Consider the following 115,343-nt stretch of genomic DNA (forward strand, 5'->3'; position numbering starts at 1 on the left):
TCGAACGCGAAAAAATGTTTAATCGTTATGGATTTACCGACCAGCAAAAATCCATCGCTAGAAACTATGTTCGTTGGTTAACTGAATATGACGATAAAGATGACGATTGTGACGAAGATGATGATTATGATCGCAATGACAAGAGCTGGGGAAAATGTTCTAAAATGCCGTTCCGAATAGGCAACAATACTCACATTGATTACAACACCATCTACAATCATATTGACGTAGCCCGAACTGCTCGCGAGATCAGTATAGAAAAAGAACCGATGTTCTATGCTCCTATGCCATATGATAAAAAACGGAATAACTTTGATTTATACGATGATGATGACGATGATGAGATTGCCTTTGAACGCTATTGTGGCGACGACGACTTAGAGTTTTACAATATCGAAAGACGTGGATTCGAAAACAAAAATGAATTAAATGACCACTTCCTTGCGCCCATTAGAAACATGGATGATGAAGATGGCGGCACAGACATGTACCAAGGCTTGCTAGCAGCACCTCATCAGTTTTACGGCAGTACTGCGAAAAATCGTTACATTATCGTACTGAGTGATGGCGGTGAAAATAACACTATGTTCAGCGAGCTAGTGAATCATGGCATGTGCGACAACATTCGAAAAGCATTACAACGTAAATCGAACCAAACTCATCATGACGCCAAACTGATATACGTTAAGTTTCCAGCAAGTTCTCATGATTATGGGACAAATGGTAAAACAGAAGCGGCTTACCAGCAGTGTTTTGATCATACCATTGAGTTTACATACGAGCGTAAAAGCCACTTACTTAAAGGTGACGAGATTGATAGCAAAGCAGTGGATGAGGTAGTGAAAAAGCTTCTTGACCTTATTGCTAGATCTTCGACCCACGACAATAACTACAACTTCAATCGCAATAAAGGCTAACTGATCGGGATTGTGGATGAAAAGGGGTAGTCATAACTGCCCCATTTTTACGAAGCAGAAGCAGACTCAACGCGATTACGCCCATTTCGCTTAGCATGATACAAAGCGTCATCGGCTCGGCGAAATGCATCATCTGTCGCATCTTGTTTTAGTACTTCCGTTACACCGAAACTGGCTGTACAGCCGGTGTTTCCAATACCAAAATCATATTCCTCTATGGTTTTTCGTACGCTTTCCGCTCTAAGTAGCGCAGACTCTAAGGTGCAATCCGAGCAGACAAATAAAAACTCTTCTCCTCCCCAGCGGCCAATACGATCGTTCGTAGCCAAATCGTTTTTAAATACATCGGCGAGCAGTTTGAGTACCTTATCCCCCATGAGGTGCCCTAAATTGTCATTAACCTGTTTAAAATGGTCAATATCAACCAAAATAATAGAAAATGGCAAGCCTGAGTTAAGCAGTTTCTGGCGCGAAAACTCAACCTCATCTTCAATTTTTTACGATTGAACAGCCCGGTTAAGCTGTCTGTAATTGAAATAAGCTCTAACGCTTCGGTGCGAAGCTTAACCTGTCTTTTTAAAACCACGATGTACACTAATGATGATATTAAAATAAATGCCGTCATACCGAAGATTAAAGACGGCATGAGCCAGGTAGGGATCCGAGACTCTGGTAGCATCCACTTGTTAACGATACGGTTAAAGTCTCCGGTGGGCATCGAGTCTAAACCTTGATTAACCAACGCCAGTGTCGTTTTATTTCCAACAGGAACGGCGGCCTTTAAATTTTCGCGGTAGAGGGTTTCTACGACATAGAAATCTTCAGGTGTACTCCACTGATGCAAATAGTACATGGCTGCGGGGTAATCACTAATAAAGGCAAGTACCTCACCATCAACGGCCGCTTGAATCGCATTAACGCTGTTTGCATAAGGCAGCAGCTCAATATCTGGATAATGCTCTGCCATATGATTTTGCTCAAACCCTCCTTCCGTTATCGCAACCGGAACACCAGCAAGCTCTGCAATGCTACTCACTTTCAGCTTATGAGACACAAATAAGCGGGTTGCTAACGGCACATTAATTGTAGAAGAGAAATCCATATACTCCCGCCTTTGCTCAGACTCAAACAGCCCTGCATGCACATCGACTTTCCCTGCTTTAATTAAATCTAGGCTGGTTTGCCATTTGGTCAGTTTAAACTCAATGACAACCTCATTCTGCACTCCAAATTCACGCCAAAGATCAATCAAAATGCCGTCCGGTTCGCCCTGTTCATTGATAAAAGAGAACGGCGGCCATGTGGCTGAGTTAGTAACAACAAGCGTTTTTTCGGTGGCAGGAATGTAGGCAGAATAAAGAACTGAACAGAAGACAAAAATAATGAAGGTACTGCAATTTTTCATCTACTCATTTACCTCGCCATCATTCATCATTGACTAGTAACGAGCGTTATCGCAACCATCTCGTTTAAGACTAGTTCACTATTGATAATATCACTTATTAATTATCGAATAGCGTGCACAAAATATGACGTGAAGAAATTGCTAAGTGCGTCGAAACTATTTGAGAGCAGTTTTGATGTATCGCAATACTGAGAAAGGATTGAGAAAAGATTGAGAAAGGGCTGAAAAATAAAGGGCACGACGATTCATGCCCTAGGCGTTACTATTTTTTCATCATGGCTTTTAAATTTGCAAACGGGTTATTTGTTGCTTGAACATGATCGTCTTGGCCCGGTTGAATATCGGTACCATAACGGTCATGATCAGTATATTTTGAATGCTCATGATCGTGACAATACAAACAAAGTAATTCCCAATTACTGCCATCTGGTGGGTTGTTGGTATGATCATGATCTTTATGATGCACCGTTAACTCTCTTAGATTAGAGAACACAAATTCACGAGCACAGTTACCACAAACCCAAGGGTATAACTTTAGTGCTTTATCACGGTAGCCGCTTTCATTACGAGCATAATTTGCGCTAGTACCATTGCGATCTGACGACATTACTTCAACCTTCTCTGTGTTTATCGTTTCCTACCTCGATATTAACATAGAAAAATACTCAATAAAGGGACTCTACTCCCTTCAATAGAGGAATATGACCAAGCTCAAACCTCTTCAACTTTGATCTAGATCTTAATGGTTCGATATTGCACTTGAATGGGCGTAATCCGTTTAATACACTCACATTTTCGTTGTTCATTGAAAAATCAATTATTTATCATGTCAAAGATACTATCGACTCTCAATTCCCTTAACATCCAAGCTCGTTTAATCGCCTGTATTGTATTGCTCACAACGCCCTTGATGTCATCTTTGTCAGTTGCTCATCCCATCGTGGTGCCACCAGAACGGGTTGTTGCTATCCACCAAAGCGCAATCGAAAACATGCTTCGCTTAGACCTTCAAGAACACCTTGTCGGGGTAGCGTACATTGATGATGAGCTACCACCTTTATTGGCAAAAAAATTACACGGCGTGCCTCATGTAGCGAAAGCGCTCCCAAGCAGAGAGCAATTACTGTCCCTTAAGGCAGATCTCATCTACGCTGGCTTTCCTAGTGCGTTTACCCCTAGTACATTGGGCAATATTGCCTGGTGGCAAAGCAAAGGCAGCCAAGTTGTTATCAACCCATACAGTAAGCGTTCGAGCAACAACCCAATAAAATGGTCAGACGCGTGGCAAGACTTACATGAACTTGCTCAAATCTTCCATGTTACTGAACGTGCAAAGCGGTTAGAGAACGCTGCAAAGCAACGACTGCCACTACCGACGGCGTTAACCAAGCCAAAACCTAAAGTGCTGCTGATTGATGCGTATAGCTTGCAAGCTAATATTGGCGCATGCTGTGGTGGCGCAGATCTTATGATTCGCCTTGCTGGTGGGCACAACGTCGGTATGCATTGAAAGGACGTTGGAGCAAGGTATCATGGGAAAAAATCGCTCAAATGAATCCAGACATCATCATTATTGCCACTTACCAACATGGCCCAACTGATGTCATTATCAACAAACTCAATCAACACCCGCTTTTATCGCGTATTAATGCCGTTCAAAACCAAGGTATTTTACTGTTACCCTTTACTGAAACCATTGCCTCACCTCGGCTTATTGAAGGAATCATCAAGCTTCACTCACTCATCGACAAAGCCTAATGAATTCTTTACGAATGCCTCCTCGCTTCGTCATCGTGACCTTAGTGCTGCTGAGTCTGGTTTCGGGCTACTTTTCTCTCGCTTATGGTTCCATTGATATCTCGAGTAACCAGACATTATCTTCCCTACTTAGCTTTGTACATGGCAACGAACCTAAAGGGTTTGAGCAGACCGTTGTGTTAGAAATGCGTTTGCCACGAGTACTCTTAGCGGCTTTGATCGGCGGATTACTAGCGCTAGCGGGTGTGATCATTCAAGCAATAGTCCGAAACCCAATGGCCGACCCGTATTTACTCGGGGTGTCTAACGGGGCGTCAATGGTCATGGTATTGCTATTTGCCTATGGTGGAGAATGGCTGTCCCACTCGTTTTTGCCTCAATTGCTTTCAGGCTTAGGCGGGCTCTCCGCTTTCTTATTGGTGATGTTACTTGCCAGACAAAACCAGCATTCAATGAATACCAACAAACTCATTTTGGCCGGTATAGCGGTCAGTTTTATGCTCTCAGCCATCACGTCAATGATCATGCTCAGCGCTCAAAGTCAAAAACTGCCCGGTATTATGCAATGGATGATGGGCTCGCTCGTCAATGCCCAGTGGTCTCAACTTCCCATGCTCACTACCGCTCTGATATTAGGACTGGTTGTTGCAGTTAAATACTCGCGAGTTTTGGATGCATTGAGTTTAGGGGATGAAAAAGCCGCGACACTTGGCGTCAATTTGCGCTTTCATCGTTTTATGTGGTCGGTTCTTACCGCCTTATTAACCGGAATCGCGGTTTCTCAAGTTGGCGTAGTTGGCTTTATCGGTTTAATGGTTCCACATTTTGCTCGATTTTTAGTTGGTGGCAGCCATCACTGTCTATTGCCGATCTCAGTGTTATTAGGCGCATTACTGTGCATTTTGGTCGACCTTCTCTGTAGAATTTTGATTCGTCCAGAAGAACTCCCCATCGGCATACCCATGGCGATTATCGCCATGCCTTTCTTCTTATGGCTGTTGAGGTCAAATCATGCACGTTGATGTTCGCAACCTAGGCTATCAGGTAGGAAAACACGCCCTTTTATCGGGCATTTCGCTTTCAATTGAGAGCGGAAAAAAGATTGGTCTTCTCGGCCCAAATGGCTCTGGTAAAACCACACTATTAAAATTGATTGCGGGTCTGATTCAACCAAGCCAAGGTCAGATTGCTTTCAACACGACGCCATCAGTCGATATTAAACGCAAAGAAATGGCACAAATCATTGGTCTAATGGCGCAGCACTCTTTGGCTGAGTGCCCATTACTGGTTAAAGACATCGTCTTACTTGGTCAGCTGTTTGGGCGTGACCATAAATTATTCAAACAGGTGGTTTCGAGCACTCAGATAGACACACTACTTGAGCAGACCTTTTATCAATTATCAGGCGGTGAACAACAGAGGGTGATGTTGGCTCAACTGCTCTACCAAAACCCAAATATATTACTACTCGATGAGCCAGCAAATCATTTAGACATGCATAATATCTGGCAATTGATGTCGCAAGTCTCTGATTGCTGCAAAACGGTCATTACCAGTTTTCATTGTTTTAATTCAGCCGCACAATTTTGTGACGAGTTAGTGCTGCTCAAAAATGGCAACATTCATACCCATGGAAGTGTCGAGCAAGTACTCACACCCAAAAACCTCCACGCTGTATTCGGAATAGAAACCGAAATAGTCACAAAAAAAAATGGCCGAATCGCCGTGCTGGTTAATGGTTTTTCATCACGTTCAACATAAGGCCGTGAATAGCGCTTTATAGAACGGGGGCTGAAACCTTCTTTAACAATCCTTTTTTGTCCAATACTTGAAATATCAATTCACTTACCGCTATACTCCCCATCCCTTTGGGGAGTAGCCTCTTCTATCACATAAAAATACGATGAAGATGGTCGTCAACATAATTGAAGCAAAATCTTCGTGGCGATCATGACTTACATACACTGGTGTAAGTTTGGCGAGACCATTGGCAAACCAGCATGAACCGGGGTGGGACATGTAGGCTTGTCTATGGTTCTAATAATAACTCTCGCCCCAAAGAGCAAAACTGTGAGCGTATTATTCATCTCCATTATTTCGGTGGCTTTAGCTGAAATTGGAGACAAAACCCAACTGTTGTCCTTTCTATTGGCAAGCCGGTATCGCAAGCCGATTCCCATTATTGCCGCTATATTTTTTGCAACCATTCTCAATCATGCACTCGCGGCTTGGTTTGGTGTCATGGTGGCCGACTACCTATCTCCTGAAGTATTAAAGTGGATATTAGTGGTGAGCTTTATCGCCATGGCCGGATGGATACTGATCCCCGATAAATTAGACGAGAATGAAAAAGTGTCCAACAGAGGCCCCTTCGTGGCGAGCTTCATCGCCTTTTTCATTGCAGAAATTGGAGACAAAACTCAAGTTGCTACCACCGTCCTTGGCGCTCAATATCATGATGCTCTTCTTTGGGTAATTCTTGGTACAACCATCGGCATGTTGCTGGCTAACGTTCCTGTTGTTTTGGCAGGCCAGTTCTCTGCAGACAAGCTACCGCTTAATTTAATTCGTAAGGTAACGGCAACCTTGTTTGTGTTGCTAGCGATGGCGGCCGCAATAGGCTTGTAACTGCCCGAAGATTCTCGCTCTATAGATATGGAGCGAGAGTGTTAACACAATGATTTTCACTGTTCCTGCACGAATGAAATACGGTGAGATAAGATTCAGATCAAGCCTTTTGGTTCCTAGCCGCATTTTTCTCACTGTCCAAACAAAATAAAACTCAGAATTTCTACATTTTGTGACACAAGTCTGTATAATTCGCCGCCTATTTACCTTTACTTGCTTCCCATTTTGGCTAACTGGCCGATCTTTGGCCGAACAGTACACAGCTAGGACTACTTCTTTGATATCTACAGCAAACATTACAATGCAATTTGGCGCTGAGCCGTTGTTTGAAAACATCTCTGCAAAATTTGGCAACGGTAACCGTTATGGTTTAATCGGGGCGAATGGTTGTGGCAAATCAACATTCATGAAGATCCTAAGCGGTGCGCTAACACCAAGCTCTGGCAACATCTCTATTACCCCGGGCCAAAAGCTGGGCGTACTGAGCCAAGACCAATTCGCCTTCGAACAATACAGCGTTATTGACGTTGTTATCATGGGTGACACTAAGCTTTGGGAAATCAAGCAAGAGCGTGAACGCATCTACTCACTGCCAGAAATGAGTGAAGAAGACGGCATGAAAGTCGCTGAACTTGAAAGTGAGTTTGCTGAAATGGATGGCTACAGCGCAGAAAGCCGCGCTGGCGACATCTTATTGCAAGCCGGTATTGAAGAAGAATTTCACTTTGGCCTAATGCAGCAAGTTGCTCCTGGTTGGAAACTTCGTGTTCTACTGGCGCAAGCTCTATTCGCTAACCCAGATATCCTGCTACTTGATGAACCAACGAACAACTTGGACATCCACACCATTAACTGGTTAGCAGAAGAGTTGAACCAACGTAAATGTACGATGATCATCATTTCGCACGACCGTCACTTCTTAAACTCAGTTTGTACTCACATGGCAGACATCGATTACGGTGAACTGCGCATTTACCCAGGTAACTACGAGTACTTCCTTGAAGCTTCTGGTCTTATCCGCGAGCAGTTGCTATCAAGCAATGCGAAGAAAAGTGCAGAGATTTCTGAACTTCAAGACTTTGTGAACCGTTTTGGTGCCAACGCATCGAAAGCGAAGCAAGCCGCATCTCGTGCTAAGAAAATGGATAAAATCACTCTGGACGAAGTGAAATCTTCAAGCCGAATGAGCCCTTCTATTAACTTCGGTGAAGGTAAAAAACTTCATCGTCTTGCACTTGAAATTAAAGATCTTGGTCACTCGTTTGATGACGAGTTACTTTTTGAAGGCGGTGAAATGCTGCTTGAAGCAGGCACAAGACTGGCGGTTATCGGTGAAAATGGTGTTGGTAAAACCACCTTCCTTCGCTGCCTAGTGAAAGATCTAGAGCAAAAAGAAGGCATGATTAAGTGGTCTGAAAATGCTTCTGTAGGCTACTGCCCACAAGACAGCACAGAAGATTTCGACAACGATTTAAGCATCTTCGATTGGATCTCTCAATGGCGTACCGCGAAACACGACGACCTTATGGTACGTGGTATTTTGGGCCGCCTATTGTTTACCGCTGATGATTCAAACAAAAAAGCGCGTAACTGTTCTGGTGGTGAGAAAAACCGTCTATTGTTTGGCAAGCTAATGATGCAAGACATCAACGTATTGATCATGGACGAGCCGACTAACCACATGGATATGGAAGCGATTGAAGCACTAAACGAAGCGCTTAAAGTTTATGAAGGCACACTGATTTTTGTCAGCCATGACCGTGAATTTGTGTCATCATTGGCAACACGCATTATCGATATTAAAGATAAGAAATTAGTGAACTTCCAAGGTACGTACAACGAGTATCTTGATCACCAAAAACGTTTACTGCAAGTAGAAATCGCTTAGTCTCATAGAGGAATCGCTTAATGGATAAAAGAATTCAAGAGCAACAAAACAACCCACTTCATGGTTTAAAAGCAGAAACTATGCTGACAGAGCTGGTTGATTTCTACGACTGGGATATTTTATACGCCGCACTAGGCTTAAAGTGTTTCCACCTAAACCCAACTATCGCGAGCAGCGTTAAGTTTTTGAAGAAAACGGAATGGGCAAAAGACAAGGTAGAAAACTTTTACCTATATCGTTTTAAACGCATGCCCCGTGCAAGCGCTGAACAGTTTGAAATGAAGCCTCGTGAACGTGGATTCGCTGATGGCGTTGAGCCTAAAGAGCCAATGGAACTGACGCACGAGATCATTGTAGAAATGCAAGAGCAGGCAGAAGCGAATTACCGCGCTAAAAAAGCCGGTCGTCGACCACGCTACTAAAAATGCATAAATGAAGGGAGAAAGCAGCGTGCTTTCTCCCTTTTTTAAATCTAGATCACCCACACGAAAAACCACTACCGTGAGTGCTGTTTAAGAAAGTCCCAGATAGTTGCCGCTCCATCAATATCATTATTTTTTGTACCCAAAAGACGAGGCATATCTGGTACGTTACTGCCAGGAAGAGTATGCCCACCCCCTTCCACTGTGTACAACATCACACCGCAGTATCGCAAATTACCGCTGTAATCTGTCACAAAGATTCGAGAATCATCAGATGAATCAAGATCGGATAAATAATACCGTTTTGGCTCATCCAAACAGCCGTTATGTTTAGCCCAAAGTAATATTGACTGAGATGTTGAAACCACCTCTCCTCTTTTCTGACGCTTGAAGCCGACAAAACCACCGCCGTAAGGCACCATAGGGTCATCCCGCCCATTCATCAGCAAGATAGGAACAGGGAGTGTAGGCCGGCAAGTCGGGTAAATATTCTTCGCTATGTTCGCCGTAATCGGAGCAATCGCCGCCAATACGCATTGTCATTATTCCACCATTAGAGATCCCTGTAACGTACACTCGATGAGGATCTACGTGCTCATGGTTAATGAAATGAGCAATGAGTACAGAGATAAATTCAATATCGTCTATATTGGGCTCGAGATCAGCGATATCCCGAAACGAATGATCGCGCCCATCGCGCCAAAAATCATTGACACCATTCGGGTATGCCACGATAAAGCCTTCACTTTCTGCAAGCTGGGTAAAGCCTAAATACTTAGCAGGGCTTAGCCCATCACCTTTCCCCCACCGTGAAGTACAATCACCAATGGTGGCTTCGTGTCTTCAACAACAAGCGACGGAATACGGACATAATAGCTCCGCAAAACACGACCTACACGGATGTCCTCTTGCTGTAAACCAAGAGCAGTATGTGCCGGGGCGGCAACCCCATATTGAGTATGCAGAGTCAGCCACATCAGTAAACACGAAAACACGGGAAAAAATCGACTTCCTTTTATCATCACCCCAATCCTCTGGTGCCTTTGTAATTTCTCTCACCCTATTTAGCATAGAAACAAAAAAGCACTAGAGCGACTGTCTAGCGAGCGAATCAGTGATGCGTTTTTCAACCTTAAAGGGAAATAAGCTCGTCGACAGGCATTTAACTCTTGGTCTTACGAGCGTTACTTGAGACAATCAGCCCCACAACTTCAAACCCTACGGTTTATTATGAAACTTTTAGTACGCAACCTTTCACGCTCAACGACAGAGCAAGAACTCCGAGTGCTTTTTTCTGAATTCGGTTCTGTAGCCGACTGCAACTTGGTATTAGATCAAGTCACAGGCAAGTCAAAAGGCTTCGCATTTGTTGAAATGCCGCAAGAAGACCAAGCAGCAGCTGCGATCAAGAATTTGAACGAAGCAAGCGTTGCGAAAAGCAAAATTCGAGTAAAAGAAGCAGAATAACGGCACTTTTTATCGAATAGCTTACAAAGCCAACGAGTTAATTCGTTGGCTTTGTTGATTCACAATCCAAATTATTGCGAAATTCTCTTGGCGTTTGCCCCGTATGTTGCTTAAACACTTTAGAGAAATAGCTACCACTTTGATAACCCAGTGCCAGACCGATTTGGGTGATAGATTCACTCGGATCAGACAACTGCTCTTTCGCAAGGCCAATTCGAAACGATTGAATCCAACTTGCTACCCCCATATCAAACTGCTGCCTAAATGCCTGTTTCAAATAGCACTCATTGGTTGCCAATTCTTTTGCCAAACAAGGTATATTCCAATTTAGATATGGCTGTTGAGCAATTCTTTCACAAGCACGCTCTGCCAATGTTCTTGGCTCTCGATGAACCATCAGCAAAGCAAGTAGCTCAAAGAGCTTTCCTTTTAACCATAACGCTCGTGACGCCCCCTGATAATCACTGCTCCAGATAGACATCGCAATTTTTCGAATATCCCCTGTTAACGCCATTTGCCAGCCCGTTTCATATAACTCGAATGGCCGAAATGATGACCCATTGCCCTCCGGAAGTAGACTCTTAGTCAAGCTATGGTGCAATGGAAAATAAATACGGATATTTTCTATTTTCCCATTCCTAGGTAGCGCAATAGAATTGTGTAGATCGGGCTCAGGGATAAGTGAGGCAATACAACGAAACGCGAAAGATGATGCTGGGTAATCTGGGTATTCGGGGCTTTCCGCATGATTCGTTCCAGTAAAGCTAACGTAAAACCCGGCGTCTGCGGGATCATTAAAACGTACAGAGTCTAACGCCTTACAGTTAACCACATAAGCACTGACACCTTCGCCCATCGCAACAACATCATACTTTCCTTCCAGCCCTCTTACTTGGCTCAAGCTCTTCACGATATTCCCCACTTCGCTCTCCCAAATCAGTTAAACGGGTACTCTGCACCACACCATAGTAAATGATAATAGTTATCATTGATATTGATAGATGTGTGAGTATCATTATTTCACTGAATCGAGAGCCGACGTTTATCCGATAATCCTATTGAGCTTCCACAGTATCTTGAGTTGAGCCGATTAACTTGTTAATGCAAGCCATCGCAATACAAGTAAATGTGACCAAGAAACCGTAATGGTACAGATAGCCAAACCGCTCAATGATCACGCCACAAATCATGGCCGTCGCGATGGCCACCAGCATATCCATTGATTGGAACATTGAGAAATCCACACCGGATTGCGTTCCGTAGGCATAGTCCATCATCAAGGTATACAAAGCGACGAATTTGGCCGCAGAAACCACACTATTGAGAATAAACAGCGCCTCCAATCCCCAATCAAGAGTGAATACTTGCGCGCTATACAAAGCCAATAATGAAAACGTAATGGCCTCAACAACTAACAGTAAATAGATGGCCTTAATCGCAGACACTTGCTTAACCAGCCAGCCACCAAACGCAACACCAACAAGCCCTGTCAGAACACCGCCTCCGGCTACCAACAAACCTAAGTTGGCAAGACCGATCCCCTGATCGTATAAAAATGGCATCATCATAGACAGTGCCCCGCGAGTCCCTAATTGGCTGACGATCACCAATACAAGCCCTGTCCGCACCAAAGGGTTTTGTAACGACTTGCTTAATGATGGCTTCGCGTCTTCAACATTCGCCGACAAGCTCACTTCTTTCATTCGAAACAGGCTCCACGTCGGTAAGCTCATTATTAGGACTAAAGCAGCCAAAATAAGAAGAGCGTACTGCCACGAGACAAAACCCATGACATAAATAAACAAGCCTCCACCAAACACAGCGCCACAATACGCACCGCCAACCTGCATAATGTTACCAAGGTATCTCTTTTTCACTGGCAATTGATCAACGGCCAATCCATCTGCGGTGATATCTGCAAACGTAGACGCCAAAGTAAGCACAAGCACGCAAGCAAAAACCGCATTCAGGTGGCTAACCGCAGAGGTCAACGATAGCAGCACTAACATGGCAACCATACAAAACTGAGCAAGGATGATGATTACTGCATGCCGGAAAAACACACTTCCTTGTTTCCGCTGGCGTTCAATGTAAGGCGACCATAAAAACTTCAAGCCCCAAGGCAACATTGCCAAATAGAACAGGCCGATCTGAGAGGTAGAGATCCCTTCACTTCTCATTACCGCAGGCAACCCTTGTAAGGTAAACATACCAATCAAACTTTGAATGGTATAAACGCTCGCCAAAATGGCGAGCAAGGGTTTTATTTTATTGGAAAATGAACTAGCCATTAATGTCATCTACCAGTCGTAGCGAGCTTTAACGCCCACCTCTCTGCCTGTTCCATAGTTGCTGTATGTTCCACCGTATGAGAAGGCATAGGTGACGTAGCTTTTATCCGTTAGGTTGTTGGCAAACAAAGAAACAGAAAAATCCTTGTTGTAGTCATAATTAAGCGATAGGTCGACAAGGGTATATCCACCTTGTGAGAGCGTATTCTTCTCATCGAAATAGATAGTCGAGGTATAGCGAGCCTGTGACGCAACAAAGATATCTCCTTCAACCCACGATTGTGGTAAATAGTAGTCCCCCCCCAAAGTCACGGTTGTATCAGGGGCGTAAGGAAGTTTATTGCCAGATAATCCCGCGTTATTTGAACGGAATGTCGAGCTGCCATGTGTACCACCCAACGCAATGGTCAGGTCATCGGTCGCATAAAAAGCCAGTTCAGCTTCAAGACCCTGACTTAATGCAACCCCCATGTTTTCTAGCGATTGACTACCAACGACACCAGTATAAATTTGTACGTCGTTTGTTTTTATCCAGTAAAGCGCGCCGCTGAAATCCAACATTTCATCCAACAGACTCGTGCGCCAGCCCAACTCGGCATTTAATGAGGTTTCTGCTTTATAACCCTTTGAGTCTTTATTGCTTAAAGGAATCACATTGTAGCCACCAGGTCGATAACCACTGGTCAATGATAGGTAAACCCGGGTGTCGTCCAGTGCTTGCCAGCCCAATGCCGCTTTAGGCGAAATCATATTTTCCGTCAGTTCACCCTCGCTTGGGTTAATATACCACGCAGTATTACCACCAAACTCCGACTTAACTTTTGAATGCGATGCTCTTGCTCCCAAGGTGAGGTCAACGGTGTCGGTTAATTGATAGTTACCTTGACCAAACAGCGCATAAGTATGGTAATCCAATTTATTGATACCCGTTCCCGTGTCTACCTTCAGATCACGAGCCTCAAAGTAACCGCCTATTAACGCTGAAAGAGATTCATTAAAGCGAGTATTCAGGCGCAATTCCTGAGTAAATTTGTTTTGGTCTTCTTCCCAACGCCCAAACGCGTACTCTCGGTCAATCTTTCTATCTTGAAACGCCGTAATGCTGTTCAATTTAGCGTGACCAAAGTCGTACCCAACGTTAAGAGAATAGGTATACACATCACGGGTAAGATTCGGAACATCGGTATTAGTCGCACCAGCTTTATGTTCCTTTTCACTCAAATACCACTCTTCGTGGCTGTCGAGCTTGTCGGCCATGACAGACAGCGTAGCCGACAACGCCGAGTCTTCTGGCATGTAATGCAAACGGGTTTTAAGCGATTTCTCATTGGCATTATTGGCGTTTTTCTTGCCACTCGGTGTATGGTCGATGTTGCCTTCGTCATAGACATATCGAGCTGATACATCCGCGTACAACGCATCAGAAACAGGAACTGAACCAACAGCATCAATTTGTTTACTCAGGTTGGAATAAAGAGCAGAAGTTCTTAATTGACGATCAGGTGACGCTTTTTGGGTAATGATGTTTATTACCCCACCTTGTGCATTTCCGCCATACAAAGTGCCTTGCGGGCCACGAAGCAATTCCACTCGCTTAACATTAATAAGCTGTTGGGATATAAATGAATTATCTTGAAGGATCCCATCGACATACACGCTAACCGTCGGTGAATAATAGTCAGGGGAGCTGATTCCACGAATGGTGGTGTTGCTGTAAGTTTGATTTCCACGCGCTTGAATTAATAAGCCCGGAAAAACCTTTTCTAAATCTTTTACGGCATAAATACCGGCCTTTTCCAGCTCATCGCCCGTTTTGATTAACACCGAATTGTTCACTTGAGACAAAGGAGTCTCAAACTTCGTTGATTCTATTACCATCACATCCAATGCTTCGGCTGCAAATACCTGAAAGCTACTCATCGCGAGAAAGATCGCGCTGGCTAACACTGTTTTCTCAACGCATGACTTATTCATATCTAAATTCCTTTATCCCTATATCAACTAGCAAACATTCCGTTTTCCAGTCACTAATCAACCGAACCACTGCGACAGTCGCTTAATTCGCAATCGACTTATATGCAGCAACGGCTGCGTTCAAAGCAAAATGGGGCGACCGCACTTATTAGGAATGATTCTCATCTAGCTTGAGTTTAAGGGATATCAATATCGGGAATTTGAAGAACAAAATTGGGAAGCATAGGCGTAACTCAAGATATATCTTATCTCTCGAACACTACAAATGATAATAGTATTAATTATCATTTGCATCTATACCCAGAGTAAATGTACTATTCGCACTTCTATAAAATGACACAAAAACACTACGAAACTTACAATTAGAAACGTAATTTTATTTGCCTTCCCCTTGGTAATTGCTTCTTTCGCAATCGCTTCTCCATCATCTTCTAACGACACGGCTGAAGTTATGGACGTTTATGGTAATCGCTACAGCCAGCCCATTACCATTGATAAACCTGGGGAAACACTCATTTCAAGACAACAAATTGAAACTGAACAACCAACCAATATAGCGGAATTGTTTGAAGATATTCCTGGCGTATCCATTGATGGTGGAGCACGTTCAGGCGGCGAAAAAATCAGTATTTGGGGGTTCTCAGATCCAAGTGATATTGGCCTTTATGTTGATGGGGCTCCTATTGGTTTCGAACAATATCGTTATGGCACCTTTTTCTTTGACCCTTACCTTATCAGTGAGGCAGAAGTCATTAAGGGCTCACACGATTATAAATCTAACGGTAAATTTGGCGGCACCATCCGAATCCGAACAAAAACCGTCGACGAACTACTAAAGCCTGGCCGCAGTTTTGGCGCACGAGTGCACCTCGGTTATAACGACAACGATGCCCAAAAGCACACAGGTGTATCCGTATTTGGTCAAACTGATGCGGGTCTATACTTCCTTGCGTCTGGCACGTGGAAAGACTCAAACGACATTAAAATTGGTGGGGGAGACGCGCTTGAATATTCCGCTTATACGCAAAATAATGGCCTAGTTAAAGTCGGCTATCAAAATGCAGATCATTTGTTTGAAATCAGCCATTCAATGTATAAAGATGAAGGCCGACAGCCTTGGGCTGCAAGGCGCGGGGCATTTGCAAACATCAGTAAATATAACATCAAAAAATATGGTTCATTAGAGGCCGCGAAATACGCCTATACCGTTCAAAACGAATATAAAGACAGTACCACCTCCCTGCAATATGCCTATGACCCCGTTTCACCGTTAGTGAATCTTAAAGTTGTTGCGGCCCATACAAACAACGAACGTCATTGGCGCCGACCAGACATAGCATGGCAAAAAATGTTTGTATCAATAGGTTCGTATGGTCATGAATCTTGGACATCCTACAAAAGAGACTACCTTGACATCAATAATGAAATGGAAATAGGTCGCCATAGAATTACAACCGGTGTGCAATACGAGAAAAACACGCGAGATACACTGGCTCATAACGTATCTAAACTGTACGTAAATAAACCAGCCAAGAATTTTGGTGTTTTCATTCCATATTTTGACCCGTCAGGCGTTCAAACTTCTTATTCAGCATATCTTGCGGATGAGATAGATATAACAGATCGCTTTAGAATAACCCCGTCGATTCGTTATGACTACGTTCAATCGAAAGGCAAGGAGAACCCTGCCCCAGATTACAACGACCCTGCAGCTGGACACGACTATAGCAGCGTATCCCATTCAGGACTCAGCCCTAGAATTCAACTTGATTATGATCTTACCGACAATACCTTGCTGAATTTTTCTTATGCTTACCAGATGAAAGCGCCGTCGGTAGATGACATCTATGCAGTGCAATACGCACGAGCTAAAGCATCGGCTACAGCAAGACAACTAGAAGCTCAGCGTATTCATGCGTATCGCGCCTCTGTCATTAATCATCTATCTGGGCTTGCGACGAATGAGGACACTTTAACGACCGAAATCACCACCTTCTACAATGGCGTAACCAATAATGTCATGAACCGTACTGGCGTTAATCTTGACAGAGACTCTGGTGAGATCCAGAGCTGGAAGGTCAATTTAGATGGCTATAAAAACTATGGTGTCGACTTCCAAGCACAATATCGTATCGAACGCCTATATGTGGACGCTTATGCCAGCTACATTGAAGGAAAACATAACGGATCCCTGACCGACGCAAGTGGGCAAGACACCTATATGTATGGCATCCCGCCAGTAAGCATGAAGCTTGGCGTTGGCTATGAATGGATTGATTGATCACCGGCTATAAAGCACGTTGGTATCACTCTCAGGAAAAAGTTGAGGATTCTATTTACTTCCCTGCGGCAAGTGAGGAATACATACTGCAAGATATTTACCTGAGCTGGCAGCCTCAAGCGGTGAAAGATTTGATGTTAAGAGCCACAATCAAAAACCTCAAAGATGTAGATTACAAGCCTTACCTATCCAACGGGGTCTCTGGGCCGGGCCGTGAAATACGAGTTAGCCTAACCTACGATTTATAACAAAACGCTCTACAACAACACGACGAGCAAATCACTTTAACCTGTGATTCTGTGCAGCCAAGGTGGGCGGCACAGAATCTCTATTTTCTTGTCATTTCCCTTTCGATACCAGATCCGCTCTACACCATTCGCTTTTCAACACCGCTAGCACGATCGTATTCCACCAGCGATCTTTGAAATAACGGTGCTCAACAAATTCGGCTTCTTGCCGCATACCTAGGCTTTTACACAGCCGAATAGCGGCTCGGTTTTCCTTAATGGTCTCTGCGTAAATTCGGTGTACGTTCAGTTCATTAAAACCAAACTCGGCCAGTGCGCGTGCTGCTTCTGGCATGAGATTATTCCCTTGCACGTGGCGCGCTAACCCTGCCCCCATAGAGGCTTGCCTGTCTCCATCTAAGCCGTCTCCCTCTAAACGAAGACACACAGTGCCAATAAACTCGCCGCTTTCTTTTAACTCAACCGCAAGCTGATAGGATTCCCGTGGCACCTGAGCCGCTTGCTCAATAAACAATTGGGTTAAATCGCGATACTTCTGAGGCTCGCAATCTGCCTCATCGTAAAAGCGTTGATATTTTGCATCTTGAGATATCGCCACAAAGCCGGCTTCGTCTTCTGCTTTCATATCACGAATGATAAGACGCTGCGTTTCTAACTTAAACAAACACTGTCCTTAATGTCATTTTGAACTCGAATAGCCTACATATAAATCGAAAACTCGATTCCATAACTATGCCATATCCTATAAAAACGAAACAATCTACTGACAAAAAAACAGCCTCATATTGCTACAAGGCTGTATTAGATGGTGCACGACTTCCCTTAGCGAGCCATCAAGTTACGACAACACACCCAAGAAATACGGGATGATCAACGCATTTGCCAAGTCGATAAAGAAGGCACACACCAGAAGCACAATGATAAAGGCTTGTGCGGAATGACCATAACGCTGGGACACTGCAGACATATTCGCCATTGCCGTTGGCGTGGAACCTAAAGAAATCCCTCCGAACCCCGAACAAATAACCGCAGCGTCATAGTTTTTGCCCATGGCAGGAAACACCACAAACAAATTCACCAAAATCGCAATGACAAACTGCATCCCTAAAATGGCGAATATCGGCCCAGCTAAATCAACTAAGGTCCAAAGCTGCATGCTCATTAAAGACATCGCTAAGAAGGTGCCAAGAGAGATTTCCGCGATTAAGTCGATGGCCGCCGTTCGTGTTGGCCACGCGGTGCCAGTAATTCGCTTATAATTTCTCGGGTTCAAATTGGTCAGGACAATACCAGCAAAGAGACATGTCACAAACAAAGGTAAATCTAACCCCAATTCGCTGACACCTTTATTGAGAAAGAAACCGACAATCACACAAATATGAATCGCGAGAAGGGCTTCTAGAAAATCAAACGACGTCATTTTGACAGGGATAACGCTTTCTTTACCCTGAGTTTTCTCTTTTGGGCTGTTAGCTGCAGGTTTAAGTTGATGTTTGTTAATCAAATATTTGGCAATCGGCCCACCCATCAAACTGGCAAGAATCAACCCAAATGTCGCACTGGCGATACCAATTTCCATGGCATTACTGAGCCCAAATTGCTCTTGAATCTTAGGAGCCCAAGCAATCGCCGTTCCGTGCCCTCCAATGAGTGACACACTACCACCAAGCATACCAACCACTTGCTCTTGACCAAACAAACTTGCCACGCCAATGCCGGTCAAATTCTGCAAAATCATATAGGAAATGGTCACCGCAAGCAGGACAATAAGAGGCCGACCGCCTTTAAACAAATCGGATAAACTCGCGTTGATCCCTATGGTCGTAAAGAAATAGACCAATAAGACATCTCGCGCCGTAAGATCAAAGTTCACTTCCACCGACGTCACGACATAAATCAGCGTGAAAAGCAGAGAAAACACGATGCCACCGGAAACTGGCTCCGGAATACTGAATTCCTTCAGAAAGCCAACCACCTGATTTAAGCGTCGGCCGATGAACAAAACAATAATGCCTATGGTAACCGTAAAGAATGAATTGAGCTGAAGCGCTCCATCCGAGAATTCCATTTTCTATCCTTAAGTAATCGACATTTAAATAAGAGACTAATTTAATATCTTGATTCTGTACACCTAATCCGCGCTCAAGTACGAACCCAATCTATCTTGTTTAAGTAGGAAGCCATGCCAAGTGTTAAGAGCGGCTTACTATATAGCCTGTTTGGCTGTATTAATGATCTGCGCAACGATGGCGGATAACCCCTGACTTCGTGTTGGCGTAATGTGCTGATGCAACTCCAGCTCTTCAAACCAGCCTTTTATATCGAATTCGACAATCTGTACTGGCGTTCTGCCATCGTATGCAATAATCGTTAGCGCAATGAGCCCTTTAACAATGGCCGCATCACTGTGAGCAAATAATCGAAAAACACCACCGTCATGAACCAAGACTTGTTGCAACCAAACTTGGCTCTGGCAACCCTGTAACTCGTACTCCTTAGTTCGCTTTGCAACATCAAGGCTAGGTAAGTTTTCGCCTAATTCAATCAAATACAGATAACGCTGTTCCCAATCCACACAACGGGCAAAGTTTCGAACAAGTTTTTCTGGCGTCATTATTTATCCTAGTAAAGTGGTGATGCGTTTCAACCCGGTAACCAAGCTATCTACGTCGGCCTTACTGGAGTAACAGCCCAAAGAAGCACGACAAACCGCCGTTTGATCTAACCGTTGTAGCAAGGGCATCGCGCAGTGGTGCCCCGTTCTAATCGCGATGCCGTATTTATCCAGAAAGAGCCCAACATCGTAAGCGTGGTGTGGCGTGAGATTAAAAGCGATAACCCCAGTACGGAATTTAGATTTCCCATAAATGACAACACCTTCAACACGCGCCAGTTGCGCCAACGCGTAATCCATAAGCTCAGTTTCGTGTTCTTGAATGGCATCCAGAGTGATGGATTCCATAAAATCAATCGCCGCTCCTAACCCCAAAATTGCGGCAATGTTGGGCGTCCCCGCTTCAAAACACCAAGGCGCACTGTTATAGCGAGTTCCACGAGGTAAAGAGACTTGGCTTATCATGGCGCCGCCCCCTTCCCATGGTGACATGTTCAAGAGATGTTCGTGCTTTGCAAACAAAGCTCCGATTCCCGTAGGCCCGTAGAGTTTGTGTGCTGAAAACACGTAAAAATCGCAACCCAATGCCGAGACATCCACCTTTTGGTGCATCACCGCTTGCGCCCCGTCGACCAGCACAGGCACACCATAACGATGCGCAGTTTGAGTAATGGAGGCAATATCGTTCACACACCCCAAGACATTGGATACGTGAGTACAGGCTAACAAAATCGTGCTTTCACAGAGCAAAGGCAGTAGGTCATCGATATTCAATTCGCCAGTCTCTGTCATTGGCCAGACTTTGATCTCAACATCAAACTCTTCAGCCAACATTTGCCAAGGAACCAAATTGGCGTGATGTTCCATTTCAGTCACAATGATCTGGTTCTGATGTGGAGTTAATGAGCGCTTCAAACGCGGTTTAACGAACGAGTTGGCGATTAAGTTAATCGCTTCGGTTGTGCCTTTGGTAAACACAATTTCTTCGCGTCTTTCAGCCCCCAAAAACTGTTGAACTTGGTCGCGCACGTTTTCCATGTTTTCGGTCGCAACGGCACTCAGTTGGTGAACCCCACGATGCACGGTCGCATATTCATGCTGATAAAAATGCGTCATTCTGTCTATAACGCTTTGTGGCGTTTGTGCACTTGCCGCGCTGTCTAAATACACCAGAGGTTTATCATTAACGCATTGCTTTAACGTGGGGAACTGCTCTCGACATTCGGATAACATCGCAGCTTTAAGCTCACTCATGCCATGTCCAACTTCTGCTCAATTCTACGAATGATATGCTGCCTGACGTCGTCATTCTCGATAGCATCGGTTAGCTCTCCGGCAAAGGCAAAGGTGATCATTTTCTCAGCTTGAGCCAAAGGTATTCCTCTTGCTCTTAAGTAGAACACTTGACTCGGATCGATTTGCCCCGTAGTTGCACCGTGGCTGCATTTCACGTCATCGGCATAGATTTCTAGTTGTGGCTTGCTGTTTACTTGAGCCAAATCGCTGAGCAACAAATTGTGATTGTCCATTTGACCATTGGTTTTAATCGCATGTTTATCAACCAATATCGAGCCATTGAACACACCAATACCGTTGTCTTTGCCTATGATTTTATGAGTTTGATCGCTGTCGCAATGTGGCGAGGCGTGCTGAATGTAAGTTCGAGTATCAAAGACTTGTTCTTGCTTTGGTAGCGCCAAGCTATTGAGCTGAGCATAACCCCCAGCGCCTTGCAACGTCGCACTGGTCGAGTGCCGAGTCAATTGTCCTTCAAGCATAAATACGTCACTACGCACTTGGCTGTCTCTTTGCGCCATCACATCATTGTGAGCAAAGTGGTGCTGCTGTTGGCTCTCTTCAACCAACTTAAAATGGCGATAATTGGCGCCATTACCGACCTCACACGATAACCTTGAACACGTGACGCCGCCACCTAGCGCAAGCGAAGTATGGTGCTCGTATACCTCACACTGAGCCCCTTGCCCAAGTTCAATGTGGTGACGATAGCTGCACAATTCCCCTAACCCACCAGAATTTAGATGGAACAAGTAAATCGGCTTTTTCACTTGAGTGTTATTTCGCACTCGTACATGCACGCCGGTGGTCGCACTTGCTTCCGCCAATCGCGATACCATGTCAGGCGCAATGGCCGTTCCGTAATCAAAAGTCTCCGCCGTCATTAACTCGTAATCTACGTTGGGGATTTCGTCTGAGAGATCATGTTGAAATTCACCATCAAAGAACACCAAACGATAACAGTCGAACACCATGCTTAAGCTTTCAAACGAAATACCGTGCACATTTCCATGAGAAGGTTTGCAATACGGCAACTGGACAAAATCAACAAGCGAGGTGTACTTCCAGTCTTCGTGGCGTTCGTCGGGCAGCCCGAATTTCAATAAAGATTGCCAATGACTCTGCTGCCATGAACTCTGCCCAACCAAGCCAGACAGTCGAGTTAAAGCGACGTCTCTATTCTTCTCCGATAATCCAACCATAGCCTTTATCCTCCAGTTCTTTTGCTAAAGTATGATCACCTGATTTGACGATTTTCCCTTGGTATAACACGTGCACGAAATCCGGTTTAATGTAGTCGAGAATTCTCTGATAGTGAGTCACGACTATAAACGAACGATTGCCATCCCTAAGCGCATTCACTCCATCAGACACCGCTTTTAACGCATCAATATCCAACCCGGAATCGGTTTCATCCAATATGCATAACTCGGGTTCTAAAACCGCCATTTGCAAAATATCATTACGTTTTTTCTCGCCCCCAGAAAAGCCCTCGTTGACCGAGCGATTCAACAGATCAAACGGCATTTTCAAGAGTTTGGCTTTTTCTTCTAACAAGTCTTCAAAGTCGAATTGGTCCAATTTGGGTTGTTGTTGATAAGCACGAATACCGTTCAGAGCGGTTTTTAAGAACAACCGATTACTCACTCCAGGAATTTCTACTGGGTACTGAAAAGCAAGAAAAATGCCCTCGCCAGCCCTTTCATCAGGGTCGAGATCCGCTAACTCTTTTTGCTTAAACAGCATCTCACCTGCGGTGACTTCGTAATCGGCCTTGCCCGCTAATGTTGCTGAAAGCGTGCTTTTTCCCGAACCGTTAGGGCCCATAATGGCGTGAACTTCGCCCGCTTTGACCGACAAGTTGATGCCATTAAGGATAGGAGTGCCATCGACACTGGCTTCTAGGTTTTTAATCTCTAACATAATCGTTAACCCACGCTGTGTTCTAAGCTAATAGACAGCAGTTTTTGCGCTTCTATAGCAAATTCGAGAGGAAGTTCGGAAAAAACATCTTTGCAGAAGCCATTCACAATCATAGAGATTGCATCGTCTTCGCTGATGCCTCGTTGCACACAATAGAAGAGTTGGTCTTCACCGATGCGAGAGGTGGTGGCTTCGTGTTCTATTTGAGCGGAACTGTTTTTTACTTCCACGTAAGGGAAGGTATGAGCACCACAATCGGCTCCAATGAGCATGGAATCACACTGAGTAAAATTACGCGCTCCCTCTGCGGTTGGCAGCACCTTCACTAAACCGCGATAGCTATTTTCGCTTTTACCCGCCGAGATACCTTTAGAAATGATGGTCGATTTTGTGTTCTTACCAATGTGGATCATCTTGGTGCCTGTGTCGGCCTGTTGGTTACCATTTGTTAAAGCAACAGAAAAGAATTCACCAACGGAATTGTCACCTTTTAAAATGACACTGGGGTATTTCCAAGTGATCGCCGATCCCGTTTCCGATTGTGTCCAAGACATCTTGCTATTCGTCCCTTCACACACCGCTCGCTTGGTGACGAAATTCAAAATACCGCCGTCGTTTTCTTCCGAACCTGAGAACCAATTTTGAACCGTGGAATATTTGACTTCGGCGTCTTTTAAAATCACCACCTCGACAACGGCCGCGTGTAATTGATAAGTGTCTCTGACCGGAGCTGAACAGCCTTCGATATAACTGACATAAGAACCTTCATCAGCTACCAAAATGGTGCGCTCAAATTGGCCGGTTTTAGCTTGATTGATCCTAAAGTAGGTAGAGAGTTCTCGCGGGCAATGCACCCCAGGAAGAATATAAATAAACGAACCATCAGAGGCGACCGCGGCATTTAACGCGGCAAAGAAGTTGTCTTTGGGCGGCACAACCGACCCCAAGTAACGCTGAACGAGTTTCGGGTATTCTTGAATGGCTTCACTAAATGAACAGAAGATAATACCAAGCTCACTTAACTCTTCACGATACGTTGTGGTAACGGATACGGAATCAAAAATGGCATCAACAGCCACCTCTTTGCCTTCTCTCACTGGCACGCCGAGCTGCTCAAATGCCGCTTCAACTTCTTTTGTCAGAAACGCATTGGAGCCATCCTGTGGGCTTTCACCCAGCGACGTCTCTGTATCATCGTCTGAGCAACCACCACATTTTGGCGCAGAATAATAACTGTAATTTTGGTAATCGAGCCCTTCGTACTGCGCTTTAAGCCAATGAGGCTCCTCCATTTCAAGCCACGTTTTGAAAGCGGCCAGTCGAAATTCGAGCATCCATTCAGGTTCATTGCGCTTTTGGGAAATAGCGCGCACGACGTTTTCATTAATCCCTTTCTCAAGGGTGTCGTTATTCAAATGAGTGAAAAAGCCTTCTTTGTAGCTTTCACTATTTAAGGCTTGTTTTACTTCCGGCTGAATATCTATTGCAGTCATGTTAAACACCAAAACTCTCGCCACAGCCACACTCGGCTGTCACGTTGGGGTTGTGATAAACAAAAGTCTGATTAAGCCCTTCACGTACGTAATCAATTTCAGTGCCATCCACAAATGGCATCGCCTCTAATGCGACATAAAAAGAACAGCCATGAGATTCGAATCGTAATTTATCTTTATCCGACGTGGCGGTCGTTTTCGATTCACAAACCGAAACTTGATCCAATACATAGGCATACCCAGTACAACCAGAAGGTTTAACCGAAAGCATGATGAAAATGTCGTCCATAGAAAGTTGAGAAATTCGTTTTGCGGCGGATGGGGTCAGTGAAATCCCCTGCCATTCTTCATCCTGAAGAGAAAAGCTGGCAATATCTGTCTTTGAAGAAGTCATAACAACTGCCTTAATCATAAATAACCAGACCGATATGATAATGATAATTATTATCATATCAACCACAAGTATTCAGAGGGTAATACAGAATTACGTGATCGATGTTTTAGGCATGCTTATCTTTGGGCTAATCATTGCGTCCCAATGAATAAACATGCCTTACTTTAGAAGGGCTAAAATTGCGCTTCACAAGCAAAAGAAAGCTGCTGCTTTAGGGCGTTAAGATCCCCGATCAGGCGGCCATCAAGGCGAAACTGCGGATAAGTTCTTGCGCTTGGAAATAACGACAACAAGGTTTCCCTATCAAAATCGACGTTAAGTTTTAAATGACGAATGTCGTAGCCCTGCTGCTGTAACCAGTTGGCGGCCATCGTACATTGCGAACAATCTTCCTTGCTAAACATATCAATGTTCATGGTGTATTCCCTTAAAAGTCCGCATCGAACGCCAGTTGGCGATCTTGTGGGCGTTTGTACTCCGTGACCCGTTTCTCGAAGAAATTAGTTTTTCCTTCCATATCGAGTAACCTCATATAATCAAACGGGTTTTCGGCTCCGTATATCTTCTCGAAACGGAATAGCCCTGCGATCACATCCGCCGTATATTCAATGTACTGACACATCAATTCGGCATTCATACCAATCAATCCGACGGGCAAGGCTTCGGTCACAAACTCTTTTTCAATCGAGACAGCTTCACGGCAAATTTCTTCAAATTCAGCTTGGCTAACTTGCCCTTGTCCGAGGGTTTTGAACAACAAAGCAGAAAAGCTAAAATGCAGGCCCTCGTCGCGAGCAATCAAGTCATTACTCGCCGCTAACCCTGCCAACAAACCCCGTTTCCTAAAGTAGTAAATGGCACAAAAACTGCCTGCGAAAAACAGCCCTTCAACCAAACCAAAAGCAATCAACCTCATCGCCAGCGGTTTATCGGATGATATCCACCGCATCACCCAATCGGCTTTACGCTTTACTGTTGGCACGTTGTCTATGGCGTTAAATAGCCTTTCTCGCTCTTCAATATCCGGGATGTAGGTTTCTAGCTGCAATGCATAAGTCTCGGCATGAATCACTTCGTTAAACGCTTGCAAAGCGAGAAAACACCGAGCTTCGGCTATCTCGATTTCGCCATAAAATCGGGTTAACAAGTTTTCGTTAATCATGCCCTCACTTTGAGCAAAGAAGGCCAGAACGTGACGGATAAAGTGCAGCTCGCCATCGGTCAGTTTGGCTAAGTCGGGAATGTCTTGGGCAAAATCGAGCTCTTCTGTGGTCCAAAATGCCGCTTCATGGGTTTTATACGCCTGCCAGATTTCTTCATATTGAATAGGAAAAAGGCTGAATTTATTCTTAACAATCATGGGGGTTCCTTTAAGGTAAGCCGGACACTATGCGCCGCAGTTTAGGCAGTCTTCATCTTCTACGTTCACCGTCATTTTGACCGCGTTAGTTGAAGGTTTAGTCCGTAGGTAATACATCCCTGTCTTCAAGCCCGATTTCCAAGCATAGAAATGCATGGCGTTAATTTGAGCGAAGGTCGGTGAGGCCAACCAGAGGTTCAAACTTTGGGACTGACAAACGTACGGCCCTCTGTCTGCCGACATTTCAATGATGTCTTTTTGCGAAATCTCCCACACGGAACGGTAGACCTCTTTCATCTCATCGGGGATGCTCGCAAGATCTTGAACTGAGCCATTATTGGCAATGATGCTGTCGCGGATCTCTGGCGTCCAAAGTCCTTTGGCCTCTAACGCCGACACCAGATGTTTGTTAATGAGAATGAACTCACCAGAGAGTGTTTGTCGCTTATAGATGTTGTTCGTTTGCGCCTCAAACGCTTCTGTATTACCCAATATCTGCGCAGTAGGCGCAGTTGGCATTTGCGCTATTAGCAATGAATTCCTTAAACCGTGAGTCACTACTTGCTGCTTGAGCGCTTTCCAATCCCAACGCTCCGACGGTGTGGTGTCCCACATATCAAACTGAAAAACACCTTGGCTTGCCGGGCTACCATCAAAACTGCTGTAAGCACCTAATTGCTCTGCCCTTTCACTCGATGCTTGTAAGGCGGCGTGATACATGGTTTCGGCAATATCGCGATTCAACGCTTTGGCACTGTCGCTGGTATAAGGCAAATTGAGCATGAAGAACACATCGGCTAAGCCTTGAATACCCAAACCCACTGGCCTATGAGCGTGATTTGCCGCTTCAATTTTATCGGTTGGATGATAGTTAACCTCAATCACCCGATCTAAGTTCTTAATGGCAATTTTGGTAACGCGATGCAGTTCTTCAAAATTAAACGCGCCGCGCCGAACAAATTTAGGCAACGCTATCGACGCCAGATTACAGGCCGCGGTCTCTTTGCCACTGGATACTTCCATGATCTCCGCGCACAAGTTACTGGACTTAATGGTGCCAATGTTCTGCTGGTTAGATTTGGTATTACATGCGTCTTTGTAGAGCATGTAAGGCGTGCCAGTTTCAGCCTGAGACTCAATGATTTGAGTCATCAACTGGCGCGCCTTAATCGTTTTAATGCCCAAGCCTTGTTGTTCGTATTGTTGGTAAAGTTCCACAAACTCTTCACCATAAACGTCCGACAAACCTTTGGCATTATGTTCGCTAAAGAGTGTCCATTCACCGTCTTGCTCAACCCTTTCCATAAACAAGTCAGGCACCCAAAGTGACAAGAACAGATCACGCGCTCGAAACTCTTCTTTACCGTGATTCTTTCTTAAGTCCAAAAACGATTCGATGTCGGCATGCCAAGGTTCAAGATAAATCGCAAAAGAGCCCTTTCGCTTGCCGCCACCTTGGTCGACATACCGTGCGGTCTTATTAAACACTTTTAGCATTGGAATGATGCCATTCGAGATACCATTGGTGCCCAAAATTGGCGCACCTGATGCGCGAATATTGTGAATGTGTAAGCCAATGCCACCCGCAGACTTGGAGATCAAAGCGCAGTCCTTGAGTGTATCGTAGATACCTGAAATGGAGTCTTCTTGCATACCCAGTAAGAAACAGGAAGAAAGCTGCTGCATTTTAAGGCCAGCATTAAAAAGAGTTGGGGTAGCATGAGTATAAAAACCAAGGCTTAACATATCGTATAGCTGCTTGATCTCACCAATATCATCGCCTGCGACCGCGATGGCAACTCTCAAATACATGTCTTGAGGCCGTTCGACAATCACGCCATCGATTTTCAGTAAGTAGGAACGCTCAAGAGTTTTGAATCCAAAGTAATCAAAATCATAATCTCTTTGATAGTCAATAAGGTCAGTTAGGATCTCACCATACTTACGCACTTGCGCCGTGTATTCAGCGGAAAGCAAGCCAATGGCTGAAAGCCGTTCCGTTGCATGCAAGAAACCTGACGTTTCTTTTTGCAACGAACTGACCAACACTCTTGCCGCCAACTTTGAGTAATCAGGATGCTCCGCTGCGAGGCTTGCAGCCGTCTCTGATAGGAACACATCAATTTGTGTCACCTTAATGCCATCATACAGACCCGATACCACCTTCTGAGCAACCGAAATCGGTTCTACCTTCAATCCATCGGCCATGGCTTCTGCGCGTCTTGTGACTTTATCAAGGCTTGCTTTCTCTACTCGACCATCTCTTTTTATAACGTCCATAATCTATATCTTGTGCCAGTTCTTGGTTAATACACCATATGTTGAGCCAATAGATCTAATTGATAATAGTTATCATTACAGGTTAATTTACATTCTAATCACGATAAAAATATATTGTTAGACGAGAAACCAGTCGCCGATACACTGGTCAATACAAACCTACAAGCGACCCAAAAAACAGGGTATAGGCCTTTTAATCGCCCACCTATTCAAGCTGTAAAAAACAGACTAAGGCTGAGTTAGAAATCGAATAACTGAGTGAATGCATTCTCTCTTTCAACCTCTAACCCTTTTAGGCTTTTCGAGCTTGGTTTTGGTGACTGATTTTGGTAACTGGGTTTGGTGAATGGTTACCTAGTGGCCTTGCACTTAAAAAACGATAGTTTTTGCCTATCGAATCTATTCAAAGAACCCATTATCTCTTATCAACCATGCGCATTATTCTAGGGTTAGTTGATTTAAGCCTAAAAACGCAAACGGACTCAGATTTATGAATGAAAAAGCCTTAATCGTAGAAGGGGGAGCAATGCGAGGCATATTTGCCAGCGGTGTTCTCGATGCCTTTATGGAAGAGAATTACCTCCCCTATGACTTTGCTATTGGTGTGTCTGCGGGAGCGTCCAATTTGGTTGGCTACTTATCTCAAGCGCCTAAGCGTAGCCACCAAGTCATCACTTCTATGGCAACGGATAAAACATTCTTTAATCCGACTCGGTTTGCGAAAGGTGGAAATTTAGTCGACGTGAAATGGTTATGGGAGGAGTCTAACCGACGCTATCCCATCGCTTGTGATGTGCTATTTAGCAGCATTCCGATGTACGCGGCTTTAACCAACATTGAAACAGGTCATGCCGACTACTATCAAATCAAACCCGGTAATCTATCGAATATTATCGAAGCGACCACAGCGCTTCCTATCGCGTATCGGGAACCCCCGTGTTTCTCTGGTGGGTGTTATACCGACGGTGGCGTGGCCGATTCGATCCCAGTCAGAGAAGCTTATCGTCGTGGGGCGCGAGACATTACCGTCATTCTCTCTCACCCTCTGAGCTATCAAATGAAACCGGCAAAGCACCCTTGGCTTCTAAAGCGTGTGTTATCAAAGTACCCGAATATCGCCGAATCGATGCTAGTAAGAGCCAGCAACTATAATCAATCATTAGACTTCATTCGTCATCCTCCTAAGGACGCGACGATACGAGTCATCGCTCCACCGGAGAATTTTGCCGTTAAGCGCTTAACGATGAGTCGTCCGATCTTAGATCAAGGCTATCAAATGGGCCTCACTGCAGGTCGTGAGCATTTAGACATCCAAAGCGGCAAGTACGGACTCCATGAAGAAAACTGCCACTTTTGTTTTTAAAGTAATAACTCGCTGTATAGAAAATAAAAAATTACATTCACTTACATATTTAGTGGTTATGTAAAGCTATGTAAATCACCTTGTTCCCTGTTGAACAAACCACGTAATAATAGAGCAATAATTAAACACTGGGTTTCGTGCCTGCAAGATGAAGTCTGACTAACTTGTCCAAAGGTACAACAATGCCCCCTACACTAAGGATTGAGTATGAGTAAGAAATTAACCACCGCAGCAGGCTGCCCTGTTGCCCATAACCAAAATGTACAAACGGCAGGAAAAAGAGGCCCCCAATTACTACAAGATGTTTGGTTTCTTGAAAAACTTGCCCATTTTGATAGAGAAGTGATCCCAGAGCGCCGTATGCACGCAAAAGGGTCTGGAGCGTATGGCACATTCACCGTCACTCATGACATAACCCAATACACCAAAGCAAAAATTTTCTCAGAAATTGGCAAGAAAACCGATCTATTTACTCGCTTTACCACCGTAGCGGGTGAACGAGGAGCGGCGGATGCTGAACGCGATATTCGCGGCTTTGCGATGAAATTTTATACCGAAGAAGGCAACTGGGACTTGGTCGGCAACAACACACCTGTGTTCTTTTTACGAGACCCACTAAAATTCCCTGACTTGAACCATGCGGTTAAGCGCGACCCTCGCACCAATATGCGAAGCGCCAAGAACAACTGGGATTTTTGGACCTCACTTCCAGAAGCTCTGCACCAAATCACCATCGTCATGAGTGATCGAGGCATCCCGGCGACTTACCGCCATATGCATGGGTTTGGTAGCCACACGTTTAGTTTAATCAACAACGATAACGAACGTTTTTGGGTCAAATTTCATTTCAAATCTCAGCAAGGCATTCAAAACCTTTCAGATGCAGAAGCCGAAACGTTAATAGGCAAAGATCGTGAAAGCCATCATCGTGATCTTCTAGAAAGCATTGATAACCAAGACTTCCCTAAGTGGACGATGCAAATTCAGGTAATGCCTGAAGATGACGCATCAAAAGTCTCTTACAATCCGTTTGATCTGACTAAAATCTGGCCTCACGAGGATTACCCATTAATTGAAGTGGGTGAGCTTGAGCTTAACCGCAACCCTGAGAATTTCTTTGCTGAGGTGGAGCAGTCGGCCTTTAACCCTGCGAGTGTGGTTCCGGGTATCAGCTTCTCGCCAGACAAGATGTTACAAGGTCGCTTATTCTCATATGGTGACGCGCAACGTTATCGCTTAGGTGTTAATCATCATAGTATTCCTGTGAATGCACCGCGATGCCCTGTTCACAGTTACCATCGTGACGGCGCAATGCGAGTAGACGGCAATCATGGTGGAACCTTAGGCTACGAGCCAAACGATCAAGGTGAATGGGCAGAGCAACCAGACTTCTCTGAGCCGCCTTTAAGTTTAGATGGCGCTGCCGCGCACTGGGATCACCGTGAAGACGACGATTACTTCACCCAACCGGGCAATTTGTTCCGCTTGATGACCGCAGAAAAGCAAGACATCTTGTTTGACAACACCGCCAGAAACCTAAATGGCGTGCCAAAAGAGATTCAGCTACGTCACCTAAGGCACTGCTACAAAGCAGACCCAGCCTACGGAGAGGGCATCGGTAAATTGCTCAGTATTGATGTGAGTGAGTACCGCTCTTAATCATTGGCTTTAAATAACAAATGGCGACCGACACGGCCGCCATTTTATTAAGCATGAATAGCGAAACCAAAATCACAAAGCAAACAACAATATTTCATTTAGCATACTCCTTATTTATAGGTTATACGTAGCTATAAACATTCAGAAATCGACAGATCCATCTAGCATATTCTTAGGATGTAAAATCTTATTCTTAAAATTGATTGTAACTAATAAACATATAAATAAACCTTTATTTTAAGCACGTCCCATTATTACCAAGTTTAGTAAAATCGCAACTTACATTGGTATAGAGTAAACCCAATACTTCCATAATTAGACAGCCTATGAATCCATTTATTAAAGCTCTCACCTTCCGTGCGAACAACGCGAATGACATTATTCTTATTGATGCTGCATCAGGTAATGAATTTAGCGCAAAGGATATATTAGAGTTAAGTTACGAATTTGCGGGAAAGTTATGGGCGTCCGGTATTCGCCAAGATGACCATATTATTATATCAATCTCTGCCTCACCTAATTATTATGCACTCCTCTATGGGAGTTTTTTAATTGGCGCTATTCCAAGCTTAGTCGATGTCAACCAAAATAAGGCCAAACTGATCGAATGTGTAGACGAACTTAAACCTTCACTGTGGATAAGCGACAACGAAATCTCAGACTTTGTTACTGTTACAGTAAATACTCTGCTAGGCCTTGAACCAGCCAAGTTTTCTAAAAGCTTAGTAACTGACTCAACTGTTTGCCTATTACTTTATACCAGCGGCACTACAGGCACACCAAAAGGTGTCCCATGGACAGTCGGTCAACTTATATCTCAAGCTCAGGAGCTTAACAACTTTCATCAAGTTATTGATACTGAGTTTGTCATTTTTCCGTATTTAGCACTCGCAAGCATTTATAATAAAAGAAAAGCCGTAATTCCAAATACAAGCTCTCTTCAGCCAAACCGGATGCCAATAGGAAATATTCTAAAGCAAATGGAAAAGTTTGGGTGTGATTATATATTTGCCTCCCCAGCTTTCTGGGTAAGAGTCATCGAACACCTCAACAGAACCTCCTCAAAGCTAGACTTTATCACGATCATTTCAACTGCGGGTTCTTCATTGAGCTTGAACATGTTAAGCGAATTAAATGCATTATTGCAAAACGGGGAAATTTATATTCCTTACGCCAGTACAGAAGCCCTTCTGCCAATTACACAAATTAATTTTACTCAGTTCCAGCGTCTATCTATGAGGCAAACTGCAAGAGCAATGGGCGTCCCCTTAGGTAAAGCATGCGATGGTATTGAACTGAGCATAATACCACCCACAAGTGAATCATCAAAAGTAATGCCACTTACCGCTAATCTCATTGGTGAAATAGTCGTCTCGGGAAAGAGAATTACAAGCGAGTATTTCCGCAGACCAGATTTAACAAAGGCATCAAAAGTAACGCTCCATGGAAGCCCAATTATTTGGCATAAAATGGGCGATCTTGGATATATTGATGATAATGGAATGGTTTGGTTTATGACAAGAAAGAAATACGCTGTTCCCATCGGCGACGAGTATTTTTTCCCGGACGCCATTGAGCACTACATTAATTTACATACAGGCATTCACTCCAGTGCCGTTATTTACCATCAAGGTGACCATCGTATAACTGTGGTTATCCCTGAATTTGAATGTAAAGACTTAGATTTTCAGTTAATCGAAAATAAAGTTCAAGAACTAGGATACAAATCGTCAACCACGATGCTTTACCCTACACTTCTTCCTACGGATAAACGTCATAATAGCAAGGTCGACAGGGATACTTTAAAGATTTGGGTTGAAAGCAATCACGAAGCGCTAGAATTGGAGGCAGAGCGATAAAGCATATCCTTCAGGGCATATTTCAAATTACTCTTTCAGGACAGGATTTGGGGTTATTGATTTAATAATGAATACGATATAGAAGATCACTCTTCAATGCTTAACCTATCTCGACTTCCCTATTTAGAAATAACTTCTTGACCTCAACTTATGTTGAGGTTTTATCCTAGGTTGTAACGCTCATTACAACCCATTGAAAGGAAGATATTTTGTCTAAGATCGCCATTATATACTTTACCCAAACAGACATCACAGGCCAGATCGCGAGCGCGATTGCGGCTGGCATTGAAAAACAAGGACAATTCGATATTTTGTCACATCGAATTCAAGGCCACGAAATTATTGAGGGTCGATTCATCAATTCAAACCTAATGAGCGAACTCACAAAGTGCGATGCCATCATTTTTGGTTCTCCGACTTATATGGGCAGTGTGGCGGCGCAATTCAAAGCGTTTGCTGACGCCAGTAGCGATTCATGGTGCGAACAAGCATGGGCTGATAAAGTAGCAGCAGGCTTTACCAGTGGCGGCGCACTCAACGGAGATCAGTCAAGCACACTTCAATACCTGCAAACATTAGCTAACCAACACGGTATGATTTGGTTAGGTTTGGATAAAATTACAGGCTCAGGCGAACAGGGGATCAATCGTCTCGGCACACAAGTTGGTGTGGTTTCACAAGGATTTGGCGGGAAAGTTCACGTTCAAGACTTAGCGACTGCCGAATATCTAGGCAAACGCGTGGCTAAACTTGTCGCCCAAATCCATCACAACACGGAACGTGAGCTATCCGAACAACAAGATTAGCTCCTTCCTCTATTTTCGCTAGACAAGAGACCTTCAATGAACATACCAACATTCAATAGTGAAGAGTATTTACGCCGCATCAATCTAAAAGGTGACGTCACTCCTAGCCTAAACTGGCTAAGAGTCATTCACCGAGCGCAACATAGAACCATTCCATTCGAGAATTTAGATATCGCGCTAGGGCGTGGAATCGACTTGTCTCTTGAAGCCATTTTCAACAAAACAGTGCGTTCGAAAAGAGGCGGCTATTGTTTTGAAGTCAACAAGCTACTGCTATCCGCGTTGACTTATTATGGGTTTGAATGCCGAGAACTGTTGGCTCGAGTTCACGTCACGGGAAAGGCCACCGGACGAAGCCACTTTATTAGCTTGGTGACGATAAATGACCAGCAATGGATAGTGGATGCGGGTTTTGGTTCAAACACCCCAAGTGAGCCGGTGCCGTTTATTTTGAATAACGAACTTACCACCAGCAGTAGCCAAACTTTAAGGTTAGTTGAAGACGAGACTTTCGGGTTCATGCTTCAAATGAAAACAGACGATGATTGGAGCAATCTATACAGCTTTGACCTAACCCATGTATGTGAAGGTGACATCACATACGGTAATTTTTTCACGTCATCGAGCCCCTCCTCTGTTTTCTTCTTCGCTCGTGTTGCAGTGATCCCCATCGAAAACGGTATGGTGACTCTCTTCAATCACACACTTAAACAAACAGTCAATGGAGAGGAAACCATCATTGAATTAGGTACTGGGCAGAATTACCTACATGCGTTAAAAACCTATTTTAATATTGAAATAGACGCATCGTACGATGATTTCAAACCGATTGAACATACCTGACGAAAGTACCCAAAGAGAACCGCTCATCATGGATGTTATAACGGTTCACCCTCTACAGAGACTTCTTCGTGCAACCATTGGCTAAAGGCCTGAATCCGGTTTCTTCTTGGAGAGCTCGGGTCTAGGCACAAGTTAACTTGCACTCCGGGTGTCATGCCGATATCAAATGGCTTAACTAAAAGGCCTCTGTCTATGAGGTCTCCAGCCAGACTATCGGTGGCCAGACACACTCCATGCCCTGCCATCACCGTATTCAGCCCCATATCAAATGTGCCCACTTCCATCCATTCAATTGAGTTCGCTTCCATGGAAACATTGGCTTGATGAAACCAAGATTCCCAAGGAAAACAGCCACTATCAAAATAAATGAGCCAGCATCGAAGTAGATCTTTCGGATGACTGAATTTCATGGACTCAGCAAGCTGTGGTGAACAATAAGGATAAACAGGCTCATTAATCAGCACTTCATGCGTCAACCCATCTTCTAAACACAGATCTTCACCTTGTACTATTGCGATATCTATTTCCCCACGCTTTAAATCGGGAACATCGCATCTCGTGAGTATTTTGATTGGGATCTCAGGATGCCTTACCGTGAATTTCCATAACCGAGGTAACAACCAACGTGAAGCAAATGAAGGCGGACTCCCGACAATCAATACCCCCTCTAGAGGCTCGGATTGGATCTGATTTAAGCCACTCAAAATAGTACTAAAACCCCGAGACACATGAACAAGTAACGTTTGCCCTTTATGGGTAAGCGCCATTTCACGCCCTTTACGAATAAACAACTTACATGCCAATTGTTCTTCGAGTTGTCTTATTTGTTGGCTCACCGCCGCTTGGCTTACAAACAGCTCTTCCGCTGCTTTGCTATAGCTACTGAGCCGCGCTGCCGCTTCGAAATAGCGCAAACTTGGTAGGTGTCGCAATCGATTATCCATAACCCCTGCTTATACTTGGTGTTAGTAATGGTTGTTGGCTTATTTACCTTCGTCTTTTCATAATAATGACAAATGAAAGAACAAAACGAAAGGTGAAGTGATGGAATTTGTATTAAAGCTAAGACAAAACCTAAAAACAACCCTACTTAATAGACTGTTTAATATAAATAAAAAAAGAAAAACCTCGCCTAACCCAAAGTATTTAGCCGAGCCACTAAGCCAACACATGCAAAAGGATATTGGTCTAGAAATGGAGCAGAACTCCGACAAGGACTATACCAAATTCTTATAACCTACAATTATGATTAACATCGAATAGAAAGAGAGCTGACTCAATACCACTTGTGTCAACAATCAATCGCTAACCACCAATGGTCGGATTCATTTTGATTCCGTGTTTGAAAAAATTGCCCACCTAAGTCGTCAAATTTAAGCGGCCACCGACATCATTCGATTGGCCGCTGGCAATGTAAAGTGCCGCTGAATCATCATGCCACGGAACACGCCCGAATAGTTTCTGCTACCCAAACCATGCCATTACCCTCTCCTTCAAGCTGGCATTTTTGCTCCAAATCCAAACTATCCCATCTTCAAGCTCATTCACCGTCATATTTTTGGGCTGATACACGGGATGGCTGCCATCGTATTTTGACCAGTCTGTGGTCAAAATACGTCCCTCTTGCTCTAGTTGATTAAACGTCTCTGAACCCGGAAAAGGGATCATATAATGCGGGATCACCTTATCGACCTTGATCTCTTTAACAAACTCTTGGGTTTGCTTGAATATTGATGCGTCGTGCTCATCAAAACCAAATAAAAAGTCTCCCCACACTTCTATGCCGTGGCGCTTTATTTCAGCAATGTGTTCCTTCATTTTAGATGGTTTTACAAACCCTTTTTTCTGCGCTTTCAGAGCTTCCTCTGATGGGGTCTCTATCCCTAAAAGTACTGCTTTAAACCCAGCTTTCGCTGCCGCACTGAGCAACGCTTTGTCACGAGCAATTAACACCGTCGTTTCACCATAGAAGCTCATGTTAAGCGGCTCGATCGCGTTAAACAGCGCCATCGCGTAATCTCGATCGTGAGTGAGATTGTCAGAGTGCAGTTCCACCCACTCTACGCCTAACGACTTTAAATGCTCTAACTCACGGACAATGTTCGCAATCGGGCGTTGCTGAAATTTATCAAAGAACCTTGGTACCAAACAAAAATTACATTTAAATGGGCAGCCTCTTGTTACCACCACCGACCAGACATAATCGTAACTTGAAGGTTTAATGATGTTCGTTGGGTATGGATTAAGTACGCTTAAGTCCACCGGTTCTGAACTTTCGTATCTTGGTTTTAACGAGCCTAACTCTGCGTCTCCAAGAAGTTGAACCCAGTAGTTCTCAACTTCACCAATAATAATGCTATCGGCGTGCAACGCAGCTTCTTGCGGATTGAAATGAGTATGCAAGCCTCCTAAAACCACGACTTTGCCTTTTTGCTTATACGCCGAAGCCAGCTCATAAGCTCGGTAAGCATCTGGGGTCGACATAAAAATCACGACGACATCGGCCTTGATATTGAGATCGGCTTGATCGCCAATGGTTTCATCCACCATATCAAGTTTGTACCATTTCGGAGTTGCCGCGGCGGCGGCAAATATATTTTGTGGTGGTCCACCAGTAGAGGCTTTGTATTTAGAGTAATCACTACCTGCGGATGCTTTAATTAAATAGATCTTCATTGCTTTCACCTAACTATAAAGAATAGAAAAAATCGTAGATTCTATGGTCCATGTAGAAATACAGAGCCCCCATCAAAAACCAGCTAATGATAATGACAGTGAACAAAATAGGATTTTTGCTTCGCTCTACTCGCTCCACAAAAAAGGCTTCTTTACTGCGTAAGTTCTCCCTGCCCCAGAACCAGCAGAAGACACCCCAAATAAAAAACCAATTGAATTTAAGAGCGACAAAGGCCAAAAATAAAGCAAGCAGCGTTTTCCACTTGATAGGGTTGTAGCGCTTGTCCATAGCCCTAACTTCTCCAGCTGTTGCCAAGTAGCAGAGAAATAGCGACAGAAGCGCCCAATGCGATCAAAATATTGGCGAGCGAAAATCCCCAGATTGCAATGCAGACAGCAACGGTGACAACACTCCAAAGTAAGGTTTCTAGAATCCAAGTGCCCATGTAATGACTCCTAATTTATTAGCTTGGAGTCATTGTAAATGGGCAATGGTTAACTTTTGGTTACCCTGTCTAGCAGGGATTCAAATGGAAGGTTTAGCGAGAAAATCCACCTTGGCAAAATACCGATTTCCCTCGGACTGCTTTTCCTCGGATAGATGTGTAAATTTCCAGTTCTGATGCTGGCACAAACGCTCAATAAGAATGACGCCAATACCAAATGACACCTCTGAAGCACCTTGTTCTATGGCATCTTGGCCTGACTCGCCTAGCGCATTAGATATACTTATCCCACTAGGCGAAACGCGTATTTCAACGTCACCTTTAGAAGCATGTTGAAACGTATTTCGAACCAAATTGGTAATGATAATTTCAACTAATACCGCAGGCATTGGGTGTGAAAGAGAGGAGTCATCAGCTATCAAGTTTACCTTGAGATCTTTTTCATCAGATAGATAACGGTGCTGCTCTAGCGCCTCTTCAACCACCGCCTTAATATCGACTTGGCTCATCTCTACGTTAAGCTGCTGGTTTCTGCTCATCCACAGTAATGATGTCACCAAATTTTGCATGGTCACAACGGAGCGTTCAATCCTCTTAACAGCCCGCTGCCCACTATTAGGGATAGAGCCTGCGAGCCTAGTCAGCATCTCACTACTTGCAGAAATAATCGAAACTGGCGTTCTTAATTCATGGCTAGCGGCGCGCAAGAAAAACTCTTCTCGCTCTATGGATTGCTGTTGAGACTGAACGCTCTTCACTAATTGATTCGCAAGTTGTTGCACTTCGACATAGCGAAAGCTCTGTAGCCCGTCGGCCTCATTGAGATCCAGAGTTTGAGACCACTTCGAAAGGTGCAGAATAGGCTTCGTCAACCGGTGGATCAGTAAACGAATGAGAGCAAAGATTAGTAGAAGTATGAACCCAACCATCAAGAAGGCTGAGTTTACTTGACTGATAGACTCTGGTGGGTTTTGTTCAAATAGATCGTAATACACGGCTTCATCGTATTGCGACACAACATACAAGTACGCTTGCTTACTCTCGACGTAGTGATAGGCCGCGTAATAATACTTACCGAACCTCCCATCTTTGCCCGCAACGTACTGATCGTAGATCACATCCGGCTCAAAGCTATTCCAATCAAACTGCGTAAGGTAAACCTGTGGCACTTTTTTAAGTCATCAAATACTTGGAAAGACTCACGATGAGAAGGTTTGAGTTCTCCATTGGCAAGGTAGTGCTTTTCGGCCAGCTTTATCTCATATAGAAAGCTATATTTGGCCGATTCATTAAGCCCTACTTCATAACTCTGATTAATCATTAAAGCATAAACAGCCGTCAGACCAAGCAATAAGCCAAATAGGTAAATATAAATATCTCGCTTAATGCTTACCCGCTTCATTACTGTTCTTCCCTGATCACAATACCGACTCCGTGCACAGTGTGAATAAGCTTGTTGTCAAAAGAGGCATCGACGGCTTGCCTCAGTTTGAACAGGTGAACCTTCAAGCTGTCAGCACTAGGAAGCGTCTCTCCCCACACTTCATCTTCTAATTTTGTTTTACTCACGACATTCGGGCTGTTTTGCATTAGGCATACCAGCATCTTCCAACATACCGGCGGCATTTTAAGTGGTTGCCCAGACCGGATGGCTTGGTGTTTATCCAAATCTACCGTTAAGTCGCCGATGCTCAAACGCGTCACGACACCTTTTGAACGACGTGCTAACGCTAATAGGCGAACTTTGAGTTCATCCATCGCAAACGGTTTGACCAAGTAATCGTCCGAACCCGCAGCAAAACCCGTTAACTTGTCATTTAAGGTATCTCTGGCAGTAAGCATGAGGATAGGCGTAGTGACCCCTTTATCTCGTAATGACTGACAAACATCAATGCCATCCATCTTCGGCATATTAAGATCGGTCAAGATGATGTCATAGTGATTGCTCAACGCTAGGTCACGACCAGCGAGCCCATTGTAAGCAAAGTCAAATTCGAAGCCATCCAACTCCATATAATCACTGATGGCCTCGGCAAGATCTTTGTCGTCTTCGATAAGTAGGACACTAATGCTCATTCGTTGCTATTCCCTTTTCTGTTTTTGTTGCCATGCCCAAATCGGTGGCTTAACGAGCAATCGCAGTCGATAAGCCCAGTTTGGTGCATGCCAAATTTGTTGCCCCAGTTTTACGTAGCCATCGAAATACACTTTAAATGGGTTAACCGAATTAATCCGTGGGTAAACACCATATTTTACCTTTTCCTCTTCACGTACAAAGGTGCCAAACATCCGATCCCAAATGATCAGTATGCCCGCATAGTTCTTATCCAAGTATCGCTTATTGGTGGCATGATGCACTCTGTGATGTGACGGTGTATTAAACACCGCCTCAATCGGCCGTGGAAGCTTCTTTACCATCTCTGTGTGCAGCAAGGTTTGGTATAGCTGAACCAGTGTCTCGCACATCAACACAACAAATGGATTAAAGCCCAATAAGATCAACGGTAAGTGGAAGAAGAACGGGAAAAACCAATCGAGTGGACCAAAACGATAAGCGACCGAGATATTAAAGTAAGGCGAACTGTGGTGAACGGAGTGCGTTCCCCAAGCTAAGCCGTTACTGTGAAGAAACCTGTGCTCCCAATAGTAAGCGAGGTCAGCCAAAATCAAACAGCCGAGCACCGTCCAGCCCGTTATTGGAAGTTGGGTCAGGCTAAAGTGTTCATAAGAGTAGGTAAACGCCCCCACATACACCAGTCCGACTAAAAAAAGCGTCACTAGCAAAAAGCTCAGCGTGACCAAATTAGTCGCACTGTCGCCAATAAGATTCCAATTTAGTTGTTTCTTAAAGCCATAACGTATTAGCTCAATGAGAAATATCACGGCGGCAATCAGCATAAAATGCTCATCTACCCAAGTTTCAGTCAGGATGATAGACATTTCAGATAGCGTTTGAGACATGAAGTCCATAATTTAGCTCCTGTGCAATCTTTAGTTGTAGTGAACAACTAGCTGGTTGGACTCTTCTTGCCCTAGTGCATTTAAGTAATGCGTTTCTATTACCGCTTTCACTGGCTTGCGAAAATTAATGTCTTCCCAGGCATTGGCTATTTCCGCCTTGCTGTGCTCACCGCGATTCAACAACGGCTGTCCGTGTGCATTGGAGATAAGTTCAATATAGCCATCTTTCTGACTGCTCGCCTCGACAGGAAATCCAATGGTGACAGTGGCATGGCTGAAGTCTTTATCCATGTCCTGATAGATCACGACAAGGCGATCCAGTGTTTCGGGTAAGTCTTCTTGCTTAATGATCTGATCTTCAAACTCGATCCAAAGTGCAGCAACAGCGTCCAATGAGATGGTTTTGGTGACGACACTGCGGATATAGGTTTTGTTTTTTTTCTGTGCCTGTTGCTTCAACTGCCGTTTAGTCGGCGTTTTCTCGGCCCCTTGTGACAGCGGTGTTTTTGATGAACTTTCGGCCATTACAGGTTGCATAAGTACCGCCCCCCAAATAGTCCCCGTGATGATCATAGTGGTTAGTAGCGATGCGAATAGTTTCATCTCTTCTCCTGATTTATCTTCATTATTGTCGTTATCAGGAGAAGTGTAAGAGTGGAAGGGTAACCAAAAGGTTATCAACATCGCTCAATAAAGAATTATGGCGTTAGGGCATTAAGGAATGGCAAATAGCCCCAAACAGACCGTTTAGGGCTTTTATATATCAGTCGAACTGGTAGCTTTCAGGGATCACCACAACCCCATTTTCAGAAATATGAAAACGCTGTGCATCTACTGTGGTGTTGAAGCCAATTTGAGTATTAGGTGGGATCACTACGTGCTTATCCACGATACAGTTTTGAAGTTGACTGTTTTCTCCTACCTGAACATCATCAAATAAAATGGAGTCTGCGATGGTTACCCCGTCATTGATTCTCACGTTTGCAGAGAGAATGGAGTGTTGAACCGAGCCTCCAGAATTTATTACCCCATTGGCAATAATAGAGTTAATAAAAATCCCCTCATTCCCTGTATCTGAAGAAACCGTTCGAGCGGGTGGATATTGGTGCTCATAGGTTCTCACTGGCCAATTAGGCTGATAAAGATCAATGGGCGGAACAGGTTCAAGCAGATCCATATTTGCTTGATAAAACGAATCGATAGTCCCTACATCTCGCCAATAGGTATCCCTGCTTACACGGCCTTTTGTGTCGCCAAATTGGTACGCATAGACAGATTGTTTATCAATGAGCCTCGGAATAATATCTTTGCCGAAATCGTGGCTAGACAAATCGTTGCTTGCATCAAGTTCTAAGCTTTCCACCAGCGTGTTCATAGAGAAAATATAGATCCCCATAGACGCTAAGCTTTGGGTTTCGTCGTTCGGTGTGGCCGGTGGGTTTTCTGGCTTTTCTTCGAACGCGACAATTTTTCGCTCGTTGTCGATGCCAACACAACCGAAGGCGCTCGCTTCTTGAATAGGCACTTCCATGCAAGCAATCGTGAGATCCGCCCCTGTCTTTTTATGCTGAGCCAGCATCGGCTCATAGTCCATCCGGTAAATATGGTCGCCTGATAACACGACGACATATTCGGCTTCACTGCGGTCTAGTAACCATAAGTTTTGGTAAATAGCATCTGCCGTGCCTTCATACCAGTTTTCACCTTTACGCATTTGTGGTGGCACGGCAGTAATATATTCGCCAAGCTCAGGGTTGAAGATAGACCAGCCATCCCTAAGATGTTTTTGTAGCGAATGGGATTTGTACTGAGTCAGCACCAATACACGCCGTAAACCCGAATGAAGGCAGTTAGACAGAGTAAAATCAAGGATTCGGTATTTCCCGCCAAATGGTACAGCGGGTTTAGCTCGATTATCAGTAAGCGGAGATAAGCGCGAGCCCATACCTCCGGCGAGTATTATCGTAAGTGCATCTTGCATGGTCGCCTTCCTTGATTCTGATTATATGTTTAAGGGGGTACTCAAACCTGTAGCTACTTATACCTGTATCAAGAATTAGACCGTTTTTTAATGCATTGATTTTTATAACTTTTAGTTAAGTTAAATGAATTCCTGCACTAAATTTGGGAGCATATGCCTACATCAGGGCACCAAAACAGTGCATTTTCGTGAGTTATACTGATGACTCATGGTCAAATATGAACCCGTCGCACAATTTATATCGGGTTAGATTGCTGTAAATGATGATATTCGTTAGTGTGCGGAAAAATCACCTGCCGTATAGGGTTGCTGAATTGTTTTCTATATTAAAGCGTTATGGCTACAAATTGAGTATCTGCTTCGCTAGCCTCTCACTGCTCATGGCATGTGGCGGAGGAGATAATAGTGGTTCAGGCCAGGGTGATATTCCTGAGCCCGTTTCCCTGACACAAGCTCAGCGTTATGACCTTCTCTATCGGTCAACATTTGGTCCGAAGCCGGACTCTTATCAAGAATTGGCACGCTTAGGCTACGTCACTTGGCTAGATAAACAGTTTTCTATCGCACCAAGTTTGCACTCGACACGCCTGAAAACGTACCCATTGGCAGAAGGCAGAGACAGCTACAACCAAGCGGATCGCGTGGCCGTTTGGTGGGATATCAGCCTAAATGCGCCGGATCAATTACGACAGCGTGTCGCGTTTGCATTGAGTGAAATTTTCGTGATTTCACGGTATGGCGCGAGCTTGGGAGGACGCCCACTAGAGATGACCGACTACTACGACATGCTCATCACCCATGCTTTTGGCAATTATCGTGATCTAATTGAATCAGTGACGCTTCATGCCGCGATGGGTGATTACTTGTCAATGATGGCCAATCAAAAGGCTGACCCAAAGAATAATCGCTACCCTGATGAAAACTATGCACGTGAAGTCATGCAGCTTTTTAGCATCGGGCTTTATGAATTAAACTCCGATGGTACGGCGAAACTCGATGCTCAAAATCAACGGATCCCAACTTACTCGCAAGATGACATAGAAAACCTTGCTCGTGTCTTTACCGGTTGGCATATCGCTGAGAAAACTAAACCATCGTGGGGTTCTAAAGATGGGAATTGGTTCTTGCCAATGGTCGCTTACCCTGAGCGTCATGATGATAAAGAAAAGGTGGTGATGGGAAAAGTATTTGCACAAGGGCAAACTGCCGAGCAAGATATGGCCCAGGCAATGGATATGTTGCTTAATCACCCGAATACCGCTCCGCTGATCAGTAAACACCTGATACAAAGATTGGTGACGTCGAACCCTTCTCCAGCTTATGTTGCTCGAACTAGTGCACTATTCGCCGATAATGGTGAAGGAGTAAGAGGGGATCTTAAAGCAGTAATCCGCGGAATTCTAACAGACAGCGAGGCACTTAGTGGCGGTGATCGTTCGCCTGTTAAGATGAAAGAACCTTTAATAGCGATGACCAATTTTTTCCGCGCATTTGAGGCTAAATCAGCCGATCCTTCGGGCCGCTTTCATAACTCCATCGACACGTTTCGATCCTATGGGCAATCTCCACTTGGTTCGCCAAGTGTGTTCAATTTCTTCTCTCCAGATTACGCCCCAAATGGAGAGATCGCTGCCGTAAATGATGTTGCGCCCGAGTTTGAGATACTGAGCTGGAATAATTTCATTCTCACCAACAATCAGCTTTGGGCTGCAACGGGTAGAACGAATTACGAGGGAGAAGATAACCCAAATCGCATTGTCATCAATACAGCGCCTTTAGAAGCGATAGCCAATGATCACGAGGCATTGATCATTGAAATTGAGAGACGCTTGCTTTCTCAAAGGATGAGTAATCCTCTGAGAGCTATCGTATTGGAGTCATTAGAAAGTCATCGAGATACTCAGCAAAGTTTAAAGGTCCGCAATGCCATTTATATTGTCGTAACAAGCCAAGAATTTCATATTGAGGAATTAACCCAATGATTTCACGTCGTCAACTATTAGCGGCTATGGCCTCAACACCGGTGGTATCAGTGATGGGCACCGGCTCTGCACATGCCCTGCCAAATAATGATTATAAAGCGCTGGTTTGTGTGTTTTTATTTGGCGGGAATGATGGCTTTAACATGTTGATACCCAACAATAATGCACGCTATGATGAATACGCTACGGCGCGTCCAGACATCGCTATCCCCCAAGCGTCATTACTGCCTTTGTCGTTGAATTCGGGGGCAGATCTGACATTGGGTTTACACCCATCAATGGTAGAAGCTCAAAGCCTTTTTAATAGCGGAAAAATGGTCGCTATTGCAAACAGCGGTGTATTAATTGAACCTTCAACGAAGGCGGGTTTGCGGGATGGAACGCACGCGATGCCACCATTCTTGTTCTCTCACAATTCACAACAAACAGAATGGCAGCGCGGTTGGTCTGGCAGTAGCACAACGCTAGGCTGGGCCGGGCGATTAATGGATGTACTGAGTAGCGATACTAACGCCATTAGCCCGACGTTTAGCCTCAATGGATATGCTCAGTTACTAAATGGGAGCGACCATACTGCCAATCTTATTAATGCATCATCACTCCCTAAAATGAATGCCATCAACAACACTCAGCGCCGAAAGAGCTTTGATCAGGTGATGAACTTATCCCCTTTGGCCGCGTTTGGGCGAGAGTTCGATCGTGTAAAGAGTGATTCAATTTCCATACGAGATACACTTGCAACGGCAATTGATTCTATCCCGGAAGAAGGTCATTTCCCTGATATATCTTTAAGTCATCAGCTACATACCGTCGCGCGATTGATTAAGTCGAGCGATCAGCTAGGCCACCAAAGGCAAGTTTATTTTGTCGGCTTAGGCGGTTTTGATACACACGCCAATCAATTGGATAAGCATGCGGAATTAATGAGCGCGTTGAGTCAGTCGCTTGCAGCGTTCAATCAGTCAATGGAAGCATCAGGCCTGGGTGATAAAGTGACCACCATGACCATGTCTGACTTTGGTAGACGCTTAGCGAGCAATGGCACCGGAACTGATCATGGCTGGGCAAGTAATCACCTAGTAGTGGCCAGTTATACGGACAGTGGCCATCGTTAATCCTTGATGGCGACAATGATTTTAATAAAGGGCGAATGATTCCGACGACTTCCGTAGAGCAAATAGGTGCGACAGTCGCAAAATGGATGGGAGTAAAGAGTGGAAGTGCAATGAATTATATCTTTCCAAACTTAGCTAATTTCTCGGTTCAAGATTTAGGGTTCTTAAAATAATTGAGATTAAATGTTCATCAGAACCGCGAACTTACTTACAAGACTTTTCTTTTAGCTTTAAACAGACACACACCAAATAGTATGGAGATCTGGCGCTATAAAATGCGTAAGGTTCATTCGCTTTTAAATCTCCCCCTCCTCCACTGTTTGTTGCATTGTAATTCAGCGCAATTTCAACAGCTGTTCGAAACCATTGCAGTCAATTTCAGTTGATGGCTTTCCTAAGTGGTAGCTAAGAGAAATTAGGGGGTTCCTTGTGATCATGAGCTAGTGAATGCGTATTTCGGAGCATTGCGATCACCTATTTCGGCATTATCCGATCACCTGTTTCGGTTTAAACCGATCGCTCATTCCGCAATAATCCGATCACTTTAGCCCAAACTCCGAAATGGGCGATCGGAATAGCGAAATCACTGATCGGATACTCCGAAACCCTCCCTTTTTCTCTTTTAAATCAACCAGTCGCTATCCTTGTTAGTAGTCGTATACAACTAGGAAGTGATGATGCCAAAAAAGAGAACACCAATGACAAAAATCAAAGAGGTTTTACGCCTTAAATTCGAGTGCGGATTGTCACACAGAAATATCGCTTCCTGTCTGAAAATTGGTTGTGCGACCGTATCTGAAATCATCAGTCGTTTTAATCAAAGCCAAATAGGTTGGCCGCTCCCTGATAGTTGTTCAGATACAGAGTTAACCAATGCGCTTTATCACCCAAAAGGAGCGAATAAAGCCAAAGCGATGCCAAACTTCGCTAACTGTTGTACGGAACTAAAAAGAAAAGGCATGACGAAACTGCTGTTGTGGGAAGAATATTACGAGCAATATCAGGAGCGAGCCTACGCTTATACTCAGTTCTGTGAACATTACATGCGTTGGTTAAAGAAGCAGAAGCGTAGCATGCGACAGACCCACATCGCAGGTGACAAGCTGTTCATTGATTACTGTGGCCCAACGATCCCAGTCGTTAACCCTGACACGGGAGAGATCCGTCATGCCCAGGTTTTTGTTGCCACTCTTGGTGCATCCAATTATACCTACGTGGAAGCAAGTGAGAGTCAAAAACTAGAACACTGGCTGGAAGCCCATGCCAATGCCTTCGAACACTTCGGCGGGGTTCCAAGGTTGTTAGTCCCTGATAACCTGCGTTCGGCTGTCACTAAACATGACCGCTATGAACCTCAGCTCAACGATAGTTACCAGAAACTATCTAACCATTACCAGACGGCTGTCATGCCTGCTCGACCATACAAACCTAAAGACAAAGCAAAAGCTGAAAATGCAGTGCTCATTGTTGAGCGTTGGATAATGATGCGACTACGACACAATACCTTCCACACGTTCAAAGAGTTAAACCTAGCCATCCGTGAGCTAATGAATGATTTGAACCAAAGGGAAATGAAACAGCTAGGAGCCAGCCGTCAGGCACTGTTCGAGCAGTTAGATAAACCAGCATTGAGACCACTTCCAATCCAACGCTACATCTATACCGAAACTAAGCGGGCGAAAGTTGGGCCTGACTACCACATAGAGTACAGAAAACATTACTACTCTGTGCCTCACCTGTTAGTGGGACAACATGTTGAACTTGAAGCCACTTCCCGCTTGATACGCATTTATTATCAAGGAAACCCTAGTCTCACAACATCCATGTAGCCCAAAAGAACGAGGGATAAGCACTTACCCCGAACACATGCCCAGCAACCATCGGTATCAGAAATGGTCTCCTGAACGATTATTGCGCTGGGGAGAACATATTGGCGCTGCAACTCGTGAAATGGTGAATGTTCAATTGATGAAAAAGGCACACCCTGAACAAGCTTATCGTAGCTGTCTTGGCTTATTGAACCTGAGTAAAAAATACGGTGATGTTCGTCTAGAGCAAGCCTGTAAGGATGCGCTTCTAATCAATAAACCCTATCTTAAGTTCGTCAAAAACTTGTTAGTAAACCATCGGGAAGGCCAACTCTCATCAGAAACTCAAACCACACCCAACATAGAGCACAGCAATGTTCGTGGCCCTGACTTTTACCACTAGGAGTACGTAATGAACCAGATAAATGAACAACTAAAAGCACTTCGCCTTGGTCATGCAGCACAAGCTTTAGAGCAGCAACGTGAGCAGCTATCCACTTACGCAGAGCTAGCGTTCGAAGAAAGGTTAAGCTTACTTCTAGAGAGTGAGTTGCTTAACCGAAACCAAACTAAGATCCAAAGGCTCAAGCGACAAGCCAAGCTCAGAGTAGATGCGCAGGCAAGCCAAATTATTTACAAAGAAGGGCGAGGTCTAATGCGGAGTCAGATGAGTGAACTTCTGACAGGAATCTATCTGCACAAACATCAAAATATCTTGATCACTGGCCCTACAGGAGCAGGAAAAACCTATATCGCTTGCGCTTTATCGGCTCAGGCTTGCGAGCAGCAACATAGCGTTCGATATTACCGTCTGAGTCGCTTACTGGATGATCTAAGTTCAGGCCGTCTTGACGGCACATATCAAAAACAGCTACTGGCACTATCGAAAAAAGGCTTACTCGTCCTAGATGACTGGGGAATGGAAAAGCTCACTCAGGATCATGCAGGTCATTTACTGGAGTTACTTGAAGACAGATATCAGGTCAGCAGCACGATGATGATAAGCCAACTTCCTGTAAAAGAATGGTACAACATGATAGGTAACGCCACGGTTGCTGATGCTGTTTTAGACCGATTAATCCATAACAGCCACCGATTAGAACTAGGAGGGGAATCAATGAGAAAACTGGCGCAATCCGATCAGTTAGAGTAAAACTAGAGGTAGAGAAAAACGGCAGGGTCAGGTGATCGGATTAAACCGAAACGCCCGATCGGAATCGCCGAAATACGCAAGTGAAGTAATACGAAGTGGGTACATTCACTGATTTGAAGTAATTTATAACTCATTTTTGGCCCAAACCGTGCTAGCTAGATTATCCTTCACAGTCTCATGGCTGTTAGTTTGACCAAATGTGGCTAATGCTGAAAGCTTGAGCACTGGTGATGACCAATAGAGCTGAATATGGAATTACCTTGGTTAACGACAAGTTTAGTTGCTTTACGCTTAAATTCTGCGCTAAAGGTTCTTCTGGCCCGTCTTGTCATAGTGCCACCTGATATGTACGTGATACATAATAACACCTCTTATCAGGAGGCCATATTAACCATGCTACTGCATTCTAACTCAAGTTTCTTGGGTTAGAATGAATAAGTAAAAAAGCAAATAATCTTCGTTTGCTTTTTATTTTGCTATCCAATTTAACTCTTTTCTAATAAGACTATGTTCACTAGTTTGGGACTTAAGCTTACGTATATCTACTTTTAGTTTAGATTCTCCATTAGAGAAAGTTATACAATCCTTATGTTTTTTGACTAACTCACTAGCTGCTAATCTTGAAAATCCATAATCTTGCAGCTCAGTCTCTTTTGGATCCATGGTTCCATATTCAAGTAACGGCGCAAGGTTACAACCTGAAAATGACTCGCCATGTATAGACTTTGTAAGTTGATAGAAATGAGAACAACAGCTTTCAAGAAGAAAAGTCACTTCGCTTTCAATACATGTGATTGTCTCGATTATCTTTTGATTCAAATGAGATGAATCACTTGCATTAAAGTCTACCCATCGATACGTTTCTGGATCTCTAACAGTCGTGCCATACTTAATTCCATTCGAAATTATTACCGATAGTGGTGAACCCATCAACCAAGAATACACAACATTTATCAGTTGTTTTAACGAAGATTCTTTTGTTCTAATGCTATAAATCTCATTAATTGTACGAATATAGCTAGAGACATCTTCTCTTGAGTAAGACTTTAATATGTTCTTACGATCTCTGGCAAATTGGTTTGCTTTAGATTGTAGATCACTATCAAAATTGTGATTGCTAGAAAAGGCAACTGGGTCAATATCAGATATCGATTTTCTATCTAAATGTTCAATCGAAGAAGTAATTATTTTATCTCTAATTTTCTTGTCGAAGCCAAGAAGAATACTACCTAGTTCCCCACACTTTGAAAAACTTAGCACTTCAGATAATATAAGCGCACTTAACTCTTTAATGTGTTTATCAGGTGACTTTGTCTTTCCTTCAATATAATTAAGGATTTTTCTATGCTTAGATAACAATGAAACAATACCATCATCTATTTCGATAGTTTTACTTTCTCTTGCCCGTTTTTCAACGATATCCCAGTTATTTCCAGACTCTCCGATACAAATTATATTTCCTGATAATTCATTTCTATACCTTCCAGCACGTCCTGCTAGGTTCCAAAAATCCAGATTGCATTTTTCCGCATCGTTCAGCGTTCTTTTTGCAAACGGATAGATAAAAACATTCTGTGTTGGTAAATTAACGCCTTCTAGCAGAGTTGAAGTACAAAAGATGAACTTGATTTTCTTACGTGCGTATAAATCTTCTATTCGTTTACGAATAAACGTAGGCAAAGATCCATTGTGCAAAGCAATACCATAGCGCAAATATTTAGCTAGTATGAAGTCTTTGTGAACAAAGTCGGAAATGAACTCAGATTCGTTTATTAGCTCTTCATCATTTGTTTCAGATAATAGACCGTTTCCAATCATATATTGGATAAATTCGCCACACTTTTTTACACATTCTATTTTACTTGATATAAAAACTAAATTTGAGTGAGACGACTCTCCTAAAGAGCTAATTAAATCGAATCCATTCTCATAATTACGCTCAGGTATGAACTTATATACATCTTTCTTAACATTATCAAAATACCTAAACTCTCCATCAATCAAGTTTGAAAAGTATAGGTTTTGAGTTACAGGGCTTTCTCTAACAACTAAGCTCTTTGAATTTTCTTTTAAATCAAAGGTATTAAAAAACATCTCAGGGTTAGAAATTACAGGACTAGAAAAAACCAGTTTGACATTGGGATAAAAATCAAGTGTACGTCTTATCACTTTAAATAGAGTGATCGCGCGTTTACTTCTTTTATCAGCCAACTTATGAGCTTCGTCGATGAATAACACATCAACATCAACATCAACATTTGAGTAAGAATGTTCAAACAGAAAGCTGTTGTACCTTTCTTGTGTGAAAATTAATATGTTTTTACTATCCTTTTTGAACCCTGAAACAGCTTTAGTTACATTTACATTATCTATCTTTCTTTCAGATAATAGCAGTCTAAAATCTATCAAATACTCTTCTAAGAGTGCTTTTGTCGGCAGAATGAAAACTATGTTCTGTACTGATTCAATTAAATCAATAGCTGTGTTTTTTAGTAGAAATGACTTACCTAACGACGTTGGACCAGAAAAACTAAAGTGTAGATTACTCATAATCGACTGGTAAATTTTAAACTGTGCATTAGTAAATATATCGTCAGTGCTTCCAATACGCTGACTTTGTTTTCTATAGTTGCTCGAAAGTTCCACACTTATTGGGAGATGTAGGCTATCGTCTACGAACTTAGTCTCCGCAGAGAACAAGCCGAACTTGTTTAGTACCGATTTTACAACTAGTTGACAGTTAGACTCGTAGTTATACAGTTCATATAATGATGAAACGATTTTTAACGAAAGGCTTCTATAGTAGCTATCGTCTGAATTCGATAAAAAATCCGAATACTTTAGTAACTTATGATATTCTTGATTGGTTATTGGGTTAGAAGAGTTGCTGTTAAATCTGTTCTTAGATGTTGTCAAAAATAACTTTTTATAGCTCAGTTCAAACTCATCACTATTTGCTATTCGTTCACAGATATAATCTACGGCATTAACACTCATTTGAGTAATACCTCCATAATCTCGGTTAACTCATTGCTCCTATTTGTAGGTATCACATATAGGCTTACATTCAGTCCTTGACTGATCATATTGAGTGTCATCTTGTCGATGTTTGATATAGCTTTTTTAACCTGTTCTTTTATTTGCTCTTCTACTGGAACATCATTAGAAGCCAAGGATGACTGTAAATCTATACAGTGTATTATAGACAAGTTATCGATAACTTCACTGTGATCACCAAACAATACTTCATACAATAGTTCACATTCCTCGTGACTATATTTCATATCAAGAAACGCTCGTTCTGAAATCAGTTTTGTGCTTAACGAGTAATGGTTTATGTTGTAAACCATTTGATTTAAGGCAATGTTGAACTTTTCAGTTAAGTCACCTTCACCACCGAAACTTGAAATGACGAAACTCATCCCATTTTCTGTGTCGTTTAAAAGGTGCATATGATGGTAATTTGAGTCATCAATATAAGTAGAGTATATATGGGGTGCATTCATCATTGACTCTACAATACGACTTGATAGCAGCTTATATACTGGAAGTAGCTCTTTTTTCTCCTCTAGCACTCTTAGTGCCGATACGGTGTTCATAGCTTTATTCTTTGGGTTACTACCCAGTATTAGGTCGAACTCATTTGTTAATGATTCAGCTATTGGGTTCAAGTTGAAGTGAGGAAAGCCTTTTTGGGTAGGGATAAGCACGGACACACAAAGGTTTATGTTGACTTGGATAACGTCAATTTCCTTAAAATGTTCTTTGAAACTTGTGTCGACATAAACCTTACAACGTTGCTTGGAGAAGATTTTTGATCCAAAAAAATCATGTAGCTCGTTGAAGTTAATATCGAATAGAAGGTCACCAGATAGATCATTACTTTCTTCGTTCGTTGTGATAACCGAATAAGCTACAGGAATATCAGAAGTGGTTCTATCAATAACAAGTGAACCCGAAACACCATAGTAATCTTCGCTTTTTTCAACCAACTCAGGAGTAGAAAAGCTATCAATGTTGAAATAGCATTCATCATCGTTGATTTCAGGGGCACTTAAAAGAAGCCTAGCAGGTTCAGTTTTTTCTGATTTATAGCCATACGCTACATAACTGCCAGTGTTTTCTGATACTTTTCCGAGTTTTAAAGGTGTTTGGCTTTTTTCCGTGACCTTAATAATTGAGATATCGTTATTTGGGAAACCAAATATTTTCTGGGCTGTAAGCTCTAGACCATCTTTTTTGCGCAATTCTACGTCGGTAAAATCAAGCGTCACAGAGCATGATTTGCAACAATCTGTAACCCTATTGTTATAAGGCGCACAATCATCAGATTTATGGCACAGTCCATGTTTTGATGCGATGACATACGAACTATCATCAGCGCTTGACTTAAAGTGATAACCACTTGACTCAGCGATTGTCGTAACTATTTTTACCGAGGTTTTTCTACTCATAAACAATCCTGTTTACACCATTTTCAGGGTAGCTGACATTAATTGGATACCCTTGCTCGATACAAGCTTCGAACATCTTGTTAAGCTTTTGGTTATCACCACTCAAATGAATGTTTGCATGCTTGTTAAAGTGGATGATTCGACTAATCGTTTTATTGTTTGGGTGCCCGTGATGAGACTTATCGGCACATATGATGTAATCAGTTTCGCCTAAAGTTTTTAGCACCATGGCGCTTGTGTTCTTTTCGCTACCATGGTGCGATAACTTTACAGCATGGAACTGACTTCCGTTTTTCTCTGTAGATTTTAATGCGTCGATCACATCGCTCGGATGGCAGTCACCAAGGAATAGTACTCGTACCTCTTCATATTCAAGTATTAAAGATATGCTTGACTTGTTAGTAAGTGAGTTATCTTCAACGAACTGAACTCTATCGTTTTGTATTTCTAAAAGACACTCAGCTATGGGAGTTTCTTTACGATTTGAACCAGAAATCTTCTTCTGTGCTCTAACCACCACCGCTCTGTTATTCAGTCGTTCTAGTATGACTTGGTTAGGGGTTAAAGCCGTTAACGTAATACCATTAAACCTCAGAGGTGAGTCTTCGTTTTGAAAGCTTTGAACGCCAATACCTTTGGCATTTAAGACGTTCTGAAGATCAATGTCCTGCCTAAAAGATATTTTCTTCTGCCGAGAGTTGTTTTTAACGATCTTTGCTATGAGATCTAAGCTATTGAAAACGAATTTTTTAATAATAAATCCACTTTCAAGCAGATATTTGTACCCTCCGATGTGGTCATCATCGTTATGAGTAACAATCGCGACATCAATATCTCTGCCAGCAAGAAGTGCCGTTAGCCGTTTGATTAGCTCTTTGCGTACTTTGAAGGAGTTAGGACCTGAATCAACCAAAATCAGCGTTTCACCACAAGTGATTAAAAGACAATCCCCATGCCCCGCATCAAGTATATCAATGTGCATATATTCAGTAAGTTATGTTTGTTTAGGTAATGAGCTTACCAAACGTGGGGGAACTGGTAAATGCTCCATGTAACGATAGATAAATATATCGAACAATAACTTAGAGTAATACCGTATGATATCCTAAGTTTTATCTTTGCTGGCACATTAGGTCAAAAAAGATGTAATCATATATTGATATTCCTCAAAACACGAGGCGAATTAGCGGTATCTCAGCTTATACGAGCTTGAGCTAAGTAGGTCGGGCCGTAACTCAAAAATGTCCAGAAACGAGCTAGAAAACTCATGATGCTACTTATGCACTATGCAAAATGAGACCAGTCTAAATCTGGTATTGAAGTGGAATTGACGGAACAGATCCCCTAAGTACAATTTGGTATCTGTCCATACTGTTACCTTAAGTACTATTTGATGTATGTTCATGTTGTTACAGCGTCAAGGATTGTTGTAGTCTCGGCACAAAGTGTCATTAAAAACAGTAATACGATCACCAAAAGCTGATGCTCATTGAGAGTGAAGACGATTATTTCTGAGTTAATATATTGAATAAAATCAAAATACTGGAAGCGATAGCGAAACTAACACTGCATGTTATTTTAGTTTCAGTGCTATCTGCAGGCGTAATAATTTGGTCTATGGGCATCGTGCCGTTCGATGACCCGTATCTTTCTAACGCCGAGTATAAAGCGTTGGGAGCCAAGCAAGACTTAGTCATTGCTTGGGCAAAATCAGGCGCGCTATTTTTCTATGCGGTTGGCGTGTACTTACACCTCATTCGGCCTTTCAGGAAAAAGAGTGCCATAGCGGACTAATGGTGCTTTCTTTATTTGGTTTAGGTTCGTATAGAGTACGGAAATCAACATATTGAAGTCATCACCCTATTGACTCACTACCTTGTTAGAGTACTCGCACAAGGTAGTGAGTAAAAAAGAGAATTATCCCCTATTGCCCAATAGCCGCCCCCTCACGACGAGGATCGGCAGCGCCTTCTAGGCCGTCTTTTGTTAGACGAATCGCGTGTAAACCTGAGTTAAGATCGCGAATGTTGACCTTAAACCCCATCTTTTCTAGTTCGGGTTTGAAGCTTTCCGCCGATGTGCCCTTTTCCAGATCTAACGTCCCAAAGCGATTTAGGAAGTGCGGCTGATTGATGGCCTGCTGAATATCCATGTCCCATTGAGTATGAGCAATAATGGCTTGTGCCACATAGCCTATGATACGGCTACCGCCCGGAGAACCAATCGCCATGTAAGGTTTGTCGTCTTGCATGATGATAGTAGGTGCCATCGAAGAACGTGGACGCTTACCCGGCTCAAGACGGTTAGCAATAGGCTTGCCATCGTTGTGCGTTTTAAATGAGAAATCCGTCAGTTCGTTGTTGAGTAGAAAACCTCTCACCATAAGGCGTGAGCCAAATGCGTTCTCAATGGTGGTGGTCATTGAGACGACATTGCCATCGCTATCAACAATATTGAAGTGACTGGTGGAAGGCAGCTCAATAGAAACATCTTGGCTTCTCTGCATTGCATGATCCCACGGAGGCGTGCCAGAAGGTGCGCTGTCTAATGCTTTACCTGCGGTAATTAACTGGGCACGTTCTTGCAAGTAGTCCGTATTGACTAACCCTTTTGTCGGCATTGGCACGTAGTCTTGGTCTGCCATGTACATGCCTCGGTCTGCAAAGGCTAGACGAGACGCGTCGGCTAATACCTGCCAAGATTTTGCGTCGTTTGGTCCCCACCCTTTTAGGTCAAATTTCTCGGTCATCGCTAAAATTTGCCCAACCGTTAATGCACCTGAACTTGGTGGCCCCATGCCACAAACTTGGTAACTCTCATACGCGGAACAAACAGGCTCTCGCTGTTTAATTGAATACGCATCTAAGTCTTTTTGTGCCAATACGCCCGGGTTCCCTTTTGCAGTTTGTACCGTATTGATGATGTCGGCCGCGATCTCGCCTTGATAGAAGGCTTTAGCCCCGTTCTTCGAGATAGCCTCTAATGTCGCTGCGTATTCTGGATTCTTAAGCAGCGTCCCTGCTGTTTTCGGGCTGCCATCGGCATTAAAGAAGTAGGCTTTGGTCGTCGCAAAGCGGCTTAGGCGCTTTTGGTCATTATCAATCAGGGTTGCTAAACGCGGGCTGATGGTAAAACCGTTTTCAGCCAGTTGAGCGATGGGCTTAATCAGTGATGCCCACTCTAGCTTGCCGTATTTCTGGTGAGTATCCCACAGCAACTGCACCGTGCCCGGCGTGCCAACGGAACGACCGCCAACAACGGCATCATAGAACTTCAGCGGTTGTCCATTTTCGTCTTGGAATAAACGAGGAGTTGCATCAAGTGGTGCGGTTTCGCGGCCATCGTAAGTTTCGAGCTGCTTGCCTTTACCATCAAAATAAACAAGGAATGCCCCACCGCCGATACCTGATGACTGAGGCTCTACCAAACCAAGCATAAGTTGTACGGCAACCATCGCATCAATGGCGTTACCACCACGAGCGAGGACATCCGCACCCGCTTGTGTGGCCAGCGGGTTGGCTGCCGTGACCATCCAGTCGTTAGCTTTAACGAGTTGCTTGGTTTCTAACCCACTACTTTGTTCGGGGGCGACGGAATCCGCTACTTGATTTGCCCAACTGACGTGAGAGGCAAAAATTAGGGTAGAAGTGGCGAGGGTTGTTAGTTTTGTTTTCCACTGCATGATCTTCTCCTTTTAAAATGCAGAGCTAGATTGGCAGTGGCAATAAAATTAAGCAAGCGAGTTGTTAACAAATTGTAATCTTAATTCGAATTTAGATACGCAATGATGACTCAGATGACCATCGAATCCGTTTGTAACTCCAACGTGTTGTTTTACTAGTAAAATCCATAATCAACACTATCACTCCTGACAAAAACTGTCAGCCGTGCCAGCTATACTCACACTTCAATTCCACTCACGTTAAGAAGTACCTATGTTTTCTCTCGATTCAATCGTCCTTTATGTTGAAGATGTCCAACGTAGCATGGCGTTCTACGCTAAAGCTTTCAACTGTGAACCTAAGCTTCTATCTCCGACGTTTGCCGCGCTGGACTTTGCCAGCAACGTTAAAATCACACTCAAGCAAACTGATGCACTGACTCCGGCCAGTACAGTTAAAGGCGGGGGAACTGAGCTTTCTATCCCCGTCACAGACAAAGAGATGCTTGACTCTCTATTTGATAAATGGAGCCAGCAAGGGGTTGAGTTTGCTCAAGAACGTGAAGAATCTGTATATGGCATTAACTTTGTAGCCATCGATCCTGACGGCCACCGTATTCGAATATTTTCTTAATGCGAATCAATAGATAATAGTATGTATATCAAATTGCCTACTGGGTACTTTTGGGAAGGTCGCTTTAAAAGCCAAGCATTACTGGATGAAAATGCCTTAGCAACTGCCATAACCTATTGAGCGAAAATAGGCGAAGAGGATTCAAATTTCCCTTCGCCTTTTGTTTGCAAATGAAGACGGGATTAACCAAGATCTGTGCGCTTAATTACTGGCATTCAATAAATTGGCTGGCGAATATTGATCGGTTAATACTCTGGTATTGCTGTCCCAATCTTGTGCATCTTTAGTCGATGAAAACAGTTGACTTAGCTTTTGTAGATCAACATCCATCGGTGCAACTTTATCTTTCAAGACCGCTATACGTTGTTGCAATTTCTTAGTTGTCGCTGGGGATGAAAATTCTAACTCTTGAGCGGTTTCCCAGTTCTTAACCAAGATGACTCGGTTTTGGTTATCGTCAAAGCGTACATTGTAAAAATGCCCGAATACGGATTGATAAGTCGCGGATTCATGCCCGTACAGTTGACTACTGACAAAGGTGTTTGCGGTAAGGACACCATTTGGCGATAGGAGAGATTTTGCTTCCTGCAAAAACTCCTCAGTGAGAAGGTGGTCAGGAATGTAGTCTCCATTATAAGCGTCGAGGATCACCCAATCATATTGCTGTTTTTTCAACAAAGCCCGCTTAATGAAAATGCGCCCATCTTGAGTGTATGACTTTATGTCATCGCTTTCGTAGAAATCAAAGTAGTCTCTTGCAACCTTGACTACCGACGGGTCAATCTCAACATTATCGATTTGTATGCTCGGATAAATCTTATGCAGTGCATTCGACATACTTCCACCACCCAAGCCTATAACAAGTACATTTTGTGGGTCGTCGATGGTGAGTAACGCTGAGAACAATAATTTGGTATACACAAAATAGAGCCGTTGTGGATCACTCTTATACATACAGCTCTGAGTAAGCGCTTTGCTCTTGTTGTTGAACTTTAGACAGCGCACGTCGTCGATATCTTCAACAACGATATCACGATAGAGCGAGCGTTCTTGATGAATCACTTCCGCGGTTACGGGTGACGTAAAACCTACAACTAAACAAGCGGCTGCTGTGAGAACTTTGTTTCGTTTAAACATCCTGTCGCCTCGCATCACCTTCTGAGTCCATGGTTGTTAGTTTGAAAGTATGTAGCCCAATAGCGCCTACCCCGAGTAAGAAAAGCAAACTACTGAACGCAATAATGATCGTATTTACCTCAAACCATAGGATGAAGTAAAACGACGTCATAATCGTACCAAGCGCACTGCCAAGGGTAGATACAAAGTAGAGCGTACCTGCGACTTGACCACTTTTGTGCTGGTTTTCCACCAAAAGCCGAACAGAGTAAGGAGATATCATGCCTAAGATAATGGTAGGAATAAAAAAGAGAGCAACGGAGGCAAGCAGTGAACCATAGCGGCTATCCTCCACTGAGAGAAATATCACTTCCATAATCGGCTCTGCAAGCAGCCAAATTGGGGTAACAGTGATACCCGCAATAACGAATATCAATCCGTATGTTCTCAAGCTAGGGTTACGAGTAGAAAGCCTCCCTCCAAGCAAATAGCCGAAGGAGAGACTCAGCATAAAGACGGTAATGATACTACCCCAGATATGAACACTAGAACCAAAGTAAGGTGCTAAGATCCTTCCGCCCAACAATTCAATTCCCATGATTGAAAAGCCACTGGAAAAGGCGAGCAGATAAACTAATGGGTTCTGCCATAACTTTTTGGCTGGCGTTAAATCTAGCTCAGCAGGCTGAGCGAAGTTGTCTGAATATTCCGTCATTTTATTGGGGTCGCCATTGGTTGAAATCCACATCCATGTTAATTCATCATAGCAATCTACTTTAGATTTTTCGAGAAGTCGGTGGCGGCCTTTTTTACGACATCGAGATAAACGACCTGCAAGAGTCGACGCATTTATCCAACATGTTCATCATTGGAAAAGCCGTCTAGCATATTGATTTGAAACCGACTCATCGCGCTCAGCAGTGTATTGCCGTTTGTTCTGATTATCATGTGAGCCAGAGCTCTACGCCCGAACCCGAATCTTCCTTGGCACTAACTCAATACCCGCTTGATAGCGCTTTGCAGAAGCGTTCAATGCCAAAGCTAAGGCGCTGTCTGCAATCACTTCAAACTGCTGAGGCAAAGAGTTCACTTTGGTTGGCAGAAAGTCCAATAAGCGGTTATCACCAAACGTTGCCAATTTAACGGTTTGCATTAATTCAGGCTTTTCTACCAAGACATCTAATACCCCTTCTAGCAGAGTATATGAAGTAGTAACAATGGCATCTGGCACGGTATTGTTCGCCAGCCATTGTTGTAAAACTGCTTTGCCCTCTTCCGCATTAAAGTGTTCGCCATAACCAATTTGAGCTTGTTTGTTTTGCGCTTTAATCGCGGATTCAAACCCTTGCTGACGTTCACGTGAAATGTTCAGTTCAGGCAATGCGCCTATCAGCCCTATGGTTTTTACGCTGTCACTCATCAAAGATTGGGTGAGTTCAAACGCAGCGCTGAAATCTTCGCTGAGTACACAAGAAAAGTGCTCGTCGTCTAACGGACGGTCAATGGCAATCACCGGAGTGCCAGAGTTTTGCAACTTTAAGTAGTACTCGCTGGCGTTGGGTATGGCACTGGCAACAAACAGCGCATCAATGCGCCTACTTACTAGTGCCTCTGCCACTTTGATTTCGGTTTCTGGCTCGTCATCTGAGCACCCTATCAAGATTTGATACCCAGCTTTACGAGAGTTTTGTTCGAGCAATTTTGCTAAACGAGCGTAACTGGTGTTTTCCAGATCGGGAATAATCAAACCAAATGAACGGCTATTGCCAGCACGAAGTGACGAAGCCGCATGATCAGGACGGTAGTTATGTTGCTCCACCACGGCCATGACTTTTTGCTGCGTTTTTTCACTGATTCGGTACTTTTTAGCCTTACCGTTAATGACATAGCTGGCTGTGGTTTTAGAGACTCCGGCCAGTTTTGCTACTTCATCCAATGTCATATGTACTGCCTTTATTGGGTTTAATTTTGTGCGGCGGATCATAGAACGATAGATTTGATCCTTTGATAAGTTGAATTATACGCTGAATCGATTCAGTATAAAAGCTGAAAGGATTCAGCAAAACATTAAAAGGTGTGACTAGTCACATAACCAACCAAGGTAAATGGTACATCTCACTCTAATTTAGATGAGAAAACGGTTTGCTGAATTTTTTTAAACCAAATGCTGAATCGATTCAGTTAGTACTTAAAGCAGCGTTTAGCAACTTAATAGCCGAGCTAGCTGAATCGAGATTTACCCCATTACGCAAGCGAATACGCAAAGAGGCCACATGCTGACATTAACTCAAAACGACATCACGATGCGCCAATCAGCATCCGACAAATTCGAGGCGATCAAACACATCGCCAAAGACTTAGCCGAGAAGAATTTGGTACAAGCCGGTTACGTTGAAGGCATGTTAAACCGAGAGAATCAAAACTCGACTTTTCTTGGTAATGGCATTGCCATTCCACACGGTACAACAGACACACGTGGTTTAGTAAAACAAACGGGCGTGACGGTTCACCACTTCCCACAAGGCATTGATTGGGGTGATGGCAACCTAGTTTACATTGCGATTGGTATTGCCGCTAAATCTGATGAACACCTTGGCATTCTAAAGCATCTCACCAAAGTGTTGTCTGCTGACGGCGTAGAAGCCCAACTAAAAACGGCCGCTTCTGCTGCTGATGTCATTGCACTATTAAATGGCGAACTTCAACTTGAAGCCGATTTTGATGCCTCACTCGTGCAGCATTTATTCCCTGCAAGCGACATGGTTCAAATGGCCGCTGTAGCCGGCGGTTTATTGAAAAACACAGGCTGTGCGAGCAACGATTTTGTTGCAGATTTAGTGACTAAATCCCCTACCCACCTAGGCAAAGGGCTTTGGTTAATTGGTAGCAATAAAGGCGTTACTCGTACTGGTGTTTCTTTTGTTTCTACCGCTAACGATTGCGAGTTCGAAGGGGTTCAAGTGAAAGCCTTAGTGGCATTCGCCGCGTGTAATACCGCTCACCAATCCATATTAAGTACCCTGAGCCAATTGGTTTTTGAAGGCAAACAAGAAGCGATTATTACGGCGAAAACCGATGCGCTGATTGCATTACTTAAAAATGAAGCGGCTCCAGTTTCAAGCGCTGGCAACACAGCCACGTTTAAGATTAAAAATGCACACGGCCTGCATGCTCGCCCTGGTGCGATGCTTGTCGCTGAAGCGAAGAAGTTTGAGTCCACCATTCAAGTGGCCAACATCGATGGCGAGAACAAAGCCGTTAACGCAAAAAGCCTGATGAAAGTGATCGCGCTTGGCGTGAAACATGGCCATCAGTTGCAATTTACCGCAGAGGGTGCCGATGCCGCGCAAGCGATTGAAGCCATTGGCAACGCCATTGCATCTGGCCTAGGTGAAGGACGCTAGAAATGAAAGCGATGAACAACAAAGCGCAAGCTAAAGTCGTCACTATTACGTTAAACCCAGCGTTGGACTTAACGGGCAGTATTGATGCGCTTAATGCAGGTTCAGTAAGCCTAGTGAACAAAGGCTCACTTCATGCGGCGGGTAAAGGCGTTAACGTTGCAAAAGTTCTGTCTGAGCTCGGTGCAGACGTTACCGTGACAGGATTTTTGGGCCAAGACAACCAAGAGAAATTTGTTCAACTGTTTGACACGTTGGGCGCAACAGACCGCTTTATTCGCGTTGCAGGAGCCACACGAATTAACGTGAAACTGGTTGAAGAAAATGGCCGTGTTAGCGACATCAACTTCCCTGGTGTCCACGTAGATTCTGAAGCCATAACGCAGTTTGAACACACGTTATTTGAGCTAGCAGATGACCACGAGTATTTCGTTATTGCTGGCAGCTTGCCTAATGGGATCTCACCTGAATTATGTGCAAGCTGGATCGAAAAGCTGCACCAGTTAGGTAAGAAAGTGCTATTTGATAGCAGCCGTGACGCGCTAGCTGCAGGGTTAGATGCCCACCCATGGCTCATTAAACCTAACGATGAAGAGCTTTCTCAATTCGTTGGCAGCCACTTAAAAACGCCTGAGCAATGCCAACAGGCCGCTCAAAACCTTGCAAGTAAAGGTATAGATAACATCGTGGTATCGATGGGTGCAGACGGCGTGATGTGGCTCAACAATAATGAATGGCTGCGCTGCGCACCACCAAAAATGAACGTAGTGAGTACCGTTGGCGCTGGCGATACGTTAGTCGCTGGGCTGTGCTGGGGCCACATGCAACAAATGGAAAAAACAGAATTACTCACATTTTCTACCGCATTATCTGCGCTTGCTGTTTCTCAAGTAGGCGTGGGACTAACTAGCCAACAAGAGCTAGACGACGTGAAAAAGCAAATCCAAATACACACGCTAAGCCAAGCGGCTAGCAGTAAGGACTAAGGGTTAACATTATGAATATTGCCATTATTACCGCGTGCCCAAGTGGCGTCGCAAACAGCATTATCGCAGCAGGGTTGCTGGAACAAGCCGCTAAAGCATTGAACTGGACCGCATCGATTGAATGCCAGTCTAGTGTGATGCCAACTGCCCCACTTTCTGCCAATACCATCGCTGATGCAGAGCTGATCGTTATCGCGGCAAATACGCCAATTGATACACACCGCTTTGTGGGAAAGAACGTCTACCAAGCTGATATATCCGCTTGTACTGAAGACGCAAAAGCATTTTTGCAACTCGCTGCCGATAACGCTGAGCTGCTAAGTTCTGATAAAGCCGTAACATTGGGGGCTAACTCGCAAGCGTCGAGTGCTGAAGCCGCCACGGTAACGAAGAAAATTGTTGCCATTACCGCTTGCCCTACTGGTGTTGCGCATACTTTCATGGCCGCTGAAGCGCTAGAAAATGAAGGTAAACGCCTAGGCCATCAAATCAAAGTTGAAACTCGCGGATCTGTTGGTGCGAAAAACCAACTGACCGACCAAGAAATTGCCGATGCCGATCTTGTGATCATTGCAGCCGACATCGAAGTGCCGCTGGATCGCTTCAATGGTAAGAAGCTGTACAAAACAACCACCAGCCCTGCGTTGAAGAAAACGGAACAGGAAATGGAAAAGGCCTTTGCTCAGGCAAGTGTGTACCAGCACACAGGCAAGGCTTCTGACTCTTCATCTGAGGAAAACAAAGGCATCTACAAACACTTAATGACAGGCGTATCTCACATGCTGCCTGTTGTTGTGGCTGGCGGTTTGATCATTGCCCTCTCGTTTGTATTCGGCATCGAAGCGTTTAAAGAAGAAGGCACACTGGCAGCCGCCTTGATGACCATAGGTGGCGGTTCAGCATTTGCTTTGATGATCCCCGTGCTCGCTGGTTTCATTGCCTTTTCAATTGCTGACCGTCCAGGTTTGGCGCCGGGCCTGATTGGTGGCATGTTAGCAAGCTCTACAGGCGCAGGTTTCCTAGGGGGCATTGCCGCAGGTTTCATTGCCGGTTACTCCGCTAAGTTAATTGCAGACAAAGTACAACTTCCTCAGTCGATGGAAGCCTTAAAACCCATTCTTATCATTCCATTTATCGCGAGCTTGTTTACTGGCTTAGTCATGATTTACGTGGTCGGTGGCCCTGTTGCGAGTGTTATGTCGGCGATGACGGACTTCCTGAACAACATGGGCACGTCTAACGCAATTCTACTGGGTGTTATCCTTGGCGCTATGATGTGTTTCGATTTGGGTGGCCCCGTAAACAAAGCAGCGTACACATTTGGTGTTGGTCTATTGGCTTCTCAAACTTACGCACCGATGGCGGCAATTATGGCGGCGGGCATGGTTCCTGCTCTTGGTATGGGTCTTGCGACTTTCCTTGTAAAAGACAAGTTTGAAGCGGGCGAGCGTGAAGCAGGTAAAGCCTCTTTCGTACTGGGTCTTTGCTTTATTTCTGAAGGTGCAATTCCATTTGCAGCCAAAGATCCAATGCGTGTTATTCCTGCTTGTATGGCCGGTGGCGCATTAACGGGCGCGCTTTCTATGCTGTTTGGCGCACAACTGATGGCTCCGCACGGCGGTTTGTTTGTTCTGCTTATTCCAGGCGCAATCACGCCCGTGCTTATGTACTTAGTCGCGATTGCCGCAGGTACAGCTGTGACAGGCTTTGGTTACGCTGCACTTAAGAAAATGGGCGACGCAAAAGCTGAAAAAACCGCTCAAGCTTAAACAAATAAGTTAACTCCTACCCCCACTTCGTTTTTAGAAGTTTAGGCTGCTCGGCACCTCCAATGTGAGGTGCCTTTTTTTGTTCATATATATAACCCATTCAATATAACTGCTAATGTAGTTCATCAACCTTGCTTATCATCGAGCAAAGCCACATCGCTATGTCAACTCAGGTAAACATGCCAACTAAGATAAACATCAAAACCATTCTTCTTGCTTGCCTTATTATTAGTATTGGCCAATTAAGCATGGGGTTAGTCTTCCCATCTCTGCCATGGATAGCTAAAGACTTCGGCATTTCGCTCAACGAAACACAGTTGCTTGTGAGTATTTACTTACTTGGGTTTGGGCCATCTCAGTTCTTGTACGGTCCTATTTCGGATGCACTAGGCCGTAAAAAAGTACTGCTGTTTGGTTTATTGATTGCACTGGCTGGTTTAGTGATGATCATTGTATTTCAGGACGACTTTGAAAGTATGGTGTTAGGCCGTTTTTTACAGGGACTGGGAACTGGCTGTTGTGCGGTATTGGCGCGCGCTTCAACGAGAGACAACTTTAGTGGTGCGCAGTTACCTATTGCTTTGTCTTACATCGCGATGGCCGCTTCCATCACCCCGTTAATGGCGCCAGTCATTGGTGGGTTCATTAACTTTCATTTTGGCTGGTCAATGGTGTTTATTTCATTGTTCGGCTATGTCGTGATTGCCTGGATCGCCATTGCGATATTATTCAAAGAAACCATTAAACAAACCTCTGCTATTCCTTCGCCCAAGAAGATGGCTCATCAATACTGGCAGCTGCTCTCTTCAAGATATTTCATGAGTTTTGCGAGCATCAGTTGGCTTAATTTTAGTTTGATGATCACCATCGTTTCGGTGATGCCATTTATCATGCAAGACCAAATTGGCATGACATCAGACGAATACGCGATGTGGGCATTAATCCCTGCCGTGGGCATGTTAATGGGCACCACGATTTGTAACCGTATTCGCCCTTTAATTGGCTCTAAGAAAATGCTGCTTTGCACTCCCTGCATATTACAGGGGCGATTTGGCTGTTTTTCTGCCCTGTCGAACCGCTGTATTTAATGCTTGGTCAGTGGTTAATGATATTAGGCAACGGCATCGCGCTTCCCTGCGCCCAATCTATGGTTATGTTGCCATACAAAAAACAAGCAGGTGCGGCGGCGGCCATGTCTGGCGGAGGGCAAATGATCGTTTCATCTCTTGTCAGCATGTCTTTAGTGCAATTAGGGCTTAACCAAGCTTGGCACCTGTCCATTGTTATTATGTTGTTTTCTGTTTTTACACTCATCAATATTCTTAAGGGCTTTGCTGAAGCGGACAAGCTAGAAGATACTTCCCTTTGACTATCCAATCAGGCGCAAACAAATTTTCATTCAAAGAATAAAGCTACTTTTTCTTTGTGGCTAAATTAATGTCTCCGGAATGAAATATTCGTCTTTTAGATTTTTCGTGCTGCACTGAACCTTCTAACCTCATTAGTTTTAAGCCCTCGTTAACAAAAATTTTAGTTGGAATTCCATTTTGCAGCGTGGACACGCTCCATCGATTACATATGTACTCTAACAGACCTATCGCTACAATCTTATTATTGCTATCAAATACTCCAACTTCATCAGACTCGCTAATGTTCCCTAATGGTGTGAAAAATACAACAGTCCCCGTTTTATAGCGCGTATCATGATTATCTATTTCAACACAGACATAACCACGAATAACAGCCATACGGGGCATGATAATGAATGGAGAACTGACCTTTTCACCTGAAAGCGTTTGACTGATTTCAGAGGTAAATATGGTTCCATCCATGCTGTACCACTCTTCCCCCCCTTGCTCTAAACGGTGATGAAAGTAGGCTGGCGGCCGATCTACCATCTGTGCAAATCGAGATATAAAGTCCGTATTGAGGCTAATATTCCCGCAAAGGTATTGTGAAAAAGCTGACTGCTTCATTCCTAAATAGTCTGCAGCCTGAGCTTGGTTTACTTTGTGTTCCTTTTTATATACGAACCAACTAGATCGAATTTTGGTCAACACGTCTTCACCATAAGCATTTTCCTTTTCACAACTCATAGCAACGCCTCCCACATTATTAATGCCACTTATAATCCCACCCTCACAGAAAATCAAAATAACCATACAAAATCAAAAGGTTAGCGTTTAATGCGATTATTCTCGCAATAATTTATATTACCAGTATTAATATAAACACCACAAGTCACAAAATAATTATTAATACCAATATTTCCATGGCCTTTGGATAGCAGCCTAAGTAAAGTGCTTTCAGATTATGGATGATAGTTAACAGGGCTGATGGATCACACTGTATTTCGAACAGCATTGCTACAAATTCTTCCATAACAGGAGTCATTTAATGACCAAGAATCAACAAAAGTTAGGCCTTTGGTCTATCGTCCTTTTAGGATTCAACTCGATAATAGGATCGGGTATTTTCCTTCTTCCTGCGTCGTTGTATAAGTTTGCTGGCGATTGGTCTGTCGCCATTGTATTCATTACCGGCGCTATCGTTGCCACCATCGCTTTATGTTTTGCAGAAGCGGCCAGTTACTTCAGTAAAAATGGTTCGGCTTATGTTTACACTAAAGAAGCATTCGGTAATTTTGCCGGATTTGAAGTTGGCTTTCTCAAATGGTTTATGCAATGCATCGCTTGGGCAGTAATGGCCGTTGCGTTTAAAAACATTGTTTCTAATACCTTTGGTTTTGCTGACAATCTGATGCTGTGCAATGCAATTGTTGCCGGTATCATCATAGTGCTCACTGGTGTTAATTTACTAGGGGTAAGTGCAGCAAAAGCCGTCAACAATGTTTCTACCATCGCAAAAATGCTGCCGTTGGTGTTCTTAATTGTCGTTGGCATTTGGTACATTACACCAGAAAACATTATTCCTAATTCAAACCCACAACCTACTTATGCGTTGGGTACTGAAACCATTATCTCTGCACTTATTCTTGCGTTTTACTCGTTCACAGGGTTTGAAACCTTCGGAACTGCTGCAGAAGATATGGAGAACCCGAAGAAGAACTTGCCACGCGCTATTTGCTTGTCTCTTGGCATTGTAATGATGTTCTATGGGCTAGTCATGGCAGTAACCGTTGGTGTACTTGGAGAGTCTGTTGCGGATTCTGGAACCCCTCTTGCCGATGCTGCTCGAGTTGTGTCAGGAGAATTTGGTTTCTGGCTCATCACGATAGGCTCGATCATATCAATTGCTGGCATTAACGTGGCTGCGTCATTCCATATTCCACGTGCGTTACTACCACTAGCTGATGACAAAATGATCCCTGCGATATTTGGTAAGAAAACAGCAAAAGGTGTTCCAGCTGTCGCTATTATTGTTTCTGGTCTCGTTACTGTACCTATTGCGTTAAGTGGTTCATTTGCAGAACTGGCCATGCTTTCTGTTGTTGCTCGTTTTGCTCAATACATTCCAACTTGTATCAGTGTTCTGATCTTCCGTAAGCGTTTTGCTAACAGCAAAGAGGCTCAATCATCATTTAGAGCGCCTTTTGGCCCTGTATTGCCTGTAGCGGCTGTCTTCACCTGCCTTGCTTTGCTGCTAGATCAGGATTTCTCCAGAATTCTTATCGGCCTTGCCTTTATGGCTTTGATTTCTCCGTTGTATTTCATTACGAAGAAAAAATCACAGCAACCCGTTAAATCTGAAACTTAATAAATAGGGTAAATAATATGCTTACTAAAACTCTTGTCACCCAGATTGATAGCACTCTGCTTCAACATGCGATTGTGTGGAGAAGAGAGCTGCATCAGATCCCTGAGCTGAAATTTGATTTATTTAAAACCCAGCAGTATATAACCAACTTGCTAAAAACTTGGAACTTAGAATACGACCTAAGTTTTGGTACAACAGGAATTGTTGCCACTATTAAAGGCAAGCAACAAGGCAAAACCATCGCTTTTCGTTGCGATATGGATGCGCTGCCAATGAATGATGATTCAGGTAAAGTGTGGCAATCAACACACCAAGGTATCGCCCATGCCTGCGGCCACGATGGCCATATGGCAATCACACTTGCGGCGGTTGCTCATTTAGCAAAATACAACGACTTCAATGGCACGGTAAAAATCCTTTTCCAGCCAAACGAAGAAACGGGACAAGGTGCGAAAGCGATGATGAAGGATGGTTTGTATCAATCGCATCCGTACTCAGAATTGTATGGATTTCACAACATGCCGCGCTTGGAGGATCAAACTTTGCAAGTTCGTCGCGGTGCGACCACAGGCGCAGGAGAGTGCTATACCCTATCGGTTGTGGGAAAAAGTGGTCATAGTTCAGTTCCTCACAAGTGCATCAACCCTATCATCGTCGCCAGCGAAATCATCACTGAATGGGAAGCCATCACTAGCGAAATAAACAGCAAAGACATGGCGGTAATTGCAACTTGTAAGCTTAATTCTGGAACCACAATGAATGGCATCCCTGAAATGGCTTTGGCTGGCGGCACTATGCGCTACTTTGAAGCGCATATTGCTGATTACATGCGTGAAAGAATGCATGCGATAGCGGAGCTAATTTGCGAAAAATACAACGCAAGCTACGATCTTCTTTTCGAAGTGCTTTGCCCTGCGACCATTAATACGGTTGAACATACTAACTGCGTCATCGAATGTGGCAAGAAAGTCTATGGCGAAACCAATGTTATTGACGATGTTCCAGCCTCTGCTGGAGGTGAAGATATGCAGTTCTTTGTCACCGACGGCGTGAAGGGGGTTTGTTGGTTTATGCTTGGCACCAAAGGGACTAACTTACATACATCTAGCTTCGATTTTGATGATACTAGCATTCAAAACGCGGCATCCATGCTTATCAATATTGTCTATCAACGACTTTCTAACTAAGAAACTGAACAAGGTATTAAATCATGAAAAAAACAATCTTAACTGCACCGTCTGCCCCTGCTGCAATCGGTCCGTATGCTCACGGCAATGCGTTTGAAGGCCTGATCTTTACTTCGGGGCAACTGCCCGTTGATGGTGAAACTTCTAAGGTTGTAGAAGGCGGCATCACTGAGCAGTCTCAAAAATCGCTTGAGAACCTTGTCGCGGTTCTTGAAGCCGGTGGTGGCAACGTGGACACGGTACTTAAAACAACGTGTTACTTAGCAAATATTAGCGATTTCGTGGCATTTAATGCAGTCTATGCGGAGGTATTTAAGACAGATTGCCCTGCTAGAAGTTGCTTCGCTGTTAAAGATTTGCCAATGGGCGTGCTTGTTGAAGTAGAAGCCATTGCCCATAAAGCATAATACAGAGGTGTAATTGGCCATTGGGAACCAAATAAGCCTAGCGCTCGCTAGGCTTATTTTTCGAGAAACTGACTCACCTGCCGTACAATATCACACCACTCAATGACGAAAGATCTCCGACGTTAAGTCCACAGAACGGCACAGCGATGGAATATCCGGTAAAGTCATTTGATTGCCAGACTCTATAATATAGCCATCATTTTTGAGTTTTTTTATGGCCCTAGAAAGCGTTTCTGGCGTCATGCCTAACTGAGTAGCTAATAGCTTTTTTGTTACAGGCAAAGACACTTTACCTTGGGTTGCCACTTGAGCACGATATAGCTCCGCCAACTTCATCACCAACCTCTGGTTCGCGTTCACCTGAGTTAATATGTTCAACGTACTCATTAAGTGACAGATCTTATTACTCATGTAATTCATGACTTTCAAAGAGACCTCAGGAGAGCCGGAGAAAACACTCAGAACGTCTTCGTAACCAAAGCCGAGTAAGTCGGTATCTTGCTCGACACGAGCACTCATAGGGTACTTTCTTGGCTCCATAAACATGGCCATTTCAGCAATCAACTCCCCAGCTAAGAAGACTTTAAACAGTTTTTCATCGCCATTTGGCATCAGCTGATAAAGCGTGACTTTTCCTTTTTCGACCAGATACATGGTCGTCGCGTTATCCCCTTTATTGAATAGTTGTTCACCCGCAACACATCGGATCGACACTTTCGACTCAAACAGTTTTTCTTTCTGATCGGCATTTAACAAAGAAATTATGGAGCACGGCATTTTAGCCTCCTTCAGCTTGATAATTATCAAGCGTACTACTGCTTACAAGCCCATACAATACAAATGATAATCATTATTAACCACTAACCAACAAATACGGAGCACTTATGGACAGTATCAGTCATGCATTTCGGTTAATCAGCCTTGTCGCGATACTCGCCATCATGGTGCCCATTATTCTTTTCGCGTAGGAGGATCTATGCCTGAAAATCTTGCAATGCCAAATGAAACGAGAGAAACATCAAAAACCCCGGGCCACTGGGTTCTCGCTCAATTGGGTAAGAAAGTACTTCGCCCCGGTGGCAAAGACCTTACCTTGAAAATGCTGAGCAACTTAGCGATTACTCGCGCCGATAACGTTGTAGAGTTTGCTCCAGGGATGGGATACACCGCACGCTTGTGTTTAGCGAAATCTCCGAATACCTATACTGCAATTGAGCAAAACGAACAGGCCGCCAATATTGTCCGCTCTTACCTGACTGGCAAAGAACAAATTTGCCATGTCGGCAGTGCTCAAGAAACTGGCTTAGAACACGCGCAAGCAACCGTCGTTTATGGTGAAGCCATGCTCACCATGCAGTCAGACGCCAAGAAAAATGACATCGTGGCAGAAGCGGCTCGCATCTTAGCCAATGGCGGCCGATATGGCATTCATGAACTGTGTATTTCCCCTGATGGCATCGATGACCATCAAAAGCGTGCCATTCAAAAAGACATTTCTGAAACCATTCAACACCCAGCCAAACCACTAACCCCTAGCGAGTGGAAACACTTAATGGAGGCTAATGGTTTTGAAATTGAGTTTGAAGCGGTCTCTCCAATGCACTTACTTGAGCCAAAGCGCATGATTGATGATGAAGGCCTGTTCGGTTTCTTAAAGATCGTTAAAAACCTACTCACTAAGCCAGAAGCAAGAAAACGCGTACTCGGGATGCGGTCAGTGTTTCGTAAACACAAAGACAACCTATCGGCCATCACGCTTGTAGCAAAAAAGGTTAAGTAGCTATGTTTGAATACACTCTATATGAAGACCTAGCCGATCAGGTTGATATTCCAAAAGCGGGTATCACCAGTTGCCCAGTGTACAAAAGTAAACGTCTACGAGGTGTCATTTTCGGCTTCGCTGAGGGCGAGGAGATGTCTGAACACACGGCTGCTGTCCCTGCTATTGCGCAAATATTGGAAGGGGAGTGCACCTTTACTTTTGAAGAAGAATCGAAAGAATTGAAGGCTGGCGCGTGGGTTCACATGGATGCCCACCTCCCCCACAGCATTACCGCCAAAACCTCGCTTAAACTAATGCTGTATTTATTAAGAGAACCCAAATAGCCCAACACGCGTCATCCACTACCATCTGCGATGCGGATTATAGTGGTTGGCGCATGTTCTTCTTAAGGACCAATCAAGCTTCAATAACATTCACTCCTCAATATCATCGTTACCCTTCTTTCCCATCAATTCTTGTGGATGCCAAAGTGCTTCGAAAGACAATGAAGTAAATAACAAAACTCATTACCATGGCAATGTCATCACTTTTGCCAAATGATATATCCAACCCAAAAAGATCTACAAACTGGGCGACTAAAGGCAATACTACAAGCATCATCATGAGCTTAATGCTAGGGCTGTAGCTCAGTTGATGTCCTGTATGCTTTTGTCCAACGACCAGCATAATTAACAGTAACGCTGCGCTCATGACACCTGAAAATACATGACTCATGGCCGTCATATTTTCTGTCTGGCCCAAAATGGCATTTACACCGATCACAGAAAATCCAACGGCGATCAAAATATAGAGGCTGTACCCAAGTTGGACATAAACGTCACGCCATACTTTGGGCAAGTGCCAATCATTAAGGATATTCAAAACCGCCGCCGCTGAAGCCAACGCCAGCCAACCCGAAATTGAACCGCCACCCATAGCGATATTCACGGCCAAATAACCTAAGATAATTGAAATGGCAAAGTTGCGTCTGGTCGGTTTCGCTACATGACAGACATCAGGAACTTGATATCGACGGATTGCATGGTTCACTATCACCATCGACATCCTGCTCAGCACCGTCAAAAGCAAAACAATAAGTAAGCCCACACTGGTATCCATTAACGTCAGAGTGGTGGCCAAGTTACCCGTTAACCAAAAGTAATAACCGATAAACACAACCGAGGTCAGCAAACAAAGTTGATAGTAAAAGATCCTATGCTTGCGATGCTTCCTTTCTACAATCGATGGTGCTAAAAACTTGAGTAGCAACGTGATGAACAGTAGGTTTGTCATCACAAGAGGCCATTCCCCAGCAATGGGCAATAACCATGCTGAGATCCGCGCCAACATCCAGCTTACCACCAGCATGCCGAGTTTTTTTGACTCGACCTTGTTTGATCCGGTCCAAGCAGGAAAAGCCGTTAATAAGAATCCAGACAAACCGCACATCCCTACCCCGAAAACCAGCTCATGCACAAACCAGATGTCTACGCTCTCTATGGGCAAAGCTTGACCACTTAAAGGCGTGTTGGCTATGGATAACCAAAGATCACCAAACCCAAAAAGTAGCGTTGCGTAAACCGAGGTAAGAAGAAAAAAAGGTCGAAATCCACAGCGATAAAGCTCAGAATCAAAATCGGCCCAGTTAGCGCGAAGTGGCATAAGATTCTCCGGTTTGAAAAGCAGACTTTACAGAATCTATTTTTAGAAGGTTCAGAGCACTGCCATAAAGATAATCCTGATCTCGTTGCTTTCTTGGACGGTCAATAACATGGCGATGAGCCAGTCTACCGGGCTTATCGGTTAATACCATCACTTCATCCGCAAGCCGAATGGCCTCCATGATGTCATGAGTAATGAAGAGAACCGTGAGCCCCCTGTGTTCAATTTCAGAGATTAATAGATCATAAAGATCCTCTTTTAGGCCAATATCTAACGCACTAAAAGGTTCATCAAGCAAAAGCAACTCTGGCTTTACAGCAAATGAACGAGCCATCGCTACCCTTTGTTTCATCCCACCGCTCAATTCATGAGGATACTTGGCAAGATCTTCATCATGCAGCCCGACCTCACTTGCCAATTTAATTGCGGCTGTTTCTCGTTCACCACGAGCGACACCTTGCGCTTTCATCCCCCAACTAATGTTGTCTTTGCAGTTTTTCCACGGCAATAGTCTAGGGTCTTGAAAAAGCACAGCAGTGCTCTCAAAGCTGCTGATAATGCTATGGTTTTCATCTTCAAGTAAGTTGGCTATTAGGTTTAATAACGTGGTTTTTCCGCAACCAGAGCGGCCCACGATCGCAAGCACCTTGCCTTGTTCCAGTTCAAGACTCATATCTTCGAGTACTGGCTTGCCATCAAACGCATAACTTAGCTGGTTTACGCTCAACTTTTTAGTCCGATTCACGCCATTTCTCCACTTTACGTTTAATGGGTTCAAATACAGCGTATTCCGCGATAAGTAACACAGATACGATGGCAACAATCCATGCCATGGTGGCGGCGGTATCGATATTGACCCTAGCAGAAGCGAGGCCAGCGCCGACTCCGCTATTACTAGAGAGCAGCTCGGCCATCACAACCACTTTCCAAGAAGTGCCTAAAGCCGTAATCCAAGAGGGAAATAAATAAGACAGAATATGAGGGAATTGCACATCGTAGAACAGCATCCATCGAGACACGCCGAAGCTGTGTGCCATTTCGCTTAGCCGTTTATCCAACGTTCTTGCTCCTTGAACACCAGCAGCAAAAGTAATCGGCAGTGCCGTCACAGTAATAGTGAAAATGGCGGTGCTGTCATCAGCACCGAACCAGAGCAAAGCAAGGACGATCCAAGCGATTGGGGGGACACCTATCAAAATGGTCACCAATGGCCGTACCGCCATTGATAACGTTGCAGATAGCCCAGACAAGGTGCCCAAAAGGCTACCCAACGTAATCGCTAAGCCAAAGCCCACCAACGCTCGATAAGTCGTTACCCACAAGTACTCGCCCGCATTACCATCAACGAATAGCTCCTTCAACCGAGTTAAAGAAGCTAAGGGAGACGGCAATATAAAATCACCATAAACATGATTGCCATAGTCCCAGAAAGCAAAGAAGACCAGAATACTGGCCAGTGCGCCAAATCCACTCCAAACGTAATGGAATGAATTTTTTAGCCAAATTATCAATCTACTCATCGTCGCTCTTATCAACCGAGATAAAAATCGTCGTCAGGCAACCTACCACCGATGATCCCCGGGTTGGATTTTGCAAGAATCGAAAAGAAACGCTCAATTTCAGGTTGTATGTCTTTCGCCTTTTCGAGGGTAAAGTTTGAATAGGGAATTGAACGCTCAATCACTGGCGCCTTTAAAGACAAGTAAGACTCGCCTAAACGCCCCGCACTTGTCGGATTATTGACAACCCATTGAGTTGAACGGGCTAGTGACGCATTCAATCGATCGGGTAAGTCTGGCATTTCGTTGAGTAATGCCTCTGAAATCATCATGCCAGCCTGCGGAATTCGAGCCGCGCCTCCTGTGACTTCTCCCCACGCGTCTTGAAGGCTCACTGCACGATTCATTTTTTTAGCCGCTTTCATGCCTTTCAATAATGCGGCCGTTGCCGCCGGTTCTGGTAACACGGCGTGTTTCGCTCTACCGGAAAGCAGCAACTGTAAGCCTTCAAAAGGCGTTCCAACGTAGTTCAAGCGATAATCTTTGCCATCCTCCATGCCTTTTTCCTTGGCAATGTGTTGAAACACCAGATCAGGCATATCTCCTTTAAATGGCATCACAATATCTTGCCCTTTTAGCTCTTCGATCGTTTTCACTGATCCATCGGCTGAAATGATGTAGAGCAGCCCCCATGTCATAATGTTCATGAGGCGTACTTTCATCCCCTTGTTATATAAGTTAGCCGCGACATAACTCGGCGTTCCGGCCAAATCCCAACGGCCAGAGATAAACTGGGTTCTTAGTACGTCGGGATCTCGATAGGTATTGAAGTTCAAATTTTCTACAAGGCCCGATAGTGCATCGGTTTCTGCTGCGTGTGCTAACGTGACAGACGGGCCAACTGGAGGCCCATACATGGTCAGCTCTTTTCGTTTTTTACTTTGCTCGGCGAATGCTATTGCCGGCACCATGCTACTGCCAGCAATGGTTGCCCCGACTAATCCGCAATCACGTAGGAAAGCTCTTCTTGATTTGCTCATATTCATTCGTCCTTAAAAGTTGGCTGTAACAGCGGCATAAAAATGTCGTTCTGGAGCTTCTACCAACACTCGGTTGCCTTCTAAAGAAAATTTGGCCATTGAGTCGGTATAGGATTTGTTGGTGAGATTGTTTACGCCAATTTTGACACCAACGCGGTCAGAGACTTGGGCTGACGCGTACAAGTTAATGACGGTAAATGCATCCGTCTCCCCAGCATCAAAGCCACTGCCTGAGGTTGGGTCGTCATCAACGTCATTTTGAGCCGCTACGTATCGAATTTGAGTCCCTAAATTCCATGTTCCGCCCGTGTTAAGGTAGTCAAAGTAATCAAAGAATAAATTGGCTTCAAAAGGGGCAACATAATAAAGCGCTCTGTCGTCAGATGTGTTTTTGCCATCCGTAAAGTTAAGCGCTAAGCGGGACGCCAATTTTTTCGTTAAGTTAGCTTTGAGATCTATATCCACTCCGCTCATGGTCGCGTCTACGTTTCGCCAAATGCGAGCATAGTCAGCCGCACCTGTGTCCGTTTGGCCTCTGGCTCTATCTCGGGTGATGAAATCTTTTATATCGTCATAATAGGCGATTGCATCCCACTGCCACGACAATCCATGACCACGTGTTCGTCCATAATCTACCCACATTGGGCTCGATTGAGTTGCACCCGCTTCGACGCGACGATGTTGCTCCCAGTTAATATCCGGATTGCCTACAGCTCGGGCACTGGTTCCCATTGGTGATCCTGTCACACCAACAAATGAAGGCGCGGCAAAATAACGCTCTTGAGTGTCCGGTGAGCGAGCAAAGTTTGCCAGCGACAAGTAGGCTGCGAGATCGGATTGATTATCGTAATCCCATTGGAGTTTCGCACTGGCGTGGCCTTCACTTTGATATAAATCCACATCTCCGTAGTAATAGCGGTAAAGATCAAGAGCGCTCATGTTCCCTGAATTTGGGGTGCTGGTCGCGAGTGTCGCTTTCGTCGCATCGGCTTTAACGTGCTTGTAATTCAAGCCAAAAGAGAGCGTTTGATCCTTAGCGAAATCAAACCTTGATGTTCCTGCGACTAGCCACTCACCCATTTCAACACCAGGGTACTGATAAGCGGAAACGTGAGCCAACCCAGGCGTTTTTGGCCCACCGTAGCGTTTGGCATTATGGTTAATATCGGAATAGTGGACACTGATGTTGGTTTTACTATCAAAAGCATTCAAATTGGTTTGCGCTTTCAGCCCGGTCATCGTTCTATCGATTTCCGCTCTTTGCTGTTTTGGCTGTTGAGTGTCTCTCAAGCTGTAGTTATCCGCGGTCCGCTCTAGCGACACCGAATAGATCTCCAATTGCATGTCTTCTACGACGTCGCCATTGAATTTTTCGTCCCAGATAAGCTTGCCAACCTGTCGGTCGGTGTTTACTGGGTCGACACCAAACCCTTCTGCGATCACAACAGAACCATTGGCATAGGGCACGCCCTTAACCGTTGGGTTTTATTGTCTTTGATGATGTCTCGAACGTAGACTAATTTTACATCGGTACTCGAGCGTGGTGTTGCCCCTATGACAAACTGCCCAGCTTGTCGATCATAACCAAAACGAACCTCTTCACCCGAAGCGCCTTTATAATGATCTGCAGATTCAACAGCAACGATGGCGCGACCATAAAACTGGCTCGTCTTTTTACGTAAATCAGCAAAGGTTTCATTTCCATTCGTCGCACTGTTATATGAACTGCCGACGACCACGTTATGTGTTTTCGTCGCTGTAACGGTGTCAATTGCGCCTTCCGTTGGGTGAGTTTGTGCTTGCACATAAGGCATTTCCCCTCCAGGCTGCCCCAAATCATATAGCGGCATTACTGCAAATGGGCTTGGCTTTGCATGGGCCGACGGTTGCGGAATGAAGTCCTCCGCATTGACGGAATGCCCGAGCAATAAAGCTGCCTGTCCAACCAATAAGCTAATCACGGACGTGCTGCTGTATCGGTTGTGGGGCCATATCTTGCTGAGCCATAGCTTATTAGCTTTGGCCAATGAATCGGATTGGGAGTTGCTGCTAAGAGTTTTCATTAATATCCCTTTAACCACTCAGATTGATATTCAATGGTGAAATCATCTTGCCTAGGTATTAACCAGACTTAATGATAACGATTATCATTCTAGTGCAAGGTAATTAATGACACTCTTGACAATAATCAAGGTACAATCTGCGGCTAATTCAAGACAGAAAGGTTCTACTCGTGGAAATGATCATTATTGCCTCAGAGCAACAAAAACGACTTATCATGCTGTTTGGCAAAACAATGGCAAAAATGTCAGACAAAGCAGTAATCAACGATTTGAACAATCATGATGTTAAGTCAACGGAATACCCAAGATTTAAAACGGCAACCGATCTACGAGTAGAACGCATTCAAATACCAGCCAACCCTAAAACCGCTGAACTAGACTGTGGCGACTTTCTTTATCGCTACTTATCTAAGGGTTATGTTTGCTTGGGTGAACACAAAGGCCAACCAAAACCAAATTTAGAAGCCTGGGGCGTACGCTCGGTTCGTAAATTACGTAATATTGGGTTTGGGCTTTAGGCGCTAAATTTGGCTTCAAAATTCTAAAAAAAGCCATCACTGAACGATTCAGTGATGGCTTTTTTAGTGACTAGCACTTGCTAACTAGCTATTGCTGACAGACGCGATACGCACTGGCATTTTGGTGACTAACATAAACATAGGAGGGACAAAATAAAACGACAAGATTGTGGTCAACGCTGTACCACCCGCAATCGCCACGGCAAAAGGAGGCCAAAAGCCACCACCAGCCAGTATCAATGGCATAAAGCCACCTATCGTTGTAATGGTGGTAGAGGTTATGTGACGGGTACAACTCATTACCGCTTCTAGCACCGCTTCTTGGTCACCTTCACTGGCTTTTTCGCTAGCTCTCAATTCAGCCAAGATTACAATAGCAGCATTAATCGCAAGGCCAATCACACCCAGCATCGCGATGATCACAGTGAAACCAAACGGATAATCAAACACCCATACCGACAAGATACCCAAGCCTGCCGCTAGGCCTGCCACAGCGAAAATGATCCCACTTAATCGGAAGGATTTAAACGACAACACGATGACTAAAATCATCAACACCACGACAACAGATATATTGCCGATTAATTTGGCTACAGACTCATCACGCTCGGCGGCTTCACCACCAAACTCCACACGATAACCCGCCGGGAATGCGTAATTCTCTAGCTCAGTTTTAAACTGATCGAGTACCGTTTGCGGAAGCACGCCAGCATCTATGCAGCCTTCAATGGTATTCACTCGAACGCCATTTCGTCGGGTAATGCCGCCATTACTTGGGGACAATTCTAAGGTCGACAAATTAAGAACAGAGACCCCAACACTGGAACCTGCGGAATTGGATGCAGGAGAAGGGAAACGCAGGTTATTCAAATCGTCATAGCTTTCTCGTTCTTCATCACGTACGCGAACTCTTACCGGGATCGACTCTGTCCCTTCAATGATGCTACCACTCTCTCGCCCCACTAATGTCGACTGTAATAAGCCCGCAAACTGATTAAGGTTCATGCCGTTCATCTGAATCGCTTCTTCATCAACGTCGACGTTAAATTGAGGAATACCTGAAGACAAGCTTTCACGAGTGTGTGTCACCGATGGAATTCTCGACAAAATCAATCGCACATCTTCACCGATGGTTTTTAGTGTATCTAGGTTGTGACCGTATACTCGCAATTCAATAGGCGCGTTAAACGGAGGGCCTTGTTCCAGTTTTCTCACTAGAATCTGAGCTTGTGGGAAGCGTTTATCCAACTGCGTTTGCAGCTCTGGGATCAGACGATTCGCCTGTTCAAAATGCGTCGTTTTCACCATGGCCTGAGAGAAGTATGGCGCTTTTTGTTGACCCGCCACTAGGTTGTAATAAAACGATGGGAATGAAGCGCCGATCATCCATTGCACCTGCTCAACCGCTTCATCTTCTGAGATAAACTGATGGATCTGCTCCGTTGTGGCTTTCGTAGCATAAATGCTCGCTTGTGGTGGCATATACACTTGGATTTCGAACATGTCACGGTCCGAGGCAGGGAAAAACTGCTCCGTCAGTTGAGACATACTCCAATACCCAGTTAACGGTAGAACCAATGCTAGCCCAATCGCCAATAATGGATGACGAATCGCAAGCGCCACCGATTTAGCAAACCATGCACTCAGCGCTGGAATGCTAATGCCCGTTTGGTACCAACTAGACGAGGTTTGTTTACTTGGCAAGTAAGCGCATGACAACGCCGCGATGACCGTATGCGAGATAACATAAGAGCCAACCAGCGAGAAAGAAACGGTTAATGCGATAGCACCAACAAATTCGCCTGTCGCCCCCTCCATTAGGAAGATAGGCGCAAATGCAAAGACTGTTGTTAAGGTGGAACCCAGTAGCGGAACCCACAGATGCCCAATGGCGACCATTGCTGATTCCAGTTTTTGCATGCCCTTTAAACGGTAACTTTGAATGGTATCCACCATCACCACCGCATTATCCACCATGATTCCGAGCGCCACAATGAAACCCGTCAGGGACATTTGGTTAATGGGAATAGCAAAGTACTTCATCAACGACAAGGTAAACAGCATGGTTAATGGCAGAGCGAGGGCAATGATGATTGCGGCTCGAATGCCTAGCGTGAACAACAGCACGAACAAGACCAAACAAAAGCCAATGAGCAAGCTCTCACCTAATTCAACCAAACGTTGCTCGGTGTAACCTTGTTGGCTATACAACACGTTCACTTTGATGTCGCTTGGCAGTTCTAAGCGAAAATCATCAACCAACTTCATCGCGGCTGGTGTCCATTTATCCACACGTAATGTCGACTGCATACGAGCGCCCACAATGACACCCGGCTTGCCATCCACTAATGCTAATTCGTCGTAAGGCGTTTTCGCTGCACGTTGTACATTGGCGACATCACCAACGCGTACTGTATGACCATTTTCATCAATGGAAATCGGCACTTTTCTGACACGTTCAATAGAATCTAGGCTTGAAGACAACTCCAAACCAAAGCGTGTTGATGAATTGACCAATTCTCCTGCTGAGTTTTTTGCATCTGCGCCCTCTAACGCCGCGGCTAGTTGCTGCGCTGAAACCCCCAACGTCGCCGTATCGTTAATATCAAAATTAACCACAATTTCTTCGTCAGATAGACCATATTGATCAACAAACTCCGTACCGGATAAAGTGCGTAGCCGTGTCGCTAGCTCTTTTCCATAACGGCCTAACGTCAGTAAGTCGGCTTCCCCTTCCCCCTGCCAGCCTAGCGATAAAATAGTGGTAAATGCATAGGTATGATCGCTGTCTAATTCCGGAGAAAGTGCATCACGGGGTAGTTCCCGTTCCACGTCGGAAAGTTTGTCACGAATTTTCGACCAAATCGGTTCGGGATCGGTGATCTCATCTTGCAATTCCACACCAATAACCGCGATGCCAAGACGAGAAGTCGAAGTGATCTGGTTAATCTCGTTCACTTGACGAAGCTTGTTCTCGATGACTTCAGTAACTAATGATTCGACTCGTATGGCACTGGCTCCGGGGAAGACCGTCGTAATGGTGGCATTTCGATTAGAAATAATCGGATCTTCTGCGCGAGGTAACGTATTAAAAGCCGATAAACCGCTCACAATTAAAAACGCGATAACCAGCACCATAAGGCGCGTATTTGAAAGTATCGATGCGTATTTCATCTTACCTCCTACTTCGCGATTGAAACGGATTGGCCGGGCACAACTTTGTGTAACCCCGTCGTAATCACTTGATCGCCATTAGTTAGGCCACCCTTCACGTACACCGATTCGTTATTTGCAAATAGCACGTTGATCACTCGGCGTTCTACTTGGTTTTCGTCCGTTTCCGAATTCAAGGCATAAATGTTCCAAGTGCCTCGAATACCATCAATGAGCGCCGTGGTCGGTAACCAAAAACCTTTTTCAGGGTAGTGCTTTTCAAACGTAAGATAAGCCAGTTCACCATCTAACACAGCATTATTATCGTCCAATGAGAAGCGCAAACTGATGCTTCTTGATTTTGCGTCGATATTGGATGCTTTTGAGATTAAATGAGCAGGATATACTTGGTCTCTCACGCGAATGACATAGTCACTTTGAGCTTGGATATCTTTTAGATCTTGGCTATTCACACCAATAACCGCTTCTTTTCCTGACGTCGACAGCAGAGAAAAAGTGGATGTTCCTACCCCAACAACATCACCCAGCGAAACAAAACGCTTGCTAATGATGCCGTCATACGGGGCTCTAATGGTCGACTTTTGTATTTTTAGCCTGTTGGCTTCTACGGCAGATTGAATACGTAATAGGTTTGCTGTCTGCGCCTCTTTTTGGCTCACTAATGAATCGATTTCTGAATCGGAACTGAAGCCTTTTTTCTTCAACGCGTGCTGGCGCTTTAAGTTCGTTTGAGTCAGCTTTTGCTGCGCTTTCACTTCATCAAGCTGGGCCTGTAGCTCTTTAAGCTCGGAACCTAGCAACTGAGTATCAAGGGTCACGAGCTCTTGGCCTTTCGTTACCGTTTGACCAACATCGACTCGAATATCAGAAACCTTTCCCGATAATTCAAAGCCTAAATTTGCTCGTTGGACTGAGTTGATGACACCAACATATTCACGATCAACCGAATAGCTTTCGTGTTCTACCACTGGCTGGGTTTGGACGGTCAGCAAAGTGTGCGGTTGTTCTTCAACTTTCTCTGTTTCCGAACACGCCGATAATAAAAGCGTCGCAAAGAGCACGAAGCAGAAGGAAGCAAGTTTTTGATACCGCATAAGACACCTTTACCCATCAATTTATGTAACACTTTTATGACAATCAAACTAGACAGTCTAGTCTTCTTTGTAAGCATTAAACACGAACAAAACTAGACTGTCCAGTTTGATGTTGATATTCTTGCGACCAGAATAATACGTAAAGCAGAGTTAACGATGAGCAGCGCCAGTGAACTAAAACGCCAAAGAATCCTTGAAGCCGCAACCACATTATTTGGTGAGCATGGCTACGCGGCCAATATGGAGAGCATTGCCAAGTTAGCGGATGTGTCTAAACAGACGGTCTATTCGCATTTTAAAACCAAAGACATATTGTTTGAGCTTTGTATGAAGACCAAGTGCCTAGAGTTTCAGTCCGATGAGGGCATGTTAGATTTGGTAAAACCAATGGACGAAGCAATACTGCAATTCGCTCAAGGGTTACAAGAAACACTGCTGAGATCTGGGTCAATTCACACCTTCCGTAATGCCGTCAGTAATATAGACAACCACCCTGAATTTGCCGCCACTTATTTACGTTTTGGGCCAAAGCAATCGACGGACGTTCTTGCCGATTATTTGCAGAAAAAGCACGATACCGGTGAAATAACGTTGGATATATCAGCCCAAGAAAGTGCTTCTCAGTTACTCCTGATGTTCCACGGAAAGCCTGTTTATTGGAAGTACTTAGGCGAAGATCTCAAGCAAAGCAAGGCTGAACGTGATACCTACCTTAAAAGCTGTATTGCGATGTTTTTGTCTTTTGTTCGAAAGTAGGCCTTACCATGTACATAAAGGCAAATATCTAAAATTAGCTATCTGTTTTTACTGAGTATATTGCTAAAAATCATCAAACAACTTTAATCAACTAAGCTACCTATGGCTTAGCGAAGTTAACATAAGACCTTAATTGCACATAAAATCAAAGTCAGTTATCCCTGACTTTGATGCTGCCCTTCATCTCTTTTTTCATTAATAATTCGATTTGTGATTGCCCGCTCGATTCAAATAAATATCCATAATATTTTTATGGTTTATATCTCAAAGGTAATACCTCTAAAGGGGTATATTCATATCGAGTTATCTATCAATTAACTGAAGATCATGCCTATGACGTCCATAAAAAAAACATCAATCGTACTCATCTCAATGGTGGGTATTGCCATCGGTTGGTTAACTTTGGGCGGCACAGCAGCCGTCATGCATTACACCTCTAGTACCGAATTTTGCCTATCTTGTCACTCCATGGAAATTCCATATGAAGAGTATCAAGGCTCTATTCATTTCAGTAACGCCAAAGGCATTCGCGCCGAGTGTTCAGACTGCCATATCCCCGAAGCCCCACTAGACTATGTCATTACAAAAATCCGGGCGACCAAAGATATTTATCATGAGTTTATCACTGGAAAAATTGATGACGAAGAGAAGTACGAACAGCACCGTATGGCCATGGCTGAAACGGTCTGGGAACAATTACGAGCCAACGACTCCGCAACTTGTCGCTCATGCCACACATTAGACGCCATGGACACCTACGAACAAACTGAAGACGCTGTAAAAATGCATGCTTATGGCGAAGAAAATAATGTTACGTGTATTGACTGCCATAAAGGAGTTGCGCACTTCGCGCCAGAAGCTGAGATGGACAGAGCTGCATTTGACAACCTGATGGCATTTACGGAAATGAGCGATCCTCAAGCTACGAAAGTCTACTCGGCACAAACTATCAGTATTGGTGAGCTGGGTTCAATAAACCCCACAGCAGAACTACGCGTCCTCTCGTCGAATGGCAATCAACGAATCATTGAGCTTCACGCTTACCAAATGAAAGGAGCAGAGCAAGTTCTCTACTACGGCCGTGGACAACGATCTATTGTCGCAGTACTCACCGCTCAAGGCCAAAACAAACTAGCAGTTGGAGAATTCTCTGCCGACGAATATGACAATGAATGGCGCAGTGCTGTCCTCACCGCTGAGATAGACGTACCTGTTTTAGACTCTCTGGCACCAATATGGGATTACGCAGAAGAACTAGACACCGTGTACTGCTCAACATGTCATGCAAAAATTCCAGCGAATCACTTTACGGTGAACGCTTGGGGCCCAGTCGCTAAAGGTATGGGCGAACGTACAGATATTTCTAATGAAGATTTAGAACTCCTAACGAAATTCTTCCAGAACCACGCAAAAGATGTGGCTGGCCACTAAGTGAAATGAAGGATATCACCATGAATAACATTACTCGCCGCGGGTTTCTAAAAGGAACCAGCATCACCGCCGGAGCGCTTGCTGTCACGTCACTAACCCCTATGTCTGCTATCGCCGCCAACAAACGAGGTTCCGGTGTGCTAACAGCTGGCCGGATGGGCCCTATTGTCTGCGACGTCAAAGACGGCAAATTAGTGGCCACTAAGAATGCACTCGCACAGACCGTACCCAACAGCCTGCAAACTACAGGGCCTGATCAGGTTTATACCAAAGCCAGAGTTGTGCATCCTATGATACGTAAAGGCTTTTTGGCTAACCCCTCAAAGCCAGAAGGAGTACGGGGCAAAGATGAGTATGTGCAAATATCATGGGATGACGCATATAAGCTGATTCACGAACAACACTCTCGGATTCGTAAGGAAAACACACCGGACGCGATCTTCGCAGGCTCTTACGGGTGGCGCTCAAGCGGTGTTCTTCATAAAGCACAAACCCTGTTGCAACGTTACATGAGCATGGCTGGCGGATATTCAGGCCACCTAGGAGATTACTCAACAGGTGCCGCACAAGTCATCATGCCGCATGTGATGGGTTCTATTGAAGTATATGAACAACAAACAACACACCCAATGGTGCTTGAACACAGTGATGTTGTCGTGTTGTGGGGAATGAACCCATTAAACACCTTAAAAATTGCTTGGAGTTCTACTGACTGTTCGGGCCTTGAGTTTTTCCAACAGTTGAAAAAATCGGGTAAAACAATCATTGCCATTGACCCTATGCGCTCAGAAACGGTCGAGTTCTTTGGCGATAACGTCCAATGGATAGCCCCCCACCCAATGACAGATGTTGCAATGATGATGGGTGTCGCTCATTCACTTGTAACCAATAAAAAACATGATAAAGCCTTCCTAGACAAATACACCATCGGCTACGACAAATTCGAAGCTTATCTCTTAGGTAAAGAAGATGGCGTAGAAAAAACGCCAGCATGGGCTGAAAAAATCACCGGTGTTCCAGCCAAACAAATGGAACTTTTGGCCGATATTTTCAGTAAGAATCGCACCATTTTAATGTCTGGTTGGGGGATTCAACGCCAACAATATGGTGAACAACGCCACTGGATGCTGGCAACCCTAGCAGCAATGTTAGGCCAAATAGGTTTACCTGGCGGTGGCTTTGGTCTTTCTTATCATTATTCTAATGGGGGCAATCCGGCAAGAGATGCGGGCGTTCTACCTGCTATTTCGTCTTCTATCGGTGGCGGATCATCGGCTGGAAATGACTGGGCCGTTTCTGGTGCAGTTAATAGCTTCCCTGTCGCTCGAATTGTTGAGGCGTTAGAAAATCCGAATAAGAAATACCATCACAATGGTCATGATCTTTCCTTCCCAGATATTAAGATGATTTGGTGGGCCGGCGGCGGTAATTTTACCCACCACCAAGATACAAACCGTTTGATTAAAGCATGGCAAAAACCTGAACTGGTCGTCGTTTCTGAACCTTATTGGACAGCGGCTGCAAAACACGCCGACATCGTGCTGCCGATCACTACATCATTTGAACGTAACGACATGACCATGACCGGCGACTACAGTAATCAACACCTTGTGCCAATGAAGCAAGTCGTAGAGCCTCAGGGCGAAGCCCGCAATGACTTTGATGTATTTGCCGATATGGCAGAGTTACTCAAAGCAGGTGGCCGCGACGTATTTACTGAAGGCAAAGACGAAATGGCTTGGCTAAAAGGCTTCTATGAAACGGCTCAGAAAGGGGGACGTTCAGCCCGTGTTCGCATGCCTAAATTTGGTAAGTTCTGGGATGATAACCAACTAATTGAAATGAAATTCAATAAAAAGGCGGCTCAGTTTGTGCGTCATGCTGAATTCCGCAAAGACCCGGTGATGAATCCTCTTGGGACACCAAGCGGAAAAATTGAGATTTACTCAAAAACTATCGAAAGCTATAAACTCGAGGACTGCCCTGCGCATCCAACATGGATGGAGCCAACGGAATACCGTGGAACCGCAAAAAAAGGCGAGCTTCAGCTAATGACAGCGCATGCTGCTCACCGCTTACATAGCCAATTCAATTACGCAAAACTGCGCGACGAATACGCAATAGCTAACCGTGAGCCTATATCAATCAACAGCCAAGATGCAGCTGAACGTGGCATAAAAACGGGCGATCTCGTTCGCGCATTTAACGATCGTGGACAAGTCCTCGCGGGCGCCTTAGTAGCAGACGGTATAAAACAAGGTGCGGTTTGTATTCACGAAGGGGGATGGCCCGATCTAGACCATAAAACAGGCATCTGCAAAAACGGAGGGGCTAACGTGTTAACACTCGATATCCCAACCTCTCGTCTTGCCAATGGCTGTGCGGCAAACTCTGCACTAGTACGTATTGAAAAATACACTGGCCCCGAACTTGAACTTACCGCGTTCGTACCACCAAAAATGAGCTAAATTTCATTTAAAGCTCAACCTTGAACTTAAGTCCAGCCAACGCTGGGCTTTTTATTATCAATATTGCACCACAAACAATCACAGCAATCTCGCTAATACAAAATTATAGAACGACTTGCCTTCGCTTGATCCCGCTCATTACTTCCACACCAGTAACTATGATTAAATCTTTCATAAATATCGAATTTTTATTTATACCTGAAGTCATATCGCTTTGGAGAAAGTGGATTCTTATGGAAAACAACACTGAAATCGGACAGTTTTTAGATTTCTTAGCTGATGCTATTTTGATCATCGATGAAACTTCAAAAATTGTTTATACCAACAGGTCTTGTACTAAATTATTTGGCTATGAAAAAGACGCGCTTATTGGGCTTTCCGTTGAAAGGTTGATGATCAGAGCTGCCACTAAAAACCATGACCATAAGGTCACCAACTTCATCAAAAATCAATCTAGCGCTAAGGTCATGATGTCTCGCAACATCATGCCCTGCATTAACGCTGACGGTACTGAATTTAATGCCCGTATATCCATTGCTAATATCGTGTATCAGGGGAAAGCTTGTGCCGTCGCGACAATACAAGATTATTCAACCGTTCAAAATATGATTGATGACCTCACGAACGAAGCAAGTACCGACCCGCTTACCGGGCTCTTTAATAAACGTCACTTAGAGTGCATCCTTGATAAAGATTATTTTTCTGTCAACGGCTCGACGACATGGGGCGTTGCCTTCTTAGATCTCAATGGCTTTAAGGTCATTAATGACACGTATGGTCATGATGTAGGGGATGAATTGTTGGTGGAGATATCACGCCGATTAACTCAAGACCTCCGCGCAGGAGATTTCAGTTTCCGTGTCGGTGGGGATGAGTTCTTATTGATGTTTGGCATCAACACGCCGGAAAAGTATCAAAATTCGGTTGCTGTCTTTGGCCAAAAGATCCAAAAGCTCATCACACAACCTATTTACATCGAGTCGGTGAATAAAGAACTCAGTATCGGAGTCAGCATTGGCCTTGGCGTGATGCCATTTGATGATAAGGACTTAGCAACACTTATTACGAAAGCTGATAAAGCGATGTACGAATCTAAAGTTTATAGCTTGCCGTATGTAATGGTTGAAAGCATTGGCTAACGCATGGCTTTCCTGACAAGAAAAGCGGCTGTTTCCTCTAAACAAAAAACCCTGTAACACAATGCGACAGGGTTTATCTCATTCTAAGCTTAACAACTAATACCCTTCAGGGTTCTTTGACTGCCAATTCCATGTATCTGCGGTCATCTCTGTTACGCTGCGTGTGGCCTTCCAGCCCAAATCTTGCTCTGCTTTGGACGTGCTCGCCCAACATTCAGCGATATCACCAGGGCGACGAGGACAAATTTCGTAAGCCACTTCCTTGCCACAAGCTTCGCTAAATGCGTTCACCATATCGATAACACTTGAACCGTTACCAGTACCAAGGTTGTAAATGTGCAAGCCTGCTTTTTCACCGACAGACTTCAGCGCCGCGATGTGGCCGTCTGCAAGATCCATCACGTGAATATAATCTCGAACGCCGGTACCATCCGGCGTTGGGTAATCATCACCAAATACCGAAAGCTTTTCACGGCGACCAACAGCCACTTGTGCGATAAACGGCATCAAGTTATTTGGAATACCTTGCGGATCTTCACCCATGGTGCCTGACGGATGAGCCCCAACAGGGTTGAAATAGCGCAACAATGTGATGCTCCAATCGCTTTCAGCTGCGAACAAATCACGGAAGCACTCTTCTACCATGTATTTACTGCGCCCATACGGGTTGGTTGTCGCTCCCGTCGGTGAATCTTCAGTAATTGGCACGACCTCTGGGTCACCGTACACGGTCGCAGAAGAACTGAACACAATGCTCTTCACGCCAGCTTTTCGCATGGCGCGAGCCAAAACTAATGAGCCATTAACGTTGTTATCATAGTATTCAAGAGGCTTAGCGACAGACTCTCCGACGGCTTTCAAGCCAGCAAAGTGGATCACTGACGTAATATCATGATCGGAAAAAACAGAATCAAGGAAGGTTTCGTTTCGAATATCGCCAAGATAGAAAGTCGGTCTTTTGCCAGACAATGCCTCAATTCGATTCAGTACTTCTTCGCTTGCGTTACATAAATTATCAACAATGATCGGCTCCATTCCTGCTTCAATCATTTGTACGCAAGTATGACTGCCGATATATCCCATACCGCCGGTTACCAGTACTTTCACTTTCTATCTCCCTAAATTAGTCTAAAGCCGTGATCACGACTTAAATCAAATATTGCTATGCAACCAAGTTTAACGTGATTTTAATTATAATGTTAGCAAGGATTTAGAGTTAGAAACCGTGACCAACCGCTCAAGTGTAAACGTTTCCACTCATTTAATAACCACAAACCATTCTTCGAGGCGGCTCTATTTGTACTCAATTTCTTGTTCAATGTAATCTGACTCACTAAACCAACTTACGGTTCCTACGTAGCCACTCTCTTTGAGCCTAGTATCAATTTGTGCAGCAATTCGCACCGTCATTTTGATCCAGCTATCGTCATTTTCCAATCCATCAAGCAGATCGCCAACCAGACTCAATGCTTGCTCATCGAGTTGTAAGCTCATTAAATTCATTCAATATTACCTTTGTTCTACTTGTTACGGGCTTTGTATCGTGGGCACTTTACAGAGATTCACTGACTTAACCAGCGATATTTTTCTTCCAGTCGGATAACGCTTTAATGTGATCCGGTCCTATGCCACAACAGCCACCGATCACATCTGCGCCACCTTGATGCCAGCGTTTGGCGTAGAGCAGATAGTCCGCAGGTGAAAGTTCTCGCATAGACTGTAAAGTGCCGTTCGCTTCGTGGCCTGAGACGATTGGCATAAAGTTATTGGCATACACACCAATCGTGATGTCGCTATCTTGTTGCTCGATCACTTGTTTTGCGTCTCTAATGGCTTGATCCATCGCTTCTGGCACAGAGCAATTGAAAAAGAGCCCTTTCACCTTCATCGAACAAGCGAGCTTCACCATCTCTAAAACCGATTGCCCAGAACGCAAAGTCGCGCACTCTATCGCTTCATCTTGCAAACTGAATGCGTAATAACTGTCTTTTGTCGACTGTTTGAGTACTGAATACGTTGCTTCAAATTCCTCTAAACTTGAGATTGTCTCTGCCATCCAAATATCAACGTATGGATCTTGTGCTTTAAACAATGTACTCATGATTTCGATTGCTTGCTCTTTTTCAAACAAGTCTGGTCGGTAACTGCCAAGCGGTGGTGGAATGGCCCCCGCTACGATGACACTTTTCGTCGAATTATTTTCAACAACCGAGCGAGCAATAATGGCAGCGTCACGAGCGAGCTTGAATCCGGATGACAAGTAAAGCTCATGACCTAAATGAAATGGGACACACGCGTAACTATTGGTGATGATGATCTCCGCACCGGCATCAATGAAGTTTTGGTGCGCTTGGTGAACATGTTCAGGCGACTCGATCAGCGCTTGGGCACTCCAAAGCGGTTGTGAGAATGGCGCACCAATGTCTTGCAACTCTCGCCCCATGCCACCATCAAGTATGGTTAGTGTTTTCATTATTTACTTATGTCGCCTTAAAAATACGGTGTTATTTATCACAATAGCAGACAGGCAATTCGAACGCCATGGGCTTACGTTCAGGCTGGTTGAAGCAAGGTTTCTCCCCTCATCCCCCCTTCCAAATCGCTATAAACCCTTGTGCTTATAAAGTCTGAAATCGGTGTTAAAACAGCAATTATTTTCATTTCTGTGTAATTTTTTTATCCTTCCGCCTGTCTATATCTCTACATTCGCGTTAACCAGTTCGCGATCAATGAAAAACTAAGGCCAAGAGGTGCATATGAATAAACTGTCTAAAATCCTGATACCTCTATTGGTGGCGTTGCCACTGTTTTCTGTCCTGTTCAGCCAAACCAGCACAGCCGATTCGATGAAAAGCCAAGCACCAAAAGGGACGCTTGAAGTTGCGACATTAGCAGGAGGGTGTTTCTGGTGTACTGAATCTGATTTGGAGAAACTCAAAGGGGTGACTGACGTTGTATCAGGTTACTCAGGTGGAACGCTGGAAAACCCAGCCTATAAACAAGTCTCTTCTGGCAAGTCTGGCCATATCGAAGTCATTAAGGTCACTTACGATTCGTCCGTTGTAAGCTATGAGCAAGTTCTGGATCAATTCTTTCGTCATATCGACCCTACAGATGATAAAGGCTCGTTTGTTGATAGAGGCCCTCAATATCGCCCTGCTATCTTCTTCCACAATCAAGAGCAGAAAATGATTGCTGAAAATTTCATGGCTGAAATCGAAGACACCATGATCTTTAAAAAGCCATTAAAAACGGAACTGATTGAGTTTAAGAAGTTTTGGCCTGCGGAAAATTACCATCAGGACTATTACAAGAAAAGTAAGGTTCGCTACAGCTACTATCGCTATGCGTCTGGCCGTGACCAATATCTAGACGAGATTTTTGGCGATGATCGTGAAGAAAACCCAAAAACATTACGTCAGATTATCGATTCGAAAAACATGGTTAAGAATCTAAAACCTTATACCAAGCCTTCACAGTCAGAAATAAAGACGAAACTCACCTCACTTCAATACGACGTGACTCAAGAAGATGCCACTGAGCGCCCTTTCAATAATAAGTATTGGGACAACAAACAAGAGGGGATTTATGTCGATATCGTGACAGGTGAACCGTTGTTTTCTTCAACTGATAAATACAAGTCAGGGACTGGTTGGCCGAGTTTCACTAAACCTATCAATGAAGGTTACGTGGTGACAAAGGTTGATTACAAACTTGTTTACTCTAGAACGGAAGTCCGTAGCCGTTTCGGAGACTCTCACTTAGGCCATGTTTTTAAAGATGGCCCAGCCCCAACCGGGTTACGTTATTGTATGAACTCAGCAGCCATGAGGTTTGTGCCTGCCGACAAGTTAGCTGAAGAAGGGTATCAAGATTACTTGCCGCTGTTTGAAGGCTAAAGGTTGAAGGTTAAAGCTCAGTTAATCTTAATGTAAGGAAAGGTTTGCGCCTTTCCTTACTTATTTGTCTATCACAATATCTGCACGCCAAATAATGTGTTTCTACCTTTAAAAGCGATAACTGACGTAAGTAGTTATGCAGAGATTGAAAACTCTTTCAACGCATTCATTGCTTCGCTCGCTTTCTCTTCTTGCACAAAGATATGGTCATGGTAGTACCCTGCTACGACATTTGCACTGATATCATACGATGCCAATTTCGCAGCAAAAGCAGCGGTTAACCCAACCGCTTCAAGACTAGAATGCACCGAGAGTGTGATCAAACTGAATACCGCTTCGAAATCTAACTTAGCTTCCTTTGCTTTATGAATATCTAACACCAATGTCAGCCCTTCCTTTTCGCGAAAGGTGGCTATGGGATTTAGGGTTAAGTACTCATTTAACGAACCATTTACGGTACAAAAAACGTATTGCCCTTCAACAAGTTCTGGAGACATCGACTTTAGTAAAATGTCTAAATCGGTAATCGCGGCCATGTTCTAATCCTATGCTTGTATCAGCTTTGCTTTCATTTATATCTACCATAAGAGCCACCAGCGCATAAGTACATCAAATAATATTAATTGCACATTAGCTTTTCTTATAATTTAGAAAATCCAAGATTAATCAGGTTGTAACCAATCCAGATAAACTGTCTCAGAGTTAGGCGACTTTAGGTATTAAACAGTTTGGAGGTTATATGCGCACTAATTGCCGTTAGATTTCAGCTCGCCAATACGTTCATAATGAGAAAAAAGACTGCTTTCTAAGTCCATCATAGAGAAGACAGCCATCGCTGTAGGATTGTTCATTACCTCAACACTTGCCGCTTTTGCGGACTCTTTGTTTTCCCAAACGACAATATCAGCCCATCGGTTATCATCTCGACTATAGTAAAAATGACGACTTTTAAACCCCTTAAATGTAGAAACAACCTGATTGAGCTCTAACATAGAACGATGCTGTTCCTCATAACTGACCCCATCGTTGAATTTTGTATTCACTATTTCGTAGCTCTCTTTCGCCGCAACTGAACCTGTCATAACAAGTGCTCCAATTAATGCTCCAACTTTTTTCATCATTCGTTTCCTTTCTTTGTATTCGTTAAGCTGAAATATTATGATACGGACATATAGGACACTAAATGGCATATTAGTTTGCGTGATTTTCACAGTAAGCAAGTACGACTCAACCGAATCATTGGCATGCTGGAAAATGGCGAAGTTTGGACGACTGAAACGCTTTCATCCACATTGAGTGTCTCAATACGCACAGTCGCAAGAGATCTCACTCTGTTAAAACAGCAGGGATATGATATTGAGTCAGAGCGAGGAACGGGCGGTGGCATTTGCTTGAGAAGCAATGTGAAAGCGCCAAGATTAACGCTCAATGATGAAGAAGTGTTGACGACACTGATGTCACTCGCCATCACCGAATCATTAAAGTCCCCGGTTCTTGGCAGCAATGTTAACCACATAAGGCATAAGCTAGGGTTCTTCCTTAATGAACAACAGCGCCAACGCATCAATACGCTTCGTAAGAGAATCTTAGTCGGCTCCCCTGCTTCATCACATGTGTCGCAATCTGTGTTGGAAGTGACCGAAACAACATCTCAAGCCATCAACAGTGCGTTCATCTTCCAGCAAACCATGAGCATCACTTATCAGGCTGAAAATGGGACGACAACCGAGCGGACAATAGACCCACAGTACCTACTGCTAAATTGGCCAGCTTGGTATTTACTTGGCTGGGATCACCTGCGTAAGCAACCAAGAATGTTCAGGGTTGATCGCATACTTAGTACTTCGGTCAATAAGCAAACCTTCAGATTGCAAAGCGCTAGAATACTGCTTCAAGATTTTGGCCACTACTTCAGCGAATTGTAATTTTGGGGCGACATCACTTTTCTTCGGCGCGAAGAGTGAGTACTTCATAACCAGTACGGGTTACTAATATCGTATGTTCCGACTGGGCAGACAACTTTTTGTCTCTGGTTACCACTGTCCAACCATCTTTTTTCGTTCGCACTTTGGCAGAACCTTGATTTACCATGGGCTCAATAGTGAACACCATGCCTTCTTTCAGCGTTAGGCCACTATTAGGTAAGCCATAGTGAAGCACACTAGGCTCTTCATGCATTTCTCGTCCGATGCCATGACCACAATATTCTCTGACAATACTGTAGCCGTGACTCTCAGCAAAGCGTTGAATGGCATAGCCTACATCACCTAACCTTGCCCCCGGTTTGACTTGCTTTATTCCAGCCCACATCGCCTTATAAGTCACATCAACCAGCCTCTTCGCTAAAGGCGACGCCTCTGGCATGATAAACATCTTGCTAGAGTCGGCAATAAAGCCCCCTTTTTCTAACGTAATATCGATGTTAACGATGTCCCTCGGCTTTAGACGTTGGCTTGCTTTAGGTATGCCATGGCAGACGACGTCATTGACGGAAGAGTTAAGGACATATTGATAATCATATTGCCCTTTGCTCGCCGGTCGTGCTGACAGTTCGTCCACAATAAACCGTTCAACGGTATCATTGATGTCCATTGTGGAAATTCCGGATCTAACGTAGGCATCTAGCATCTCAAATACGAGAGCAAGCAATCGCCCTGATTCTCGCATGAGATCTTGCTCAGCATCGCTTTTTATTGTGACTCTATCGTACATCGCTATTCCCTTGATCTGTGCTGATATTGGCAAGCGACACTTCAGCAGAGGTCATTAAGTCGGCGATGATTTGATTAAACGTTTTCTGTGGATGCAACTCCGCCAACATGCCGACTTTTATCCAAAACTCAGCTTGTGAATTGATGGAGCGATGCATAACAGAGCTCGCTTTTCTCAACTCTTCATGCAGTTCATCAGATATCTTAACTATACCCATTATGTACTCTTAATTACTAAATATATACGAAGTGTATACATATCGTATATATTGTCAATATGAGCGATTACCTCTTCTCAAGCACTATTGGGAGATATCTTGTTTGTTGGGGATGCGTTAGTTGAAGAGTGAAACGCTCATTATTCCACTCTCTCAGCGAGCACTTCTTTAAACGCAAACATGCCATTAAGAGCGGCCGGGAAGCCTGCATACACAGACATTTGCAGTACGCACCTCCAAGTGGACACACACCAAATAGTATGAGCATGCGACTGACTTTACGTCGATGGCACTCCAGTTTTTCTCCTCCAGCTTTTCCTTCCTGACGCAATTGCTATCTTGGTAAAAAACTCACCGAGAAAGTTCATGGCTACTGCTCGAAAACAACTCATTTCAGTCGATGCGACTCCTTACTACCACTGCGTTTCAAGGTGTGTAAGACAAAGCTTCCTATGTGGTGAAGATAGCGTCACCAACAAGAGCTACGAGCACCGTCGGGAATGGATTGAACACAAAATTCAATCACTCACACATACCTATTACATCGACGTATGCGCGTATGCTGTGATGAGCAACCACTACCATTTGGTATTACACATTAATCGTAACAAAGCCCTAAGGTTATCGCTTGATGAGGTAGTTGAGCGCTGGAGTCATAACCATAAATTGCCAGTACTGCTCCAACGTTGGCTTCGTCACGAACTAAAAACCCAAGCTGAAAAAGACAAGTGCGCAGAAATCATCGAAAAATGGCGAGAAAGGTTATGGTCATTAAGCTGGTTCATGAAAGAACTCAACTACGATATTGCTTGTAAGGCTAATCACGAAGACCAGTGCTCGGGCCACTTTTGGGAAAGCCGATTCAAAAGCCAAGCATTACTCGATGAAAAAGCCCTAGCTGCAGCCATGACGTATGTAGACTTAAACCCTGTACGCGCAGGCATTGCACAATCGCCTGAGCAATCTGAGTTTACCTCGATAAAAGCAAGGTTAAGGGCGCTTAATGACAACCTAGAAACCGCACCTTGTTTGCATCCATTTATTGGCAGTTCGACACAGAAACTGATGGACGGGATACCCTTTAGCCTAATAGATTACATCGAATTGGTAGATTGGACAGCAAGGCAGTTTCGAGAAGGTAAAGCCTCGATGGTTTCTAATTTTCCGCCAATTCTAGAAAGGCTCAACTTCAACGAAAGAAATTGGCTAGAAATTTGTACTTCACTTGAAAGAAAACGTTTCACAGCAATTGGTTCACCTTGCAGCCTAGATCAAGCAAAAGTAGCGCTAGATAAATCAAGAATTCATTACTATCAGATAGAATAGACAGTCCACACTTCATAACCATAAACACTATGCCAGCATTAAGTTGGCTAACGGCGTTTACTGCAAACTCAAACTGAAGTCGTGCTTTGCTAAAAACAAGTCACGCCACCCACATTTTCTGTGTAAACAACACCGAACTCGGTGAAGAATAGCTGACTACAGAACCTACTTAACCTCTTCATTTAGAATCGGTATTTAGTGTGTGTCTATTAATGAGTGTGATGAGTGGTGGTGTGTGTCTGTTAATGATGAGTGATTAATGAGTGGTGGTGTGTGTCTGTTAATGAGGAGGAAGCTACTTAGTTGTTTTTAACCTCTAGCGACTTCTCTATAAATTGTCGCGGTTTAAAAATATTGGCCCACCAGCATAGATTTTCTTCGTGATCGAACCAAATTGGATTACCATGCGCCATCCTAATTTTCACATGAAGCGAATAGTCAAAAATGTCGACTAACGCACTATATACCGATCTATCCTGTTACTATGATTTAATGGTGTTGATATTGATTACCAAGCTCAAAGTAATTGCGTTCGTAGATTGCATCAACTCTTTGGCAACAGTGGTCGAAATCACCTAGATCTAGCCTGTGGAACCGGGCCACACGTTCGACATTTCATTGATTTTGGCTACCAAAGTCAGGGACTAGATATCAATCAACCGATGTTAGATATAGCGAAAACACGTTGCCCTGAAGCTCACTTCACCTTACAAGATATGAGTGATTTTAAGGTAAGCGAACCACTGGATTTAATCACCTGTTTTCTTTACTCCATCCACTATAACGATGGTATTGAAAAACTAAAAGCGTGCTTTGCCAGTATTTATGAGGCATTAGCATTTGATGGGGTTTTCTGTTTTAACGTCGTAGATAAAGATAAGATCAACAATAAATTGTTTGTCAGGCACACCGCATCACAAGAAGACAGCGCTCTAACATTCAGCTCTGGTTGGGAGTATTGTGGTCAAGGTGATAAGCAATCACTTAGGCTCTGTATCGAAAAGAGCACATCAAAAGACGTACAAGTGTGGCACGATACCCACCCTATGGTGGCATTCAACTTCAACGCCTTAATGATATTATTAAAGCCATATTTTGACGTTCATGTATTTGAACATGACTATGAAAAACTTATTCCATGGGATCAGACATCTGGCAACGCCATTTTCGTCTGTGTGAAGCGATGACGAAAGTACTTCGCACATAGAATTAAACAAGTAAACGGGTAGTACGGTAATTGAGACTGCCCGTCTTAAACTATCTCAAGTCCAAATACAAAGCGCCAGAATACGGCTTCAAGATTTTGGCCACTACTTCAGTGAATCGTAATTTTGAGGCGCATCACTTTTCTTCTGCGCGAAGATCCAGCACCTCTTTAAACGCAAACATGCCATTAAGAGCGGCGGGGAAGCCTGCATACACAGACATTTGCAGTATGATTTCTTTTATTTCTTCTTCGCTACAGCCTACATTAAGCGCTGCATTCAAATGGACTTTAAGTTGAGGTGCGCAATTTCCAAGCGCCGTTAATGCCGCAACCGTCGCCATTTCGCGAGACTTTAAGTCTAATCCGGGGCGCGCGTAAATATCACCAAATGGGTATTCGATGGTGTATTTGGCTAAATCTGGACAGATATCTTGCAAGCTTTCAATGACATTTTCCCCTGCCTGCCCATCAATTTTTGTGAGTAACGCTAAGCCAGTATCAAAACGTGAATTTTCCATTTATATGTCCCTTTTGAGTGAATACAGGGACACCATACAAGTTAGAGTTAACTCTAAGTCAACCCACTTTTCCGCTTTTATACAGGCAAATCTTTTCATCTAATGCCAGCAGATGCTTTTGCTGCTGCTCGATATAGGAGACCAAGTTATCTTTGTGTTGCTCTAAAAGGGTTTGACGCTGCAAGACCGACTCAGATCCCGCCTCCCTTAACCTTGAATACTCCAAGATTTCCTCTAACGGCATCGCCGTTTCCTTTAGCCGTTTGACAAAACTCACCCACTTAAGATCTTTCTCAGAATACTCTCTATGCCCGCTTATGTTTCTGCGCACATCTTTAAGCAGCCCTATCTTTTCGTAATACCGTAGAGTATGAGGAGATAAGCCGACCAAATTGGAAAACTCGCTCATGTTCATTGATTTGCCTCCTAGGCGTCGGTGCATAAAAATGGAGAAACTTCCGTTTGTTTATTGCCCTACTCTTTGCAATTACAACGAGAACGACCAGTGAGCAACAATGAAAAGCGGTAACGATGGGTGGCAAACACTCGGTACAGTTTGTCTGCAATGGGCTTGATAAGCGGCCATCTCAAAGGTGCATAAAGCCAACCTTTGCCGACAATTTGCCACGCTCGATGCACGCCATCCAGCCCTAGTAGCAGCTTTCTATCTTGGTCTAACGCATGCAAAATGGTGTTGGCTTCTGTAATATCAATCTCTGGGTAGCCCACCATATCATCACTGAAAATATCGACTGTTTTGATGTTTTTATTGCTGTCTTTCTTTCTCAATGCCGCCATTTCTTTTGCGCATAGCGGGCAAGTTCCATCATAAAAAATCGTCAGTAATACCATCTTATTCCCCTGAATATTCCACTTAATACCCATACGTATTCGCGCTCGTTTCGGATCAGTTTTTGCCCACTATCGCGTCACCCTCATCAAACAAAATGTAACCGAAACCGGTTTAAAAACCTATTGCTGAATTTGTGAACAGTTTCTCGATAAATTACCATTAGAACAATTACTCTATTATAGAGTTAATACTCTAATTGTAATTAAGGAGGCTAGTGCCGTGAGACCTTTCACCCTATGGAGCCGATTATTTGGATATCAGCCAAATGATTGGACAGAACAAAAACGATGGCAAGTTGAAATACTACTCTATTTTACTCTACTCTCATTTTTGACGGGTATTTACAGCCTAATCAAGTGGTATCAAGTGAGCCACTCGCCACTGATGACCAGCTCCATTTACTGCATTGCTGCCGAGATCGTCGCAGCAATCATGATTGGAAAATTCAAACAAAGTGGCCTCGCCACCAATATTGGCTTTTCCGGTATGGTAATTCATGCACTTAACCTGATTTACCAAAGTGGCGGTGTACTTGAGTCTACTCAAAGCTTTTGGATCGCGGTACTTCTGGTCGCCTTTTTTCTAACCGCTAAACTTTCCTTAGCATGGCTATGGAGCGCGGTTGTCATTTCAGCCTCTTGTCTTATGGTTTATTGGCAGCTCAATGGCGAGCACATACCCAATCTTCAATTAACGGATTCCGCACAATTGATCGACGCTTGGTCTGGGTTAATTGTGCCTCTCGCCATCATTGTTATCGCGCAAAGCTACAGCGCGAAGCGACGAGAAAGTTATCAGCATGCCAGTTTAATCTCGCAGCGTCAGATGGAACACACCACCCAAAGCGCCAAGCAAGGTGAGCAGCAACTGGGCAAAGTACTGCAACAAGCCAGCGCGAATGCAGGCCAGCTATCCACCGTGGCACATTCGTTAGGTCAACAATCGCAACAACTGCGCGCCGAAGTTGGGGTCTTGAACCAAAGCTGCGATTCCCAAACCGTTTCTGCAGAACAATTGTCTAAGCAATTAAAACAGATGACGCTAGATATCCACACTTCTGATCAATCTGTCGCACAGCTCAAGCAACCCAGCGACACCATCACCCAGCAGGCATCAAATAGCATTGCCAGCCTCGGCGCCTCAACACAAGCCATCGAAAAAATTCAAGTCGCTAATCAGCGGATCACAGGTGTCGCCGAGCTCATCTCCAATATTGCCGAACAAACCAACTTACTCGCGTTAAATGCAGCCATAGAAGCGGCGCGGGCGGGTGAATATGGCCGTGGGTTTGCCGTGGTTGCTGACCAAGTACGAGAGCTGTCAGCGAAAAGTAACCAATCGGCAGATGAAATACGCCAACTGCTCAATAGCAGCCGAGTAGAAGTCGAAGCGGGTCAACAAGTAATAGGCCAAACAAGCAAAGAGATCACCGAGATCATTCATCAAGTTAGCAGTACGATGACATCCGTAGAGCAGCTTTCTCTCGCAATGAAACAGCAAGTCACTACCCTTCAAGAACTGAGTTGTGCCAGTGATGATGTCGCGACCAATGTCACTCACATTGCAAAAGTGGCTGACCGAGTATCACAACAAGACAATCACCTTCGCCTGCAAGTCGACGAGCTAAACAGTTTAGCTCATCAGCTGAGCAGCGTAGTTGCCACACAATAGCGTCAATGACAAAGGACTAAAAAATGACAGAGACAATAACAGTGAATGGGAACGATGTGTTCATCGACGGAAGCGGAGAAGAAACCATTGTCATGCTACATGGCTGGCCAGATACCTACCGACTTTGGCAGCCGCAAGTCGAGCATTTAAAAAGCCAATACCGTTGTGTTCGATTCTCTTTGCCTGGTTACGAAAAGCATCACCCAAGAAATTACTACGACCTCGATGCCGTGCTCTCTGTTATCGACAGTGTTGTTGAAACGGTAAGTAACGGCAAACCTGTGACCTTGTTACTGCACGACTGGGGTTGTGTGTATGGTTATCAATATTACATGCGTAACCAAGCCAAAGTGAAACGCATCATTGGGGTTGATGTCGGTGACGCTGGCTCACCGGATATGACCCTATCGACCAAAGCAAAGCTGGTGCTTGTTAGCTATCAACTCTGGTTAATGGCCGCGTGGAACATTGGCGGCGGTGTGGGTGATTGGATGACACGCAAAGTCGCCACCTTGTTTAATGCTCCGGCTCCTAGCGAGCTTGTCCATTCAGGCATGACTTATTCCTACCACTGGCGCTGGAGCTCTACCTTTATGCGTCGCCCGCTTGGCACTAAGCCTCTTGATATTCAAGTACCTTTCTTGTTTATCTATGGTGGCAATAAAGTCGGTAATTTCCATTCTAAGCCTTGGCAAACCAAAATGGCCAACATAGAAGGAAATCAAGTCATTGAACTGCCCACCCACCACTGGGTCATGGTAGAACAGCCTGACGCGTTTAATGAAGCAGTGATGGACTGGTTGAATCACTCAGAAACTCTAGAAGCTGAACCCGAGCGTGAAGCTTCTTGATAACACAGACTCGATGGGTGCCTGTCATCCATTTAGTCTCTCATGATAGTTCAACTAACTGAGTGCCCATGCTTTATGGGCGCTGCTCGATGATAGGCAGAACTCAGAGATATTACGGCGTACAACAACAGTTTTTTCAAAAAAATAATAAAATTTTCGTCTTTTTTAAGTGTTGCTCGTCTTATTAGGTGTAAGTAAAAAATAACCTGATTTGGAGCAACACAATGATAAAACTGATTAGCTTTAAAAACTGCCCATTTGTTCAACGAGTAATGGGAGCGCTAATACTAAAGAATGTACCGTTTGAAATTGAATACATTGAATTAAGTAACAAGCCGCAATGGTTCTTAGATATTTCTCCAAATGGTCAAGTGCCCGTGTTGATCACGGAAAATGACACCGTGCTGTTTGAATCAGACGCCATCGCCGAATACCTAGATGATAAATACGCCCCCATAGAACAGCTATCACCCGAGCAAAAAGCGTTAGATCGTGCGTGGACATATCAAGCAACGAAACACTACATGCCACAATGTGGAACGATGGGGAGTAAGGACAAAGAAACATTTGAAACCCGTTTAGCCAATCTATCTAAAGCGTTCGCAAAGGCCGAGAATAAACTCGGTGACTCTTTATTTTTCAAAGGGAATGACATCTCTAACGTGGATATTGCGTGGCTACCATTGCTGCATCGTGCGGCAGTCATCAAAGATCAGTCCGGTTTTGACATGCTAGCGTCCTTTCCAAAAGTTCAAAAGTGGCAAGCAGCGCTTATCGAATCTGGCCTTACCGACAAAACGGTACCACAAGATTTCGTCGCGACCTTTAGTGGCTTTTACTTAACGAATACCTACCTAGCAAGCTTAATCGATGGTCATGAAACCACGTGTCCGCCGAGCAATTGCTCTGCCTCTTCTCATTCATGTTGCAACTAAAAAAGAGACTATGATTGAAGTTAATAGTATTGTTTAAGTGAAATACAGTCGCTCAGGGCAAATCCGCATTCAGTTCTGAACCTCGTCCTGAGTAGCTGTATTACTCATGTAAAGTCAGCGGATAACATCGCATTGTAAGGGTAACTAAATCACATGAAATTTGAATCTATCTGGTCGGCATATCAATCCAGCTTGAAAGCGTTTTTACACAGCAGAATTGCCAATCCAGAAGATGCTGAAGATCTATTTCAAGAAATTTTGATTAGAACTTATCATGGTTTTCAAACGGTGACAGATGGTAGCAAAATCAAACCCTGGCTGTTCCAAATAGCCAACAACACCATTATTGATTTCTATCGCAAGAACAAGAAACAGAATGCGTTAACAGAAGATGACTTGTGGTACAGCGAGCAAAATAGTGAGCAAGTTATCCATGATCTTTCTCAGTGCCTTCTGCCGTTTATTAACCAACTGCCTAACCAAGACGCTGAACTGTTGATTGCTATCGAAATCGAAGACGTTTCGCAAAAAGACTATGCATATAAGCACGGCATCAACTACTCAACGCTGAAATCACGAGTAAAGCAAAGCCGCGCAAAGCTGTTCAATTTGTTCAACAACTGCTGCGATTTTTCCATCGATTCACGGGGAAACATCATGGAATACCAACCCAAGTCTGGCAATTGCGACCGCTGTTAACATTCGAACGCAAGCGAGCACACCAAATAATGTGTGTCTATTATAATTACAAGGCGATAACGTCTTCGATACAGAAAAATCAATGAATTAGACGCGGGGTTTCTCTGCAAATTTTAAAAAGGAGATCCATGTGAAGCAAAAGCGTTTTTATATTGAAGTGGCTGTGAGGCAAGTGATGATTCTTATCTTCATTCTGCCAATATTGTTTAGTGCCACCTTTGATAGTATGCGTCAGATGGAGCAGAGTAACCAAAGCGCTATACTCACGGTAATCGGGCTTTTAATGGCTGCCGGTATTATTGGCGTTTTTGAAGCGACCTATCAGAAAACGCAGCTTACTTTCCCGCTTCAGCGTACACTCGCCCACCTCACTAAACTGCTACTGTTTGTTGGTATCTCTGAACTTAGCCATCGCCGCCGTTGGCGTTACGTTTACGGTGTGGGATGACCCATTACTTTGGGCCATCCTCCCTATTTACGCCTCTTTATTCGTTTACGATTGGTGGGACGCTCTAATTGCTGCATCTGGGCTTGAAACCCAAGATGAGGTTAAATCTGAACATTAGCCTTGAGTATACGTTTGCTTAGAAGTCGCTCACTGATTTGAAAACGTCTAGACTTGGGGGCGCCATCTTAAGACAACGCCCACCCATTACTCCAGCGCATTCTATGGGCAAAAAGGCAAACATAAATACCAACTACAATTTACATCACTAACGACTCCGTTCTTGCCATTCTTCTCACGAATACCGCCCTTACATTGTCGTATACCCAGTTAAAGGTGAATGCATAAATGGTGATGAAAGCGGTAACGCCAATATCCATCATAAAAGCCTGCCAGAGATTAACATTGAGTAAATAAGCCATGACAGGAACGGTTGCAACCAGTAAGCCTAATTCAAACAAAACAACGTGAAAAACACGTAACGAAATGGTCCGGTGTGTTTTCTCTCCGGTAAAAAACCGATCGAAAATCCAGTTATAAATAAAATTCCAAACCATGGCAATGGTCGCAACAACTATCATGGTTCCTGATAGAGCGGTGGTATCATGATTGGTAAACAGGGCTAACCCCAGGATAGACAGAGATACCGCCAATACTTCAAATAATACGGCATGGAAAATTCGTTCCGGTGTTTTCATAGCATGGCTCTTGATGTTTATTAATGTAGCAAAAATGAATAAGCCGCGATTATAGAGAGCAAGGAAAAGAGATAAAGTTAACAGCCATCACCAATCGTGATAGGTTGAATGAATAACCTATTTAATAAGCGAATCGCATGTACAGTTTTGAACAGCTAAAAATCTTTGTCACCGTATGTGAAAGCGGGTCATTCTCGGCGGCGGCTCGTCAATTAAAGCGCGCTCAATCGGGTGTGAGTCAAGCCATTGCCAACTTGGAAATTTCCATTAACCAAGAACTGTTTAACCGCGAGAAAAATACACCGGTACTGACAGAAAAAGGCCACGCGTTATTACCTATCGCTCAATCAATTTTGCATCAACAAAAGTATTTTGATCAAAAGGTAGAATCACTAGAAAGGGACCACGAATACGAGCTGGTTATCGCAATAGATGAAAGCCTAATTGACGACGAGTTATTGCACACATTGGCACAGTTAGCTGATAAATACCCTGTAACTAATATGGAAGTCATCACCACTTCAACTTTTGATGTTGAAGAGCTGGTTCGGGAAGGGAGAGCGCAAGTAGGTATCGTATATTTAAATGGTGAACTTAAAGTCGATATGGATTTTTCCACGTTAGGCCAAGCCCGATTTTTAACTGTGGTAGCACCTGAACACGAATTAGCAGCGTTGACCTTAGTCAATGGTAGCGACTTAAAAGGCCATCGCCAGTTGGTGCATCGCAGTTCAGAGCGCAAAGAGTTGTGGTTCAGTTATGGAATAAGCTCGAAGCGATGGTATGCCAACACTCACCAAACCTTACTTGATTTAGCGTGCAAAGGCATTGGGTGGACAATTGCACCAGAGCAAGCAATAACGGATCTGTTGGCCGCAAAAAAGCTTGTCGCACTGCCCGTCGCTCACGAATTTGATGGTTGGTTAACGCCTATTGGCTGTTTAGTGTCGCGTCGTCATGCCTCAGGGCCAGTGCTAGAAGACTTGTTATCTTCGTTACAAACATGGAAGCAAAAATGACGCGCCCATATCGCCTTCCTTTACGAACTTTGTTTTGTGTGTGTCTCTTCTATAACATCTTTAATAACAATCAATTATTAGAACCTAATCACAGCAATTTAATGCTCATATGAGCACTATATGCTCGAACGAAGGTTTCTTTCATAGTTACGCTCCGTGTTTAACATTATAAATAGTGTTGCTTTTCTGCTTTTGTCCCTCTGTTATAAGAGGCTTTGATCGTGATAATCGAATGTTCGATTCGTTTAGGTGAGTAGTATTTTCCATTTTTTGCAGTAAGTAATTAATCCGTTTGTTGGCTGGTTATAAAAATAGCGATAATAAAAAGGACGAAAAATTGAAAAAACAACTTATTACTACTGCGATACTTATTTCAGTATCCGGACAGGTGTTTGCCAATGCAGATAAATTAGTCATCGCGCACCGTGGTGCCAGTGGCTATCTTCCTGAGCATACGCTTGAAGCGTACTCTGCGGCCTACTTTATGGGGGCTGATTATATAGAGCAAGATGTCGTGATGACCAAAGATAATCAGTTGGTTGTTTTACATGATCATACTTTGGATCGAACGACGGATGTGATGAATCGATACCCAAATCGATTCCGTATGATTGATGGGGTAAAACGTTGGTTTGCTATCGATTTTACGTTAGCTGAAATAAAAACCTTACGAGTAACTGAAGGGTTTAAAATTCCAGACAACTCAGAACCAAATCAGGTGCAAGATCTGTCCAAAGCTGGCTTTCCAGATCGCTTCCCTTTGTGGAAGTCAAATTTTCAAGTCGCTACATTTGAAGAAGCTATTGAGTTAATTCAAGGGCTCAACCACTCCACCAAACGTAATGTCGGTATTTATCCGGAAATAAAAGCGCCTTGGCTTCATCAAAATGAGGGTAAAGACATCTCTTTGGCGGTATTAAACACGCTTAAAGCCTATGGCTACGACAGTAAAGAAGATATGGTTTACGTGCAGTGCTTTGATCCTACTGAAACCAAACGCATCTCTGAAGTATTGATGCCAAAGATGAATATTGATCTTAAAGTTGTACAGCTTTTAGCGGAAACCAGTTGGAATGAGACGATGGTCGTGGATAAAGAAGGAAATATAACCCCTTATAACTACGACTGGATGTTTAAAACTGGAGCAATGACGGAAGTCGCAAAATATGCAGACGGTATCGGGCCATGGAAACCGATGCTAGTTGATGATCAATCGACCCCCGACAATATCATTATTAAGCCTTTAATGACTGAAGCAAAAGCAGCAGGACTAGAAGTTCATCCATATACTTTCAGAGCAGATAAAGGTCGAATTCCTGTTTATGCAGAGAATTTTGATGACATGCTAGATGTGTTTTACTTCAAAGTCGGTGTTGATGGCGTCTTTACTGATTTTACTGACAAGGCCGTTCATTTTTTGAACAGCAAGTAACTCTACGATTAGATAAGACAATAAAACCAGCACTCACTACGCTGGTTTTATTGGTGAAGATTCCATAATGGTAACATTACGTAGGCTAATGGTGGTTGTTTAAAAACTCAGAGTAACGCCGACACTCCCCCTAAAACGAACAACTCCATGTTCAATGAAGAGCAGAAAATCGCTTAATATCTTGCTTTAAGCTTCAATACTGGCTAATCAATTGGAAGATGACCCGTTTTCACTAAAATAACGGTCTCTTCTTCCACATAAGGAAAATGCTCGCTCATGTGAGGGCTGCGTATCCAAGTGTGTTTTGGGTACTCGGCATGTTCATCTTTAAAGGTGCCATATAACACAAAGATCTCTTCACCACCGAAATGACGATGCGGTTGAAAACGTTCACCCACCGGCCATTTCACCAACGCAACGTGCTCATGTTCGAACTGGTGCAGTGGCATCACTTGCAATCCACCTATCCCCGGAAGCCAATCCGTTTCCAGAGTATTGATACGAACTTGAGTTAAGTCTCTCGCATCAAACTGATTAAGCTTAACCAAGATCGTGCAGCCACCTTTACTTGATGGTGAGTGCGCACTACCAGGTGGGTTACGAATATAAGTGCCCGCGGGGAAATCTCCGGTTTCATCAGAGAAGATACCATCTAAGACCAAGATCTCTTCTCCTTGTGGGTGCGGGTGCTCAGAAAACGAAGATTGTGGATCATACCTCACCACGCTGGTCGTGTGGCCCGACTCTTTGTCTTCTCTTTCTAACGGCTTACGCCATACCCCTTTCGCTGGGCTCGCAATCCAATCTAGTGGTTCGGTTTCAATAACCAGTCTCTTTGAAAAGTCCATGTTTAACATAGTAACGACCTTACTCTTATTATCGTTTTAATTTTATTGTCTTTCTAGTTTCTATTCTGCGCAAATAATCATCAAGGGGGGCCACTTCGCTGCTATTTGCTCACGCCGCCACCTCCCAAACGATGATCTATTAAAACTGGGATCTATTATAACTATGCTCCGTTAATTACGACCAGCGATCACGCCACCATCCACATCCCAGATCGCGCCCGTTACCCAATCAGCACTGTCTGACAGTAAGAAAGAGATACTGTTCGCGATGTCTTTCGGTAAACCCACTCGACCAATTGGGTGGAACGCGTTAAAGCCTTCTAGCGCTTGATCCACTTCTTCTGGCTTGATGAAAGACTCGTAAATTGGCGTTTTAACAACAGCCGGAGAAACCGCGTTTACACGAATGTTGTGATCCGCCAGTTCCATCGCCATATGCTGCGTTAATGAATGCAATCCAGCCTTCGCCATTGAATATGCAGAAGAGGGGGTCGCTTTGATTGCTTGTTTAGCCCACATAGAACCAACGTTAACCACGTTGCCTCCACCATTTTTAATCATCAAGTTGCTTACTGCTTGTGTGATAAAGAAAGTCGCTTTGTTAAGCTGCATATATTGGTCGTAGTCCGACTCTTGGTGCTCGATAAACGCTTTAGGGTTGAAGTAACCTGCCGCATTAACAAGGTAACCAATGCCTTCATCTAATGACTCTAAATGATCAATAAGACGTGAGACGCTTGAATCATCATAAAGGTTAGCTTGCCAGCCTGAAGCGTGACCTACTGATTGAAGTTCCAACACCGCTTTATCTAACTTAGTTGAGTTATTGCCGACCACCAACACATGGATGTTTTGAGCGACTAACTGCTTCGCTGTTTCAAAGCCCATACCACTTGTGCCACCGATTACTACTGCAATGCCGTTTTTAGTGAAGTTCATTTTGTTATCTCCTAAGTCATGTGAACGTGGTAATCTTAGGCTTTCAACTAACACTATGAATAGTAAGTACAAATCGGTTAGGTAGGTACTTATTGGTACATCTTTATGAAAAATCAGGAAAACTTTTTTTCAAGAAAGTCAGCGCCAGAGCGCTCAGCTCGTATGGTAGAAACCATCTACGGCTGTAAATGGTCGCTAACGGTTTACCAATTACTAGCAAATGGTGTCAATCGCCCGGGTGAAATGGTGCGCTTGGTCGAAGGGTTATCGACCAAGGTATTGAATGAATGTTTGAAGCGAAATGTAGAGTTTGGGATTTTAAATAAACAAATATTCAACGAACTCCCACCAAGAGTTGAGTACCAAGTGACTCCGTTTGGTGAGAAGTTTTTATTGATTCTGGATCAACTAGAAAGCCTACAAAACGAAATCGACGAAATGTAAACCGAAGTTAATCACTCGTTTTTTTGCGCTTGTACTGGATGAACAAATTTGGCCGTATAGCTAGAGTTTTTGTCACGAGGAAAAGTACGTCAAATGCCAAACTAAATCTCTACTACGTTCTGCCCCTGATAGTGATAGAATCTCAGCATCAGAATTACCGAGAAACTCAATGTTTATCCATCATGTTAACGGCATCGACTGGCTGGTTATTACCGCTTTTGAAGAACTGAAAACTATGTTTATCGAAGACGCCGGAGCGATCCCCTCTTGCTTCTCTACCACCAGCGAATTAAGCCTGATTGATCAAGCCAAACGCACTTATGGATATTTACCTAAACTCAGCGGCGTAATCACCGATACCGGAACCTTTCAAAGCCAGAATAACGAAGAAGATTTAAACCCACAACTTGCCTGCCTAGTTGAGGGGCGTGGCCGGGTGTTTATCTATCACGGTGGCTTTGTGGCTTTTGTGGATGACGAACAAACCTTTATTACCCGAATGGACTGAAAATTATTCAGTCAGTAGGTTCAAGTCGGCGAATTGGCATCCCTAGTAAGGAATGAGTAACTGTCGCTCAATAGGTTCGGTCATGTACGTGGTATTCAAACGTTAGTATTCAGTTTGAATACCAGAGCACGAGCCAGCACACTCTTACCATAAACAGATTAAAATCAACAAACTCTAGATAGCAAAAAGCCGCTAATAAAAGCGGCTTTTTGAATGGTGATGTTTGCAACATAAGTCAACATAAACATCGACCACATTTCAGTCTGTTACAGTCCACTTTGCAACAATAGTTAGCATAAGATTGCAGCAATAGATTTCAAATTTTTCATGCGACAAGAAAGCTGTGTTGTAACTTTACTACAGTTTGTCCTATTCATATTTGTGCATCACATTTTGAAACCAATAAGGATCACACTTTAACTGTTCATTTCAACTCAGCTTGGATAGGGATGAGGTGATTAGTTGCAACAGCCCCTTAAAAAGCCCGCGATTGCGGGCCTTGAACTACAAAAATTTATTGTTACAGCTACAAATCAATCTTCAAATAATATTTCTAGCAACAGATCGAAGCTATCAGCCACTTCATAAATATTACCTAAATAATTTCTACTTCTTTCATCTTCAGCATCCCAAAAAACTATCTTTCCATGTTTAACCTCAGACAATACTAAACAAATTAAATCGTTTGTATCGCTACACGCAATTGGGATATATGAATCAGGCAACCTACTTTTATATTCATTGTAATTCCAGTTTAAGCAGCTAGATTCAACCTCCCTGTCTATGCCAAAGAAAACCTGGATGCCTCCAATTTCCTCAGAATGCCCTTTTATAGGAAACGCATCTGGAGATGGACTGCCGCCGTTAAACTTTAATAGAAATTCTTTATAGCTAGTAGGAAACTCTAACTCAGTATATAAAGCAATTTCCTTTAACTCTGATTCAGATATAGATCTACCAGGGTTATCAATTGTATCTAACATAGTATCACTCGCTGTTATCCTCCAGAAAATCCACCATCGTGACCAGTTTTCGTATGAATATCACGCGGGACAAGCTGCATCGTTGTACCATCTTGATGGTGATGCCAAACATGGCCTTCTGGGGTCTTTTTATACCCTCCAGCTTCATTTGCAGCTTTAACATCTTTCCTCCGACTACCAGTAAATTCGATTTCCACATCCTTTTTCGAAACACTGGAGAAATCTGGATGTCCTTTTTTGTCGAAAGGAATACCTGTTTTCGGATGCTTGCCGCCAGCCAAATGCCCGTTGCGCCTTGCTCTCTTTGTAACCCTATCATACACACTCTCAGCGACTTCACCCCCTAATTTTAACTTACGCTCGACTATTGCAATGCCAATTGAGGTGGCGACACTCGTACCGAATGCGCCAGCCGATATTTTGTCATTAGAATACAGGTCAAGGGTGTCCGATATGTCATGCATTGCATCATAACTACCGACGACAACTGAGCCCAAACCTGTAAAGCTGAACGCTTCTACAAATGCGTCCGTACAGGTAGAGCCAACGCACTTATCTGAATTCCATCCTTGGATAAAACCAAGGTCATTGCCCCAACTGATATCGACACTGCGTGAGGGAGCGAACCCATTCCCATTTTTATAGGTGGTATAGCCATAATTCGCATGGGAGCCGTCACTATTGCCATTATTGGTATAACTGCCGCTCCCTCCACCACTGAAGAAGTCCGTCACGCTGTCCCATGCATCACTCGCCCATTCGGAAAACGTTTTGTAACCCGTTGGGTCCGTGTACTTCAACGGATTATTCCAAACGTACGAATACCGGTTAAAGCTGTTGGTTTCGAATGGCGCTTGGATGTAAGGGTCTGCGCTGGTAAATCGGCCCAGCTCGGGGTCGTACACTCGGCCATTCATGTGGATAAGGCCCACTTCAGTGATGGCTTCGTGCCCTGTGTAGCCTCGGTTGGTTATCGCTTGCTGCAATACTTCTGCGGGGTTATTGCTGTTACGCCAACTGACTTTTCGCTGTTTCCCCCAAGTATCATAGCTTCGGCGCTCTACCACGTTGGCGTACCCATCGGTGATTAAATCCACGGAATTGAGCGCGTCGTAGTGCAGGTAACGCACTTGTTTTTGTTTTGGGGTGTTATTTGCGTTTCGGGTTTGGGTGTTCAGGGCAATCAGTTTGCCATCGGCGTAGATGAAGTGCTGATGCTGCACTTCGCCTGTTTGGGTATCGGTGACTTTTTCATAGCTTTTACCGAAGTAGAAGGTCTCTTTGCCGTCACTGGTTTTCTTTCGGTAACGGTTGTGGTTGGCATCGTAAAAGAATTCGACCTTTTTGCCGTTACGGGTAATGCTCTCTGGTTTATTGAACGCCGTCCAAGTCAGAGTTCGCTCGTCGGTTTGAGCGCCCAATTTCCATGCGCGTTGCATGTTGCCCGCCGCATCATAAGCGTAATTGAGCCCATTCGCTTGCGTAACCGCATGTGGCCCTGCGTTCTTTTTACTGTATGTATAACCGCCAATGCCTGTCTTGAACTCGATGTTGCCTACACTGTCATAGCGGTAATCAAATGCACGAGTTAAGTCGGTATTGTTGACCCCGTGCCTTGTTTTGTCGGCTAAGGCAAGGGTATTTCGTTTCACTCGGTCTAAGGCATCGTACTGCCAGTTGTCCGTGATACCCAACTCTTCATCAAAACGGGATTTGACGTTATTGTGCTGATCATAACGGTAGTGAAGAGAACGGATCTGTTTTCCAGAATTTGTGGTTTGGATCCGCGCCGCACGGCCCGTATTGGCGTTGTGTTCATACGTATTCACCAACCCATTGCCTAACACTTCTGAAAGAGTGTGGTTATAGGCATCGGTATCTCGACGCTGCCAATAGTAAATGTATTGCTGGCCGCCAACAGACGCTTCTAACTCCGCTTGTGTCAGCATCAATTGCAACTCATCCGCTTGACCAAATTGAGTGGGCGCGTTGTCGCAAGCTGCCCAGCGGTGAGTTAACGAAACGTGTTTTCCGCCGACATTTTTTGCATCTTGGCAATAAATACCACTCAGCTGTGCAACCTGTTCCGAAAGACTGATCAGCTTGTCTGCTAAACCGGCAAAGTGTTTTTGCTTCTGCGAGGCCAATTTGGCGGCTTGGTCCAAATCATCGGCGGTATAAACCAACGCTTGCTTTGTTTTATCATCCGGTTGTGCGACAAAGACATCGTGTTCACTGTATAACGAACGCTGACCGTTACTGGCTGTTTTCACCACAAAGTCGTGCTCTTGCGTGGTCGCATGAGCAGAAAACTCCGCCTTAGTCACTGATATTAGTGACGTGCTAAAAACTCGCTGGGTTCCACTGTTGTGTGAATACCTGGAATCGAGGCGGTAAATGGGCCCTTTAACCACCGCTTCAATAGGAAAAGACGTCGGCACACCGATGATCACCCACCCCATCGGTTTTAGGTAACAATCTCCCTCGGTATTACACCACTGGGCAAATTTGTGTTCATTACCCAGCAAGCCGACAGAAGCGGCGTCCAGTTGATGCTCGTTGATGGTTGAGTTTCGCAACTGTTGCGCTTTTTGTTTAAAATCGACCGCCTGTGTTTGATATCGCTCTGCACGGGTAAGGTAGCCGTTGGCTTTCTCTAAGGCTAAGCGCAGAAGCTGACGAATTTCATGAATAAATTTATCGTTGGAATAGTCATCGTCGGCCGCACTTCGTGGGCTTCGCACCGCCGATTGATAGCCGTAAGGGTTATATACGTACTCGACCTCAAGTCGCCCTGTGTTGTTTGCGCCCCCGTTTGGCCTGATTTCTCGTTGCAGGCGCTCAAAACCATCATAAGAATACCCGGTCGCCAGTCGTTCTTGACCACTGGACACCGTCACTTGCTGAGTTAAGCCATTCGCATCGTAGGCGTACTCGGTGGTATTACCATGTCCTGTGAAGCGAGATAACGTCCCTTGCGCACCATTTTCATCATAAACCCAACGTGATGTTTGCCCGCCTTCTTGCTGAGTGAGCTTACGGCCAAGGGAGTCATAAGTGAGCCGGGTTTCGGCCCCATTCACATCACGTTTATAGGTTAATTCACCCAGTGCGTTGTATTGATAATGCCAAACGCCCATATCGGGATCATTGAGATCACTTCGGAAACCGAGGCTGTCATAACGTACATGGGTCGTATTGGATTTAGAGTCCGAGCTGCTGCGAAGTTTGCCATCTGGATAGTAACGATAGGTTTGGAAAGCGCCGAGTGGCTCATTCTTACGCAAAATGTAGCCCATGACATTGATCGTAACGTCTCTCTTTTGCATTTTGGCATCAGTCGTCTCGGTTTTAAGCCCGTCATATCGGGTGGTGAACCGTGACCTATTGCCGTTTGTATCCGGCTCTGACTTACTTATTTCGCGGTTTAACACGTCGTAGCTAAAGGTGACAAATGGCGGCGTTTTCTGGGTTCGAATGAAGTAAGGACGCGTCACTTGGGTTTTTCGGCCGCTGATATCCCAATGGGTATCCGTGCTCACCCACTGCCCGTTAAACCCCTGATGTAACTGGCGAATCTCCCGCCCAGCATAATCATAATGGGCAATCTTCTTACCGCCTTCCGCAGGGCTGTAGATGGTGCAACTGACGGTTTGGGGTAAGGCATAAGAACACGCATCCCCCAATTTGTAATCTGTCGTGCTTGTGTTCCCTTTGCCTGGCAAGGTTTCCTGAGTTACACGTTCAAAACTGTCATAACCAAATGTGCTGATTCGATTTTTTAATGCGCTTGTTGTCTCAAACAAAAGACCACGTGCATTGTATTTAACGCCTGTACGGTGTCCTTTCGCATTGACTTGATATGTTAAATCTAGGCCATTTGGATCGTATTCATATTTTGTTATTCTTG

Annotated in this window: 109 protein-coding genes, 5 pseudogenes and 1 riboswitch (2 of these 115 cut by a window edge); of the genes and pseudogenes, 51 read left to right on the plus strand and 63 right to left on the minus strand. The window is 44.1% G+C overall.

What is annotated here, in order from left to right; translation table 11 throughout:
• Positions 1-917: the 3' portion of a pilus assembly protein gene (locus tag VTAP4600_RS08455; RefSeq protein WP_102522399.1), read on the plus strand. The gene continues 823 nt to the left of window position 1, outside the view; 917 of the gene's 1,740 nt are visible here — the last part of the coding sequence; its start codon lies off the left edge, out of view; its stop codon occupies positions 915-917.
• Between the two features lie 47 nt (positions 918-964).
• Here VTAP4600_RS08455 and VTAP4600_RS08460 read toward each other — a convergent pair whose 3' ends face one another.
• From VTAP4600_RS08460 to VTAP4600_RS08470, 3 genes are all read right to left on the minus strand, one after another.
• Positions 965-1,363 carry a GGDEF domain-containing protein gene (locus VTAP4600_RS08460; RefSeq protein WP_172443098.1) on the minus strand — a complete coding sequence of 133 codons (399 nt, stop codon included), beginning with the start codon at positions 1,361-1,363 and terminating at the stop codon, positions 965-967.
• Positions 1,303-2,322: a transporter substrate-binding domain-containing protein gene (locus tag VTAP4600_RS08465; protein ID WP_102522401.1), complete on the minus strand. Its 1,020-nt coding sequence runs from the start codon at positions 2,320-2,322 to the stop codon at positions 1,303-1,305. Before VTAP4600_RS08465 ends, VTAP4600_RS08460 begins: the two co-directional genes overlap by 61 nt.
• Positions 2,323-2,584: 262 nt before the next feature.
• On the minus strand, positions 2,585-2,929 hold the full coding sequence (locus VTAP4600_RS08470) for a YajD family HNH nuclease (protein ID WP_102522402.1): 345 nt from the start codon (positions 2,927-2,929) through the stop codon (positions 2,585-2,587).
• Positions 2,930-3,148: 219 nt separating this feature from the next.
• Here VTAP4600_RS08470 and VTAP4600_RS08475 point away from each other — a divergent pair, with 219 nt between their 5' ends.
• The 7 genes from VTAP4600_RS08475 to VTAP4600_RS08505 all read left to right on the plus strand — a co-directional run bounded on the left by VTAP4600_RS08475 (position 3,149) and on the right by VTAP4600_RS08505 (position 9,018).
• Positions 3,149-3,832 (plus strand): TroA family protein, encoded by a 684-nt coding sequence (locus tag VTAP4600_RS08475; protein ID WP_145958563.1) that lies wholly within the window; start codon positions 3,149-3,151, stop codon positions 3,830-3,832.
• Entirely contained in the window at positions 3,829-4,080 is a 252-nt protein-coding gene (locus VTAP4600_RS08480; protein ID WP_172443099.1) for an ABC transporter substrate-binding protein, read from the plus strand. The genes VTAP4600_RS08475 and VTAP4600_RS08480 overlap by 4 nt, the downstream gene beginning before the upstream one ends.
• Positions 4,080-5,102, plus strand: coding sequence for a FecCD family ABC transporter permease (locus tag VTAP4600_RS08485; protein WP_102522405.1), 1,023 nt, complete (start codon positions 4,080-4,082; stop codon positions 5,100-5,102). The genes VTAP4600_RS08480 and VTAP4600_RS08485 overlap by 1 nt, the downstream gene beginning before the upstream one ends.
• Positions 5,092-5,841, plus strand: coding sequence for an ABC transporter ATP-binding protein (locus VTAP4600_RS08490; RefSeq protein WP_102522406.1), 750 nt, complete (start codon positions 5,092-5,094; stop codon positions 5,839-5,841). The genes VTAP4600_RS08485 and VTAP4600_RS08490 overlap by 11 nt, the downstream gene beginning before the upstream one ends.
• Positions 5,842-5,938: 97 nt before the next feature.
• A riboswitch (yybP-ykoY riboswitch) is annotated at positions 5,939-6,056 on the plus strand.
• A 94-nt stretch (positions 6,057-6,150) separates the two neighbouring features.
• Positions 6,151-6,708: a TMEM165/GDT1 family protein gene (locus tag VTAP4600_RS08495; protein ID WP_102522407.1), complete on the plus strand. Its 558-nt coding sequence runs from the start codon at positions 6,151-6,153 to the stop codon at positions 6,706-6,708.
• 277 nt (positions 6,709-6,985) lie between these two features.
• Positions 6,986-8,596 (plus strand): ABC-F family ATPase, encoded by a 1,611-nt coding sequence (locus VTAP4600_RS08500; protein ID WP_102522408.1) that lies wholly within the window; start codon positions 6,986-6,988, stop codon positions 8,594-8,596.
• A gap of 20 nt (positions 8,597-8,616) precedes the next feature.
• Positions 8,617-9,018 carry a VF530 family protein gene (locus VTAP4600_RS08505; RefSeq protein ID WP_102522409.1) on the plus strand — a complete coding sequence of 134 codons (402 nt, stop codon included), beginning with the start codon at positions 8,617-8,619 and terminating at the stop codon, positions 9,016-9,018.
• Positions 9,019-9,092: 74 nt separating this feature from the next.
• On the opposite strand, the gene VTAP4600_RS08510 is transcribed toward VTAP4600_RS08505, so the two are convergent.
• From VTAP4600_RS08510 to VTAP4600_RS08520, 3 genes are read right to left on the minus strand one after another with little or no spacing between them, the layout of a single operon-like run.
• A complete protein-coding gene (locus VTAP4600_RS08510) occupies positions 9,093-9,440 on the minus strand; it encodes an alpha/beta hydrolase family protein (protein WP_102522410.1) in 348 nt (115 codons plus the stop codon).
• 4 nt (positions 9,441-9,444) lie between these two features.
• Positions 9,445-9,750 carry a prolyl oligopeptidase family serine peptidase gene (locus VTAP4600_RS25770; RefSeq protein WP_172443100.1) on the minus strand — a complete coding sequence of 102 codons (306 nt, stop codon included), beginning with the start codon at positions 9,748-9,750 and terminating at the stop codon, positions 9,445-9,447.
• A gap of 53 nt (positions 9,751-9,803) precedes the next feature.
• Positions 9,804-10,040 carry a hypothetical protein gene (locus VTAP4600_RS08520; protein WP_145958565.1) on the minus strand — a complete coding sequence of 79 codons (237 nt, stop codon included), beginning with the start codon at positions 10,038-10,040 and terminating at the stop codon, positions 9,804-9,806.
• A gap of 208 nt (positions 10,041-10,248) precedes the next feature.
• Here VTAP4600_RS08520 and VTAP4600_RS08525 point away from each other — a divergent pair, with 208 nt between their 5' ends.
• Positions 10,249-10,485 carry an RNA recognition motif domain-containing protein gene (locus tag VTAP4600_RS08525; protein ID WP_102522413.1) on the plus strand — a complete coding sequence of 79 codons (237 nt, stop codon included), beginning with the start codon at positions 10,249-10,251 and terminating at the stop codon, positions 10,483-10,485.
• 37 nt (positions 10,486-10,522) lie between these two features.
• Here the strand turns inward: VTAP4600_RS08525 and VTAP4600_RS08530 are convergent, their stop codons facing one another.
• From VTAP4600_RS08530 to VTAP4600_RS08540, 3 genes are all read right to left on the minus strand, one after another.
• Positions 10,523-11,407, minus strand: coding sequence for a helix-turn-helix domain-containing protein (locus VTAP4600_RS08530; protein WP_102522414.1), 885 nt, complete (start codon positions 11,405-11,407; stop codon positions 10,523-10,525).
• 133 nt (positions 11,408-11,540) lie between these two features.
• Positions 11,541-12,776 (minus strand): MFS transporter, encoded by a 1,236-nt coding sequence (locus VTAP4600_RS08535; protein WP_231897768.1) that lies wholly within the window; start codon positions 12,774-12,776, stop codon positions 11,541-11,543.
• Positions 12,777-12,785: 9 nt separating this feature from the next.
• Positions 12,786-14,750, minus strand: a complete 1,965-nt coding sequence (locus VTAP4600_RS08540) for a TonB-dependent receptor (RefSeq protein ID WP_102522416.1) — start codon at positions 14,748-14,750, stop codon at positions 12,786-12,788.
• 451 nt (positions 14,751-15,201) lie between these two features.
• Between VTAP4600_RS08540 and VTAP4600_RS08545 the strand changes: the two genes are divergently transcribed.
• The gene (locus VTAP4600_RS08545; RefSeq protein ID WP_269459935.1) at positions 15,202-17,031 is read left to right on the plus strand and encodes a TonB-dependent receptor domain-containing protein; all 1,830 of its coding nucleotides are present in this window, start codon (positions 15,202-15,204) and stop codon (positions 17,029-17,031) included.
• The gene (locus VTAP4600_RS26525) at positions 17,028-17,279 is read left to right on the plus strand and encodes a TonB-dependent receptor (RefSeq protein WP_269459936.1); all 252 of its coding nucleotides are present in this window, start codon (positions 17,028-17,030) and stop codon (positions 17,277-17,279) included. Before VTAP4600_RS08545 ends, VTAP4600_RS26525 begins: the two co-directional genes overlap by 4 nt.
• A 91-nt stretch (positions 17,280-17,370) precedes the next feature.
• On the opposite strand, the gene VTAP4600_RS08550 is transcribed toward VTAP4600_RS26525, so the two are convergent.
• From VTAP4600_RS08550 to VTAP4600_RS08600, 11 genes are all read right to left on the minus strand, one after another.
• A complete protein-coding gene (locus tag VTAP4600_RS08550) occupies positions 17,371-17,943 on the minus strand; it encodes a GNAT family N-acetyltransferase (protein ID WP_102522417.1) in 573 nt (190 codons plus the stop codon).
• Positions 17,944-18,117: 174 nt separating this feature from the next.
• Positions 18,118-19,347, minus strand: coding sequence for a sodium/glutamate symporter (gene gltS, locus VTAP4600_RS08555; protein ID WP_102522418.1), 1,230 nt, complete (start codon positions 19,345-19,347; stop codon positions 18,118-18,120).
• A gap of 138 nt (positions 19,348-19,485) precedes the next feature.
• Positions 19,486-19,893 carry a cysteine desulfuration protein SufE gene (gene sufE / locus VTAP4600_RS08560; RefSeq protein WP_102522419.1) on the minus strand — a complete coding sequence of 136 codons (408 nt, stop codon included), beginning with the start codon at positions 19,891-19,893 and terminating at the stop codon, positions 19,486-19,488.
• Positions 19,894-19,896: 3 nt separating this feature from the next.
• Entirely contained in the window at positions 19,897-21,147 is a 1,251-nt protein-coding gene (locus VTAP4600_RS08565) for a SufS family cysteine desulfurase (protein ID WP_102522420.1), read from the minus strand.
• A complete protein-coding gene (sufD, locus tag VTAP4600_RS08570) occupies positions 21,144-22,391 on the minus strand; it encodes a Fe-S cluster assembly protein SufD (RefSeq protein ID WP_102522421.1) in 1,248 nt (415 codons plus the stop codon). The genes VTAP4600_RS08565 and sufD overlap by 4 nt, the downstream gene beginning before the upstream one ends.
• Complete coding sequence (sufC, locus tag VTAP4600_RS08575; protein WP_102522422.1) at positions 22,366-23,112, minus strand: Fe-S cluster assembly ATPase SufC; 747 nt, start codon at positions 23,110-23,112, stop codon at positions 22,366-22,368. Before sufC ends, sufD begins: the two co-directional genes overlap by 26 nt.
• Positions 23,113-23,117: 5 nt before the next feature.
• A complete protein-coding gene (gene sufB, locus VTAP4600_RS08580) occupies positions 23,118-24,605 on the minus strand; it encodes a Fe-S cluster assembly protein SufB (RefSeq protein WP_102522423.1) in 1,488 nt (495 codons plus the stop codon).
• Between the two features lies 1 nt (position 24,606).
• On the minus strand, positions 24,607-24,999 hold the full coding sequence (locus VTAP4600_RS08585) for an iron-sulfur cluster assembly accessory protein (protein WP_102522424.1): 393 nt from the start codon (positions 24,997-24,999) through the stop codon (positions 24,607-24,609).
• A 173-nt stretch (positions 25,000-25,172) separates the two neighbouring features.
• Complete coding sequence (locus tag VTAP4600_RS08590; RefSeq protein ID WP_172443101.1) at positions 25,173-25,415, minus strand: glutaredoxin domain-containing protein; 243 nt, start codon at positions 25,413-25,415, stop codon at positions 25,173-25,175.
• 11 nt (positions 25,416-25,426) lie between these two features.
• The gene (locus VTAP4600_RS08595) at positions 25,427-26,359 is read right to left on the minus strand and encodes a ribonucleotide-diphosphate reductase subunit beta (protein ID WP_102522425.1); all 933 of its coding nucleotides are present in this window, start codon (positions 26,357-26,359) and stop codon (positions 25,427-25,429) included.
• 27 nt (positions 26,360-26,386) lie between these two features.
• Positions 26,387-28,639: a ribonucleoside-diphosphate reductase subunit alpha gene (locus VTAP4600_RS08600; protein ID WP_102522426.1), complete on the minus strand. Its 2,253-nt coding sequence runs from the start codon at positions 28,637-28,639 to the stop codon at positions 26,387-26,389.
• A gap of 490 nt (positions 28,640-29,129) precedes the next feature.
• On the opposite strand from VTAP4600_RS08600, the gene VTAP4600_RS08605 reads away from it, so the two are divergent.
• From VTAP4600_RS08605 to VTAP4600_RS08625, 5 genes are all read left to right on the plus strand, one after another.
• Positions 29,130-30,002, plus strand: a complete 873-nt coding sequence (locus VTAP4600_RS08605; RefSeq protein ID WP_102522427.1) for a patatin-like phospholipase family protein — start codon at positions 29,130-29,132, stop codon at positions 30,000-30,002.
• Between the two features lie 207 nt (positions 30,003-30,209).
• Complete coding sequence (katE2, locus tag VTAP4600_RS08610; RefSeq protein WP_102522428.1) at positions 30,210-31,661, plus strand: catalase KatE2; 1,452 nt, start codon at positions 30,210-30,212, stop codon at positions 31,659-31,661.
• Positions 31,662-31,987: 326 nt separating this feature from the next.
• Entirely contained in the window at positions 31,988-33,520 is a 1,533-nt protein-coding gene (locus VTAP4600_RS08615) for an AMP-binding protein (protein WP_102522429.1), read from the plus strand.
• Positions 33,521-33,729: 209 nt separating this feature from the next.
• On the plus strand, positions 33,730-34,326 hold the full coding sequence (locus VTAP4600_RS08620) for a flavodoxin family protein (protein WP_102522430.1): 597 nt from the start codon (positions 33,730-33,732) through the stop codon (positions 34,324-34,326).
• A 36-nt stretch (positions 34,327-34,362) separates the two neighbouring features.
• Positions 34,363-35,169, plus strand: a complete 807-nt coding sequence (locus VTAP4600_RS08625; RefSeq protein ID WP_102522431.1) for an arylamine N-acetyltransferase family protein — start codon at positions 34,363-34,365, stop codon at positions 35,167-35,169.
• 35 nt (positions 35,170-35,204) lie between these two features.
• Here the strand turns inward: VTAP4600_RS08625 and VTAP4600_RS08630 are convergent, their stop codons facing one another.
• Positions 35,205-36,113 carry a LysR substrate-binding domain-containing protein gene (locus VTAP4600_RS08630; protein WP_102522432.1) on the minus strand — a complete coding sequence of 303 codons (909 nt, stop codon included), beginning with the start codon at positions 36,111-36,113 and terminating at the stop codon, positions 35,205-35,207.
• Positions 36,114-36,213: 100 nt separating this feature from the next.
• Between VTAP4600_RS08630 and VTAP4600_RS08635 the strand changes: the two genes are divergently transcribed.
• Positions 36,214-36,405 carry a hypothetical protein gene (locus tag VTAP4600_RS08635; protein ID WP_102522433.1) on the plus strand — a complete coding sequence of 64 codons (192 nt, stop codon included), beginning with the start codon at positions 36,214-36,216 and terminating at the stop codon, positions 36,403-36,405.
• A 228-nt stretch (positions 36,406-36,633) separates the two neighbouring features.
• Here the strand turns inward: VTAP4600_RS08635 and VTAP4600_RS08640 are convergent, their stop codons facing one another.
• The 9 genes from VTAP4600_RS08640 to glgC form a co-directional block, all read right to left on the minus strand.
• Positions 36,634-37,845 carry a B12-binding domain-containing radical SAM protein gene (locus VTAP4600_RS08640; RefSeq protein WP_102522434.1) on the minus strand — a complete coding sequence of 404 codons (1,212 nt, stop codon included), beginning with the start codon at positions 37,843-37,845 and terminating at the stop codon, positions 36,634-36,636.
• 13 nt (positions 37,846-37,858) lie between these two features.
• Complete coding sequence (locus VTAP4600_RS08645) at positions 37,859-38,134, minus strand: hypothetical protein (protein WP_102522435.1); 276 nt, start codon at positions 38,132-38,134, stop codon at positions 37,859-37,861.
• 4 nt (positions 38,135-38,138) lie between these two features.
• Positions 38,139-38,291, minus strand: a complete 153-nt coding sequence (locus VTAP4600_RS25925; protein WP_172443102.1) for a hypothetical protein — start codon at positions 38,289-38,291, stop codon at positions 38,139-38,141.
• An 80-nt stretch (positions 38,292-38,371) separates the two neighbouring features.
• Positions 38,372-39,409, minus strand: a complete 1,038-nt coding sequence (locus tag VTAP4600_RS08650; protein WP_231897769.1) for a sensor histidine kinase — start codon at positions 39,407-39,409, stop codon at positions 38,372-38,374.
• Entirely contained in the window at positions 39,406-39,693 is a 288-nt protein-coding gene (locus tag VTAP4600_RS26190) for a hypothetical protein (protein ID WP_231897770.1), read from the minus strand. Before VTAP4600_RS26190 ends, VTAP4600_RS08650 begins: the two co-directional genes overlap by 4 nt.
• A complete protein-coding gene (locus tag VTAP4600_RS08655; protein ID WP_102522436.1) occupies positions 39,693-40,367 on the minus strand; it encodes a response regulator transcription factor in 675 nt (224 codons plus the stop codon). The genes VTAP4600_RS26190 and VTAP4600_RS08655 overlap by 1 nt, the downstream gene beginning before the upstream one ends.
• Before the next feature lie 6 nt (positions 40,368-40,373).
• Positions 40,374-41,261 (minus strand): sterol desaturase family protein, encoded by an 888-nt coding sequence (locus tag VTAP4600_RS08660; protein ID WP_102522437.1) that lies wholly within the window; start codon positions 41,259-41,261, stop codon positions 40,374-40,376.
• Between the two features lie 21 nt (positions 41,262-41,282).
• A complete protein-coding gene (locus tag VTAP4600_RS08665; RefSeq protein ID WP_145958566.1) occupies positions 41,283-41,855 on the minus strand; it encodes a hypothetical protein in 573 nt (190 codons plus the stop codon).
• Between the two features lie 160 nt (positions 41,856-42,015).
• Positions 42,016-43,233 carry a glucose-1-phosphate adenylyltransferase gene (gene glgC, locus VTAP4600_RS08670; protein WP_102522439.1) on the minus strand — a complete coding sequence of 406 codons (1,218 nt, stop codon included), beginning with the start codon at positions 43,231-43,233 and terminating at the stop codon, positions 42,016-42,018.
• 314 nt (positions 43,234-43,547) lie between these two features.
• On the opposite strand from glgC, the gene VTAP4600_RS08675 reads away from it, so the two are divergent.
• The 4 genes and pseudogenes from VTAP4600_RS08675 (at position 43,548) to istB (ending at position 49,291) form a co-directional block, all read left to right on the plus strand.
• On the plus strand, positions 43,548-45,215 hold the full coding sequence (locus tag VTAP4600_RS08675) for a DUF1800 domain-containing protein (RefSeq protein WP_231897771.1): 1,668 nt from the start codon (positions 43,548-43,550) through the stop codon (positions 45,213-45,215).
• A complete protein-coding gene (locus tag VTAP4600_RS08680) occupies positions 45,212-46,330 on the plus strand; it encodes a DUF1501 domain-containing protein (protein ID WP_231897772.1) in 1,119 nt (372 codons plus the stop codon). Before VTAP4600_RS08675 ends, VTAP4600_RS08680 begins: the two co-directional genes overlap by 4 nt.
• 677 nt (positions 46,331-47,007) lie before the next feature.
• A pseudogene (istA, locus tag VTAP4600_RS08685) lies at positions 47,008-48,541 on the plus strand (IS21 family transposase).
• Positions 48,542-48,550: 9 nt separating this feature from the next.
• Complete coding sequence (gene istB, locus VTAP4600_RS08690; RefSeq protein WP_012397030.1) at positions 48,551-49,291, plus strand: IS21-like element helper ATPase IstB; 741 nt, start codon at positions 48,551-48,553, stop codon at positions 49,289-49,291.
• Between the two features lie 468 nt (positions 49,292-49,759).
• Here the strand turns inward: istB and VTAP4600_RS08700 are convergent, their stop codons facing one another.
• The 3 genes from VTAP4600_RS08700 to VTAP4600_RS08710 are packed head-to-tail and all read right to left on the minus strand — an operon-like array spanning position 49,760 to position 54,727.
• The gene (locus VTAP4600_RS08700) at positions 49,760-52,288 is read right to left on the minus strand and encodes a DEAD/DEAH box helicase (protein ID WP_102522442.1); all 2,529 of its coding nucleotides are present in this window, start codon (positions 52,286-52,288) and stop codon (positions 49,760-49,762) included.
• Entirely contained in the window at positions 52,285-53,745 is a 1,461-nt protein-coding gene (locus VTAP4600_RS08705; RefSeq protein ID WP_102522443.1) for a hypothetical protein, read from the minus strand. Before VTAP4600_RS08705 ends, VTAP4600_RS08700 begins: the two co-directional genes overlap by 4 nt.
• Complete coding sequence (locus VTAP4600_RS08710; protein WP_102522444.1) at positions 53,738-54,727, minus strand: ComEC/Rec2 family competence protein; 990 nt, start codon at positions 54,725-54,727, stop codon at positions 53,738-53,740. The genes VTAP4600_RS08705 and VTAP4600_RS08710 overlap by 8 nt, the downstream gene beginning before the upstream one ends.
• A gap of 542 nt (positions 54,728-55,269) precedes the next feature.
• On the opposite strand from VTAP4600_RS08710, the gene VTAP4600_RS08715 reads away from it, so the two are divergent.
• Positions 55,270-55,539, plus strand: a complete 270-nt coding sequence (locus VTAP4600_RS08715; RefSeq protein WP_102522445.1) for a hypothetical protein — start codon at positions 55,270-55,272, stop codon at positions 55,537-55,539.
• A 130-nt stretch (positions 55,540-55,669) separates the two neighbouring features.
• Here the strand turns inward: VTAP4600_RS08715 and ggt are convergent, their stop codons facing one another.
• Positions 55,670-57,427 (minus strand): gamma-glutamyltransferase, encoded by a 1,758-nt coding sequence (ggt, locus tag VTAP4600_RS08720; protein WP_102522446.1) that lies wholly within the window; start codon positions 57,425-57,427, stop codon positions 55,670-55,672.
• A 253-nt stretch (positions 57,428-57,680) separates the two neighbouring features.
• Here ggt and VTAP4600_RS08725 point away from each other — a divergent pair, with 253 nt between their 5' ends.
• Together VTAP4600_RS08725 and VTAP4600_RS26675 are read left to right on the plus strand one after the other, a co-directional pair.
• The gene (locus VTAP4600_RS08725) at positions 57,681-58,040 is read left to right on the plus strand and encodes a VOC family protein (protein ID WP_102522447.1); all 360 of its coding nucleotides are present in this window, start codon (positions 57,681-57,683) and stop codon (positions 58,038-58,040) included.
• A gap of 39 nt (positions 58,041-58,079) precedes the next feature.
• Positions 58,080-58,157: pseudogene (locus VTAP4600_RS26675) on the plus strand (Mobile element protein); the annotation flags it as partial.
• 84 nt (positions 58,158-58,241) lie between these two features.
• Here the strand turns inward: VTAP4600_RS26675 and VTAP4600_RS08735 are convergent.
• The 3 genes from VTAP4600_RS08735 to cra form a co-directional block, all read right to left on the minus strand.
• Positions 58,242-59,177: a spermidine synthase gene (locus tag VTAP4600_RS08735; protein ID WP_102522448.1), complete on the minus strand. Its 936-nt coding sequence runs from the start codon at positions 59,175-59,177 to the stop codon at positions 58,242-58,244.
• Entirely contained in the window at positions 59,170-59,904 is a 735-nt protein-coding gene (locus tag VTAP4600_RS08740) for a fused MFS/spermidine synthase (RefSeq protein ID WP_231897773.1), read from the minus strand. Before VTAP4600_RS08740 ends, VTAP4600_RS08735 begins: the two co-directional genes overlap by 8 nt.
• A gap of 213 nt (positions 59,905-60,117) precedes the next feature.
• Entirely contained in the window at positions 60,118-61,098 is a 981-nt protein-coding gene (cra, locus tag VTAP4600_RS08745) for a catabolite repressor/activator (RefSeq protein ID WP_102522449.1), read from the minus strand.
• 331 nt (positions 61,099-61,429) lie between these two features.
• Between cra and fruB the strand changes: the two genes are divergently transcribed.
• From fruB to VTAP4600_RS08765, 4 genes and pseudogenes are all read left to right on the plus strand, one after another.
• Positions 61,430-62,560 carry a fused PTS fructose transporter subunit IIA/HPr protein gene (gene fruB, locus VTAP4600_RS08750; RefSeq protein ID WP_102522450.1) on the plus strand — a complete coding sequence of 377 codons (1,131 nt, stop codon included), beginning with the start codon at positions 61,430-61,432 and terminating at the stop codon, positions 62,558-62,560.
• Positions 62,561-62,571: 11 nt separating this feature from the next.
• Positions 62,572-63,543, plus strand: a complete 972-nt coding sequence (gene pfkB / locus VTAP4600_RS08755; RefSeq protein ID WP_102523943.1) for a 1-phosphofructokinase — start codon at positions 62,572-62,574, stop codon at positions 63,541-63,543.
• Between the two features lie 11 nt (positions 63,544-63,554).
• Positions 63,555-65,312 (plus strand): PTS fructose transporter subunit IIBC, encoded by a 1,758-nt coding sequence (gene fruA / locus VTAP4600_RS08760; RefSeq protein WP_102522451.1) that lies wholly within the window; start codon positions 63,555-63,557, stop codon positions 65,310-65,312.
• A 179-nt stretch (positions 65,313-65,491) separates the two neighbouring features.
• Positions 65,492-66,681, plus strand: a pseudogene (locus VTAP4600_RS08765) (multidrug effflux MFS transporter).
• A gap of 43 nt (positions 66,682-66,724) precedes the next feature.
• On the opposite strand, the gene VTAP4600_RS08770 reads toward VTAP4600_RS08765, so the two are convergent.
• Positions 66,725-67,474, minus strand: a complete 750-nt coding sequence (locus VTAP4600_RS08770; protein ID WP_102522452.1) for a helix-turn-helix domain-containing protein — start codon at positions 67,472-67,474, stop codon at positions 66,725-66,727.
• 235 nt (positions 67,475-67,709) lie between these two features.
• Between VTAP4600_RS08770 and VTAP4600_RS08775 the strand changes: the two genes are divergently transcribed.
• From VTAP4600_RS08775 to VTAP4600_RS08785, 3 genes are read left to right on the plus strand one after another with little or no spacing between them, the layout of a single operon-like run.
• Positions 67,710-69,029: an APC family permease gene (locus tag VTAP4600_RS08775; RefSeq protein ID WP_102522453.1), complete on the plus strand. Its 1,320-nt coding sequence runs from the start codon at positions 67,710-67,712 to the stop codon at positions 69,027-69,029.
• 17 nt (positions 69,030-69,046) lie between these two features.
• On the plus strand, positions 69,047-70,216 hold the full coding sequence (locus VTAP4600_RS08780) for a M20 metallopeptidase family protein (RefSeq protein ID WP_102522454.1): 1,170 nt from the start codon (positions 69,047-69,049) through the stop codon (positions 70,214-70,216).
• Positions 70,217-70,239: 23 nt separating this feature from the next.
• Positions 70,240-70,623 carry a Rid family detoxifying hydrolase gene (locus VTAP4600_RS08785; RefSeq protein WP_102522455.1) on the plus strand — a complete coding sequence of 128 codons (384 nt, stop codon included), beginning with the start codon at positions 70,240-70,242 and terminating at the stop codon, positions 70,621-70,623.
• A gap of 99 nt (positions 70,624-70,722) precedes the next feature.
• Here the strand turns inward: VTAP4600_RS08785 and VTAP4600_RS08790 are convergent, their stop codons facing one another.
• Positions 70,723-71,400 carry a Crp/Fnr family transcriptional regulator gene (locus tag VTAP4600_RS08790; RefSeq protein ID WP_102522456.1) on the minus strand — a complete coding sequence of 226 codons (678 nt, stop codon included), beginning with the start codon at positions 71,398-71,400 and terminating at the stop codon, positions 70,723-70,725.
• Between the two features lie 199 nt (positions 71,401-71,599).
• Between VTAP4600_RS08790 and VTAP4600_RS08795 the strand changes: the two genes are divergently transcribed.
• On the plus strand, positions 71,600-72,403 hold the full coding sequence (locus VTAP4600_RS08795; RefSeq protein ID WP_102522457.1) for a class I SAM-dependent methyltransferase: 804 nt from the start codon (positions 71,600-71,602) through the stop codon (positions 72,401-72,403).
• Between the two features lie 2 nt (positions 72,404-72,405).
• Positions 72,406-72,729, plus strand: a complete 324-nt coding sequence (locus VTAP4600_RS08800; RefSeq protein WP_102522458.1) for a cupin domain-containing protein — start codon at positions 72,406-72,408, stop codon at positions 72,727-72,729.
• Between the two features lie 109 nt (positions 72,730-72,838).
• Here the strand turns inward: VTAP4600_RS08800 and VTAP4600_RS08805 are convergent, their stop codons facing one another.
• The 6 genes from VTAP4600_RS08805 to VTAP4600_RS08830 are packed head-to-tail and all read right to left on the minus strand — an operon-like array spanning position 72,839 to position 78,649.
• Entirely contained in the window at positions 72,839-74,047 is a 1,209-nt protein-coding gene (locus VTAP4600_RS08805) for an NnrS family protein (RefSeq protein ID WP_102522459.1), read from the minus strand.
• Positions 74,031-74,792 (minus strand): ABC transporter ATP-binding protein, encoded by a 762-nt coding sequence (locus VTAP4600_RS08810; protein WP_102522460.1) that lies wholly within the window; start codon positions 74,790-74,792, stop codon positions 74,031-74,033. Before VTAP4600_RS08810 ends, VTAP4600_RS08805 begins: the two co-directional genes overlap by 17 nt.
• Positions 74,779-75,567, minus strand: coding sequence for an ABC transporter permease (locus VTAP4600_RS08815; protein ID WP_102522461.1), 789 nt, complete (start codon positions 75,565-75,567; stop codon positions 74,779-74,781). Before VTAP4600_RS08815 ends, VTAP4600_RS08810 begins: the two co-directional genes overlap by 14 nt.
• A gap of 11 nt (positions 75,568-75,578) precedes the next feature.
• Positions 75,579-76,586 carry an ABC transporter substrate-binding protein gene (locus tag VTAP4600_RS08820; RefSeq protein ID WP_102522462.1) on the minus strand — a complete coding sequence of 336 codons (1,008 nt, stop codon included), beginning with the start codon at positions 76,584-76,586 and terminating at the stop codon, positions 75,579-75,581.
• Positions 76,587-76,598: 12 nt separating this feature from the next.
• Positions 76,599-78,053, minus strand: a complete 1,455-nt coding sequence (locus tag VTAP4600_RS08825; protein ID WP_145958567.1) for a TonB-dependent receptor domain-containing protein — start codon at positions 78,051-78,053, stop codon at positions 76,599-76,601.
• Entirely contained in the window at positions 78,026-78,649 is a 624-nt protein-coding gene (locus VTAP4600_RS08830; protein ID WP_102522464.1) for a hypothetical protein, read from the minus strand. Before VTAP4600_RS08830 ends, VTAP4600_RS08825 begins: the two co-directional genes overlap by 28 nt.
• A 176-nt stretch (positions 78,650-78,825) precedes the next feature.
• Between VTAP4600_RS08830 and VTAP4600_RS08835 the strand changes: the two genes are divergently transcribed.
• Positions 78,826-79,167: a hypothetical protein gene (locus VTAP4600_RS08835; protein ID WP_231897910.1), complete on the plus strand. Its 342-nt coding sequence runs from the start codon at positions 78,826-78,828 to the stop codon at positions 79,165-79,167.
• 84 nt (positions 79,168-79,251) lie between these two features.
• On the opposite strand, the gene VTAP4600_RS08840 is transcribed toward VTAP4600_RS08835, so the two are convergent.
• The gene (locus VTAP4600_RS08840; protein WP_102522466.1) at positions 79,252-82,341 is read right to left on the minus strand and encodes an efflux RND transporter permease subunit; all 3,090 of its coding nucleotides are present in this window, start codon (positions 82,339-82,341) and stop codon (positions 79,252-79,254) included.
• An 8-nt stretch (positions 82,342-82,349) separates the two neighbouring features.
• Entirely contained in the window at positions 82,350-83,435 is a 1,086-nt protein-coding gene (locus VTAP4600_RS08845; protein ID WP_102522467.1) for an efflux RND transporter periplasmic adaptor subunit, read from the minus strand.
• A 156-nt stretch (positions 83,436-83,591) separates the two neighbouring features.
• Here VTAP4600_RS08845 and VTAP4600_RS08850 point away from each other — a divergent pair, with 156 nt between their 5' ends.
• The 4 genes from VTAP4600_RS08850 to VTAP4600_RS08865 all read left to right on the plus strand — a co-directional run bounded on the left by VTAP4600_RS08850 (position 83,592) and on the right by VTAP4600_RS08865 (position 89,229).
• A complete protein-coding gene (locus VTAP4600_RS08850; protein ID WP_102522468.1) occupies positions 83,592-84,191 on the plus strand; it encodes a TetR/AcrR family transcriptional regulator in 600 nt (199 codons plus the stop codon).
• Positions 84,192-84,524: 333 nt separating this feature from the next.
• A complete protein-coding gene (locus VTAP4600_RS08855; protein WP_102523944.1) occupies positions 84,525-85,622 on the plus strand; it encodes a NapC/NirT family cytochrome c in 1,098 nt (365 codons plus the stop codon).
• Positions 85,623-85,642: 20 nt separating this feature from the next.
• On the plus strand, positions 85,643-88,090 hold the full coding sequence (locus VTAP4600_RS08860) for a molybdopterin guanine dinucleotide-containing S/N-oxide reductase (protein ID WP_102522469.1): 2,448 nt from the start codon (positions 85,643-85,645) through the stop codon (positions 88,088-88,090).
• 233 nt (positions 88,091-88,323) lie between these two features.
• Positions 88,324-89,229 carry a sensor domain-containing diguanylate cyclase gene (locus VTAP4600_RS08865; RefSeq protein WP_172443103.1) on the plus strand — a complete coding sequence of 302 codons (906 nt, stop codon included), beginning with the start codon at positions 88,324-88,326 and terminating at the stop codon, positions 89,227-89,229.
• Positions 89,230-89,325: 96 nt separating this feature from the next.
• Here VTAP4600_RS08865 and galE read toward each other — a convergent pair whose 3' ends face one another.
• From galE to VTAP4600_RS08880, 3 genes are all read right to left on the minus strand, one after another.
• Positions 89,326-90,336, minus strand: coding sequence for a UDP-glucose 4-epimerase GalE (gene galE, locus VTAP4600_RS08870; RefSeq protein WP_102522471.1), 1,011 nt, complete (start codon positions 90,334-90,336; stop codon positions 89,326-89,328).
• A gap of 186 nt (positions 90,337-90,522) precedes the next feature.
• Complete coding sequence (locus tag VTAP4600_RS08875; RefSeq protein ID WP_102522472.1) at positions 90,523-90,732, minus strand: hypothetical protein; 210 nt, start codon at positions 90,730-90,732, stop codon at positions 90,523-90,525.
• Positions 90,733-90,799: 67 nt separating this feature from the next.
• Complete coding sequence (locus VTAP4600_RS08880) at positions 90,800-91,702, minus strand: homocysteine S-methyltransferase family protein (RefSeq protein WP_102522473.1); 903 nt, start codon at positions 91,700-91,702, stop codon at positions 90,800-90,802.
• A 283-nt stretch (positions 91,703-91,985) separates the two neighbouring features.
• On the opposite strand from VTAP4600_RS08880, the gene msrB reads away from it, so the two are divergent.
• Positions 91,986-93,128 (plus strand): peptide-methionine (R)-S-oxide reductase MsrB, encoded by a 1,143-nt coding sequence (gene msrB, locus VTAP4600_RS08885; RefSeq protein WP_102522474.1) that lies wholly within the window; start codon positions 91,986-91,988, stop codon positions 93,126-93,128.
• A 134-nt stretch (positions 93,129-93,262) separates the two neighbouring features.
• Here msrB and VTAP4600_RS08890 read toward each other — a convergent pair whose 3' ends face one another.
• The gene (locus VTAP4600_RS08890) at positions 93,263-93,664 is read right to left on the minus strand and encodes an ACT domain-containing protein (RefSeq protein WP_102522475.1); all 402 of its coding nucleotides are present in this window, start codon (positions 93,662-93,664) and stop codon (positions 93,263-93,265) included.
• Between the two features lie 210 nt (positions 93,665-93,874).
• Entirely contained in the window at positions 93,875-94,249 is a 375-nt protein-coding gene (locus VTAP4600_RS08895) for a hypothetical protein (protein ID WP_102522476.1), read from the minus strand.
• A 75-nt stretch (positions 94,250-94,324) separates the two neighbouring features.
• Between VTAP4600_RS08895 and VTAP4600_RS08900 the strand changes: the two genes are divergently transcribed.
• Positions 94,325-95,053 carry a helix-turn-helix transcriptional regulator gene (locus VTAP4600_RS08900; RefSeq protein WP_231897774.1) on the plus strand — a complete coding sequence of 243 codons (729 nt, stop codon included), beginning with the start codon at positions 94,325-94,327 and terminating at the stop codon, positions 95,051-95,053.
• A gap of 13 nt (positions 95,054-95,066) precedes the next feature.
• Here the strand turns inward: VTAP4600_RS08900 and map are convergent, their stop codons facing one another.
• The 3 genes and pseudogenes from map to VTAP4600_RS08915 form a co-directional block, all read right to left on the minus strand.
• The gene (gene map, locus VTAP4600_RS08905; protein ID WP_102522477.1) at positions 95,067-95,840 is read right to left on the minus strand and encodes a type I methionyl aminopeptidase; all 774 of its coding nucleotides are present in this window, start codon (positions 95,838-95,840) and stop codon (positions 95,067-95,069) included.
• The gene (locus tag VTAP4600_RS08910; protein ID WP_102522478.1) at positions 95,830-96,057 is read right to left on the minus strand and encodes a ParD-like family protein; all 228 of its coding nucleotides are present in this window, start codon (positions 96,055-96,057) and stop codon (positions 95,830-95,832) included. Before VTAP4600_RS08910 ends, map begins: the two co-directional genes overlap by 11 nt.
• A gap of 140 nt (positions 96,058-96,197) precedes the next feature.
• Positions 96,198-96,287 (minus strand): annotated as a pseudogene (locus VTAP4600_RS08915) (carboxymuconolactone decarboxylase family protein); the annotation flags it as partial.
• Between the two features lie 136 nt (positions 96,288-96,423).
• Here VTAP4600_RS08915 and VTAP4600_RS08920 point away from each other — a divergent pair.
• Positions 96,424-97,383, plus strand: coding sequence for a transposase (locus VTAP4600_RS08920; RefSeq protein WP_172443104.1), 960 nt, complete (start codon positions 96,424-96,426; stop codon positions 97,381-97,383).
• A gap of 444 nt (positions 97,384-97,827) precedes the next feature.
• A pseudogene (locus VTAP4600_RS08925) lies at positions 97,828-98,570 on the plus strand (class I SAM-dependent DNA methyltransferase).
• A 154-nt stretch (positions 98,571-98,724) separates the two neighbouring features.
• On the opposite strand, the gene VTAP4600_RS08930 reads toward VTAP4600_RS08925, so the two are convergent.
• The 3 genes from VTAP4600_RS08930 to VTAP4600_RS08940 are packed head-to-tail and all read right to left on the minus strand — an operon-like array spanning position 98,725 to position 99,960.
• Complete coding sequence (locus VTAP4600_RS08930) at positions 98,725-99,108, minus strand: carboxymuconolactone decarboxylase family protein (RefSeq protein WP_102522480.1); 384 nt, start codon at positions 99,106-99,108, stop codon at positions 98,725-98,727.
• Between the two features lie 58 nt (positions 99,109-99,166).
• The gene (locus VTAP4600_RS08935; protein ID WP_102522481.1) at positions 99,167-99,523 is read right to left on the minus strand and encodes a MerR family transcriptional regulator; all 357 of its coding nucleotides are present in this window, start codon (positions 99,521-99,523) and stop codon (positions 99,167-99,169) included.
• Positions 99,524-99,582: 59 nt separating this feature from the next.
• Positions 99,583-99,960, minus strand: a complete 378-nt coding sequence (locus VTAP4600_RS08940; RefSeq protein WP_102523946.1) for a thiol-disulfide oxidoreductase DCC family protein — start codon at positions 99,958-99,960, stop codon at positions 99,583-99,585.
• 220 nt (positions 99,961-100,180) lie between these two features.
• On the opposite strand from VTAP4600_RS08940, the gene VTAP4600_RS08945 reads away from it, so the two are divergent.
• The 5 genes from VTAP4600_RS08945 (at position 100,181) to VTAP4600_RS08965 (ending at position 104,565) form a co-directional block, all read left to right on the plus strand.
• Positions 100,181-101,632: a methyl-accepting chemotaxis protein gene (locus VTAP4600_RS08945; protein WP_102522482.1), complete on the plus strand. Its 1,452-nt coding sequence runs from the start codon at positions 100,181-100,183 to the stop codon at positions 101,630-101,632.
• Positions 101,633-101,655: 23 nt separating this feature from the next.
• Positions 101,656-102,483: an alpha/beta fold hydrolase gene (locus VTAP4600_RS08950; protein WP_102522483.1), complete on the plus strand. Its 828-nt coding sequence runs from the start codon at positions 101,656-101,658 to the stop codon at positions 102,481-102,483.
• A gap of 224 nt (positions 102,484-102,707) precedes the next feature.
• Positions 102,708-103,418, plus strand: a complete 711-nt coding sequence (locus tag VTAP4600_RS08955) for a glutathione S-transferase family protein (protein ID WP_102522484.1) — start codon at positions 102,708-102,710, stop codon at positions 103,416-103,418.
• A 153-nt stretch (positions 103,419-103,571) separates the two neighbouring features.
• Entirely contained in the window at positions 103,572-104,117 is a 546-nt protein-coding gene (sigZ, locus tag VTAP4600_RS08960) for an RNA polymerase sigma factor SigZ (protein ID WP_102522485.1), read from the plus strand.
• Between the two features lie 130 nt (positions 104,118-104,247).
• Positions 104,248-104,565 carry a hypothetical protein gene (locus VTAP4600_RS08965; RefSeq protein ID WP_231897775.1) on the plus strand — a complete coding sequence of 106 codons (318 nt, stop codon included), beginning with the start codon at positions 104,248-104,250 and terminating at the stop codon, positions 104,563-104,565.
• A gap of 257 nt (positions 104,566-104,822) precedes the next feature.
• On the opposite strand, the gene VTAP4600_RS08970 is transcribed toward VTAP4600_RS08965, so the two are convergent.
• Positions 104,823-105,260: a PACE efflux transporter gene (locus tag VTAP4600_RS08970; RefSeq protein ID WP_102522486.1), complete on the minus strand. Its 438-nt coding sequence runs from the start codon at positions 105,258-105,260 to the stop codon at positions 104,823-104,825.
• Between the two features lie 137 nt (positions 105,261-105,397).
• Here VTAP4600_RS08970 and VTAP4600_RS08975 point away from each other — a divergent pair, with 137 nt between their 5' ends.
• The gene (locus VTAP4600_RS08975; protein ID WP_102522487.1) at positions 105,398-106,279 is read left to right on the plus strand and encodes a LysR family transcriptional regulator; all 882 of its coding nucleotides are present in this window, start codon (positions 105,398-105,400) and stop codon (positions 106,277-106,279) included.
• 352 nt (positions 106,280-106,631) lie between these two features.
• Positions 106,632-107,711: a glycerophosphodiester phosphodiesterase gene (gene glpQ, locus VTAP4600_RS08980; protein WP_231897911.1), complete on the plus strand. Its 1,080-nt coding sequence runs from the start codon at positions 106,632-106,634 to the stop codon at positions 107,709-107,711.
• 203 nt (positions 107,712-107,914) lie between these two features.
• Here the strand turns inward: glpQ and VTAP4600_RS08985 are convergent, their stop codons facing one another.
• Complete coding sequence (locus tag VTAP4600_RS08985) at positions 107,915-108,568, minus strand: cupin domain-containing protein (protein ID WP_102522488.1); 654 nt, start codon at positions 108,566-108,568, stop codon at positions 107,915-107,917.
• Positions 108,569-108,730: 162 nt separating this feature from the next.
• On the minus strand, positions 108,731-109,498 hold the full coding sequence (locus tag VTAP4600_RS08990) for an SDR family NAD(P)-dependent oxidoreductase (RefSeq protein WP_102522489.1): 768 nt from the start codon (positions 109,496-109,498) through the stop codon (positions 108,731-108,733).
• Between the two features lie 105 nt (positions 109,499-109,603).
• On the opposite strand from VTAP4600_RS08990, the gene VTAP4600_RS08995 reads away from it, so the two are divergent.
• Positions 109,604-109,942 (plus strand): winged helix-turn-helix transcriptional regulator, encoded by a 339-nt coding sequence (locus VTAP4600_RS08995; protein ID WP_102522490.1) that lies wholly within the window; start codon positions 109,604-109,606, stop codon positions 109,940-109,942.
• A gap of 169 nt (positions 109,943-110,111) precedes the next feature.
• Positions 110,112-110,450, plus strand: a complete 339-nt coding sequence (locus tag VTAP4600_RS09000; protein WP_102522491.1) for a cytosolic protein — start codon at positions 110,112-110,114, stop codon at positions 110,448-110,450.
• A 533-nt stretch (positions 110,451-110,983) separates the two neighbouring features.
• On the opposite strand, the gene VTAP4600_RS09005 is transcribed toward VTAP4600_RS09000, so the two are convergent.
• On the minus strand, positions 110,984-111,433 hold the full coding sequence (locus VTAP4600_RS09005; RefSeq protein WP_102522492.1) for an SMI1/KNR4 family protein: 450 nt from the start codon (positions 111,431-111,433) through the stop codon (positions 110,984-110,986).
• A gap of 14 nt (positions 111,434-111,447) precedes the next feature.
• Positions 111,448-115,343: the 3' portion of an RHS repeat-associated core domain-containing protein gene (locus VTAP4600_RS09010; RefSeq protein WP_102522493.1), read on the minus strand. 3,100 nt of this gene lie beyond the right edge of the window; 3,896 of the gene's 6,996 nt are visible here — the last part of the coding sequence; its start codon lies beyond the right edge, outside the window — the gene reads right to left on this strand; it ends in the stop codon at positions 111,448-111,450.

Source organism: Vibrio tapetis subsp. tapetis (genome assembly GCF_900233005.1).
GTDB lineage: Bacteria > Pseudomonadota > Gammaproteobacteria > Enterobacterales > Vibrionaceae > Vibrio > Vibrio tapetis.

Excerpts from the sequence above, each read along its gene's own strand:
- VTAP4600_RS08465 (WP_102522401.1), bottom strand. The coding sequence starts at position 2,322 with ATGAAAAATTGCAGTACCTTCATTATTTTTGTCTTCTGTTCAGTTCTT.
- VTAP4600_RS08470 (WP_102522402.1), bottom strand. The coding sequence starts at position 2,929 with ATGTCGTCAGATCGCAATGGTACTAGCGCAAATTATGCTCGTAATGAA.
- VTAP4600_RS08475 (WP_145958563.1), top strand. The coding sequence starts at position 3,149 with ATGTCAAAGATACTATCGACTCTCAATTCCCTTAACATCCAAGCTCGT.
- VTAP4600_RS08485 (WP_102522405.1), top strand. The coding sequence starts at position 4,080 with ATGAATTCTTTACGAATGCCTCCTCGCTTCGTCATCGTGACCTTAGTG.
- VTAP4600_RS08490 (WP_102522406.1), top strand. The coding sequence starts at position 5,092 with ATGCACGTTGATGTTCGCAACCTAGGCTATCAGGTAGGAAAACACGCC.
- VTAP4600_RS08505 (WP_102522409.1), top strand. The coding sequence starts at position 8,617 with ATGGATAAAAGAATTCAAGAGCAACAAAACAACCCACTTCATGGTTTA.
- VTAP4600_RS08510 (WP_102522410.1), bottom strand. The coding sequence starts at position 9,440 with ATGGTGCCTTACGGCGGTGGTTTTGTCGGCTTCAAGCGTCAGAAAAGA.
- VTAP4600_RS08520 (WP_145958565.1), bottom strand. The coding sequence starts at position 10,040 with ATGATAAAAGGAAGTCGATTTTTTCCCGTGTTTTCGTGTTTACTGATG.
- VTAP4600_RS08525 (WP_102522413.1), top strand. The coding sequence starts at position 10,249 with ATGAAACTTTTAGTACGCAACCTTTCACGCTCAACGACAGAGCAAGAA.
- VTAP4600_RS08535 (WP_231897768.1), bottom strand. The coding sequence starts at position 12,776 with ATGGCTAGTTCATTTTCCAATAAAATAAAACCCTTGCTCGCCATTTTG.
- VTAP4600_RS08540 (WP_102522416.1), bottom strand. The coding sequence starts at position 14,750 with ATGAATAAGTCATGCGTTGAGAAAACAGTGTTAGCCAGCGCGATCTTT.
- VTAP4600_RS08545 (WP_269459935.1), top strand. The coding sequence starts at position 15,202 with ATGGACGTTTATGGTAATCGCTACAGCCAGCCCATTACCATTGATAAA.
- gltS (WP_102522418.1), bottom strand. The coding sequence starts at position 19,347 with ATGGAATTCTCGGATGGAGCGCTTCAGCTCAATTCATTCTTTACGGTT.
- sufE (WP_102522419.1), bottom strand. The coding sequence starts at position 19,893 with ATGACGCCAGAAAAACTTGTTCGAAACTTTGCCCGTTGTGTGGATTGG.
- VTAP4600_RS08565 (WP_102522420.1), bottom strand. The coding sequence starts at position 21,147 with ATGAGTGAGCTTAAAGCTGCGATGTTATCCGAATGTCGAGAGCAGTTC.
- sufD (WP_102522421.1), bottom strand. The coding sequence starts at position 22,391 with ATGGTTGGATTATCGGAGAAGAATAGAGACGTCGCTTTAACTCGACTG.
- sufC (WP_102522422.1), bottom strand. The coding sequence starts at position 23,112 with ATGTTAGAGATTAAAAACCTAGAAGCCAGTGTCGATGGCACTCCTATC.
- sufB (WP_102522423.1), bottom strand. The coding sequence starts at position 24,605 with ATGACTGCAATAGATATTCAGCCGGAAGTAAAACAAGCCTTAAATAGT.
- VTAP4600_RS08585 (WP_102522424.1), bottom strand. The coding sequence starts at position 24,999 with ATGACTTCTTCAAAGACAGATATTGCCAGCTTTTCTCTTCAGGATGAA.
- VTAP4600_RS08590 (WP_172443101.1), bottom strand. The coding sequence starts at position 25,415 with ATGAACATTGATATGTTTAGCAAGGAAGATTGTTCGCAATGTACGATG.
- VTAP4600_RS08595 (WP_102522425.1), bottom strand. The coding sequence starts at position 26,359 with ATGATTGTTAAGAATAAATTCAGCCTTTTTCCTATTCAATATGAAGAA.
- VTAP4600_RS08600 (WP_102522426.1), bottom strand. The coding sequence starts at position 28,639 with ATGGACGTTATAAAAAGAGATGGTCGAGTAGAGAAAGCAAGCCTTGAT.
- VTAP4600_RS08605 (WP_102522427.1), top strand. The coding sequence starts at position 29,130 with ATGAATGAAAAAGCCTTAATCGTAGAAGGGGGAGCAATGCGAGGCATA.
- katE2 (WP_102522428.1), top strand. The coding sequence starts at position 30,210 with ATGAGTAAGAAATTAACCACCGCAGCAGGCTGCCCTGTTGCCCATAAC.
- VTAP4600_RS08615 (WP_102522429.1), top strand. The coding sequence starts at position 31,988 with ATGAATCCATTTATTAAAGCTCTCACCTTCCGTGCGAACAACGCGAAT.
- VTAP4600_RS08625 (WP_102522431.1), top strand. The coding sequence starts at position 34,363 with ATGAACATACCAACATTCAATAGTGAAGAGTATTTACGCCGCATCAAT.
- VTAP4600_RS08630 (WP_102522432.1), bottom strand. The coding sequence starts at position 36,113 with ATGGATAATCGATTGCGACACCTACCAAGTTTGCGCTATTTCGAAGCG.
- VTAP4600_RS08635 (WP_102522433.1), top strand. The coding sequence starts at position 36,214 with ATGGAATTTGTATTAAAGCTAAGACAAAACCTAAAAACAACCCTACTT.
- VTAP4600_RS08640 (WP_102522434.1), bottom strand. The coding sequence starts at position 37,845 with ATGAAGATCTATTTAATTAAAGCATCCGCAGGTAGTGATTACTCTAAA.
- VTAP4600_RS08645 (WP_102522435.1), bottom strand. The coding sequence starts at position 38,134 with ATGGACAAGCGCTACAACCCTATCAAGTGGAAAACGCTGCTTGCTTTA.
- VTAP4600_RS25925 (WP_172443102.1), bottom strand. The coding sequence starts at position 38,291 with ATGGGCACTTGGATTCTAGAAACCTTACTTTGGAGTGTTGTCACCGTT.
- VTAP4600_RS26190 (WP_231897770.1), bottom strand. The coding sequence starts at position 39,693 with ATGAAGCGGGTAAGCATTAAGCGAGATATTTATATTTACCTATTTGGC.
- VTAP4600_RS08655 (WP_102522436.1), bottom strand. The coding sequence starts at position 40,367 with ATGAGCATTAGTGTCCTACTTATCGAAGACGACAAAGATCTTGCCGAG.
- VTAP4600_RS08660 (WP_102522437.1), bottom strand. The coding sequence starts at position 41,261 with ATGGACTTCATGTCTCAAACGCTATCTGAAATGTCTATCATCCTGACT.
- VTAP4600_RS08665 (WP_145958566.1), bottom strand. The coding sequence starts at position 41,855 with ATGAAACTATTCGCATCGCTACTAACCACTATGATCATCACGGGGACT.
- glgC (WP_102522439.1), bottom strand. The coding sequence starts at position 43,233 with ATGCAAGATGCACTTACGATAATACTCGCCGGAGGTATGGGCTCGCGC.
- VTAP4600_RS08680 (WP_231897772.1), top strand. The coding sequence starts at position 45,212 with ATGATTTCACGTCGTCAACTATTAGCGGCTATGGCCTCAACACCGGTG.
- istB (WP_012397030.1), top strand. The coding sequence starts at position 48,551 with ATGAACCAGATAAATGAACAACTAAAAGCACTTCGCCTTGGTCATGCA.
- VTAP4600_RS08700 (WP_102522442.1), bottom strand. The coding sequence starts at position 52,288 with ATGAGTGTTAATGCCGTAGATTATATCTGTGAACGAATAGCAAATAGT.
- VTAP4600_RS08705 (WP_102522443.1), bottom strand. The coding sequence starts at position 53,745 with ATGAGTAGAAAAACCTCGGTAAAAATAGTTACGACAATCGCTGAGTCA.
- VTAP4600_RS08710 (WP_102522444.1), bottom strand. The coding sequence starts at position 54,727 with ATGCACATTGATATACTTGATGCGGGGCATGGGGATTGTCTTTTAATC.
- ggt (WP_102522446.1), bottom strand. The coding sequence starts at position 57,427 with ATGCAGTGGAAAACAAAACTAACAACCCTCGCCACTTCTACCCTAATT.
- VTAP4600_RS08725 (WP_102522447.1), top strand. The coding sequence starts at position 57,681 with ATGTTTTCTCTCGATTCAATCGTCCTTTATGTTGAAGATGTCCAACGT.
- VTAP4600_RS08735 (WP_102522448.1), bottom strand. The coding sequence starts at position 59,177 with ATGTTTAAACGAAACAAAGTTCTCACAGCAGCCGCTTGTTTAGTTGTA.
- VTAP4600_RS08740 (WP_231897773.1), bottom strand. The coding sequence starts at position 59,904 with ATGTGGATTTCAACCAATGGCGACCCCAATAAAATGACGGAATATTCA.
- cra (WP_102522449.1), bottom strand. The coding sequence starts at position 61,098 with ATGACATTGGATGAAGTAGCAAAACTGGCCGGAGTCTCTAAAACCACA.
- fruB (WP_102522450.1), top strand. The coding sequence starts at position 61,430 with ATGCTGACATTAACTCAAAACGACATCACGATGCGCCAATCAGCATCC.
- pfkB (WP_102523943.1), top strand. The coding sequence starts at position 62,572 with ATGAACAACAAAGCGCAAGCTAAAGTCGTCACTATTACGTTAAACCCA.
- fruA (WP_102522451.1), top strand. The coding sequence starts at position 63,555 with ATGAATATTGCCATTATTACCGCGTGCCCAAGTGGCGTCGCAAACAGC.
- VTAP4600_RS08770 (WP_102522452.1), bottom strand. The coding sequence starts at position 67,474 with ATGGTTATTTTGATTTTCTGTGAGGGTGGGATTATAAGTGGCATTAAT.
- VTAP4600_RS08775 (WP_102522453.1), top strand. The coding sequence starts at position 67,710 with ATGACCAAGAATCAACAAAAGTTAGGCCTTTGGTCTATCGTCCTTTTA.
- VTAP4600_RS08780 (WP_102522454.1), top strand. The coding sequence starts at position 69,047 with ATGCTTACTAAAACTCTTGTCACCCAGATTGATAGCACTCTGCTTCAA.
- VTAP4600_RS08785 (WP_102522455.1), top strand. The coding sequence starts at position 70,240 with ATGAAAAAAACAATCTTAACTGCACCGTCTGCCCCTGCTGCAATCGGT.
- VTAP4600_RS08790 (WP_102522456.1), bottom strand. The coding sequence starts at position 71,400 with ATGCCGTGCTCCATAATTTCTTTGTTAAATGCCGATCAGAAAGAAAAA.
- VTAP4600_RS08795 (WP_102522457.1), top strand. The coding sequence starts at position 71,600 with ATGCCTGAAAATCTTGCAATGCCAAATGAAACGAGAGAAACATCAAAA.
- VTAP4600_RS08800 (WP_102522458.1), top strand. The coding sequence starts at position 72,406 with ATGTTTGAATACACTCTATATGAAGACCTAGCCGATCAGGTTGATATT.
- VTAP4600_RS08805 (WP_102522459.1), bottom strand. The coding sequence starts at position 74,047 with ATGCCACTTCGCGCTAACTGGGCCGATTTTGATTCTGAGCTTTATCGC.
- VTAP4600_RS08815 (WP_102522461.1), bottom strand. The coding sequence starts at position 75,567 with ATGAGTAGATTGATAATTTGGCTAAAAAATTCATTCCATTACGTTTGG.
- VTAP4600_RS08820 (WP_102522462.1), bottom strand. The coding sequence starts at position 76,586 with ATGAGCAAATCAAGAAGAGCTTTCCTACGTGATTGCGGATTAGTCGGG.
- VTAP4600_RS08830 (WP_102522464.1), bottom strand. The coding sequence starts at position 78,649 with ATGAAAACTCTTAGCAGCAACTCCCAATCCGATTCATTGGCCAAAGCT.
- VTAP4600_RS08835 (WP_231897910.1), top strand. The coding sequence starts at position 78,826 with ATGATCATTATTGCCTCAGAGCAACAAAAACGACTTATCATGCTGTTT.
- VTAP4600_RS08840 (WP_102522466.1), bottom strand. The coding sequence starts at position 82,341 with ATGAAATACGCATCGATACTTTCAAATACGCGCCTTATGGTGCTGGTT.
- VTAP4600_RS08845 (WP_102522467.1), bottom strand. The coding sequence starts at position 83,435 with ATGCGGTATCAAAAACTTGCTTCCTTCTGCTTCGTGCTCTTTGCGACG.
- VTAP4600_RS08850 (WP_102522468.1), top strand. The coding sequence starts at position 83,592 with ATGAGCAGCGCCAGTGAACTAAAACGCCAAAGAATCCTTGAAGCCGCA.
- VTAP4600_RS08855 (WP_102523944.1), top strand. The coding sequence starts at position 84,525 with ATGACGTCCATAAAAAAAACATCAATCGTACTCATCTCAATGGTGGGT.
- VTAP4600_RS08860 (WP_102522469.1), top strand. The coding sequence starts at position 85,643 with ATGAATAACATTACTCGCCGCGGGTTTCTAAAAGGAACCAGCATCACC.
- VTAP4600_RS08865 (WP_172443103.1), top strand. The coding sequence starts at position 88,324 with ATGGAAAACAACACTGAAATCGGACAGTTTTTAGATTTCTTAGCTGAT.
- VTAP4600_RS08875 (WP_102522472.1), bottom strand. The coding sequence starts at position 90,732 with ATGAATTTAATGAGCTTACAACTCGATGAGCAAGCATTGAGTCTGGTT.
- VTAP4600_RS08880 (WP_102522473.1), bottom strand. The coding sequence starts at position 91,702 with ATGAAAACACTAACCATACTTGATGGTGGCATGGGGCGAGAGTTGCAA.
- msrB (WP_102522474.1), top strand. The coding sequence starts at position 91,986 with ATGAATAAACTGTCTAAAATCCTGATACCTCTATTGGTGGCGTTGCCA.
- VTAP4600_RS08890 (WP_102522475.1), bottom strand. The coding sequence starts at position 93,664 with ATGGCCGCGATTACCGATTTAGACATTTTACTAAAGTCGATGTCTCCA.
- VTAP4600_RS08895 (WP_102522476.1), bottom strand. The coding sequence starts at position 94,249 with ATGATGAAAAAAGTTGGAGCATTAATTGGAGCACTTGTTATGACAGGT.
- map (WP_102522477.1), bottom strand. The coding sequence starts at position 95,840 with ATGTACGATAGAGTCACAATAAAAAGCGATGCTGAGCAAGATCTCATG.
- VTAP4600_RS08910 (WP_102522478.1), bottom strand. The coding sequence starts at position 96,057 with ATGGGTATAGTTAAGATATCTGATGAACTGCATGAAGAGTTGAGAAAA.
- VTAP4600_RS08920 (WP_172443104.1), top strand. The coding sequence starts at position 96,424 with ATGGCTACTGCTCGAAAACAACTCATTTCAGTCGATGCGACTCCTTAC.
- VTAP4600_RS08930 (WP_102522480.1), bottom strand. The coding sequence starts at position 99,108 with ATGGAAAATTCACGTTTTGATACTGGCTTAGCGTTACTCACAAAAATT.
- VTAP4600_RS08935 (WP_102522481.1), bottom strand. The coding sequence starts at position 99,523 with ATGAACATGAGCGAGTTTTCCAATTTGGTCGGCTTATCTCCTCATACT.
- VTAP4600_RS08940 (WP_102523946.1), bottom strand. The coding sequence starts at position 99,960 with ATGGTATTACTGACGATTTTTTATGATGGAACTTGCCCGCTATGCGCA.
- VTAP4600_RS08950 (WP_102522483.1), top strand. The coding sequence starts at position 101,656 with ATGACAGAGACAATAACAGTGAATGGGAACGATGTGTTCATCGACGGA.
- VTAP4600_RS08955 (WP_102522484.1), top strand. The coding sequence starts at position 102,708 with ATGATAAAACTGATTAGCTTTAAAAACTGCCCATTTGTTCAACGAGTA.
- sigZ (WP_102522485.1), top strand. The coding sequence starts at position 103,572 with ATGAAATTTGAATCTATCTGGTCGGCATATCAATCCAGCTTGAAAGCG.
- VTAP4600_RS08970 (WP_102522486.1), bottom strand. The coding sequence starts at position 105,260 with ATGAAAACACCGGAACGAATTTTCCATGCCGTATTATTTGAAGTATTG.
- VTAP4600_RS08975 (WP_102522487.1), top strand. The coding sequence starts at position 105,398 with ATGTACAGTTTTGAACAGCTAAAAATCTTTGTCACCGTATGTGAAAGC.
- VTAP4600_RS08985 (WP_102522488.1), bottom strand. The coding sequence starts at position 108,568 with ATGTTAAACATGGACTTTTCAAAGAGACTGGTTATTGAAACCGAACCA.
- VTAP4600_RS08990 (WP_102522489.1), bottom strand. The coding sequence starts at position 109,498 with ATGAACTTCACTAAAAACGGCATTGCAGTAGTAATCGGTGGCACAAGT.
- VTAP4600_RS08995 (WP_102522490.1), top strand. The coding sequence starts at position 109,604 with ATGAAAAATCAGGAAAACTTTTTTTCAAGAAAGTCAGCGCCAGAGCGC.
- VTAP4600_RS09000 (WP_102522491.1), top strand. The coding sequence starts at position 110,112 with ATGTTTATCCATCATGTTAACGGCATCGACTGGCTGGTTATTACCGCT.
- VTAP4600_RS09005 (WP_102522492.1), bottom strand. The coding sequence starts at position 111,433 with ATGTTAGATACAATTGATAACCCTGGTAGATCTATATCTGAATCAGAG.